This window comes from Erythrobacter sp. F6033 (assembly GCF_023016005.1).
Lineage (GTDB): Bacteria > Pseudomonadota > Alphaproteobacteria > Sphingomonadales > Sphingomonadaceae > Erythrobacter.
Window position 1 is genome coordinate 1,255,726 of sequence record NZ_JALKAZ010000001.1, and the last position, 115,343, is coordinate 1,371,068.

At 56.6% G+C, this 115,343-nt stretch carries 106 protein-coding genes and 1 pseudogene (1 of these 107 running past the window's edge); 82 read left to right on the plus strand and 25 right to left on the minus strand.

Annotated elements, in window-relative coordinates; genetic code table 11:
- Positions 1-1,383, plus strand: coding sequence for a cell envelope integrity protein CreD (gene creD / locus MWU39_RS05915; RefSeq protein ID WP_247159080.1), 1,383 nt, complete (start codon positions 1-3; stop codon positions 1,381-1,383).
- 76 nt (positions 1,384-1,459) lie between these two features.
- Here creD and MWU39_RS05920 read toward each other — a convergent pair whose 3' ends face one another.
- A complete protein-coding gene (locus MWU39_RS05920) occupies positions 1,460-2,323 on the minus strand; it encodes a neutral zinc metallopeptidase (RefSeq protein WP_247159081.1) in 864 nt (287 codons plus the stop codon).
- A gap of 116 nt (positions 2,324-2,439) precedes the next feature.
- Between MWU39_RS05920 and MWU39_RS05925 the strand changes: the two genes are divergently transcribed.
- From MWU39_RS05925 to MWU39_RS05955, 7 genes are all read left to right on the plus strand, one after another.
- Complete coding sequence (locus tag MWU39_RS05925; protein WP_247159082.1) at positions 2,440-3,195, plus strand: 3-hydroxybutyrate dehydrogenase; 756 nt, start codon at positions 2,440-2,442, stop codon at positions 3,193-3,195.
- A complete protein-coding gene (locus MWU39_RS05930) occupies positions 3,192-4,679 on the plus strand; it encodes a M20/M25/M40 family metallo-hydrolase (RefSeq protein WP_247159083.1) in 1,488 nt (495 codons plus the stop codon). The genes MWU39_RS05925 and MWU39_RS05930 overlap by 4 nt, the downstream gene beginning before the upstream one ends.
- A gap of 124 nt (positions 4,680-4,803) precedes the next feature.
- The gene (guaB, locus tag MWU39_RS05935; RefSeq protein ID WP_247159085.1) at positions 4,804-6,258 is read left to right on the plus strand and encodes an IMP dehydrogenase; all 1,455 of its coding nucleotides are present in this window, start codon (positions 4,804-4,806) and stop codon (positions 6,256-6,258) included.
- Between the two features lie 9 nt (positions 6,259-6,267).
- On the plus strand, positions 6,268-6,525 hold the full coding sequence (locus tag MWU39_RS05940) for a hypothetical protein (RefSeq protein WP_247159086.1): 258 nt from the start codon (positions 6,268-6,270) through the stop codon (positions 6,523-6,525).
- Positions 6,522-7,700, plus strand: coding sequence for an RsmB/NOP family class I SAM-dependent RNA methyltransferase (locus MWU39_RS05945; RefSeq protein ID WP_247159087.1), 1,179 nt, complete (start codon positions 6,522-6,524; stop codon positions 7,698-7,700). The genes MWU39_RS05940 and MWU39_RS05945 overlap by 4 nt, the downstream gene beginning before the upstream one ends.
- A 62-nt stretch (positions 7,701-7,762) precedes the next feature.
- Entirely contained in the window at positions 7,763-8,260 is a 498-nt protein-coding gene (locus MWU39_RS05950; RefSeq protein WP_247159088.1) for a tetratricopeptide repeat protein, read from the plus strand.
- Positions 8,261-8,278: 18 nt separating this feature from the next.
- A complete protein-coding gene (locus MWU39_RS05955) occupies positions 8,279-8,953 on the plus strand; it encodes a glutathione S-transferase family protein (protein ID WP_247159089.1) in 675 nt (224 codons plus the stop codon).
- Here the strand turns inward: MWU39_RS05955 and MWU39_RS05960 are convergent.
- Positions 8,937-9,434, minus strand: a complete 498-nt coding sequence (locus MWU39_RS05960) for an RNA pyrophosphohydrolase (RefSeq protein ID WP_348646371.1) — start codon at positions 9,432-9,434, stop codon at positions 8,937-8,939. The two genes, MWU39_RS05955 and MWU39_RS05960, sit on opposite strands and share 17 nt — an antisense overlap.
- Entirely contained in the window at positions 9,435-10,382 is a 948-nt protein-coding gene (locus tag MWU39_RS05965) for an alpha/beta hydrolase (protein ID WP_247159090.1), read from the minus strand.
- A gap of 61 nt (positions 10,383-10,443) precedes the next feature.
- Here MWU39_RS05965 and MWU39_RS05970 point away from each other — a divergent pair, with 61 nt between their 5' ends.
- From MWU39_RS05970 to MWU39_RS05985, 4 genes are read left to right on the plus strand one after another with little or no spacing between them, the layout of a single operon-like run.
- Positions 10,444-11,403: a metal-dependent hydrolase gene (locus MWU39_RS05970; RefSeq protein ID WP_247159091.1), complete on the plus strand. Its 960-nt coding sequence runs from the start codon at positions 10,444-10,446 to the stop codon at positions 11,401-11,403.
- Positions 11,404-11,418: 15 nt separating this feature from the next.
- The gene (locus tag MWU39_RS05975; protein ID WP_247159093.1) at positions 11,419-12,810 is read left to right on the plus strand and encodes a deoxyribodipyrimidine photo-lyase; all 1,392 of its coding nucleotides are present in this window, start codon (positions 11,419-11,421) and stop codon (positions 12,808-12,810) included.
- Between the two features lie 52 nt (positions 12,811-12,862).
- Complete coding sequence (locus MWU39_RS05980; RefSeq protein ID WP_247159095.1) at positions 12,863-14,098, plus strand: cyclopropane-fatty-acyl-phospholipid synthase family protein; 1,236 nt, start codon at positions 12,863-12,865, stop codon at positions 14,096-14,098.
- Between the two features lie 30 nt (positions 14,099-14,128).
- Positions 14,129-15,331: a serine hydrolase gene (locus tag MWU39_RS05985; protein ID WP_247159096.1), complete on the plus strand. Its 1,203-nt coding sequence runs from the start codon at positions 14,129-14,131 to the stop codon at positions 15,329-15,331.
- A 10-nt stretch (positions 15,332-15,341) separates the two neighbouring features.
- Here the strand turns inward: MWU39_RS05985 and MWU39_RS05990 are convergent, their stop codons facing one another.
- The 3 genes from MWU39_RS05990 to purF form a co-directional block, all read right to left on the minus strand.
- Positions 15,342-15,689 carry a PilZ domain-containing protein gene (locus MWU39_RS05990; protein WP_247159097.1) on the minus strand — a complete coding sequence of 116 codons (348 nt, stop codon included), beginning with the start codon at positions 15,687-15,689 and terminating at the stop codon, positions 15,342-15,344.
- A 168-nt stretch (positions 15,690-15,857) separates the two neighbouring features.
- On the minus strand, positions 15,858-16,574 hold the full coding sequence (locus MWU39_RS05995) for an SDR family NAD(P)-dependent oxidoreductase (RefSeq protein ID WP_247159098.1): 717 nt from the start codon (positions 16,572-16,574) through the stop codon (positions 15,858-15,860).
- Positions 16,575-16,577: 3 nt separating this feature from the next.
- Positions 16,578-18,065, minus strand: coding sequence for an amidophosphoribosyltransferase (gene purF, locus MWU39_RS06000; RefSeq protein ID WP_247159099.1), 1,488 nt, complete (start codon positions 18,063-18,065; stop codon positions 16,578-16,580).
- Between the two features lie 231 nt (positions 18,066-18,296).
- On the opposite strand from purF, the gene MWU39_RS06005 reads away from it, so the two are divergent.
- The 10 genes from MWU39_RS06005 to MWU39_RS06050 all read left to right on the plus strand — a co-directional run bounded on the left by MWU39_RS06005 (position 18,297) and on the right by MWU39_RS06050 (position 29,739).
- Positions 18,297-19,535: a lipoprotein-releasing ABC transporter permease subunit gene (locus MWU39_RS06005; RefSeq protein WP_247159100.1), complete on the plus strand. Its 1,239-nt coding sequence runs from the start codon at positions 18,297-18,299 to the stop codon at positions 19,533-19,535.
- Positions 19,528-20,202, plus strand: a complete 675-nt coding sequence (locus MWU39_RS06010; RefSeq protein WP_247159101.1) for an ABC transporter ATP-binding protein — start codon at positions 19,528-19,530, stop codon at positions 20,200-20,202. The genes MWU39_RS06005 and MWU39_RS06010 overlap by 8 nt, the downstream gene beginning before the upstream one ends.
- A gap of 92 nt (positions 20,203-20,294) precedes the next feature.
- Positions 20,295-20,804, plus strand: coding sequence for a hypothetical protein (locus tag MWU39_RS06015; protein WP_247159102.1), 510 nt, complete (start codon positions 20,295-20,297; stop codon positions 20,802-20,804).
- 9 nt (positions 20,805-20,813) lie between these two features.
- Positions 20,814-21,293, plus strand: a complete 480-nt coding sequence (locus tag MWU39_RS06020) for a glutathione peroxidase (RefSeq protein ID WP_247159103.1) — start codon at positions 20,814-20,816, stop codon at positions 21,291-21,293.
- Between the two features lie 74 nt (positions 21,294-21,367).
- Positions 21,368-24,856, plus strand: a complete 3,489-nt coding sequence (dnaE, locus tag MWU39_RS06025; protein ID WP_247159104.1) for a DNA polymerase III subunit alpha — start codon at positions 21,368-21,370, stop codon at positions 24,854-24,856.
- Complete coding sequence (locus MWU39_RS06030; RefSeq protein WP_247159106.1) at positions 24,856-25,674, plus strand: DUF4019 domain-containing protein; 819 nt, start codon at positions 24,856-24,858, stop codon at positions 25,672-25,674. Before dnaE ends, MWU39_RS06030 begins: the two co-directional genes overlap by 1 nt.
- 165 nt (positions 25,675-25,839) lie before the next feature.
- Entirely contained in the window at positions 25,840-27,450 is a 1,611-nt protein-coding gene (locus MWU39_RS06035) for a long-chain fatty acid--CoA ligase (RefSeq protein ID WP_247159107.1), read from the plus strand.
- 3 nt (positions 27,451-27,453) lie between these two features.
- Entirely contained in the window at positions 27,454-27,888 is a 435-nt protein-coding gene (locus tag MWU39_RS06040) for a DUF1330 domain-containing protein (RefSeq protein ID WP_247159108.1), read from the plus strand.
- A 158-nt stretch (positions 27,889-28,046) separates the two neighbouring features.
- Positions 28,047-28,445, plus strand: coding sequence for a hypothetical protein (locus MWU39_RS06045; RefSeq protein ID WP_247159109.1), 399 nt, complete (start codon positions 28,047-28,049; stop codon positions 28,443-28,445).
- A gap of 85 nt (positions 28,446-28,530) precedes the next feature.
- Complete coding sequence (locus tag MWU39_RS06050) at positions 28,531-29,739, plus strand: pyrophosphate--fructose-6-phosphate 1-phosphotransferase (RefSeq protein WP_247159110.1); 1,209 nt, start codon at positions 28,531-28,533, stop codon at positions 29,737-29,739.
- Between the two features lie 5 nt (positions 29,740-29,744).
- Here the strand turns inward: MWU39_RS06050 and MWU39_RS06055 are convergent, their stop codons facing one another.
- On the minus strand, positions 29,745-30,845 hold the full coding sequence (locus MWU39_RS06055) for a PA0069 family radical SAM protein (RefSeq protein WP_247159111.1): 1,101 nt from the start codon (positions 30,843-30,845) through the stop codon (positions 29,745-29,747).
- Between the two features lie 78 nt (positions 30,846-30,923).
- On the opposite strand from MWU39_RS06055, the gene MWU39_RS06060 reads away from it, so the two are divergent.
- A complete protein-coding gene (locus MWU39_RS06060) occupies positions 30,924-31,436 on the plus strand; it encodes a YcxB family protein (RefSeq protein ID WP_247159112.1) in 513 nt (170 codons plus the stop codon).
- Here the strand turns inward: MWU39_RS06060 and moaB are convergent.
- From moaB to MWU39_RS06075, 3 genes are read right to left on the minus strand one after another with little or no spacing between them, the layout of a single operon-like run.
- Positions 31,433-31,963 carry a molybdenum cofactor biosynthesis protein B gene (gene moaB, locus MWU39_RS06065; RefSeq protein ID WP_247159113.1) on the minus strand — a complete coding sequence of 177 codons (531 nt, stop codon included), beginning with the start codon at positions 31,961-31,963 and terminating at the stop codon, positions 31,433-31,435. The genes MWU39_RS06060 and moaB overlap by 4 nt on opposite strands.
- Positions 31,964-31,975: 12 nt before the next feature.
- Positions 31,976-33,757: a lytic transglycosylase domain-containing protein gene (locus MWU39_RS06070; RefSeq protein ID WP_247159114.1), complete on the minus strand. Its 1,782-nt coding sequence runs from the start codon at positions 33,755-33,757 to the stop codon at positions 31,976-31,978.
- Entirely contained in the window at positions 33,739-34,524 is a 786-nt protein-coding gene (locus tag MWU39_RS06075; RefSeq protein ID WP_247159115.1) for a uracil-DNA glycosylase family protein, read from the minus strand. The genes MWU39_RS06070 and MWU39_RS06075 overlap by 19 nt, the downstream gene beginning before the upstream one ends.
- Positions 34,525-34,627: 103 nt before the next feature.
- On the opposite strand from MWU39_RS06075, the gene MWU39_RS06080 reads away from it, so the two are divergent.
- The 8 genes from MWU39_RS06080 (at position 34,628) to MWU39_RS06115 (ending at position 42,979) form a co-directional block, all read left to right on the plus strand.
- On the plus strand, positions 34,628-36,274 hold the full coding sequence (locus MWU39_RS06080) for an electron transfer flavoprotein-ubiquinone oxidoreductase (RefSeq protein ID WP_247159116.1): 1,647 nt from the start codon (positions 34,628-34,630) through the stop codon (positions 36,272-36,274).
- A gap of 68 nt (positions 36,275-36,342) precedes the next feature.
- A complete protein-coding gene (locus MWU39_RS06085; protein WP_247159118.1) occupies positions 36,343-36,711 on the plus strand; it encodes an Imm8 family immunity protein in 369 nt (122 codons plus the stop codon).
- A 58-nt stretch (positions 36,712-36,769) separates the two neighbouring features.
- Positions 36,770-37,582 (plus strand): 4-(cytidine 5'-diphospho)-2-C-methyl-D-erythritol kinase, encoded by an 813-nt coding sequence (locus tag MWU39_RS06090; RefSeq protein WP_247159119.1) that lies wholly within the window; start codon positions 36,770-36,772, stop codon positions 37,580-37,582.
- Positions 37,579-38,301: an N-formylglutamate amidohydrolase gene (locus MWU39_RS06095; protein WP_247159121.1), complete on the plus strand. Its 723-nt coding sequence runs from the start codon at positions 37,579-37,581 to the stop codon at positions 38,299-38,301. Before MWU39_RS06090 ends, MWU39_RS06095 begins: the two co-directional genes overlap by 4 nt.
- A 41-nt stretch (positions 38,302-38,342) precedes the next feature.
- Complete coding sequence (ilvD, locus tag MWU39_RS06100) at positions 38,343-40,058, plus strand: dihydroxy-acid dehydratase (RefSeq protein ID WP_247159122.1); 1,716 nt, start codon at positions 38,343-38,345, stop codon at positions 40,056-40,058.
- The gene (locus MWU39_RS06105; protein WP_247159124.1) at positions 40,030-40,398 is read left to right on the plus strand and encodes a hypothetical protein; all 369 of its coding nucleotides are present in this window, start codon (positions 40,030-40,032) and stop codon (positions 40,396-40,398) included. The genes ilvD and MWU39_RS06105 overlap by 29 nt, the downstream gene beginning before the upstream one ends.
- The gene (locus MWU39_RS06110; protein WP_247159125.1) at positions 40,395-41,783 is read left to right on the plus strand and encodes an NAD(P)H-hydrate dehydratase; all 1,389 of its coding nucleotides are present in this window, start codon (positions 40,395-40,397) and stop codon (positions 41,781-41,783) included. The genes MWU39_RS06105 and MWU39_RS06110 overlap by 4 nt, the downstream gene beginning before the upstream one ends.
- Positions 41,780-42,979 carry a class I SAM-dependent RNA methyltransferase gene (locus MWU39_RS06115; RefSeq protein WP_247159126.1) on the plus strand — a complete coding sequence of 400 codons (1,200 nt, stop codon included), beginning with the start codon at positions 41,780-41,782 and terminating at the stop codon, positions 42,977-42,979. The genes MWU39_RS06110 and MWU39_RS06115 overlap by 4 nt, the downstream gene beginning before the upstream one ends.
- A gap of 3 nt (positions 42,980-42,982) precedes the next feature.
- On the opposite strand, the gene MWU39_RS06120 is transcribed toward MWU39_RS06115, so the two are convergent.
- The 4 genes from MWU39_RS06120 to MWU39_RS06135 form a co-directional block, all read right to left on the minus strand.
- Positions 42,983-43,774: a hydrolase 1, exosortase A system-associated gene (locus MWU39_RS06120; RefSeq protein WP_247159127.1), complete on the minus strand. Its 792-nt coding sequence runs from the start codon at positions 43,772-43,774 to the stop codon at positions 42,983-42,985.
- The gene (locus MWU39_RS06125; protein ID WP_247159128.1) at positions 43,771-44,454 is read right to left on the minus strand and encodes a hypothetical protein; all 684 of its coding nucleotides are present in this window, start codon (positions 44,452-44,454) and stop codon (positions 43,771-43,773) included. Before MWU39_RS06125 ends, MWU39_RS06120 begins: the two co-directional genes overlap by 4 nt.
- A 9-nt stretch (positions 44,455-44,463) precedes the next feature.
- A complete protein-coding gene (locus tag MWU39_RS06130; RefSeq protein WP_247160319.1) occupies positions 44,464-44,730 on the minus strand; it encodes a phosphopantetheine-binding protein in 267 nt (88 codons plus the stop codon).
- 163 nt (positions 44,731-44,893) lie between these two features.
- On the minus strand, positions 44,894-45,868 hold the full coding sequence (locus MWU39_RS06135) for a GNAT family N-acetyltransferase (protein ID WP_247159129.1): 975 nt from the start codon (positions 45,866-45,868) through the stop codon (positions 44,894-44,896).
- Between the two features lie 74 nt (positions 45,869-45,942).
- Here MWU39_RS06135 and MWU39_RS06140 point away from each other — a divergent pair, with 74 nt between their 5' ends.
- From MWU39_RS06140 to MWU39_RS06200, 13 genes are all read left to right on the plus strand, one after another.
- Positions 45,943-47,511, plus strand: a complete 1,569-nt coding sequence (locus tag MWU39_RS06140) for an acyl-CoA ligase (AMP-forming), exosortase A system-associated (protein ID WP_247159130.1) — start codon at positions 45,943-45,945, stop codon at positions 47,509-47,511.
- Positions 47,508-48,740 carry a pyridoxal-dependent decarboxylase, exosortase A system-associated gene (locus tag MWU39_RS06145; RefSeq protein WP_247159132.1) on the plus strand — a complete coding sequence of 411 codons (1,233 nt, stop codon included), beginning with the start codon at positions 47,508-47,510 and terminating at the stop codon, positions 48,738-48,740. The genes MWU39_RS06140 and MWU39_RS06145 overlap by 4 nt, the downstream gene beginning before the upstream one ends.
- A 187-nt stretch (positions 48,741-48,927) precedes the next feature.
- Positions 48,928-49,575 (plus strand): XrtA/PEP-CTERM system exopolysaccharide export protein, encoded by a 648-nt coding sequence (locus tag MWU39_RS06150; protein WP_247159134.1) that lies wholly within the window; start codon positions 48,928-48,930, stop codon positions 49,573-49,575.
- A 15-nt stretch (positions 49,576-49,590) separates the two neighbouring features.
- Positions 49,591-51,114 carry an XrtA system polysaccharide chain length determinant gene (locus tag MWU39_RS06155; RefSeq protein ID WP_247159137.1) on the plus strand — a complete coding sequence of 508 codons (1,524 nt, stop codon included), beginning with the start codon at positions 49,591-49,593 and terminating at the stop codon, positions 51,112-51,114.
- A 22-nt stretch (positions 51,115-51,136) separates the two neighbouring features.
- Positions 51,137-52,129: an AAA family ATPase gene (locus tag MWU39_RS06160; protein ID WP_247159139.1), complete on the plus strand. Its 993-nt coding sequence runs from the start codon at positions 51,137-51,139 to the stop codon at positions 52,127-52,129.
- Positions 52,130-52,131: 2 nt separating this feature from the next.
- Positions 52,132-53,754, plus strand: a complete 1,623-nt coding sequence (locus MWU39_RS06165) for a preprotein translocase subunit YajC (protein ID WP_247159140.1) — start codon at positions 52,132-52,134, stop codon at positions 53,752-53,754.
- A 19-nt stretch (positions 53,755-53,773) separates the two neighbouring features.
- Entirely contained in the window at positions 53,774-54,943 is a 1,170-nt protein-coding gene (locus MWU39_RS06170; RefSeq protein ID WP_247159141.1) for an XrtA/PEP-CTERM system-associated ATPase, read from the plus strand.
- A 2-nt stretch (positions 54,944-54,945) separates the two neighbouring features.
- Positions 54,946-55,869, plus strand: a complete 924-nt coding sequence (locus tag MWU39_RS06175) for an XrtA system polysaccharide deacetylase (protein ID WP_247159142.1) — start codon at positions 54,946-54,948, stop codon at positions 55,867-55,869.
- Complete coding sequence (locus tag MWU39_RS06180; RefSeq protein WP_247159143.1) at positions 55,866-56,927, plus strand: FemAB family XrtA/PEP-CTERM system-associated protein; 1,062 nt, start codon at positions 55,866-55,868, stop codon at positions 56,925-56,927. The genes MWU39_RS06175 and MWU39_RS06180 overlap by 4 nt, the downstream gene beginning before the upstream one ends.
- Before the next feature lie 12 nt (positions 56,928-56,939).
- The gene (locus MWU39_RS06185) at positions 56,940-58,166 is read left to right on the plus strand and encodes a TIGR03087 family PEP-CTERM/XrtA system glycosyltransferase (protein WP_247159144.1); all 1,227 of its coding nucleotides are present in this window, start codon (positions 56,940-56,942) and stop codon (positions 58,164-58,166) included.
- Entirely contained in the window at positions 58,156-59,193 is a 1,038-nt protein-coding gene (gene xrtA, locus MWU39_RS06190; RefSeq protein WP_247159145.1) for an exosortase A, read from the plus strand. Before MWU39_RS06185 ends, xrtA begins: the two co-directional genes overlap by 11 nt.
- A 13-nt stretch (positions 59,194-59,206) precedes the next feature.
- On the plus strand, positions 59,207-61,105 hold the full coding sequence (locus MWU39_RS06195) for an XrtA/PEP-CTERM system amidotransferase (protein ID WP_247159146.1): 1,899 nt from the start codon (positions 59,207-59,209) through the stop codon (positions 61,103-61,105).
- Positions 61,106-61,305: 200 nt separating this feature from the next.
- A complete protein-coding gene (locus MWU39_RS06200; RefSeq protein WP_247159148.1) occupies positions 61,306-62,229 on the plus strand; it encodes a crotonase/enoyl-CoA hydratase family protein in 924 nt (307 codons plus the stop codon).
- 3 nt (positions 62,230-62,232) lie between these two features.
- On the opposite strand, the gene zapE is transcribed toward MWU39_RS06200, so the two are convergent.
- The 3 genes from zapE to MWU39_RS06215 are packed head-to-tail and all read right to left on the minus strand — an operon-like array spanning position 62,233 to position 64,600.
- Positions 62,233-63,348 (minus strand): cell division protein ZapE, encoded by a 1,116-nt coding sequence (zapE, locus tag MWU39_RS06205; RefSeq protein ID WP_247159149.1) that lies wholly within the window; start codon positions 63,346-63,348, stop codon positions 62,233-62,235.
- On the minus strand, positions 63,349-63,813 hold the full coding sequence (locus MWU39_RS06210) for a PaaI family thioesterase (protein WP_247159150.1): 465 nt from the start codon (positions 63,811-63,813) through the stop codon (positions 63,349-63,351).
- A 4-nt stretch (positions 63,814-63,817) separates the two neighbouring features.
- Complete coding sequence (locus tag MWU39_RS06215) at positions 63,818-64,600, minus strand: succinate dehydrogenase iron-sulfur subunit (RefSeq protein ID WP_247159151.1); 783 nt, start codon at positions 64,598-64,600, stop codon at positions 63,818-63,820.
- Positions 64,601-64,761: 161 nt separating this feature from the next.
- Between MWU39_RS06215 and MWU39_RS06220 the strand changes: the two genes are divergently transcribed.
- Positions 64,762-65,496, plus strand: a complete 735-nt coding sequence (locus tag MWU39_RS06220) for an SDR family NAD(P)-dependent oxidoreductase (RefSeq protein WP_247159152.1) — start codon at positions 64,762-64,764, stop codon at positions 65,494-65,496.
- Positions 65,497-65,590: 94 nt separating this feature from the next.
- Positions 65,591-66,226, plus strand: coding sequence for a class I SAM-dependent methyltransferase (locus MWU39_RS06225; RefSeq protein WP_247159153.1), 636 nt, complete (start codon positions 65,591-65,593; stop codon positions 66,224-66,226).
- A gap of 27 nt (positions 66,227-66,253) precedes the next feature.
- Here the strand turns inward: MWU39_RS06225 and MWU39_RS06230 are convergent, their stop codons facing one another.
- Positions 66,254-68,902 (minus strand): ribonuclease E/G, encoded by a 2,649-nt coding sequence (locus tag MWU39_RS06230; RefSeq protein ID WP_247159154.1) that lies wholly within the window; start codon positions 68,900-68,902, stop codon positions 66,254-66,256.
- Positions 68,903-69,346: 444 nt separating this feature from the next.
- On the opposite strand from MWU39_RS06230, the gene MWU39_RS06235 reads away from it, so the two are divergent.
- From MWU39_RS06235 to MWU39_RS06265, 7 genes are all read left to right on the plus strand, one after another.
- Positions 69,347-70,216 carry an N-acetylmuramoyl-L-alanine amidase gene (locus tag MWU39_RS06235; RefSeq protein WP_247159155.1) on the plus strand — a complete coding sequence of 290 codons (870 nt, stop codon included), beginning with the start codon at positions 69,347-69,349 and terminating at the stop codon, positions 70,214-70,216.
- A gap of 101 nt (positions 70,217-70,317) precedes the next feature.
- A complete protein-coding gene (locus MWU39_RS06240; protein WP_247159156.1) occupies positions 70,318-72,822 on the plus strand; it encodes a transglycosylase domain-containing protein in 2,505 nt (834 codons plus the stop codon).
- 93 nt (positions 72,823-72,915) lie between these two features.
- Complete coding sequence (gene prfB, locus MWU39_RS06245) at positions 72,916-74,043, plus strand: peptide chain release factor 2 (protein ID WP_247159157.1); 1,128 nt, start codon at positions 72,916-72,918, stop codon at positions 74,041-74,043.
- Positions 74,043-74,759: a class I SAM-dependent methyltransferase gene (locus MWU39_RS06250; protein WP_247160320.1), complete on the plus strand. Its 717-nt coding sequence runs from the start codon at positions 74,043-74,045 to the stop codon at positions 74,757-74,759. Before prfB ends, MWU39_RS06250 begins: the two co-directional genes overlap by 1 nt.
- A 299-nt stretch (positions 74,760-75,058) precedes the next feature.
- Positions 75,059-75,568 (plus strand): bifunctional 3-hydroxydecanoyl-ACP dehydratase/trans-2-decenoyl-ACP isomerase, encoded by a 510-nt coding sequence (gene fabA, locus MWU39_RS06255; protein WP_247159158.1) that lies wholly within the window; start codon positions 75,059-75,061, stop codon positions 75,566-75,568.
- Positions 75,569-75,594: 26 nt separating this feature from the next.
- A complete protein-coding gene (locus MWU39_RS06260; RefSeq protein ID WP_247159159.1) occupies positions 75,595-76,824 on the plus strand; it encodes a beta-ketoacyl-ACP synthase II in 1,230 nt (409 codons plus the stop codon).
- Between the two features lie 45 nt (positions 76,825-76,869).
- On the plus strand, positions 76,870-77,658 hold the full coding sequence (locus MWU39_RS06265) for an enoyl-ACP reductase (protein WP_247159160.1): 789 nt from the start codon (positions 76,870-76,872) through the stop codon (positions 77,656-77,658).
- A gap of 27 nt (positions 77,659-77,685) precedes the next feature.
- On the opposite strand, the gene MWU39_RS06270 is transcribed toward MWU39_RS06265, so the two are convergent.
- Positions 77,686-78,933 (minus strand): ammonium transporter, encoded by a 1,248-nt coding sequence (locus MWU39_RS06270; protein ID WP_247159161.1) that lies wholly within the window; start codon positions 78,931-78,933, stop codon positions 77,686-77,688.
- A gap of 6 nt (positions 78,934-78,939) precedes the next feature.
- The gene (locus MWU39_RS06275; RefSeq protein ID WP_247159162.1) at positions 78,940-79,956 is read right to left on the minus strand and encodes a D-glycerate dehydrogenase; all 1,017 of its coding nucleotides are present in this window, start codon (positions 79,954-79,956) and stop codon (positions 78,940-78,942) included.
- 127 nt (positions 79,957-80,083) lie between these two features.
- On the opposite strand from MWU39_RS06275, the gene MWU39_RS06280 reads away from it, so the two are divergent.
- Entirely contained in the window at positions 80,084-80,569 is a 486-nt protein-coding gene (locus MWU39_RS06280; RefSeq protein WP_247159163.1) for an SH3 domain-containing protein, read from the plus strand.
- Between the two features lie 18 nt (positions 80,570-80,587).
- Here the strand turns inward: MWU39_RS06280 and MWU39_RS06285 are convergent, their stop codons facing one another.
- Positions 80,588-81,784 carry an acetyl-CoA C-acyltransferase gene (locus MWU39_RS06285; RefSeq protein WP_247159164.1) on the minus strand — a complete coding sequence of 399 codons (1,197 nt, stop codon included), beginning with the start codon at positions 81,782-81,784 and terminating at the stop codon, positions 80,588-80,590.
- A 144-nt stretch (positions 81,785-81,928) separates the two neighbouring features.
- Between MWU39_RS06285 and MWU39_RS06290 the strand changes: the two genes are divergently transcribed.
- Positions 81,929-83,359, plus strand: a complete 1,431-nt coding sequence (locus MWU39_RS06290) for a coniferyl aldehyde dehydrogenase (protein ID WP_247159165.1) — start codon at positions 81,929-81,931, stop codon at positions 83,357-83,359.
- Between the two features lie 24 nt (positions 83,360-83,383).
- On the opposite strand, the gene MWU39_RS06295 is transcribed toward MWU39_RS06290, so the two are convergent.
- The gene (locus MWU39_RS06295) at positions 83,384-84,139 is read right to left on the minus strand and encodes a hypothetical protein (RefSeq protein WP_247159166.1); all 756 of its coding nucleotides are present in this window, start codon (positions 84,137-84,139) and stop codon (positions 83,384-83,386) included.
- A 286-nt stretch (positions 84,140-84,425) separates the two neighbouring features.
- Between MWU39_RS06295 and MWU39_RS06300 the strand changes: the two genes are divergently transcribed.
- The 22 genes and pseudogenes from MWU39_RS06300 (at position 84,426) to MWU39_RS06405 (ending at position 103,648) form a co-directional block, all read left to right on the plus strand.
- Complete coding sequence (locus MWU39_RS06300; protein ID WP_142789129.1) at positions 84,426-84,800, plus strand: NADH-quinone oxidoreductase subunit A; 375 nt, start codon at positions 84,426-84,428, stop codon at positions 84,798-84,800.
- Positions 84,801-84,865: 65 nt separating this feature from the next.
- Positions 84,866-85,402, plus strand: coding sequence for an NADH-quinone oxidoreductase subunit B (locus MWU39_RS06305; RefSeq protein WP_247160321.1), 537 nt, complete (start codon positions 84,866-84,868; stop codon positions 85,400-85,402).
- A gap of 2 nt (positions 85,403-85,404) precedes the next feature.
- Positions 85,405-86,016, plus strand: a pseudogene (locus tag MWU39_RS06310) (NADH-quinone oxidoreductase subunit C); the annotation flags it as partial.
- A 20-nt stretch (positions 86,017-86,036) separates the two neighbouring features.
- Entirely contained in the window at positions 86,037-87,248 is a 1,212-nt protein-coding gene (locus tag MWU39_RS06315) for an NADH-quinone oxidoreductase subunit D (RefSeq protein WP_247159167.1), read from the plus strand.
- Positions 87,245-87,439, plus strand: a complete 195-nt coding sequence (locus MWU39_RS06320; protein WP_247159168.1) for a hypothetical protein — start codon at positions 87,245-87,247, stop codon at positions 87,437-87,439. Before MWU39_RS06315 ends, MWU39_RS06320 begins: the two co-directional genes overlap by 4 nt.
- Positions 87,432-88,100 carry an NADH-quinone oxidoreductase subunit NuoE gene (gene nuoE / locus MWU39_RS06325; RefSeq protein ID WP_247159169.1) on the plus strand — a complete coding sequence of 223 codons (669 nt, stop codon included), beginning with the start codon at positions 87,432-87,434 and terminating at the stop codon, positions 88,098-88,100. The genes MWU39_RS06320 and nuoE overlap by 8 nt, the downstream gene beginning before the upstream one ends.
- Entirely contained in the window at positions 88,100-88,288 is a 189-nt protein-coding gene (locus MWU39_RS06330) for a hypothetical protein (protein WP_247159170.1), read from the plus strand. Before nuoE ends, MWU39_RS06330 begins: the two co-directional genes overlap by 1 nt.
- On the plus strand, positions 88,278-89,570 hold the full coding sequence (nuoF, locus tag MWU39_RS06335) for an NADH-quinone oxidoreductase subunit NuoF (protein WP_247159171.1): 1,293 nt from the start codon (positions 88,278-88,280) through the stop codon (positions 89,568-89,570). The genes MWU39_RS06330 and nuoF overlap by 11 nt, the downstream gene beginning before the upstream one ends.
- Positions 89,567-90,199: a hypothetical protein gene (locus MWU39_RS06340; protein ID WP_247159172.1), complete on the plus strand. Its 633-nt coding sequence runs from the start codon at positions 89,567-89,569 to the stop codon at positions 90,197-90,199. The genes nuoF and MWU39_RS06340 overlap by 4 nt, the downstream gene beginning before the upstream one ends.
- Entirely contained in the window at positions 90,192-92,210 is a 2,019-nt protein-coding gene (nuoG, locus tag MWU39_RS06345; protein WP_247159173.1) for an NADH-quinone oxidoreductase subunit NuoG, read from the plus strand. The genes MWU39_RS06340 and nuoG overlap by 8 nt, the downstream gene beginning before the upstream one ends.
- Positions 92,207-93,253 carry an NADH-quinone oxidoreductase subunit NuoH gene (gene nuoH, locus MWU39_RS06350; RefSeq protein ID WP_247159174.1) on the plus strand — a complete coding sequence of 349 codons (1,047 nt, stop codon included), beginning with the start codon at positions 92,207-92,209 and terminating at the stop codon, positions 93,251-93,253. Before nuoG ends, nuoH begins: the two co-directional genes overlap by 4 nt.
- A gap of 179 nt (positions 93,254-93,432) precedes the next feature.
- Positions 93,433-93,660, plus strand: coding sequence for a hypothetical protein (locus MWU39_RS06355; protein ID WP_247159175.1), 228 nt, complete (start codon positions 93,433-93,435; stop codon positions 93,658-93,660).
- On the plus strand, positions 93,657-94,145 hold the full coding sequence (gene nuoI, locus MWU39_RS06360; RefSeq protein WP_247159176.1) for an NADH-quinone oxidoreductase subunit NuoI: 489 nt from the start codon (positions 93,657-93,659) through the stop codon (positions 94,143-94,145). The genes MWU39_RS06355 and nuoI overlap by 4 nt, the downstream gene beginning before the upstream one ends.
- 45 nt (positions 94,146-94,190) lie before the next feature.
- Positions 94,191-94,814, plus strand: coding sequence for an NADH-quinone oxidoreductase subunit J (locus MWU39_RS06365; protein WP_247159177.1), 624 nt, complete (start codon positions 94,191-94,193; stop codon positions 94,812-94,814).
- Positions 94,815-94,819: 5 nt separating this feature from the next.
- Positions 94,820-95,125 (plus strand): NADH-quinone oxidoreductase subunit NuoK, encoded by a 306-nt coding sequence (nuoK, locus tag MWU39_RS06370; RefSeq protein WP_247160322.1) that lies wholly within the window; start codon positions 94,820-94,822, stop codon positions 95,123-95,125.
- 6 nt (positions 95,126-95,131) lie between these two features.
- Positions 95,132-97,126: an NADH-quinone oxidoreductase subunit L gene (nuoL, locus tag MWU39_RS06375; RefSeq protein ID WP_247159178.1), complete on the plus strand. Its 1,995-nt coding sequence runs from the start codon at positions 95,132-95,134 to the stop codon at positions 97,124-97,126.
- Positions 97,126-98,673 carry an NADH-quinone oxidoreductase subunit M gene (locus MWU39_RS06380; RefSeq protein ID WP_247159179.1) on the plus strand — a complete coding sequence of 516 codons (1,548 nt, stop codon included), beginning with the start codon at positions 97,126-97,128 and terminating at the stop codon, positions 98,671-98,673. The genes nuoL and MWU39_RS06380 overlap by 1 nt, the downstream gene beginning before the upstream one ends.
- Complete coding sequence (nuoN, locus tag MWU39_RS06385; RefSeq protein ID WP_247159180.1) at positions 98,673-100,151, plus strand: NADH-quinone oxidoreductase subunit NuoN; 1,479 nt, start codon at positions 98,673-98,675, stop codon at positions 100,149-100,151. Before MWU39_RS06380 ends, nuoN begins: the two co-directional genes overlap by 1 nt.
- Positions 100,148-100,873 carry a biotin--[acetyl-CoA-carboxylase] ligase gene (locus MWU39_RS06390; RefSeq protein ID WP_247159181.1) on the plus strand — a complete coding sequence of 242 codons (726 nt, stop codon included), beginning with the start codon at positions 100,148-100,150 and terminating at the stop codon, positions 100,871-100,873. Before nuoN ends, MWU39_RS06390 begins: the two co-directional genes overlap by 4 nt.
- 3 nt (positions 100,874-100,876) lie before the next feature.
- Positions 100,877-101,674, plus strand: a complete 798-nt coding sequence (locus MWU39_RS06395) for a type III pantothenate kinase (RefSeq protein ID WP_247159182.1) — start codon at positions 100,877-100,879, stop codon at positions 101,672-101,674.
- Positions 101,675-101,696: 22 nt separating this feature from the next.
- Positions 101,697-103,364: a ribonuclease J gene (locus MWU39_RS06400; RefSeq protein WP_247159183.1), complete on the plus strand. Its 1,668-nt coding sequence runs from the start codon at positions 101,697-101,699 to the stop codon at positions 103,362-103,364.
- The gene (locus tag MWU39_RS06405; RefSeq protein ID WP_247159184.1) at positions 103,364-103,648 is read left to right on the plus strand and encodes a DUF1467 family protein; all 285 of its coding nucleotides are present in this window, start codon (positions 103,364-103,366) and stop codon (positions 103,646-103,648) included. The genes MWU39_RS06400 and MWU39_RS06405 overlap by 1 nt, the downstream gene beginning before the upstream one ends.
- Here the strand turns inward: MWU39_RS06405 and MWU39_RS06410 are convergent.
- Positions 103,645-106,194: an ATPase gene (locus tag MWU39_RS06410; protein ID WP_247159185.1), complete on the minus strand. Its 2,550-nt coding sequence runs from the start codon at positions 106,192-106,194 to the stop codon at positions 103,645-103,647. The two genes, MWU39_RS06405 and MWU39_RS06410, sit on opposite strands and share 4 nt — an antisense overlap.
- Positions 106,195-106,263: 69 nt before the next feature.
- Between MWU39_RS06410 and MWU39_RS06415 the strand changes: the two genes are divergently transcribed.
- From MWU39_RS06415 to MWU39_RS06430, 4 genes are all read left to right on the plus strand, one after another.
- A complete protein-coding gene (locus MWU39_RS06415) occupies positions 106,264-106,563 on the plus strand; it encodes an Hpt domain-containing protein (protein WP_247159186.1) in 300 nt (99 codons plus the stop codon).
- 133 nt (positions 106,564-106,696) lie between these two features.
- Positions 106,697-107,893: a hypothetical protein gene (locus MWU39_RS06420; RefSeq protein WP_247159187.1), complete on the plus strand. Its 1,197-nt coding sequence runs from the start codon at positions 106,697-106,699 to the stop codon at positions 107,891-107,893.
- Positions 107,894-107,926: 33 nt separating this feature from the next.
- Positions 107,927-108,898 carry a hypothetical protein gene (locus MWU39_RS06425; protein ID WP_247159188.1) on the plus strand — a complete coding sequence of 324 codons (972 nt, stop codon included), beginning with the start codon at positions 107,927-107,929 and terminating at the stop codon, positions 108,896-108,898.
- Positions 108,891-110,306: a HAMP domain-containing sensor histidine kinase gene (locus MWU39_RS06430; RefSeq protein WP_247159189.1), complete on the plus strand. Its 1,416-nt coding sequence runs from the start codon at positions 108,891-108,893 to the stop codon at positions 110,304-110,306. The genes MWU39_RS06425 and MWU39_RS06430 overlap by 8 nt, the downstream gene beginning before the upstream one ends.
- 107 nt (positions 110,307-110,413) lie before the next feature.
- On the opposite strand, the gene MWU39_RS06435 is transcribed toward MWU39_RS06430, so the two are convergent.
- Both MWU39_RS06435 and gltX read right to left on the minus strand, forming a co-directional pair.
- Positions 110,414-111,700 carry a citrate synthase gene (locus tag MWU39_RS06435; RefSeq protein ID WP_247159190.1) on the minus strand — a complete coding sequence of 429 codons (1,287 nt, stop codon included), beginning with the start codon at positions 111,698-111,700 and terminating at the stop codon, positions 110,414-110,416.
- 40 nt (positions 111,701-111,740) lie between these two features.
- Complete coding sequence (gene gltX / locus MWU39_RS06440) at positions 111,741-113,165, minus strand: glutamate--tRNA ligase (protein ID WP_247159191.1); 1,425 nt, start codon at positions 113,163-113,165, stop codon at positions 111,741-111,743.
- A 47-nt stretch (positions 113,166-113,212) separates the two neighbouring features.
- Here gltX and MWU39_RS06445 point away from each other — a divergent pair, with 47 nt between their 5' ends.
- Positions 113,213-115,343, plus strand: the 5' portion of a protein-coding gene (locus MWU39_RS06445) for a ComEC/Rec2 family competence protein (RefSeq protein WP_247159192.1). The gene runs 113 nt beyond the window's last position; the window shows 2,131 of its 2,244 coding nt (coding positions 1-2,131); its start codon is at positions 113,213-113,215; the stop codon falls past the right edge of the window.

Consider the following 115,343-nt stretch of genomic DNA (forward strand, 5'->3'; position numbering starts at 1 on the left):
GTGAAATTATTATTCGCCGGATTGGTCGGAGCGGCGCTGATAGTGCCGCTAATCATGGTCTATTGGTTGGTGAGCGATCGCCAGCATCAGGCGCGGGTGGCGCAGGCCTCTATCACCGAAGGGTGGGCCGGACCGCAGACTGTATCGGGGCCGCTTTTGGTCGTGCCTTATACGGTGACCCGAGAGGTCACAGAGCAGGTCGACGGAAAGACTGTGAAGCGCACAACCACGTCACGGCAAAATCTCTACATCTCTCCCAGCGAGCAAGATCTCGACACGACAATCAATCCAGAAGTTCGCTCGCGCGGGATAATCCATCAATCGGTTGTCTACGACGCGGCGATCACCGGATCGGCGCGTTTCGCGATGCCAGCTGATCTCGATCGGTTGGGCGTTGAAAGCGATCAATTGCTGCTTGATGAGGCGTTGTTGCAATTTCCGATTTCCGATCCCAGCGGTCTGCAAACGGCAGCCAACCTTTCTGTTGGCGGCAATGCACTCGACCTGAGGCCCGGCCTCGGCAATCAGCAAAGCGGATCGGGCGTTCATACATTTTATGATTGGGCGGATGGCGAAGAGTTCACTCTCGATTTTGCCTATTCCCTGCGTGGTAGCCGGGAATTCAGCATGGTCCCGCGCGGCGAAGAGACGAACTTTGCGGTCAATTCAAGCTGGCCGCATCCAAGCTTCACTGGCGTTTTGCCGAGTGATACAGACAAAGAGATTGGCCCGGACGGCTTCAAAGCGAAATGGTCCATTTCCAACCTCGCGCTTGGTCAATCACTGGTCAGCACCAGCGCGCCAGCAAATCCCGCCGTCGTGATAGACGAATACGATAACCGCTATGCGGAGATTTCTCCGAATGAGCATATGTCTGGCGCTAGCATTGCAACGATCCGCCTGATGGAGCCGGTTGATCTCTACAAACGGGTGGAGCGGGCGCTGAAATACGGTTTCCTGTTTATCGGCTTCACATTCCTTGCGTTCTTGATGTTTGACATCGTCGCGGGGGCAAGAGTGGCTTCGGCGGAATACTTGCTGACCGGTGCGGGCCTGATCCTGTTCTTTGTGATGCTGCTCGCCTTTGCCGAGATGATCGGGTTTGCATTCGCCTACATTGTTTCCAGCGGCGCCATCATCGGATTGCTGAGCGCGTATAGCGCGGCGGTTCTGGGCAGTTGGAAACGGGCGAGGGTGATCGGCGCGCTGCTGATCGGGCTCTACACCGTGCTCTATGTTCTGCTAAACCTTGAAGCATGGTCGCTTGTGATCGGATCGCTGATGCTGTTCGTGGCGCTGGCAGGCGTGATGTACGCCACTCGCGCAATCGAATGGTCCAAAGTGAGCATTCGTGAAACTGACGAAGGCGAAGCAGCGGCTTAATCGAGCGTCTGCCACGAAAAGGGGCCGAAGCGGCATCAACCGCTCCGGCCCCTTTTTTAATCGCCAACGTGCTGGTTTAGCGCATGTCGAAATAGGTGTCGCAAACGGTGTCATCGGCGCCCTGAAGACCGCGTCGCAGCGCATCCATGCGTTGCTGGCTGGTGCCGTGGGTGAAGTTTTCCGGATTGATCCGCTGGCCTGAACGACGCTGAATACTGTCATCGCCAATTGCGCTGGCGGCCCGCAAACCTTCTTCCATATCGCCGCGTTCGATCCGGTTGCGGTTCTTGCCCGCCCATACGCCAGCGTAGCAATCGGCCTGCAATTCCATGCGGACTTGCAGCTCGTTCGACCGGCGCGGATTTTGCTGTTGCAGGCTGCGGACCTGTGTGGCCACGCCAGTTAGGTTTTGAATGTGGTGGCCGTATTCGTGCGCGATCACATAAAGGCGCGCGAAGTCACCGCCCGTGCCGCTCATTTGCGCGAGCTGATCATAGAACGCGGTGTCGATGTAGATGCCGAGGTCGGCAGGGCAGTAGAACGGGCCTGCTGCCGATGACGCATTGCCGCAGCCGTCAGTGCGGACTGGCCCTGATGGGTAAAGCACAAGCTCTGGCTGACGGAAGGGGATGTCCGCCCGTTCAAAGGCGGGCTGCCACGTCTCGTTCAGGCTCTGCAGCGCGTTGCAGGCTTCGGTCGCGTATTGGTTTTGGCTGCAGAGCTGTTCTTCGGAGACGTTCGTTTGCTGCTGCGTCGGTGCGCCTTGCGTCTGCCCGCCATCAATCGCGCCGATCATCTGCGCCGGATCGACGCCAAAGACGAGCGCCGCGATAAGAGCAATAACAAGCGTACCGCAACCCACGCCGCCAGCGCGGCGCGCTCCGCCACCGCCGCCGCCGCGAACTTTGATCTTCGATGTGTCGAACCGATTGAGCCGCACGCAAATTCTCCCTCATTTTGGGCCGAACGCTTTCGTTCTGGTCCCAATGAAATGTCTGGACAGTCTGTGCGTCACAAGCGACAGAAAGCCTCCACTTGATTTCACGGATATGATTGATGTTCCTCAAAGGCAAATCTGCTCTTGTAACCGGATCAACCTCTGGCATCGGCCTCGCGGTGGCGCGGGCCCTGCGTGCCGAGGGTGCAAGAGTGATCCTGAACGGCCTCGGTGATCCAGATGAAATCGCGAAGCTACAGGCGGAACTGGAAGCAGATTTCAACGGCGCAAACCTGCTCGATCCGGCGGCTATTGAGACGATGATGGGAGAAATCGGCCCGATCGATATCCTCGTCAACAATGCCGGTATGCAATATGTTTCCCCGGTTGAGGATTTCCCGACCGACAGGTGGGACGCGATCATGGCGCTCAATCTGTCTGCGCCGTTTCACACCTCGCGGCTCGCCATTCCAGCTATGAAGGAAAAGGGCTGGGGCCGGATTATCAACACGGCCAGCGCACACTCCCTGACCGCGTCTCCCTTCAAAAGCGCTTACAACGCCAGCAAGCACGGCATCGCCGGTTTCACCAAGACGATTGCGCTGGAATTGGCGCAGACGGGGGTGACCGCCAATTGCATCAGTCCGGGCTATGTCTGGACGCCTCTTATCGAGGGTCAAATCCCCGATACGATGGCCGCTCGCGGGCTTTCGCGTGATGAAGTCATCAATGATGTGCTGCTCGCCAAACAGCCGACCAAAAAGTTCGTTCAACCCGAGGAAATCGGCGCTCTGGCGGTTTTCCTGTGCCGGGAAGAGGCGGGCAACGTCACGGGTGCGAATTGGAGCATCGACGGAGGCTGGACCGCGGAATGATCAGAACGGGGGCAAAACGGGGGCTGGCGCTCGCTGCGCTCTTGGCGCTTGGCGCCTGTGCGGGCGGGTCAAACATCGCGAGCGTTCCGGCTGAAGAACGAAGCGCAATCGAACAGCGCCTGACACGCGATATCGCTATCCTAGCCAGCGACGAGTTTGAAGGTCGCAAGCCCGGCACTCTGGGCGAAGAGCGGACCGTGGCTTTTATCACGGAGGAAATGCAAAAGGCTGGCCTAGTATCAGGCACCAATGATCCAGGCAGCGCATGGCGTGCGCCCGTACAGCTTGTGCGCACAAAACCGTTCACCAGCCGGATTGAGTTCAAGCTGGGTAGGCGTAAAGTCGAGCTGAAGGCTGACGCAGCTGCGGCGTTCACTATGCGCCGCCGCGAGCTGGTAGAGGCCGCACCATTGCTTTTCGTCGGCAAAGAAGCGGAAAGTGTTGCGCCCGAAGACATCGTCGGACGCGTTGTAATCATGCTTGGCGAACCGGGTGTAAGCCCCAGCCGTCGCGCGACATTATTTGAAAGCAATCCGGCGGCGATCATCACAATTGTCGAAGATGACGCCGCTATGAGCCGGGTAAACCGAGCTTACGGACGAGAGCGCACCATGCTGGCGAGTGAGGCAGAGGGAGCGCTGACAGCATTCGCAACACAGGCGGCAATGACCGACGTGTTTGGCGAAAAGGCGTGGGACAAATTGGTCAAATCGGCGGATGAGGGTGACTTTGCACCGCTTGAAATCGGTGAAAGCGCAACGGTCGAAGCGACATCAGAACGGGTCGAGTTCACGAGCTACAATGTGATCGGAAAACTGCCCGGTGCGGTGCCAAATTCGGGTGCGGTCTTGTTACTGGGCCATTGGGATCATCTTGGCGCTGAATGCGGTGCAGAGGATGCCGAGGACCGGATCTGCAATGGCGCCGTTGATAATGCCAGCGGCATTGCCGTGATGCTGGAATTGACCCGCAGGCTCAAAGCGATGGGCGCGCATGACCGCGATATCTATCTTTTGGCCACCACTGCCGAAGAAGCAGGCCTGCTGGGCGCACGCGCCTTTGCTGAGGCGCCTCCTGTGCCGCTCAATTCGATCGTCGGCGCGTTTAACTTCGACACCGTCGCTATCGCACCTGCGGGAAGCTCTGTCGGCTTTATCGGCGAAGGAGAAACACCGCTCGACCCGATTATCCTCGATGTGATGCAGAAATCCGGTCGCAGGCTTGGTGATAGTGACTATGCGGCCCGCTTTGTACGCAGGCAGGATGGCTGGGCATTGCTTGGCGAAGGCGTGCCTGCGGTGATGCTGACCACGGCCTTTGGCTCCGAAATAACGACCGGTCCGTATCTTTCGGGTAATTATCACGGCGCGGGTGATGAACTGGACACTATCGTTCTTGGCGGTGCAATCGACGACCTGCTGCTGCATCAGGAAATTGTCAGCCGAGTAGCCAATACCGGGTTGTATTCGCCGCCTGCCGAATAGGAACTTGGTTGAATACCGTCGATAGAGGGAATTCAGCCCCTAGCGCTTAGGCGAAAGCGGGCCTAAATGGGCCGCCACGAATCTCCCGGCGTGAATGACGCCGGCACAATAGGAAGTGGCGCATATGGACATCCCTCTCGGTCTGACATTTGATGATGTGCTGCTGCGCCCGGCGGAAAGCAGCGTCTTGCCGAGCATGGCAGACACCAAGACCATGCTGACCCGCGAAATCGGGCTCAACATCCCCATTCTTTCGTCTGCCATGGACACCGTAACAGAGGCCGATATGGCGATTGTCATGGCGCAACTAGGCGGAATAGGCGTGCTTCACCGCAATCTCGAACTGCCAGAGCAATGCGCCGCAGTACGCGCTGTTAAACGCTTTGAAAGCGGCATGGTCGTCAACCCGATCACTATCGGACCGGACGCGACGCTCGGCGATGCGCAGGCTCTGATGGACCAGCACAAGATCAGCGGTATCCCTGTTACAGATCATGGCGGCAAGCTGGTCGGTATCCTGACCAACCGCGATGTTCGCTTCGCGGAAAATCCCGCGCAGCCGGTTCGCGAATTGATGACGACAGAGAACCTCGCCACGGTTCCCCTCGGCACGTCACAGGAAGCCGCTCGCCGTCTGCTGCACCAACGCCGCATTGAAAAGCTGCTGGTTGTTGATGATGCGTATAAATGCATCGGTCTGATAACGGTCAAAGATATCGAGAAGGCTGTAAACTATCCGAGCGCGACCAAAGATGCCTCGGGCCGCCTTCGCGCTGCTGCTGCGACGACGGTAGGCGACAAAGGTTTCGAGCGGTCAGAGGCTCTGATCGACGCAGAGGTTGATGTTGTCGTCATCGATACCGCGCATGGGCACAACCAGGACGTTAGCCGCGCAGTCGAGCGCGTTAAAAAGCTCTCCAGTTCGGTTCAGGTTGTCGCTGGCAATGTTGCTACTGCAGAAGCAACACGCGCATTGATTGATGCGGGAGCCGATGCCGTGAAGGTCGGTATTGGTCCGGGTTCGATCTGCACCACGCGCGTTGTCGCGGGCGTTGGCGTGCCTCAGCTTACGGCGATTATGGACAGCGCGAATGAGGCGGCGAAGTCTGGCGTGCCAGTGATCGCAGACGGCGGACTGCGCACCAGCGGCGATGCAGCCAAAGCGCTCGCAGCAGGCGCAAGCTCAGTCATGGTAGGCTCCATGCTCGCTGGTACAGCCGAAAGCCCTGGCGAAGTGTTCCTTTACCAAGGGCGCAGCTACAAAGCGTATCGCGGCATGGGCAGCGTCGGTGCAATGGCGCGCGGCAGTGCGGACCGTTATTTCCAGCAGGACGTTTCTGCGATGAAACTTGTTCCAGAAGGCATTGAAGGTCAGGTACCCTTTAAAGGGCCCGCCGCCAATGTGATCCATCAGCTCGTCGGCGGCGTAAAAGCGGCCATGGGTTATACCGGATCGGCCACGATTGCAGACTTGCGCGAACGCGCGAACTTTGTGCGCATCACCAATGCTGGCCTGTCTGAAAGCCATGTTCACGACGTGGCGATCACCCGCGAAGCACCAAATTATCCAACCCGTTAGGATTCAAACATGATCGAGATTGTCCCTGTGATGCTGTTCATTCTGGGATGGCATCCAGACAAGCCGGGCGAGATCGATTTTCAGCGGGTTGAAGTCATATTCACGTCGCCCGAGAAATGCGAAGCCGAAGGCGTGAAAATTGCGTCTAGGATGACTTTGGCTGCGAGCGATAAGTCGGGTGCTACATACCAGCACCGCTGCATGGATATTCCTGCGGTTGAAGAGTTTGAAGCGGCATACGATTTTGACAGGTCACCCGCGAAATGATGCCCGCAGCCCGCGTACAGGCGGCTATCGAACTGCTTGATGCGATCATCGACGGAGCAAAGCGCGAAGGCGCCCCTGCGGACCGGCTGATCTCGGCCTATTTCAAACAGCGCCGCTATGCCGGATCGAAAGACCGCCGCGCCGTGCGTGAATTGGTCTATCGCGCAATCCGGCATTGCGGCGAAATCCCGCGCACTGGCCGTGCTGCGATGCTGGCCCTCGCACAGGATGACGCCCAGCTTGTTCCATTGTTTGATGGTTCAACCCACGGGCCGCCAGCCATTGGCGGCAAAGAACAACCTGCCGACGCTGGAATTGCGCCAGAGTGGCTGATCAAATCGCTGGCAGCATCTGGCATTGAAGGCGAAGCGGCGCAGGCCATGCTGGGCCGAGCTCCGCTCGATGTGCGGGTCAACACGCTCAAAGCAGACCGGGAAACGCTGGAACTGCCTGAAGCTTTCGAAAAGCTCGAAGCCCCCAATGCACTGCGCCTCGCTGCCGGTACGAATGTCGATCAATGGCCGGTATACCGTGAAGGCAAGATCGAAGTTCAGGACCACGGTAGCCAGATTGCCTGCCTGGCCGCCGATGCCCGTTCCGGCGAAACCGTGATTGACCTTTGCGCCGGGGCAGGGGGCAAAACGCTCTCGCTCGCAGCGGCCATGGGCAATATGGGTGAGTTAATCGCCGCCGATACCGATCGCGGCCGCCTTTCAAAGCTTAAGCCACGTGCTGAGCGCGCCGGAGCTGGCATGGTCCAGACGGTGCTGCTTGATCCGAAGTCCGAATTGGAAGCGCTCGAAGGATTCGTCGGAAAAGCAGATTTGGTGCTGGTTGATGCACCGTGTTCGGGCACCGGCACATGGCGGCGCAAGCCCGAAGCGAAATGGCGCCTGACGCAAGCATCGCTCGAAGGTTACGCGCGTTTGCAAGACGAATTGCTCGAGATCGCAGCCAAACTGGTCAAGCCCGGTGGGCGCATCGCGTTTGTCACCTGCTCGCTGCTGGACACAGAGGGCAAAGATCGGGTCGCTGAGTTCCTCGAGCGCAATGAAGGCTTTACTGCCGAGACCCCTGAGTTGCCGCTTGGTGTGCCGCATGGCGACGGTGTACGCCTTGATCCGTTCCAACACGGTACGGACGGATTTTTTGTCGCCATCATGCGCTGTGCATGATAGCCCAATGATCTATGGCTAAGCCTTTGCCTTTCCGGCTTGCTGATCTCAAGGAGCCCCTTATGCGTTTCGCGCCTGCCGCTGCTGCTTTGTCACTTTTTCTGGCGACCACCGCCAGCGTAGGCATTGCGCAAAATGATAGTGCAGCCGATCCGCGTGCCGCTTCGTTGATCGCTCAGGGTGATGCGCTTCTCAACGCTGGTGATACGCAAGGCGCGATTGACGCGTATGAGGCCGCGCTGACGGTGGATCCGGGCTACACGCCGATCTTTCTTAGTCTGGCGAATGCGGCGCGCCGTGACGGGTTACAAGGCAAGGCAATCCGGTATTACCGCGAAGCTTTGACCCGCGATCCGGGAAATTTTGCAGCAATTTCAGGCGAAGGCGCCGCATTGGTAGAAAAGGGCGCTTTGGAGAAAGCTAAGCGTAACCTTTCGCGCCTAGAAAGCCTGTGTGGTTCAAACTGTCCCGAAACGCTGGCTTTGCAAACCAAGATCAATGCAGGGCCACCCGCGCGCCTCGCTGCTGATACAGCAGAGGATGCTCCGACCAGTAACTAGAAATTGGAGTGATTTCCTATGTTGACGCTCCATCATCTTGAATGTTCACAAAGTTTCCGGATTCTCTGGCTTCTTGAAGCGTTGGGCGCTCCCTACGAATTGAAGAAGTACGATCGCGATCCGGAAAGCAATCTGGCGCCTGATGAATACAAGGCGCTTTCGCCTCTGGGCACTGCGCCAGTTGTGACAGACGGCGACCTTGTATTGGCCGAAAGCAATGCGATCATCGACTTCGTTCTGGATTCGTATCCGGAAAGCGATTTGCGTCCCGGTGCCGGCCACAAAGACCGTGCTCGCCATTTGTTCTGGTTTCACGCGGCTCAAGGTTCTCTAATGTCGATACAGAGCGTGGGAATGGTGCTGACGTTGTTGGAAACGCGCACGCCATGGCCGGTAAGTTCAATGCTGAGGACCGTGTTTGGTCAGGTGCGGAAAGTCTTTGTGAAGCCGCGCCTCAGTGCCCTGTTCGAGCTTATGGAAAGCGATCTTGCCAAGAAACCGTTTTTCGGCGGCGATAATTTGACCGCAGCTGATATTACGCTGGTTTATCCGATGTATGCGGCGCGCGATCGCGGGGCATTCGACACCGAATATCCCAATATCTCCGCATGGTTTAACCGTATCGAATCGTTGCCATCATTTATCGCAGCGCGCGTCAAAGACGACCGCGAACGGATCAATTTCCGTTTTTGATAAGCGGAGCAAACTCGGCGACGAGTGTTTCATAGACCACTCGCTTAAACGGCACGATTAGCTCCGGAAGCTGGGCGGGTTCAACCCAGCGATAGGCGCGAAATTCCGCCGGATCGTGAGCGTTGAGGTTGATATCGCTATCGGCTCCGAGAAACCGGCCCAGATACCAATGCTGGATCTGGCCGCGATATTTGCCCTTCCAGATGTTTCCGATGAGGTCTGCGGGCAGATCATATTCCAGCGGTTTTGAAGCAGGCGCGACAATTTCAACGAGATCGGCACCGATGCCGGTTTCTTCTTCCAACTCGCGCAGTGCTGCGGTTTGCGGGTCTTCGCCTGGATCAATTCCGCCCTGAGGCATCTGCCAGAAACCGTGCGTGCGCTTGTTGATCCTCTCGCCAGTGAAGACATACCCTTCGGCATTCACCAGCATAAACCCGGCGCAGGGGCGGTACGGCAGATCGTCGTGCTTCGAAGACACTTATGCACTCTCCAGCATGGATTTCATTGCGGCGATCACACGTTCCAGATCGCCCTGTGCGCTCGGCACGGCCCCGCGCAGATTGGTAAAGCTGTGTGTCATCCCGCGCATTTCGAGGAACGTGACATCGCGCCCTGCATCGACGAGCGCTTTGGCATAGTCACGGCCTGAATCGCGGATCGGATCAAGGCTGGCGGTGACACAGACGGTTGCTGGGGCGCTTGAATGGTCGCCTAGGATCGGGAAACCACGCGGATCGCTTCGATCTGCTTGATAGGCGGCGTCGAAGAATTCGATAGCGGTCTTGGTCAGGACAAACCCGTCAGCAAATTCCTCAAGGCTGGCCGAACCCATCGCGTCACTTGCGAGCGGGAACAGCGGGACCTGCAGGACGACAGCTGCTTTCGCAGGGTTCGCGGACAGTAATTGGCCGACCGCAATAGTCGCGGTTCCGCCTGCGCTGTCTCCGATGGTGACAATGCCGGTGGCTTCGCGGCCCAGTTCTGATGGGTTCGAGGCGATCCAGCGGGTTGCGGCCTCACAGTCTTCAATCGCCGCAGGGAAGGGCGCCTCGGGAGCCCGACGATAATCCACCGCGACCAGCGGCAGGTCCATCAACGCAGCAATCTCTGTGCAGAGCGCGTGGTGCGTGTCGAGATCACCGATCACAAAGCCGCCGCCATGGTAAAATGTGATGATCGGGCCCGCCTCACGTGCTTCGCGTGCGTCATAGAGCCTCAACGGAATGTCGCCCGCCGGGCCGGTGCAGGAAAGATCGCGGATCACGGCCAGATCGCGGGCAGGGCGGTCTGCCATGCCGTGCAAGGCGAGGTAGGACGCGCGGGCCTCTTCAAGCGTCATATCCGCGATTTTGGGGCCATTCATTGCAGCCAGACCGTCAAGAAATGCTTTCATATCCGGGCGGATATAGGGGCCTGTATCGGTCATGTTCGGGAACTCTCCAGCGCGTGTTTTGACGGACCTATGCACCATCGCTAATCCGTTGCAAATGGACAACTTAACTCACAGCCTCGTCGGCGCGGTGCTCGGCCAGACGGGCCTCAAGAAAAAGACCGGTTTGGCGATGCCGGCCCTTATCATCGGTGCGAACCTGCCCGATGTCGATGCGGCGTGTTTCTTCTGGCTTGAGGGAACCGAGCATCTCGGGTTTAGGCGCGGGATCACGCACGGCCCGCCTGCATTGGTGATCCTGCCGCTGATTCTCGCGGGGCTGCTTTGGGCGTTTGACCGCTGGCAGGAAAAGCGCGGGAAACGGCCCGAGGGCCGGCGTCCGGTGCATTTTGGCTGGCTGTACGGATTGAGCTTTATCGGAGCTTTGTCGCACCCGCTGTTTGATTGGCTGAATGTCTACGGCATCCGGTTCTTCGAACCGTTCTCCTCGCAGTGGTTCTATGGCGATACGCTATTCATCATCGATGTATGGCTGTGGGCCATGCTGATCGTGAGCGTGTGGTGGTCACTGCGCAGCGAGAAGAAGGGCGGCAATTGGACAAAGCCTGCTTGGGTCGGGATTGCCGCTGGGCTGGCGTATATCGGGATGAATTGGGCGATTAGCCATCGACCACTGCAAGTCGTAAATTACGATGGACCGGGGGCCGAACGGATTTCGAGCCCCGTTCCGTTCTACTTTTGGGAACGGGAAGTAATTCGGGTTGGTCGAAATTGGCCGGGGCTGGCTTCAGAAGCGAGGCAATTGCCTTATCTCGAGAGCGAGCAACGTCCATTGATAGATCCAGATGATTTATGCTCAATCCCCGACCTGTCTCAAGAAAGGCAGACAAACTCTCAGCTCGACGCCTTCCTCTTCTGGACCCGCGCACCCTTTGCCGAGCGCGCTGAAGACGGTTCAGTTATCCTTCGCGATGCCCGTTTCTACGACCCGCGCGCTCGTGACCGTTTTTCCATCGCGTTGCCTGATGTGAAATGTGAGGAACTTCCCGAGAAGTGACGCGCTTCACTCAGTATGAGTGACACACAAATCGTCTGGCTGCGGCGCGATCTGCGCATGGCCGACAATCCCGCCTTGTTTTCCGCCGCCGCCCAAGGGCCAGTGGTGTGCGTCTATGTTCTCGATGATGAGGCAGCGGGGCATCATGCCTATGGCGGCGCATCGCGCTGGTGGTTGCATCACTCGCTTGAGAGCTTTTCTAAAAGTCTAGGCAACCGGAACGCAAAACTCATCCTGCGGCGCGGCGATGCGGTGGAGGAGCTTTGTAAGCTGGCTGAAGAGCTTGGCGCGAAAACTGTCCATGCAAACCGGCACTACGAGCCATGGTGGCGAAAGGCGCAGGGCAAGCTCGCTGATAAGCTCGACGTGCAACTTTACGACGGCATCTACCTCTTCCCCGCCGGTCATATCACCACAGGACCGGGCAACCCTTTCAAGATATACACGCCGTTCTACAAGGCGATGCGCCAGCAATTCCCGCCGCGCGATGTGGTGCCGGAGCCGGAAACGCTATCTTCGCCCGATACATGGCCGCAGAGCGATGCGCTGGCGGATTGGAAGCTGCTGCCGACCAAACCCGATTGGTCGGGCGGCCTCGCGGAGTTTTGGGAAGTCGGCGAGGAAGCCGCGCATCAGCGTCTTTCCGAATGGGAGGACGATGTTGCGAGCTACGAGGACCGCCGCAATCTGCCCTCCGTCGACGGCTCCTCGCGCTTGTCCCCGAGCCTGCACTTTGGTGAAATTAGCCCTGTGCAAATCTGGCATGCGCTCAAACACATGCGATCCGATGGCTGGAAAAGCTATGAGAGCGAGCTTGTCTGGCGCGATTACGCCGCCAATGTGATCTGTCAGTTTCCCGCCTATGCGCGGGAGAATTACCGCGAGGATTATGACCAGCTTCAATGGCGTGATCCTGACACGGATGGGAACGCCGCGCGCGATCTCAAAAAATGGCAGCAGGGCAAGACAGGCTATCCCATCGTGGATGCCGGAATGCGCCAGCTCTACCAGACCGGATGGATGCACAACCGCGTCCGCATGATCACGGCCAGTTTCCTGATCAAGCACCTCCTGATCGATTGGCGCAAAGGCGAAGAGTGGTTCTGGGATTGTCTGTGCGATGCCGATTACGGCTCCAACGCAGTCAACTGGCAATGGAATGCGGGCACTGGCGTCGATTCCAATATGTTCGTGCGGATTATGGCGCCGCTGACCCAGTCGGAGAAATTCGATGCAGCCGCCTATATCCGCGAATATGTGCCGGAGCTCGCCGATCTGGATGCGCCCTATATTCACGATCCCGAAGAGCACGGCTGTCTGCCGAAAGCCTTCCCGCCCAAGATGATCGCTCATAAAGCCGGACGGGAACGGGCGATGAGCGCGTATAAAGCGATGAAAGACGGATAAGTTTTCGCCCGCCATCTTGCCCGCAGCGCCTGCTCGGGATTAAAGACATGCCATGGCGACGCAGGGGATCAGAGGCGAGGAACTGTTAAGCGGCGGAGAGCGTTTTGCGCCTCGCCCGAACCTGTTTTCGCGCCTGTTTGCTCCCGGTTTCAAAACCATGCTGGACCGCGTCGATCAGGGTTTCGAGCGCGGATCGATTACTGCGAAGCTGCCCGATGGCACGACGCGTGTTCTTGGCGGCAGAGCCCCAGGCTTTGATGTGCATGTCGATCTGAAAGACTGGCGGGCGCTGCTCCGGCTTGCGACCAGCGGCTCGGTTGGCTGGTATCAGGCGTACGAAGCGGGCGAGTGGGAAGCGGACAATCACGCGCATCTGTTTGCTTTGATGTCCGACAATGCCCGCACCCTTGGTGATACGGCGCGCAGTTCCGGTCTGTCGAAGTTGATCGCCCGCGTTGCGCATTATTTCAACCGCAATGATCGCGCCGGATCGGTGCGCAATATCTCTGCGCATTATGATCTGGGCAATGATTTCTACCGTTCGTGGCTGGATGACACGCTGACCTATTCCAGCGCGCTCGGTTACGGAGCAGACGGATTACAAGCCGCACAGTTTCGCAAACTTGATGCCATTGTAGAACGCTTGGGCGGCGCGAAAAGCGTGCTGGAAATCGGGTGCGGTTGGGGCGCTTTGGCGGAGCGGATCGCAGGAAGCGGCGCGGATGTGACCGCGATCAGCCTCTCAGATGAACAGCTTGCTTATGCCCGAGAGAACCGCCCCGCATCTATCGCTTTCGACAAGCGCGATTACCGTGACGTGTCCGGCCAGTTTGATGCCATTGCCAGCGTGGAAATGGTCGAGGCGTTGGGCCGCGAATATTGGCCGGCGTTCCTCGACTGTGTCGCGGGTAACTTGAAAACCGGCGGTCGTGCGGCGATCCAGTATATCTCTATGGCGGACGACCTGTTTGAGAGCTACGCGAACAGCGCCGATTTCATTCAGGCCTATGTCTTCCCCGGAGGGATGCTGATCAAATCCGCCGAATTTCGCGCGCTGGCGGAGGCGAGGGGGCTTGAATGGCGCGATCAGACCGATTTCGGGCTCGATTATGCCGCGACGCTAAAAGAATGGCGTATCGCCTTTGATCGGGCGGTCGCCGAAAGACGCCTGCCTGAAGGGTTTGATGAACGTTTCATCCGGCTTTGGCGCTATTACCTTTCGTATTGCGAAGGCGGGTTCCTCGCCGGAAATATCGACGTGCATCAGGTGACGCTCGTCAAAGCTTAGGCTAACCCTGCCTAAAGAGGAGACGAGATAATGACCATTCGCACAGCTGGACTTGCCGGAATCATCGCCATCGCGCTTGCAGGATGCAGCACGGGCTATGGCGGCGGATCGGATGTTCAAAGCGTCTCTTCTGCTCCTGCGCCCGCTGTGCAGCTCGTAACGCCTCTAGAGCGCGATCAGTCCGAATTACAGGTCCTGTTCTGGAATGATGCCCAACGTTCGGCACGTTTCCGCGATATGGAGAGCTGGTTTGCGGGGCATGAAGTGCCCGCCGCGCTCGAAACACGCGATCTGCCCGCAGGCGCACCTTTGAGTGCGGAAATTCAGGCTGACATCAAAAAGCTGATGGCGGACACAAACGCTGCTGGCGTAATGGTTCTGCAAGGGGGCAAAGTTCGCTTTGAGGAATATGGCCTCGGTCTGGGCGCAGAGGATCGCTGGACCAGCTTCTCTGTGGCAAAGAGCTTCACATCGACGCTGCTCGGTGCGGCTTTGAAAGATGGCAAGATCGCTTCTCTTGATGATCCGGTGACCAAATACATCCCCGATCTTGCCGGTTCCGCCTATGACGGTGTGACGGTGGAGCAGATCGCGACCATGACCAGCGGTGTAGCTTGGAACGAAGATTACACCGATCCGAACAGCGATGTTGCCGCGATGAACCGCTATGTGGTTGAGTATGGAGCGGACGCGATCGTCGCGCAGATGAAGACCCTCAAACGTGAAGCGCCCCCGGGTGAAAAGTGGGTTTACAAGACTGGCGAGACGAACCTGATCGGACTGCTGGTCGAGAATGCAGTCGGCATGTCATTGGCCGAATATTCGCAAACCAAGATAGTCGAACCAGCCGGGTTTGAAGGTGGGTTGTTCTGGATGGTCGATCCGCGCGGCGGCAATATCGGCGGCTGCTGCTTGTCGATCACCCTGTCCGACTATGCCCGTATGGGGCAATTCGCTCTCGAAGGCGGCGGCGATGTCGTCCCCAGCGGATGGTTCGGCGAAGCAGGCGATTCCAAAGTCGACTTTGGCGACACCGGTTTTGGCTACGGCTATCAATGGTGGACTTATCCCGGCGACAATTATGGCGCGCAGGGCATCTTCGGGCAGGCAATTACGATTGTGCCCGAAGAGGAACTTGTCTTCGCCATCATCAGCAACTGGCCAACCGCGACATCAAATGCGCATCGCGGAAGGGCGCGCGCGGTCGTTGCGAAGATCGCCGCCAGCGACTGAGCACTAAGGCTCAGATCGCTTTGCGGTAGATACCGGTGTTGCTGTAGCGTTGCAGGATATTGTCGTGCACAATCGGGCTAAGCAGCTCGGTGAAAGCGCAGCCGACGATGCAATTGTCCCACCAGATCACTTCTGACTGAAGCGATTCCAGACCGGGCAGGGTAAGCCAGCAGACTTGGCCTTCATGCATGCGATTGATCGATGCAGCCGAAAAGCCCGAGATCGATAGATCGTGCACCACGCTTTGGAACGCGCGGCCACCTGACGCGCGCAGCGTCGCCGGAATCGTCAGCTTCGTTCTTGGCGAGCAGCGATCTTCCTGCGCGGCAATGCTATATTTGTCGTGTTCGCTCGGCATAGCCTTTAAACCCTATTCAAGCAGCGTGTGGTCTCTTCGCCGTTTGGTCTCTGGTCGTTGGTCGACCGGAGTATTCAGCCCTTCAGCCTTTCGGCGGAATTGCGAAACAGGGTTAATTTTGACTTTACCAAAATTTTTCGGAGCGGTTCGCCGCAAAGCGAGAACGGCTTAACCGTCTACCCGCTCGCGGTGACCGGTTTTGAAGTCTTCTTGAACCAGAGCGACAATGCGCTCGGCGACGGCTTCTGGAGGTTTTACCGTTTCAGGGTCTTCGCCCGGATAGGCACGGGCGCGCATTTCTGTCCGCGTTGCTCCTGGGTCAACAATCGCAACTCGCAGCGAGGAGATTTTTTCGCTTTCCGAAGCGTAGCTTTCCAGCAAGTTATCAAACGCTGCTTTGGTTGATCCATAGGCGGACCAGAATGCGCGCGGCGCCGCACCAACGGAGCTTGTCAGGCCGATCACGCGAGCGTTTTCAGCACGGCGAACCAGCGGATCGAACGAAGCCAATAGAGCCTGCGTCGCCACGACATTGATCATCAGGGCTTGATTGAACTGCTTCGGATCAATCTGCGAAACTGGCGTGAGCTCTGGCAAATAAGCCGCTGAAAGACAGAGAATATCAAGGGTCTGCCACCGGCCGGCAATCGCGGCCGCGAGACGGCTAACGGCATCTTTCTCGGTCAAATCAACAGGGGCGATCGTTGAAGAACCGCCTTTTTCGTGGATTTTGTCTTCCACCGATTCCAGCTCTTTGACCTTGCGAGCGACCAGAATCACATGTGCACCTGCCTCGGCTAGGGCGATAGCGGTTGCAGCGCCAATGCCGCGGCTCGCGCCTGTGACAAGGGCAGTCTGCCCCTCAAGCGGTCTGGTATCTGTCATGATTTAGGCAGCCTTCGGATCTGCGAACGGCAATTCAGCCGACTTATCAGAGGTTTGATTGAAGTCTGTGAGGGAGGTTGGATACTCGCCTGTGAAGCAGGCATCACAGAATTGTGGGCAGGATGTGTTGCGTTTTTCCGATCCAACAGCCCGGTAAAGTCCATCAATCGAAATAAAGGCGAGGCTGTCTGCCTGGATAAATTCGCGCATTGGCTCGATATCCATGCGCGCTGCAAGCAACTTGCTGCGTTCGGGCGTATCGACACCATAGAAACAGCTATGCGCAGTTGGGGGGCTGGCGACGCGGAAATGCACCTCGGCTGCGCCAGCTTCGCGCATCATCTCGACAATTTTGAGGCTGGTCGTACCGCGCACGATGGAATCGTCGATCAAGACGATTTTTTTGCCTTCCACCAAGCCGCGATTGGCGTTGTGCTTGCGCTTTACGCCAGAGTGACGCGCGCTGTCAGATGGCTGAATAAACGTGCGACCAACATAGTGTGACCGGATGATACCCAACTCGAACGGGATGCCCGATTCCTGAGCGTAACCGATCGCTGCAGGAACACCGCTGTCTGGGACGGGCACGACCAAATCGACATCGCAGGGCGATTCCATCGCGAGTTGAGCGCCGATTGCCTTGCGAGCCTCATACACGCTCTGTCCGGCAAAAAAGCTGTCAGGACGGCTGAAATAGACGTGTTCGAAGATGCACGGCCGCGAAGGTTGCTTCCCAAACGGATGCAGGCTTTGAACTTTGCCCTCGAAATCGACCTGAACCATCTCGCCCGGTTCGACCTCACGGATCAATTCCGCGCCGATCACATCGAAAGCCACGCTTTCGCTGGCGAACACCACTGCATCACCCATCTTGCCCATAACAAGCGGGCGAATGCCGAGAGGATCGCGGCAAGCGATCATTCCTTCGGGTGTGGTCACGATTAACGCATAGGCGCCTTCTACAAGGCGGAGGGCGTCGATCAAACGATCAGCGATAGTCGGGTAGCGACTCGTCGCGACAAGGTGGATGATCACCTCGGTGTCGGAGGTCGATTGGAAGATCGAACCCTTGTTGACGAGGTCTTTGCGAAGCGCCTGAGCATTCGAGAAATTGCCATTATGCGCCACGGCAAACCCGCCGCTCGCCAATTCGGCATAGAGCGGCTGAACATTGCGCAGGCCCGCGCCGCCTGTCGTCGAATAACGGACATGGCCGGATGCCATATTGCCGGGAAGCTCAGAGATTGCCTCGGACGATGAGAAATTCTCTGCAACATGACCAAGGCCGCGGCGTGAGAAAAACTCTTTGCCATCATAGCTGGTGATGCCGACGGCTTCTTGCCCGCGATGCTGAAGGGCGTGGAGACCCAGGGCCGTCGCCGCAGCCGCGTCGGCTGCATTTATGGCTCCGAAAACACCGCATTCTTCGCGGAGCTTGTCACCATCCTCGTCATGAAAAGGGTGCGTGAGATTGGTGCGTGAAATTGACATCGCCAGATCCGTCCGCTGCGCTGCTCCGTCGGGTGCAGGCTCAATGGCGATGTTACGGATCAATTACAAGCGCGCATACGGTCTAATGCCCTCATTTTTGCGCCATACGGCGCTTTGAATGGGGTTATCTGATCCGCGTTACTCACAAGCGCGGTGGGTCTTTGGATTGTGCGCGGTGTTTGGCCCGCCTACAGCCTGCGTTCAGAAGCAATAAGTCAGCGCGCAACATACATGCTCACCCCTTTTGAAAGAATGATCGCAAAGCGGTACCTTTGGCCCGGTAGGGGCGAAGGATTCATCGCGCTTGTCGCCGGAATATCGGTTGGCGTCGTTATGCTTTCGGTCGCGATGTTGGTGCTCGTGATGAGCGTTATGGGCGGCTTTCGCGGCGAAATGCTGGATAAGTTTGCTGGCTTGAACGGCCACGCTGTTGTGCAGGCCTATGGCGGCAAGCTGGAGAATTGGGAGAACACGCTCGATCAAGTCCGCTCGACTGAAGGCGTTGTAAGTGCATCACCGCTGATTGAGCAGCCACTGCTTGCTAGCTTCAATGGCCGCGCAGTCGCCATCTTTGTGCGCGGCAACACCGCTGAGGATATCGCTGATTTGGGCGACAAGGTTCTGTTGGGCGATATTGCCAGCTTACAGCCGGATTCCGGAAAGGTTGCCATCGGCTCCCGCCTCGCGTCGAATATCGGTGCACGTGTCGGCGACACGATCACAATCATCAATCCTCAAGGGCGCACGACACCGTTCGGCACTTCAATCCGTCAGGTGGGGTACGAAGTTGGGGCGATCTTCGAAATCGGTCTTTATGATTTCGATGAGACGTTCGTGATCATGCCGATGCAGGATGCGCAGACGCTGTTATTGCTGGGCGATACGGTTGGCCTGATCGAAGTGACGGTGACCGACCCCGATAATGTGGGCGAGATCTTGCAGCCTGTTGAGGAAGCTTTGGTTGGGCGCGCAGTGATCGCGGACTGGAAACAGATCAATTCGACCCTGTTCGAAGCGCTTGAGGTGGAACGTGTCGCAATGTTCTTTGTCCTCAGCTTCATGGTGTTGGTGGCGTCTTTTAATATCCTTTCGAGTCTTGTGATGCTGGTGCGCGCAAAAACGCGGGACATTGCAATCATGCGAACCATGGGCGCGACGCGCAGAAGCTTGCTCAAGATTTTTGTGACAACGGGCACGACGATCGGCACGCTTGGAACGGTCTCCGGCCTCATTCTCGGATTCCTGCTGCTCTATTTCCGCAACGGTATCGTCGATGGGATCGCATATTTGACAGGTGTCGAGATCTGGGATCCTTCGGTACGGTTCCTGACAGAGCTGCCCGTTCGCGTGGATGCAGGCGAAATCATTGGCATCACCGCCCTGGGCATCGGTTTGAGCTTCCTTGCGACGCTTTATCCCGCGCTAAAAGCGTCCAACACCGATCCGGTTCAGGTGCTCCGTTATGAGTAATCCAATCGTCTCCCTGCGCGGTCTCAAGCGTAGCTTCGAACAAGGCGGCCAGCGCATCGATGTGCTGCGCGGCGTTGATCTGGATATTCAGCCCGGCGAGATTGTCGCGCTACTCGGTCCCTCGGGATCGGGCAAATCGACCATGCTGCAGGCTGTCGGCCTGCTCGAAGGCGGATTTGAAGGTTCGATTGCGATTGCGGGTGAAGCAGCGGAGAAACTGCCACCGGACCAGCGCACGCGTTTGCGCCGCGAGCATCTGGGTTTTGTGTATCAATTCCACCATTTGCTGCCGGACTTTGATGCGACCGAAAACGTGGTGATGCCGCAAATGATCGCAGGAACGGTGCGGGAAGCGGCGGTGCAGCGGTCAGAAAGCCTCCTCACCAGCCTCGGCCTCGGGCATCGTCTCACTCACCGGCCGAGCCAGCTTTCGGGCGGTGAGCAGCAGCGTGTCGCAGTGGCGCGTGCGCTTGCCAATCAGCCGACTTTGGTTTTGGCGGATGAACCAACTGGCAATTTGGATGAGGGCACATCTGATACCGTTCTTGGGCAATTCCTCGAATTGGTTCGCGGGGAAGGCAGCGCGGCTTTGGTCGCGACGCATAACGAGCGGCTTGCAAGCCGGATGGACCGTGTGGTGCGCCTCCACGATGGCCTGCTCAGCTAGTTCTTAGGCGAAGCGTATCACCGCTTTGCCGGTTTCCTCTTTGATCGGAGCCTCTGGCGCCTATCCTGACCGAGAATACGGGGAGGACACCAATGAATATCGCTTTTGCACTTTTGTTAGCCTTACAGTCCGCATCGGCAGCGACTCCGCCGCCGAGTTGCGATAGCGAAGCCCATGCGGGCTTCGATTTCTGGGTCGGTCAATGGGATGTCTATCCAAACGGACAGGAAACAAAGGTCGCCGAGAGCCGGATTGAGCGGTCCCACAATGGCTGTGCTGTCGTAGAAAACTGGATGCCCGCGAGTGGGCAGACCGGCACCAGTCTCAACCACTACGATAAGCAGGCTGGCGTGTGGCGGCAGAAATGGGTCGGTTCCTCACCCGGCGCTGTGGAGTTCACCGGTGGGGTTGTGGATGGCCAGATGGTGCTTATCGGCAATTGGCCATCGCCAAGCGCGCCGCATTCATTGGTGCGCATGACATACAGCAAGGAGGAAGGCGGCGCTGTCCGGCAATTCGGCGAAGTGTCGACCGATCACGGACTGACATGGCAAACGTCGTTTGATTTCCTATATCGTCCGAAAGCATCCGATGCCGAATAGGAAACAACCATGACCACCATCGCCGATTTCACCGTCACCACCAATCGCGGTGAAGAGCTCGACCTGTCCGAGAAAAAGGGCAAAGTCCTGCTCGTGGTCAACACCGCCAGCAAATGCGGTTTTACCCCGCAATATGACGGGCTGGAAAAGCTGTTTCAGGATTTCAAAGAGAAGGATTTTGAAGTCCTTGGCTTTCCCTGCAACCAGTTTGGCGGGCAGGAACCGGGCAATGCCGACGAGATCGCCGAGTTTTGCAAGGTCAATTTCGGCGTGACATTCCCGCTGATGGAAAAGGTCGATGTGAACGGCCCGGATGCCTCGCCTTTGTTCGACTGGATGAAGTCGGAGAAAAAAGGCCTGATGGGATCAACCTCGATCAAGTGGAACTTCACGAAATTCCTGATCGACCGCGAAGGCCACGTGGTAAAGCGTTACGGCCCGCAGGACACGCCCATGCAGATTGCGAAAGACGTCAAAAAACTGCTCTAATTTTGTCCGCACCCTGTGGAGAATTAGCGGCGCCAAAGCCTTCCGATTTTCCACCAGTTTCCTAAGTTGAACGGATGGCTTTTGCTCCGTTCATCCCGCTGCGCGTTCTGTCGTCCTATTCGATGCTCGAAGGGGCGATTGATCCGAAGGCGATTGCCAAGCTTTCGAAGGAGCGCGGTTTTCCCGCCATTGCGATTTGTGATCGCAATGGTCTCTACGGCGCGGTGCTGTTCGCGGGCGGGTGCAAGAGCGAGGGCGTGCAGCCGATAATTGGCACACTGCTGGGCGTGGCGCGCGATGAAGAGGGCAAGCAGGTCGATTACCTGCCGCTCTATGCGCAGGACGAGGCGGGCTATGACAATCTGTGCCACCTCGTTTCCAAAGCGCATCTGGATCGCCCGCTTGAGCTGGAACCGCATGTGCAGCTTGCGGATCTGGATGGGCATACGGACGGGCTGATCGCGTTGACGGGTGCGGGCGAGGGGGCACTCACCCGGCTCTTGGCAGAAGGGCAGACACCCGCAGCAGAGGCTGTGTGCGACACTCTGCAAAGGCTGTTTCCTGATCGCCTCTATATCGAGCTCGCCCGCAACGGCGATCCGGTATGCGAGCGCGCCGAAGATGAACTGATCGATTTGGCCTATGCTCGCGATCTGCCGCTGGTTGCGACCAATCCAGCAAACTTCGCAGAGCCGCACATGCACAAGGCGCATGACGCCATGCTGTGCATCGCCAATTCGACCTATGTCGAAAATGAAGATCGCCCGCGTTCGAATGCAGCGGCCTTTGTGAAGTCACACAGCATGATGAACGAGCTGTTCGCCGATCTGCCCGAAGCCATCGCCAATACGCTCGTCGTGGCGCAGCGCTGCGCCTATGCGCCGCCTTATCGCGATCCGATCCTGCCGAGCCTCGCCGGTGATCTCGAAGGCGAGGCCAAGATGCTGGCTGACCTGTCGAAGTCTGGCCTCGAAGCGCGGCTCGAACCTTATGGCGAGATGTCGGACGAGGATCGCAAAGTCTATTTTGACCGTCTCGATTACGAGATCGGCATCATCGTCAATATGGGTTTCCCGGGCTACTTCCTGATCGTTGCCGACTTTATCCAATGGGCGAAGGATCAGGGGATACCGGTGGGGCCGGGGCGTGGGTCGGGTGCGGGCTCGATTGTCGCATGGGCGCTGACCATTACCGATCTTGATCCGATCCAACTGGGTTTGCTGTTCGAGCGCTTCCTCAATCCCGAACGTGTGTCGATGCCTGACTTCGATATCGACTTCTGCGAGACACGGCGCGGCGAGGTTATCCGCTATGTTCAGCAGAAATACGGGGCGGATCACGTCGCGCAGATCATCACATTCGGTAAGCTGAAAGCGCGCGCCGTACTGCGCGATTGCGGGCGGATTTTGCAGATGAGCTATGGTCAGGTCGACCGGCTCACAAAAATGGTGCCGAACCACCCGACCGATCCGTGGACATTGCCGCGTGCGCTCAATGGAGCGTCCGATTTCAAGGCGGAATACACCAATGATAACGAGGTGAAACGCCTCGTCGATCTGGCAATGCAGCTGGAGGGTCTGCCGCGTAACTCCTCTACCCACGCCGCCGGTGTGGTTATCGGCGACCGTCCGCTATCGCAGCTTGTCCCGCTCTACCGTGATCCGCGTTCTGATATGCCGGTGACGCAATACGACATGAAAAATGTCGAAAGCAGCGGTCTGGTCAAATTCGACTTTCTCGGCCTCAAAACACTGTCTGTTTTGCGCAAAGCGACTGACCTGCTGGAACTGCGCGGAATTACGATCGATCTCGGCCTGCTGCCGCTCGATGACAAGTCCGTTTACGACCTTATGCAAGACGGTAACACGGTCGGCGTGTTCCAGCTGGAATCCGAAGGGATGCGGCGAACGCTGAAAGCGGTGAAGCCATCCAATTTCGGCGACATCATCGCGCTCGTTTCGCTCTATCGGCCAGGCCCGATGGATAACATTCCGCTCTTCGGTCAGCGTAAGGCGGGCGAAGTGCCGATCGAGTATCCGCACGAGAAGCTGGAGGGCATTCTCGCGGAGACTTACGGCATTTTCGTTTATCAGGAACAGGTGATGCAGGCCGCGCAGATCCTTGCCGGATACTCGCTCGGCGATGCTGACCTTCTGCGCCGAGCCATGGGTAAGAAGGTGCAGGCCGAAATGGACGTGCAGCGCGTCCGCTTTGTCGAGGGATGTAAGGAAGTCTCCGGCATCGAGAAGAAACAGGCCAACGAGCTGTTCGATTTGATCGACAAGTTCGCTGGTTACGGCTTCAACAAATCGCACGCCGCCGCCTATGCCTTGCTCGCCTATCAGACGGCGTGGCTGAAAGCGCATTATCCGGAGGAATTTTACGCCGCATCGATGTGTTTTGACCTTCACCAGTCGGAAAAGCTCAACATCTTTGTCGACGATGCGCGGCGTTACCCAAATGAGGAAGGCGGCGTTACCGTCCTGCCGCCGGACATCAATTCATCCGAAGCGCGCTTTACCGTGCAGCAGACCGACCATGGCTATGCGGTGCGATATGCGCTCGCTGGTATCCGCAATGTCGGTGAGAAAGCGATGGACGCGATTGTTGCTGAGCGAGAAGCAAATGGCCGGTTCGAGAGCTTGAAAGACCTGTGTGAACGCCTGCCGCAAGGTTCCATGAACCGGCGGCAATTGGAAGGCCTGATTTGTGCGGGCGCGCTCGACGGATTGGAACCGAACCGGGCCTTGCTGTTCGCGAACGCCGATATGCTGCTCGCGGTGGCTGATGCTGCCATGCGGGAGCGGTCTAGCGGGCAAGCCGGTCTGTTTGGCGGCGAAGATGCGCCCGATGACGATCTGCGCCTTCAGTCGACCGATGAATGGCCGCGCATCGAACAAATGGCGAAAGAACGCGAAAATTTCGGGTTCTATTTCTCCGCCCATCCGGTGCAACAATTCCGAGATGTTGCCTCCGCGCAAGGCGCGCGCACCTATCAAAGTCTGATGGAGGCGGGCGCTCCGGTCGGCGGGCGCAGCAGCGCGGTGGTCGCGGCGATGGTGGAGAGCGTGAACAAAGGCCGGACCAAACGCGGTGCTGAATTCATCCGCGCGGATTTCTCCGACACGTCCGGTCAATTTTCGGCGGCCTGTTTCGAAGAATCGCTGGTCGATAGTTTCCAAAAGTGGGCTGAAGACGCTGAATGTGTTCTGCTGACGGTTGAGTTGGACTCGCCCAATCCCGGCGAACCGCCGCGCTTGACTGTGCGTGGAGCAAAGCCGCTTTCCGCTGTGAGTGGCAGCACAAAAATGATGCTGCGCGCCGATATTCTGAGTGTTCAAGCTCTGAACGATCTCAAATTGGAACTTGGGACAGCCGAGCGCGCACCGGGTGAAGTCCTGCTAAGACTGGTCCTAGATGCAGATGAGGAGGCTCACGTCCACCTTGGCCACAACTTTGTGCTGGATGGCGATCTGGCTGAGCGGCTTGCCGAGGTCGAAGGGATCGAAAATGTCGAACTCGCTCCGGTGCGCGGTCGAGCCAACCTGAAACTCGTCGCGTGATGGCAGACGGTCTGACCGATCTTACGGATAAAGAGAAGGAAGCGCTGCGCCTGCTTCTCGCCGGTCACGACGCAAAGTCCAGTGCCGCGAAACTCGATCTTTCGGTCCACACAATCAATGACCGGCTGCGCAATGCACGCCGCAAATTGCATGTGTCCAGCAGCCGCGAGGCCGCAAGAATTTTGGGTGTCTCCGAGGGGATGGCCGAACCTGTGGACCCACAAAAATCTGCGCACACATCTTTCGGGATCGTCGAGACTGGCGACGGGCCCGATACTGCAGACCTTAACAACGCAGAGCAGAAAGGGGCTTCAGGTCTCAATTGGCTCGCAGGAGGAATGCTTATCATGTCTATCGTTATCGCAGCAGCAATCATCGGCGTCGTCTACACATCTGGCGGCGATGATACCGCGACAACCGTTCCCGCCACAGCGCAACCGTCTTCGCAATCATCTTCGTCTTCCGACACGCCGGTAGAGGCGGCCTCGCTCAAGCAGGCAAAAGCCTTTCTTGCTCCGGTCGATGCTGGCGACTGGAACAAGAGCTGGAATATAGCAGGCGACTTCTTTCAGGAGCAGATCACTGCTGCCGAGTGGGCGGAAAGAGTTTCTCCGGTGCGTAAACCGCTCGGTGCGGTGGAAGAGCGCCGACTCGTTTCGGCCCAGCAAGTGTCCACATTGCCTGGCGCACCGGAAGGGGATTATGAAGTGCTCCAATTTCAAACCAAATTTGCCAATCGCGAAGGTCTGGCGCTGGAAACCATGATGATGCTCAAAAACGGCAACAGCTATGATGTGACCGGATATTTTATCCAATAGTCATTGGGCCAATCCGAGAAGAACGGAATTTTGAAAGGGGGCGGCGCAATCCGCTCCCTTTTTTCATGCCCGAACCAGTTGCAGATCGAGACGATTGCCAATCCCCCCGCAGATGGGCATGAATGCAGGCAACATATCTGATCAGTCATTTGGAGAGAGACGACCATGATCGCAGGCAAGCTCGGCGCTATGCAAGAATTCACCATGCGCATCACCAGCGTGATCGACCACGCGGCGCGAGAGTCCGGAACGCGCGAGATTGTGACGCGCTGGGCCGATGGCAGCGAAACCCGCACCGATTGGGCCGGCATCCGCACTGATGCGTTGAAAATGGCGCAGGCTCTGCAAGCGCTCGGCATCCAAAAGGGTGACCGCGTTGCCAGCCTGGCGATGAACCATTCGCGCCACCTCGTCAGCTGGTACGGCGTCGCGGGCATGGGCGGGGTGCTCCACACGGTAAATCCGCGCCTGTTCGATGATCAGCTCGAATACATCGTCAACCATGCCGAGGATAAGGTGCTGTGTTACGACGCGATGTTCCAACCTATTGTGGACCGCATGAAAGAGCGCTGGACCACGGTTGAACACTACATCTGCTATGACAGCGGCGAGCATTCGCCAGCCTTTGAAGACTGGATTGGCGAGCAGGACGGCGACTTTGAATGGGTCACCGGCGAAGAGACCGATCCCTGCATGATCTGCTACACATCGGGCACGACGGGCAATCCGAAGGGTGTTCAGTATGAGCACCGCTCCACCCTGATGCACGCAATCGCTGGCCTTCAGCCGGCGGCGTTTAACTTCTCCAGCGCCTCTGTGATGCTGCCCGTGGTTCCGATGTTCCACGCGGCAAGCTGGGGCCTGCCCTATGCTGGCGCGATGGCTGGCATCAAGTTTGTGTTCTCCTGCGTCAATGATCCCGCCGTGCTGCACGAATTGATGCTGCGCGAGAAGGTGACGGACAGTGCAGGCGTGCCGACCGTATGGCTGGCGCATTTCCAATATTGCGACAAGGAAGGCATCGACCTGCCGCCGCTGAAAGCTGCAACCATTGGCGGTTCGGCTTGTCCGCGCTTTATGATCGAGCGCCTGATGAAGAACGGCACCCGTGTTCAGCACGCCTGGGGCATGACGGAAACGTCGCCAATCGGCACAGTTGGCGGGCCGACATGGGATTGGGAAGAGCTCACATTCGAGCAAAAGGTCGACAAGACCGCGATGCAGGGACGCCCGATCTTTGGCGTGGAACTGCGCACCGTCGATCTCGACGATATGGCAACCGAACTGCCGCGCGATGGCGAGACATCGGGCGCGCTGCAAATTCGCGGGCCGTGGATTATCAAGCGGTACTTCAAAGCCGAGAAAGACGCGGTGGACGCCGATGGCTGGTTCGACACTGGCGATGTTGGCATCATTCACCCGGATGGCACATTGCAGCTGACCGATCGCACGAAAGACGTGATCAAATCGGGCGGCGAATGGATCAGCTCCGTCGAGCTGGAAAACGCCGCTGTTGGTCACGATGGCGTAGCAGAGGCCGCTTGCGTGGGCATGTATCACCCGAAATGGGATGAACGGCCCGTACTGTTCGTGGTCCGCGCAGAAGGTTCCACGGTGACCGGTGATGAGATCGTCGAACACCTCAAGCCGCTCATCGCGAAATGGTGGTTGCCGGATGCCGTCGAATTTGTGGACGACATTCCGCACACGGCAACGGGCAAAATCTCCAAGAAAGACCTGCGCGACCGTTTCGCAGACTACAAATTGGATACGTAAGCAATGGCTCAATTCTACATTGACCCCTCAGCTTCCAATTTTCAGGCTTTCAAGGATCTGCCGCGTGATGAGCCGATCCATATGCTCAACCTGCTGCGATACCGGGATCATGCCGAGTATCCAGAGGGCCACGAACATCACGGCAATGGCTGGAGCGGGCGGCGTGCTTACGAGGAATACGGCAAAACGAGCGGCCCGATCTTCTCCCGCGTCGGCGGCGAGATCGTATGGCGCGGCGCGTTTCAGACGATGGTGACGGGGCCCGATGACAAGGAATGGCACGACGGCTTTGTCGCGCAATATCCCAATTCAGGCGCGTTCTTCGAAATGATCAAAGACCCTGACTACCAGTTGGCGGTGATCAACCGCACGGCGGCGTTGATCGACAGTCGCTTGATGCGGTTTGAGCCAGGCGAGGCTGGCGGGGGATTTGGGTGAGGCGGCTCTCAATTCTGCTTGGTCTTTTAGTTCTGGCCTGCAGTCCGACAGAAGCAGATTCTGATTCCGCTCTTCAGAATAAAGTGGATGCGCTCGCTATCAGTTGCCACTCTGACACTGATGACGTCTCGATTGAGCGATCAGGTAACTGTCTGGCTTTGTTACGTATTATTGACGCAGAGGTAGAAAACAGGCCGGTTTGCGACATGCTTGAACCGGACAATTGTCCCGATTTGGAAAGCAAAGCTGAGGGTGCGTCCGAGGCTTACACTCACGCAATCGCTAAGTCGCTTTGGTTGCACGGCAAACCATCTGATGATCTGCTTCGAAGTGTCAATGCCGACCCGAAAGGCCGCTTCGTTTTCGTGTATAGAGACCTCAAGATTATGGAGCAATTGTTTGAGCTTTGCCTAGAGATGGAGCGCGAACAGATCCGGACATCTTCTGTCCGCTCGAAAGACTCGATGCTGCAATTGGCGACTTCGTATTATCATCCTCCATTGAAGGAGGGACAACTCTGTTATCGTGAAGGCTATGGCGAGAGCTCCGAGACCTGATTGCATACCAAAATACAGCCCAAGCATACGTATCCCAGATCGCTCCGCTCTGGCCTAACCGTCCTTCGCTTGCCAATATACTCTCATGGCCAACGAAAAACCCAAAACAGTCGCGCTGCTCACCGCTGGCGGTCTTGCGCCGTGCCTTTCCTCTGCTGTGGGCGGGTTGATCGAGCGTTACACTGACGTCGCGCCGGATATCCGGATTATCGCCTACCGCAATGGCTATGCCGGATTGCTGACTGGCGATTGGGCCGAGGTGCCGGATCACGTCCGCGCCAATGCCGGGCGGCTTCATGCTTTTGGCGGCAGTCCGATTGGAAACAGCCGGGTCAAACTCACCAATGTCGAGGATTGCGTGAAGCGCGGTTTGGTCGCCGAGGAGCAAAATCCGCTTCATGTCGCCGCCGAGCAGTTGAGCCGCGACGGGGTGGATATCCTCCACACGATTGGCGGAGATGATACTAACACCGCAGCCGCCGATCTCGCCAAGTATCTTGAAGAGAATGATTACCCGTTGACCGTTGTCGGCCTGCCCAAGACGATCGACAATGATGTGATCCCTATCCGCCAATCTCTGGGCGCGTGGACCGCGGCGGAGCAGGGCGCGATCTTTGCGCGCAACGTAATCGCAGAACACACCGCCAATCCGCGCATGTTAATTGTGCATGAGGTGATGGGCCGCAATTGCGGATGGCTGACCGCAGCGACCGCTCGCGAACATCACAAATGGGCCACAAGCGCGCAATTCGCCGAATGGGAAGAAAACGCCGCAGCAAGATGGAACGTGCACGGCGTGTTCGTGCCAGAGCGGCCTTTTGACATCGCTTCAGAAGCAAAACGTCTGCGCACCATCATGGATGAGCAGGATGGAGTGAACCTGTTCATCTCGGAGGGAGCAGGGCTCAATGAAATTGTCGCGGCGATGCAAGCCGAGGGTGAAGAAGTCCCGCGCGATCCCTTTGGCCACGTACAACTCGACAAAATCAATCCAGGTAAATGGTTCGCGGAGAAGTTCGCTGCCGAGCTGGGCGCTGAAAAGGTCCTTGTGCAAAAGAGCGGATATTATTCGCGATCAGCACCCGCAAACGCAGCGGACCTTCGTCTTATCCGCGAATGCACAAATCACGCGGTCGGCGCGGCGTTGGCCGGGGAATCCGGCGTTGCGGGTCAGGACGAAGAGCGCGGTGACCAGCTGCGGACAATCGAGTTTGAACGGATCAAGGGCGGCAAAGCATTTGACGTCACGACGTCATGGTTTTCCGATCTGCTGCGCGAGATTGGCCAGGCCTAGGCCGTTTAAAACAGGCGCAATTGCCCACCGGTCTCCGGGCGTCTGAACTTTGAACAATCCAGTTCGAATTTGGGCGCCGTTTTCCCATGACCAATTCCGGCTTTCTTGCACGCAATCCTAAACCGTGCACGAAGCAAGTCAGCCCAAACTCCATTCGGGCGCATGCGCGTGAAGAAATTGGGATCGTTGTCACGGCCCCCTCTGATGGATCTGACAATGCTCATCACTTTTCCCGCGCGGTCCGGGTAGTGAACATCAAGCCATTCGCGAAACAATGGCGCAACCTCATGCGGCAAGCGCAGCGGTATCCAGCCCGCACTTTGCACGCCAAGTTGACCAACACGCGCGACGATCTCTTCCATGAATTCATCGGTAATGGCGGGGATGATTGGCGAGACCGAGCAATGCACCGGAACGCCCGCGCGCACCAATTCGTCCAATGCCACCAACCGTTTGGCAGGCGCAGCGCAACGCGGTTCCAATTTAGCCGAAAGCTGAGGGTCCATACTCGTAACTGAAATCGCAACCGCGACGAGGTTTTCGCAGGCCATTTGTTCCAACAAATCGAGATCGCGCAAGACTCGGTCAGACTTTGTCGTGATCGTCACTGGGTGGCGGGCATCAAGGCACACTTTGAGCAGTTGCCGCGTGATCGTGTAATCGCGCTCAATCGGTTGATATGGATCGGTGTTGGTACCCATCGCGATTGGGCGCGGTCGATATTTCGGCTTGGCGAGGGTTTCGCGCAAAAGCTGTGCGGCATTCGGTTTCGCGAACAGCTTGGTTTCGAAATCGAGGCCGGGTGAAAGATCGTGATAGGCGTGGGTAGGGCGGGCAAAGCAATAGACACATCCATGCTCGCATCCGCGATAGGCATTCACGCTCCGGTCAAACGGAACGTCAGGCGATTTGTTGAAGCTTAAGATCGTTTGTGCGTGTTCGTCGGTAACGGTCGTGCGGAGTTTAACCGGTGGGCCATCGAGCAAAGACATGTGATCGCGCCAGTCGCCGTCGACCTCACGTTTGGCCAAGCCAAAGCGTGTCGGTACACTCGCAGACTGCGCCCCGCGGCCCGAATTTTTAGTGTATACCGAGGATGCTCCCATTGCTCTGGCTATATATCGATTGGCGGAACAAAGAAAGAACATACCATTCTCTTTACCAATCGACGTTAGGGCGACGGGATGGTGAATCGCACAACCCAGTTTCGCATCAAGGAAGAGCACGCTCTCGCAGCCGCAAACCGTGTGGTCAGCCGCAAACTCAAGGTCCCACTATTGCCCGTGATATTCGTTGCATCTGGCGCTGGTTTGATAGGCCTGATGCTAGGTGAGGGAAGGCTTCTGGGGGAGTGGTTACCGTTATTGTCATGGTTGCTCCTAACATTGGCTCTTATCCTCGCGTCCATGAAGTTTTGGTCCATCCCCCGGCAGGCACGGCGATTGTATCGGCAGTCATCCCTGAAAGATGAAATGATCACGCTGGAATGGGACGAGGATGGTTTTTCGGTTGAAGGTAAGAGCGCCAAGTCAAAGGTCTTGTGGCCGCATCTGTTCGCATGGGATGAGCATGATAGCGTGATCCTGCTGTTGCAGAACGAGCTGACATATAACATTATACCCAGAACTACGTTTGATGACACGCAGCTAGCGGATTTGCGCGAATGCCTCGTAAAGTCCGGCCTGAAGCGGCTTTAGACTTCCCTCAATCGCGGCATCAACTCGACAAAGTTGCAGGGCCGATTGCGGCTGTCGAGTTGCTCCGCAAGGATACCGTCCCAGCCATCTTTTACCGCGCCGTTCGATCCGGGTAGGGCGAAGATATAAGTTCCCCTGGCGACGATAGCGCAAGCGCGTGATTGAACAGTGCTGGTGCCGATACTCTTGAAACTCAACCATCGGAACAGCTCGCCAAAGCCGGGAATGTCACGGCCATCCTTGATCCTGGATAAAGCCTCCGGCGTAACATCGCGGCCTGTCAGGCCTGTGCCGCCAGTGCTAATGATCGCATCTACCTGCGGATCGTCTACCCACGCCTCAATTTGTTGAGCCAGCAGCGTTGCATCGTCTTTGACAATGGTGCGTGCCGCAACGGTGTGACCTGCTGCGGTTACTCGCGCGGTCAGGATATCACCGGACGTGTCGTCTTCGACTGTTCTGGTGTCGGAAACGGTCAGGACTGCAATGTTGATCGGCGTAAATGTCTTGGTCTCGTCGATCGCCATGTGCGTTTTCCTTTACCGGTCCAGATAGGCTGACCGTGTCCTAACCGGCTGCGGAAAGCTTGGCCACTGCCCTTGGGCAAGCGCGCGGCGGCTGGGGCTTTCGACGCCCGCAGCGCGCTCATACATCCAGTAGTTGCGCATCACGATGGCGACATATCCGCGCGTTTCCCAATAGGGAATCGATTCCATCCAGAGCAGCGGATCGTTCTGGTCGTTGATCTCGTAATTCCAGCGCGTGATCGGGGTAAGGCCAGCGTTATAGGCCGCCATGATTTTCGGCAGCTTACCTTGTGTTGCCGAGCTGTCGCGCAGCATTTCAAGGTGCTGCTGTCCATATGCGAGGTTCACCTCTGGATCATTCAGGTCTGCATAGCTCGCGCCAAGATTGAGGCTGCGATTATGATCGCGTGCGGTGCCGGGCATGATTTGCATCAGACCGCGAGCATTCGCAGGGCTGACCGCGCCTGCACGGAAGTTTGATTCCTGAAGCGCGTGGGCAAAGGCGAGCGAAGGATCGACACGCCAGCCATTGCGCGGCTGCCAACGGGCAACCGGGAAACGCAAACTCATGTCGCTACGCTGACCTCGCGGTGCGTTGTGCGCCATAAACAGCTGAGTGGATGGCATCCCAAGTTCGCGCGCAAATCGAGAGAGAGCTTCGAAATCACTTGGGTCACCGACGCGGGCCTGATGACGGAGAACTTCGTCAGCCAAGGCTGGCCTTCCGATTTCGACCAAAGCGGCGGCGACTTGAACGTTGTATGTGTCGGCTATGCTTCGCCAGTCATTCTCAGTGAAGGGCTGCGGTGTTGCTGAACGCGCGAATTCGATACCAAGCTGGTCTGAAGCGAGCATGCCATAAAGCGTCTCGTCATATTGCGCTGCGGCTTCAAGATGACCCTGTGCCTGTCCGGGTTCGCGGCACCGCACCAAAGAACGGTGCGCCCAGTAATGCGAAGCCGCTGTTAGTTCGACATTGGTCGATTTTACCGCTGCGCTTGCAAAAGCTTCTCCAGCTAGAGCGCAATACCCCAGGCGCCATGCTGCAAGTCCGGCTACCCATTCGCCTTCTGCAACCCAGGCGCCACTTCCCTCGCTGACTGTTTCGGCCAGCTGCAAAGCAGCGGTATCGTTGTTCTCAATGTAGTAACTCCACGCCACTTTCTGGCGCCATTCAGCGCGCGCGGCGGAGCTGAGTTGTCCGTCGACTTCCATCAGGATCGCATGTGCGCCTGCGGGATCGTCATTCTTGATCGCGTTCAGGATGGAAGAGCGGGTCGAACTAGGCAGGCTTCCGTCTACGACCGAACGCGGCCTGATACGTTTTGGCGCGTATGGTTGGCGGCTAAAACTTTGCGCGCGGGGGAATGACGGAATGCTCGACAGACCACGTCGTACGCCCAAGCGGCCGAGTTGTTCTGACTGCGGAAGATGGGTGCCCAATGCAAACCAATCGGCGATTTGACCCGCGCTAACTTGCGGGCTGTTCGCATGAACATAAAATTCTGCAAGCGCCGTCTGGTAAAGCACCGAGCTGCGGTTCTTTTGCAGCCGCTCGCGAACCTCGTTCCAGTCTTGGCGATCCAAGGCGGCAAACAGAGCGGCGAAATGCTTGCGCTCTTTGTCGCTGAGAACTGTCGGAATGGAATCGCCCTGTGATGCGTCACCGCCATAATGCGCAGCCATGCTCTGACTTTGCGCAATTGCAGTTCCGCTGGTGAGGGTGGCAGAGGCCAGTCCAATTGCGATCATACCAGACCGCAGCATTTTCATCGTCATTTCCCGGCCGACCATTCAATCCATCTCCGCCAAAATCTGGCTTTTAGGCGGGGCATGGACATCATGGCATCCAAACCTTCGCTCATCAGAAGCGGCGTGTTTACGGACGTATGGTTGATTTCACGTAAAGAAGTAAATTCTTGTGACCGGTCGTGCCCAAAAAACGGTAAGATGTTGGCGCCAAATGCGATTACGCGTTTCGGTGCGACGAGTTGAATGTGCAGCGCGGTGACTGCATCCATTCCGCTTTGTGCGATCGAGCTCGTGTCGGCCATGGGGGTGTGACGGGGAAGGGCGGAGGCGACGTAAACTGATTCTTTGGCGAGCCCCATTGCAGCGAGCATATTGTTCAAAAGCTCGCCTTGCGGTCCGCTCAAAATCGTATCGCTGTCTCTCTCTTCCGGATCGCAAACCAGCACCATTGTTTCGGCATTGGCGTTACCTCTAGGTGCGATACGGCCTCTCGGCCCGATTGCATCCAGACCGGGTGCCTCCATCCAGAATGTGCGGAATTCTTCAAGCGAGGCTGGTGGCGAATCGCCGATCAGATCGATACGCTGAACCTTTGGCGCGCGCGTTTGTTCTTTTTCGGTTTTGGCCGCACCGCCGCTTTGCCCGCCGTCTTGCGGTTTTTTTGGTGGCGTAGAAGCGGCTTCGGCTGGCTCGTCTTCACTCAACCAAACCGTAGCGTCATCGGCGAAATCCATGTCCACGCCTGCATTGCGCCACCAGTCCATGGTAGCGGCCAAATCGCGGGCAAGTGGGTTGGAAATCGCGTTCATCCTATCAAAGGCAGGTCTTGACTGCGCAAACCCCAGTTAGCAAGTGGAACATAGATACAAAACGGCGCGGCATTCGCGCCTGAACCTTGGGATAGAAGAGCGCATGTCCGAACGTGAATCAATGCCTTGTGATGTCGTTATCGTCGGTGGCGGCCCAGCTGGCCTTTCTGCGGCGATCCGACTGAAACAGATCAACGAAGAGCTTGAAGTCGTAGTCCTTGAAAAAGGATCAGAAATCGGCGCGCATATTCTCTCCGGCGCGGTGGTCGATCCAAAGGCTCTGGACGAGCTGCTGCCCGATTGGCGCGACATGGATTGCCCGATGGCGGAAACGCCGGTGACGGATAACTGGCACTGGAACCTGTCGAAGAACGGCAAAACCTCGATCCCCCACATCATCATGCCGCCTTTGATGAGCAATGATGGCTGTTACACCGGATCGCTGGGCAACATGACCCGCTGGCTTGGCGAGCAGGCCGAAGGGCTAGGCGTGATGGTATTCCCGGGCTTCCCGGCGAATGAAGTGATGTTTGACGATGATGGCAATGTTCGCGGCGTGATTACGCAGGATATGGGCATCGCGGCTGATGGTTCGCGAAAGCCTGACTTCCAACCCGGCATGGAAATCGAAGCGAAATACACTTTGTTTGCCGAAGGCGCGCGCGGTTCGCTGACCAAGGAGATGAAGGCCAAGTTCGACCTTGAGGCGAATTGCGAGCCTCAGGTCTATGGCCTCGGCATCAAAGAGCTTTGGGATATTGATCCATCGAAGCACGTTCCGGGCCGTGTGATCCACACACAGGGCTGGCCACTTACCGAAAGCGACAGCTGGGGCGGGGGCTTCCTTTATCATCAGGCGAACGGTCAAGTCGCACTCGGCTTTGTTACTGCACTCGATTACAAAAACCCGTGGGTCTCGCCCTATCAGGAATTCCAGCGCTGGAAGCAGCACCCTGCGATCCGCGAATATCTCGAAGGCGGCAAACGCGTTGCATACGGCGCGCGCGCGATCAACGAAGGCGGCTGGCAGTCTGTGCCGAAGCTCGCCTTCCCGGGCGGCGCGCTGATCGGTTGTGCGGCTGGTTTCGTAAACGTACCGCGCATCAAAGGCAGCCACACCGCTATGAAAAGCGGCATGTTGGCCGCAGAAAGCGTCGCGGCGGCGATTGCGGCTGGTCACGAAAAGACGGAAGTTTCCGACTACGAGACAAACCTGCGCTCCAGCTGGATCGCAGATGAGCTGAAACTGGTTCAGAACGCTGAGCCGGCTGTTGCGAAATATGGCGGCGATATCGGCACAATGTTGGCCGGCGTCGATATGTGGATGCGCACGCTCAAGATCGGCCTGCCCATTTCTATGAAGCACCATGCCGATTACACCATGACAGGCCGCGCCGATCTGTATCCGAAGATCGACTATCCGAAGCCCGATGGCGAGATCAGCTTTGATCGCCTGACGAACGTCGCGTTCAGCTACACCAACCATGCCGAGGACCAGCCGGTCCACTTGCAGGTGCAGGACATTACGCTTCAGGAAAACAGCGAGCTTGAGGTCTTTGGTGGACCATCATCGCGCTATTGCCCGGCAGGTGTGTACGAGTGGGTTCAGGAAGAGGGCGCGGAGCCCAAATTCGTGATCAACTCGCAAAACTGCGTCCACTGCAAAACCTGCGATATCAAAGACCCGAACCAGAACATCAACTGGGTCACACCAGAAGGTGGCGGCGGGCCTAACTACCCTAATATGTAGGGGAAGTTGGTTTGCGTTCGCTAACGACGCTATTGCGCGCACTAGTCTTCAAGGGCGAACCTCGAAATATGAATAACTCGAAGATTCAACCGGAACTTCGCTCCTTGACCGGCCAGATTGATGAGGACCTTAACGATCTCGCTCCGGTTTCGGGCAGTTTCTCGCATACTCTTCGCGCTGAGATCGGAGTTAGGGGAAAGGAGGGGGCTGATGTGTTTGAGTTCGATGTGTGCTCCCCAGAATGGCTTGATAGTGAGTTGAATTTCTATTCTGTTCTCCCAGGCGGTCCGCGTCTCATCACAAGGAGGTTCGATCCTGAGGTAATCGAGAATTACGTTCGGAAACGGTTGATGCATGCAACTGGCCCTGATTGGGCGACAGTCGCTACTAGGATTGGACAATGGTCACGTTGGGAATTCGAGGACTACAACAAGTGACCTCGGCTGCCGAACCAATTGCAGACATTCGCAAGAATCCATTTTTTGAGCGCGTTTCGTGACCATCACCGAAACAGCCTACGCCAAAATCAACCTTGCGCTGCATGTCCGCAGGCGCAGGGACGACGGCTATCACGAGCTTGAGACGCTGTTTGCCTTTGTGGGTGCAGGCGACACTCTGAGCGCCCACGCGGCGGATCAGGACCGTGTGAGTACCGTTGGCGAGTTTGCGGGCGGGATCGACAATCCATTTGACAATCTGGTGAGCAAGGCGCTTGGCCTGCTGCCCCGTTCTGGCGGTCTCGACATTACACTGGAAAAGAACTTGCCCGTTGCGGCTGGTCTGGGCGGCGGGTCTGCTGACGCGGGCGCGCTGTTCCGCATTGTCGAGCAAGCACACGGCCTCCCCGATGATTGGCAGGAACGCGCGGCAAAGCTGGGCGCGGATGTGCCATGCTGTGTGCGCAGTGAAACCGTTGTCGGAAGAGGCACAGGCACCGAGCTCGAACCCATCGAAAGCGATCTGGGCGGAATGGCTGTGTTGCTCGTCAATCCGCGCGTGCCCGTTTCCACTGGCCCTGTGTTCAAGGCGTGGGATGGCAAGGATCGCGGCGCGCTGCCCGAAGGAAACGCCCGTCAAATCGCTCAATCCGGGCGCAACGATCTGCGCGATCCGGCAATTCAGATATGCCCGCAAATTGCCGATGTTCTGACCGAGCTTGAGCGCGATAAGCCTTGGAAGTTTGAAATGTCGGGATCAGGGGCCACATGTTTCGCATTGTATGACAACACCGCAGCGCGCGATGAAGCCGCGCGCCGGATCGCAGGGGCGCATCCGGACTGGTGGCAAATGACAGGGAAACTTAGATGATCGATGGCGTTCCATACCGGCAAGTCGGTGAACCCAGGCGCGGCGGGCTTGTCTGTGTAGCCGATCATGCATCCAATTTTGTGCCGGATGATATCTCGCTCGGCCTTGCGAGGGGCTTGATCGACAGCCACATCGCGGTTGATATCGGTGTTGCGGGCGTCGCAGAACGCATGGCGAGGCGGCACAATATCCCAGCGCATCTGGCCGAGGTCAGCCGCCTCGTCGTCGATTTGCACCGGGAGGAGGATCACCCCGGCGTTGTGCCGACGACAAGCGACGGGCATTTGATCCCCGGCAATATCGGTGCCGATCTCGAGGGACGGCTCAAGACCTACTATCGCCCTTATCACGACGCGCTGGAAAAGTGGCTGGACGATGCTGCGCCCGAACTTATCATCTCCTTGCACAGTTTCACGCCAAAACTTGAAACGAGCAATGAAGAGCGGCCATGGGAAGTTGCGCTGCTTTACAACACGGACGATCGGGCCGCGCGCCACGCGATCCGCTTGTTTGGCGAGCTTGGGCTGAATGTCGGCGATAACGAGCCTTACTCTGGCACAGAATTGAACGCGACGATGAACCGCCATGCGGAGGCAAAGGGGCGGCATTACTGCGCAATCGAGGTGCGTCAGGACCTGATCGGAACCCGCGCAGAACAAGCTCGGTATGCCGCAATGATCGCAGACGTATGCGGAAGGGTTGCGCTCGCGCTCGACTAACGGCAGTGCTGTTTCCCAGATAGAGCCTTACGGGAAACAAAATGTCGTTCGATAAATCGAAATTGCCTAGCCGCCACGTATCCGTTGGTCCGGAGCGTGCACCCCACCGCTCCTATTATTACGCGATGGGGATGACGGAAGAAGACATCGCGCGCCCCTTCGTAGCGGTCGCCAGCGCGGGCAATGACAGCGCGCCTTGCAATACCACGCTAGACCCGCAGGCGAATATCTGCCGCGAGGGTGTAATCGAGGGCGGGGGCACTCCGCGCCGTTTCAACACTATCACCGTGACCGATGGCATTGCGATGGGTCATCAAGGCATGAAAAGCTCGCTGATCAGCCGCGAGATTATCGCCGATTCCGTTGAAGTATCGGTTCGCGGTCACTGTTACGACGCGCTGGTCGGCTTCGCGGGCTGCGACAAAAGTCTGCCGGGCATGATGATGTCGATGTTGCGCCTGAATGTCCCGAGCATCTTTGTGTACGGTGGGTCGATCCTGCCGGGCACCTACAAGGGTGAAGATGTCACTGTTGTCGATGTGTTTGAAAAAGTCGGTCAGCACGCGGCGGGCAATTGTCCGCTTCAGGAGCTGATCGCGCTCGAAAAGGTTGCGTGTCCGGGCCACGGCGCGTGTGGCGGTCAGTTTACCGCCAATACCATGGCCTGCGTTGGAGAAGCGATTGGATTGTCGCTTCCAAACAGCAATATGTCACCAGCCCCTTACAAATCACGTGAGGAGATCGCGCGCGCTGCTGGGCGTCAGGTTATGAAGCTTATCGAGCTCAATTTGCGCCCCCGCGATATTTGCACGCGCGAAGCGTTCGAGAACGCTGCTCGCGTCGTTGCGGCGACTGGTGGTTCGACCAATGCGGCGCTCCACTTGCCAGCCATGGCGAGCGAGGCGGGTATCGATTTCGATCTTTTCGATGTCGCCGAAATCTTCAAATCGACGCCTTACATCGCCGACCTTAAGCCCGGCGGGAAGTATGTCGCCAAGGACATGCACGAGGCAGGCGGGGTCTATATGGGCATGAAGACGCTTCTCGACGGCGGTTTCCTCGATCCCAATCCGATGACGGTCACCGGCAAGACGCTGGGCGAGAATATCGAAGAGATCACGTGGAACCCCGATCAAAAGGTGTTCTACGACGTGAAAGCGCCAATCACACCAACCGGCGGCGTTGTCGGCCTGAAAGGCTCGCTCGCACCGGACGGCGCTATCGTAAAGGTTGCTGGCATGGACCGGCTGCAATTCACCGGCCCCGCTCGCGTATTTGATTGCGAGGAAGATGCCTTCGCCGCGGTTGAAAGGCGTGACATTGCCGAAGGCTGCGTGATCGTCATTCGCTACGAGGGCCCCAAAGGCGGCCCTGGCATGCGCGAAATGCTCTCCACCACCGCTGCGCTTTATGGGCAAGGTATGGGCGAGAAAGTCGCGCTGATCACCGATGGCCGCTTCTCTGGCGCGACGCGCGGCTTCTGCATCGGCCATGTCGGACCGGAAGCGGCGGAATGCGGACCTATCGCGCTCGTCGAAGATGGCGATACAATCAGCATTGATGCCGAAGCTGGCACTATCGATTTGGATATTGATGCTGCCGTTCTCGAAGAGCGCCGCAAGAACTGGAAGCCGCGCACGAATGATTACCAATCCGGCGCGCTATGGCGGTATTCGCAAACAGTGGGGCCGGCTCGTGACGGTGCCTTGACCCACCCGGGAGCCAAGAATGAAACACATGTCTTCGCGGATATTTAGTGCTGCAATTGCATCGCTGAGTGTTGTCGCTTGCGGTCCGGAAAGCCCTGAGCCGCAGGGCGCAGATATCGAATGTGCGATTGGAGCAGGGGCGGATTTTGCCAGTGTCTGCACTTTGGAACGTTCAGCAGATAGCGATACCGTTTCATTCCTGATCCATCACCCCGATGGCGGCTTTCGGCGTATCGAATACGATATGGCCAAAGACGAAATCGGTGTGGGCGGCGGGGCTGACCCGTTGAAAGTAAGCGAGGCGAGCACCGATGAAATTGCAGAGTTCGCAATCGGTACAGATCGCTACCGTGTCCCCTCGACCATGTTGAGATCGCCCGCGCAGTGATTTCTCCGCAAGTCCTCACCGTTGCTCAGATGCAGGCCGCTGAACAGGCTTTGTTTGACGCTGGCATATCGGTCGAGGAATTGATGGAAATCGCCGCAAGTGGTGCCGCGGAGTGGATCCGCCGAATAGCTGCTGGGCGATCGATCACGATCCTGTGCGGGCCGGGCAATAATGGCGGCGATGGTTATGTCATCGCGCGGAAAATGCGCGAATTTGGCAACGCAGTTCAGGTTGTCGCTCCGCTGCCGCCTAAGACAGATGCGGCGTCTGCCGCGCGTAAGACTTGGAATGGAAAGGTCGCCACATCCGGCGGCGCGATAACAGGCGAAGTCTTCGTCGATTGTCTTTTTGGTTCCGGCCTGTCCCGGTCTCTCACCGCGGAACATGCGCTGTTGCTGCGCGACTTGGCCGAGCGCCACACGACCGTCATTGCAGTGGATGTTCCTTCTGGCGTCGACAGCGACACCGGAAAGCTACTCAATGATCGCCTGCCGGATTACGATGTCACTCTGGCGCTGGGTGCTTGGAAATTCGCGCATTGGTCTCTCCCCGCGCGCTCTGTGATGGGCACAAAGCGTCTTATTCCAATCGGTGTCACACCGATTGAAGATGCCGTGCAGCTTATCCAGGCTCCAACATTTGCAGCGCCAAAGCCTGACGCGCATAAATACACGCGCGGGCTATGTGCTGTTGTAGGCGGTGACATGCCCGGTGCCGGGCTTCTCGCTTGCCAGTCCGCGATGCGCGCAGGAGCAGGGTACGTGAAGCTTATCAGGCACGAATGCGAAGGCGCACCGGCGGGTCTGGTCGTTGATCCATCACCGCTCAAGGTTGCCGGTGAAGACAGGCGCATCCGGTCGCTGCTTATCGGACCGGGACTTGGCCGACATGAGGGGGCTGAAAAGGCGCTCGAAACTGTCATCCGCCAAGGGCACAGATTGGTGCTGGATGCGGATGCCCTGGTTCTTCTACGGCCCGGAATGCTTGATCCCGATGTTGATGTGCTTGCCACTCCGCATGACGGCGAGTTGGAGCATCTGTGCAAGAATTTCTCGGTAATCGCTGAAGGGAGAATGGCGCGAGCAAAGGCGCTGGCCGCAGTCAGCGGTATGGTGATCTGCGCAAAGGGCCCTGATACGATTGTGGCCGATCCCGATGGCCGGGTGGCTCTGGCACCGCCTGCATCCAGTTGGCTGTCTGTGGCTGGGACCGGAGATGTTCTTGCCGGAATTGCCGCAAGCAGAATGGCCACGGGTTCAGATCCATTTGAAGCAGCTTGCGAAGCCGTATGGCTCCATGGAGAGGCTGCGAGACGCTGCGGCGCAATGTTTACTGCAGAAGACCTCGCCAACGCGGTATCGAGCGCCTATCGGGCGTGTCTGTGAGTACATCTGAGACAATTCTTCGAATAGCGGCCAAGGGCGACGGCGTAACCGCATCGGGCAACCACTTGGCGGGTGCATTGCCCGGTGACGAGATTGATGCCGGGTCAATCGTCGTTAAGGGCCCGCATCATGTCGACCCGCCATGCCCGCACTATGGGACTTGTGGCGGATGCCAGTTGCAGCATGCGGATGAGAGTGTTCTTGCGCAATTTGTGCGCGATCGCGTCGCTAACGCGGCCAAGGGGCAGGGGCTGGAGCCCGAAGAGTTTCTCCCCGAACACCTATCTCCGCCAAAGTCACGCCGCCGCGCCACGCTCCACGCAATGCGCACACAAAAGGGCGCGTTGCTGGGATATCGGGAAAACGGGTCGCATCGGATAGTCGATTTGCGCGAATGCCCTGTGATCGCGCCTGAACTCGCAGGGTTGATCACGCCGCTCAGAAAATTTGTCGCTGCGCATGGGCCAAAGAAGGGTGCCATCGATGTTCAAATGGCGCTCTGCGATCAAGGGATCGATCTCGGCCTGGCAAACTTCCCTTTGGAAGGCTTAGAAGCAATTGAGACTTCGCTGGATTTTGCGCGTGAAAATGGCCTTGCCCGGCTAACTTTGGATCAGGGCTATGGACCGGAGGCGCAATGGGAGCCGGAGCCGGTGACAATCACGCTGTCCGGTGTGCCCATCCCGATGCCAGCGGGGTCTTTCCTTCAGGCGACACGCGACGCAGAGATGTGCATGATCGCGGATGCAAGCGATTGGATTGGCGATGCAAAGCTTGTCGCTGATCTCTTCTCCGGCCTCGGGACATTTGCCTTCGCATTGAGGGAAGGGCGAAAGGTCCTCGCCGCAGAAGCCGATCAGGCAGCCTATCTCGCCTGCAAAGCTGGTGCTTCACGGTCCGGCGGGACCGTTCATCCGATCCATCGCGATCTGTTCCGGAGCCCATTGATGCCCGATGAAATCGGACGGTTTGATGCGGTTGTTCTCGACCCGCCTCGGGCAGGTGCGAAGTCACAGATTGAACAAATCGCAGCTAGCACGGTGCCGCGCGTCGTCTATGTCAGTTGCAATCCATCAAGCTGGGCACGCGATGCAGCGACATTGGCAGAGGCTGGTTTTAAACTGGCTAAACTGCGGCCTGTTGGTCAGTTCCGCTGGTCAACCCATGTTGAGCTGGTCAGCCTGTTCGAACGATAGGCTTTAGGCTCGCAATGCCGCCAATATCTGCGCATCAAGCCAGTCTTTGTGCTCAGGATCGACATAGGCATGTGTGCCGCCTTCGCAGCGTGAGATGCGTTTGTCGTTCTTGTCCCAACCGTTTTCGAAAACCTGTGCTGTCCGGTCCGCTGTCGCAAGCAAGATGCTGATATGGCCATCAAAACTATCGATTCCGGCTCGAAGTTCTTCGGCCAAAGAGGAGGGTGGGGGCTCGCTGCGGATAGATTTTGCCAATCCGCGCACCAATTTGCCCAAATTGACCCCGCCTCGCACAAGACGCGCGAGCTCTTTGGGGTTTTTCAGTTTTGCAGCATATCTGGCGCGGATCGCGGCGGGTGGCGGCGAAGCATCATCTTCGTCACCCTGATCGCTATCTTCGATTGTCCAAGGGTTCGATAGGATTAATCCATCAAAGCCAGCGCCGCTTGAAAGCATCAGCGCTGAGGCTGCATCGCAGTTTCCGAAGCCTATTACCCGCTCAACCTGCGGTGCTATTGCCCGAAAAGCGGTTAGGGCCGCTTCAATGTCTTTGGCGGATTTTCTGAAACCCCGGTTTTCACCCTCGCTGTCACCCACCCCGCGCCTATCAAACCGGAAGACAGGGAATCCTTTTTGAGCGATCCGCGTTGCCAAATGGGATTGTCCGGAAAAAGCACCCGACCGGATTTCATTGCCACCGCTGACGATTAGCAGTCCAGTCGTCCCCGGAGCGGTATCGAGCGATCCTGCCAGTTTCAGGCTGCCACAGCCAAAGTCGAGTGCGAGGCGGCTCATTCCGGCTTGCCTAGGTCTTCGAGGATGGCAGTGGCAAGTGCGTCGGCCTGAGACGGTGCTTCATCTGGCTCGGCGCGAAGCCAAAGCCCGGATCCTCCGACGAGCGACTGCTCAATCGTAACAATCGTTTGGGTTTGCAAGGGTTCGGCTTTTTCGAGTTCTCGGTACAGGGTCGCATTGAGAGGCCAGCCGGCAAGAACTACTCCCTCCGCGCGACCAATTTCGGCAAGCCCATCAAGAGTCTCGACCTTACCGGCCTCTTTGCTGGCAATCGTTCGCGCGCGCAGCATGCCTCTTAGGAGCTTCGCCCCGGATTGCGGAGCATAGCTCCACCCTGTCGCAGTCTCAGGCAGCAGAATAGCACCGCTTCGAACAGCAAGAAAATGAGTAATTTCAAAGTTCTGGGCAGCATTTTTGATACACGCTTTCCAAAGCTCTAGAGACTGCTGATCAAGCGGTCTGATGCTTTCGTTCCACCCTGGTAAATCGGGCAGCACGCAAGTGATTTCATTCTCTGCAAGGCGACGCATTACCTCGGCAAGTTGCCGCCGTAACTTGTTGTGCTCGTCAAAAAGGGGCGGGATCACCAGAATGCGTGCAACGGCCCCGTCACCGATATGCAAAGCGAGTTCGTCTCCGGTCCCGCCGCCGGGGAGGGGGCAAGGCCAGTCAGAAATCATTGAAAGGTCTCAGCCTTCAATGATTTTCGCTTCTGCAAAGGCAAGCAGACCGCCGTAGGTTTCCAACATTTCGCCATCGACATCATCATCTTCGATCACGATATCAAGCTGGTCTTCCATTTCGGTTAGCAACCCAGCAACGGCCATAGAATCGAGCTCGGGCAAGTGTCCGAAAAGGCCGGATTCGGCATCAAACTCGTTCGCAATGTCGGCATCAATGCCGAGCACTGCGACGAGAATGTCTTTCAGCTTAAGATCAATTTTAGTGCGGCTCATGCCGAGCGCGTCTGTTTCAGGCGCAGTTGCGGCGCTTTCAGTGTCATCAGACGCTTCATTGCTGACAGGTGTGGTGCTCATGCCAGTATTGACCCCTTGCATTCGGCAACGACCGCTGGAGCTTCCGGCATTGTGCCATTACCCCGTTCTTGTGGAGCGCGCCTTAGCCAGAGCGGGGTTCGCGTGCAAGTTCCGGTACGTCTGCCGCCCTTAGCCGTCCCAAAGCGAGCCTGCCCAAATCAAGCCAACCTTTTGGCGAACGCATGTTGAGGCAATCGATTTGATAGCGGGGCCGGGTGCCGCCCATCCAATCCGCTTTGTAGGGTTGATCGCCAGTGCCAAAATCGACCAGTTTGACCTTATCCGTATCGATCACGCGCTCGAAAAGGGCTGCGGTTAGGGTCGTACCCGCCGACAGGTTTTTATGGCTTTCAAGGTGTGCGAGCTTGTGAATGTAGGCAATTCTGTTTTCGACGGTCCAGAACTGGGCCGCGATTGCCTCGCCCTCGTGGAATGCCATGCCGAGCCGTAAGCGACCAGCTGCCGCCTCTTGCTTGGCATACTCTCGCAGCATGTCCGGATGCCCTTCAGTTGGCTTCCAACTCGACTCGTAGATGCGTTCGTATTGCTCCCATGCGTCGGGATCGAAATCGCTCATAATCGAGACCGAAACCTTCTTCGCTTTTCGCTTTAGCGTGGTGCGAAGGCGGCCAGGGCGGTCTGCCCAGTATTCCGAGAAGGTCCTGCCATTCACAGGCAAGAAGTGGTTCGTGTCACAAGTGGTGACTTCAACACGCCATCCTGCGGCGGTGAAAGCATGGGCAAGCCGTGTGGCCGAGCCATCTTCATCCGGCACCTGATCCAGAGTCACTCTGTGAGAACGCGTTTTAAGCCGTGAAGCTATGGACCGGATTGCCTGATCGCCAGCGGGTGAGCGCTCGGTGAGCGCCCTCCAGGTGAAACTGTACCAGTTTCGAAGTGACGCAATGCGTCCGTTTGATTCGGCTAGAAACAGCGCAGCAGTCTGTTTTGTGTCCGTCGCCGAAGCAATAAGAGGCGTTAAACCTGTCTCTTCCAGCCGTTTGAACCACTCCACCCGGTCAAAAGGGCTTTCGGCATGGGTAGCGAGATCTTGCAAAGACTGGCCTTGCAAGACGTTAACGCTATCGTGATACCTAACTTTCATCGCCCGAATGTGCTCCACGGAACTTCATGACTGACCACTCAAAACCAACTGATACCGCTCTTGATAGCGCGCCGCGACCGTTGGATCACCTTGCTGAATTGGCAGGTGAGGGCGGATACGGTGCGCGTCCGGCACTGGTCTTGCGCGGAGGCACTCTTAACCACGATGAGTTAAGACAGCGTGTCGATTGGATTGCAGGCTGGTTGGCGCGCGAAGTTCCAGAGCAAGGTGCCCGGGTGGCGACATGGGCAGCGAAGGGGGAACTGACCTGTCTGATGCCGCTGGCTGCGGCGCGTGCAGGGATGGTCCATGTGCCGATCAATCCTCTGCTGAAGCGGGCCCAAGCAGCGCATATTCTCTCCGATAGCGGTGCAGTGATGCTGATCGGAACGAAATCGCGTGTCGGTTCACTGCAAGATGATGATCTGCCTAGCGATTGCGTAGTTCTGGAAGAATCTGAGTTTCTGGGCGCTGCCCAAAGCGCGGCGCTAACGCATGGCCCGTCGGAGCGCGATCCGGATGAACTGACCGCCATTCTGTACACCAGCGGCTCCACCGGACGCCCCAAGGGCGTGATGCTCAGTCATACGAACCTGTGGCTGGGCGCCGTGAGCGTTGCGCACTATCTTAGGATGGCTCAGGATGATGTGACTTTGGCCGTGCTGCCATTGTCATTCGATTACGGCCAGAACCAGCTGCTTTCTACTTGGCATGCAGGCGGCAGCGTGGTGCCGCTCGACTTTCTGTTTCCGCGCGATGTGGCGAAGGCTTGCGCGAAACACTCGATTACTACTCTGGCGGCGGTTCCTCCGCTTTGGGTTCAGCTGACCGAGATTGATTGGCCGCAAGAGGCGGTTGCCTCAATGCGCCGTATGACAAATAGCGGCGGCGCGCTGACTACTGATCTGGTAGATGATCTGACAGGTATTTTCCCTGAAGCCGATTTGTACCCGATGTATGGTTTGACCGAGGCGTTTCGCTCGACCTTTCTTGATCCGCAATTGGTGCAAAAGCACCCAACATCAATGGGTAAAGCGATTCCCTTCGCAGAGATTCTTGTGATTGACGATGATGGCCAGGTTGCCGATCCAAGTGAAGAGGGTGAGCTGGTTCATTGCGGTCCATTGGTCGCGCAAGGGTATTGGCAAGATCCCGAGCGGACGGCCCAGCGGTTTAAGCCCGCGCCTACACAATCGAAATTCGGCGGGACTGCTGTCTGGTCCGGCGACAGGGTGAAACGCGATGAGAACGGCCTGCTCTATTTTGTCGGGCGACGCGACGCGATGATCAAAAGCGCCGGAAACCGGATTAGCCCGCAAGAGATCGAAGAGGCTGCGATTGCCACCGATCTGGTCGCTGAAGCTGTTGCTCTCGGCCTGCCAGACGAGCGGTTAGGGCACGCAGTGCATCTTGTTGTTCGCGGAACCGACAACGATGAAGAACGAGCCGAATTGCCGAAGCGATTAAAACAGGACTTGCCGAATTTTATGCAACCTCAAACGATCCATTGGCGCAAGGCGATGCCGCTCAATCCCAATGGAAAGATCGATCGAACCGCGCTTTATCGCGAATTGTCTGAGGAGAAAGCGGCATGAAGACCAAGCCACTCGGACCAATTCCCGCAGGGTATTCCGCAATTGATGGCGAATTGGCGATTGCAGGACGAAAAGCGAGCGAGCTCGTCAAGCTGGCTGGCCGGACACCGCTGTTCGTCTATTCGCGTGAGCGATTGAGCGCACGGATGGCGGAATTGCGCGCTGCTTTGCCCTCACGCATCGGAGTGAACTACGCAATCAAGGCCAACCCGCATCCGGAGGTAATCCGGCATATGGAGCCGCTGGTGGATGGCTTCGACATCGCGTCTTCAGGCGAACTTGCGATGACTGAGGCTGCCGGAATTGATGCGAAACGGGTCAGTTTTGCTGGGCCGGGCAAGCGGGATGATGAGCTTGAGGCCGCTATTTCAGCGGGCGTTACGCTCAACTGCGAGTCCGAAGGCGAAGCGAAACGCTCGCTTACGATCGCCCACCGCATTGGTAAGACCCCTAGAATAGCGATCCGGGTCAATCCGTCTTTCGAGCTGAAAGGTTCAGGCATGAAGATGGGCGGCGGCGCAAAACAATTTGGCGTCGATGCTGACAAAGTCCCGGCCTTGGCGCGCAAGATTATCGCGCAGGGCGCGGAATGGCGCGGTCTTCATATCTTCACTGGCAGTCAGGCGCTGAATGCCGATGCGATCATAGAGGCGCAGGGTAACGTGCTGAATTTAGCGGCGGAACTGGCGCGTGAGATTGGCGTGCCCTTGCCAAAGTTGAACATGGGCGGGGGGCTTGGGATCCCTTACTTCCCAGGCGACGAGCCTGTTGATCTTCGCGCGATCGGTTCCGCTTTGCACGACCATGTCGCTGATCTACCCGCAGAACTTGTCGAAACCGAGCTTTGCCTTGAACTCGGACGCTTTCTGGTCGGTCAGGCAGGTGTTTATCTCTGCCGTGTCATCGACCGTAAGGAGAGCCACGGCACTACCTACCTTGTGACCGATGGCGGTTTGCACCACCAACTCGCTGCGTCGGGCAATTTCGGCACGGTTGTGCGCCGCAATTATCCCGTCGCGATCGCAAGCCGTTTCGATGCCGAAGCGGACGATGTGGTTAACGTTGTCGGGTGCTTGTGCACGCCGCTCGACAGGCTTGCTGATCTGGCCCATTTGCCGCGCGCAGACGTTGGCGATCTTGTCGCAGTGTTTTGTGCAGGTGCCTATGGAGCGACCTCTTCACCCTCGGCATTCTTGGGTCATGGGGCAGCGGAAGAGCTGCTGATCTAGGTTTACGTTAACGCCTGTTAAACCTCTGTCCCGAAACGGGATAGAAGGTGAAATCAGGCGATATCACTAATATTATGTTCACCATTTTCAGCCAGAGAGATCGGGTCATTCGCGTGCCCCGGTACAGCAGGTCGCTCCTGCATCCACGTATCGAGGCCCGCCGAACCAAGGCCAAGGATACGTATCGATGCTTAATTCGCTGTCTCTCACCCGCCTCGCTACCATTGCTGTAGCTCCCATCGCGTTAGCCGCGTGCGCTGGCGGGCCGAGCACACAACTTCCTGCTGCGACATTCTCTACAGGAGGCGTCGAGGCGCCGACCGAAGACTATATTCTCGGTCCGCTGGATCAGATCACTGTCCATGTTTGGCGCAATCCTGAACTGTCGGCTGAAGACATTCAGGTGCGTCCCGATGGCCGCATCACAATTCCGCTGGTTCAGGATATGGTCGCCGTTGGCAAGACACCGACCCAGTTGCAGGACGACATCAAGGAATCGCTGAGCGAGTATATCGAGCAGCCGATCGTTTCGGTTATCGTGAACGAGTTCAACGGCGCTCTCCCTCAACAAATCCGCATTACCGGCGCGGGCGCAGAGCCAGCTGCTCTTGCATACCGTGCAAACATGACAGTGCTTGATGCGATGATCGCAGTGGGCGGTCTGGGTGAGTTTGCTGCGGGCAACCGGGCGACCCTTACTCGCTACGAAACTGAGCTCGGCGAGAACAAGACGTACCGACTGCGCCTAAAGGATCTCCTGAACAAAGGTGATGCCACCGCCAACGTCGCGCTGAAACCGGGCGATACCATTTCCATTCCGGAGAGCCGTTTCTAACGGGCGCGCTGATATATGAACGAGATTATCGAAGAACTGCGCACAGCGCTCTACTCGGTCTGGCACAGGCGCTGGATTGCGATTGCTGTCGCCTGGGGCATTTGCCTGCTTGGCTGGCTTGCAGTTTCCACCATCCCAAACTCCTACGAATCGAAAGCGCGCATCTACGTTGACGTTGATGATGTGCTTTCGGAGCAGCTGGGCTTGGCAGGCGACGGCCGCGAAGAGATCATGAAGGTTCGCCAGACTCTGGTGAGCACGAAAAACCTCAAGAAGGTTATCAGTTCGACCAAGCTCGGCGAGGAAATCACCGAAGCGACCCAGATGGACTCTGCGGTGGCCGACCTTGCCGAACGGGTAGAAGTCACCAGTCAACAGGACAACCTGTTCGAAATCGTGGCGACAGTGGGCAAAAGCCGTTTGTCAGACGCGGAAAACGCGGTGCTTGCGCGTAATGTCGTACAAAAGCTGCTGGATATTTTCCGTGAGGAACACATCTCCGGCAACCGCGCGAGCATCAACGGTGCGATTGCCGAGCTTGATGATCAACTCGAGGAGCGCAAAGCGGAACTCGAAGCCGCCGAACAGCGACGGCTAGCATTTGAAGCGCAATACCCTGACCTGATTGGTGGTTCGGAAACGCTTTCGACCAAAATCCAGCAGGCGCGCACAGAATTGCGCGATATTGATGCTGATCTCGCCGCAGCAACCAGCTCGCTGGCATCTGTAAGCAGCCAGCTCGCAAGCACGCCGCGTACGATCGCGGGCGGCGCGAATGCCACCGGACCTCGCGCGGCATTGCTACAAGCGCAAAGCCAGCTTGCCGAGCTTCGCGGACGCGGCCTGAAAGACGGCCACCCGGATGTGATCGCGACAACCAAACAAGTTGTTTTGCTGCGTCAGCAGGTTGAACGGGCTGGTCCAGACGATGCCGGTGGTACGCCTAATCAGGCATATTCATCGCTTTTGGCTATTCGTTCGGATCGTCAGGCATCTGTTGAAGCGCTTCAGGCACGCCGCGCGGCTCTTCAGTCGACAATTGCCTCGCTCATGGCCAGCCAAGCGAGCGAACCGGAAGTCGCCGCAGAAGCAAACCGCATCAGCCGCGATTATGAGGTGCTTCAGAAAAACTATGAAGATCGCCTCCAGGATCGCGAAGAGCTGCGGACCCGCGGCAACGTCGTCGACGAGACAAGCCAGTACAAATTCGATCTGATTGACCCACCTGTCGTGCCTCAGAAGCCAGCGGCGCCGAACCGTCCGTTGCTTTTGCTCGGCGTGTTGATCGTTGGTCTCGGTGGCGGTGCTGCTGCGGCGTATGGTTTGGGTCAATTCAAATCGAGCTTTGCAACGCCGCAAAAGCTGGAACGTACTTTTGATATGCCGGTGATCGGGTCAGTTTCGCTCACCATTTCCGAAACCGCGCGTGCGCTTAAGCGGCGCCGCTTCAAACAATTCGCCGGGGCCTGTGCTGGTCTGGTCGGAGTGTTCGTCATTCTGCTCGCGATCGAGGTTGTCTCGGTCGGAACAGTGGCGTGATCGGGCTCGGAGGAAACAGAACATGACCGAACAGAGCAAGATCAACAAAGACACCGCAAAACGCGCTTCTCTTTTGGAGCGTGCCGACCGTGTATTTGGATTGGACGACCTTGGCCCGGCCAAGGTGCCTAGCAACCTGCCGAAACCAAGCCGGCCTGTCGTTCCACCGCAACCAGTGGCCAAACAGCCTGTTGCGGTTCCAGCTTCGCAAATTCCTGTTGCGGCAGCTTCTGCACAGCCTGTTCCACAACCAGCGTCTGAACCTCAGCCAGAGCCAGCCGTCGCTTTGTCGGGTCCGTATCACGACATCGAACGCTGGAATCTGAAAGATGCAGGTCTGATCGTGCCAGAGGATCCGGTCACGGCGCTGCTCGAAGAATTCCGCATTGTTAAGCGCGACATTATTGCCGACGCACGGGCCAGACGGGACTCAAAACAGCGCCGCATTCTGGTGTGTTCACCGCATCAGGGCGAAGGCAAAACCTTCTGCGCTATCAATCTTGCAATCGCACTTGCAGCGGAGCGAGATGTGGAAGTCTTGCTCGTCGATGCCGATGTAATCCGTCCTTCCGTGGCCAATCGCCTCGGGCTGGAGGTGCAGCGCGGTTTGATGGATGCGCTCGCAAACCCTTCTTTGCGTCCTGAGAAACTCGCGATCCAGACAGACATTGATGGTCTGTTTGTTCTGCCTGCCGGCGCGACGGGCCCCAACGATGCGGAATATCTTGCAAGCGAACGTACTGGCGAGATTTTGGACCGCCTCACGCGCGGTGCACCCAATCGCTACGTCATTTTCGATACACCGCCAGCGCTGGCCGCTTCTGCTGCGGCGGAACTGGCGTCTCATGTTGGTCAGACCGTTCTTGTGGTTCGTGCCGATGAAACCAGCCGGGCCGCGCTGGAAGACGCGCAGCAGCTGCTGTCGGCCTGCCAGAATATCAAACTGTTGCTCAACGCAACCCACTTCAGTCCATCCGGTCGCCGCTTCGGCGATTACGGCGAAAGGGAGGAATGATCATGAAGAGCATTCGCACCTGCTTACTCATCGGAGCGTTCGGCGCTCTTGTTCCAGCCACAGCTTACGCTCAGGAAGCGGAAGCAGAGGAGGCGCCTCGCGTTGTCTCTGTTCAGCCGTATATTGAGGTCAATCAAATCCTCTCCGCCGAGCTGCAACCCGGCAATGACGTTGTTACTTTCACTCAGATCGCCACAGGCGTTGATGTGAATGCGCAAGGCCGCAACAGCGGAGCATCGGTTTCGGTGCGCTATGAGCGCAACATCAGTTACGGCGATGACAATGTTGATACGAACACCGTGAGCGGCATCGCGCGCGGTTATGTATCACTGATCCCGCGCGCGCTGACATTTGAAGCTGGCGGTCTTGCCAGCCGCACCCGAGTTGACGGGGGCGGGGCGGTTTCGCCCAATCCGCAGGCAAGCGAAGATGCGGCTAGCCAACTCTACAGCGTTTATGCTGGACCAAGCCTGAGCACTCAGGTTGGATCAGTCGAAGTGTCGGGCCTTGCCCGCGTTGGCTACAACCGCTTCGAAGCAGACAACACCGTGTTCGACCAGAACGGCGATCCAGTCGACGTGTTTGACGACAGTGTGACCTACAACGCTCAATTGCGGGCGGGAACGCGCGCTGGCGATCCATTGCCAGTCGGCGTCGGCGTCACAGGCGGCTTCTATCAGGAAGATATCTCCAACCTCGATCAGCGGGTTCGCGACGTATATGTTCGCGGCGACGTAACTTTGCCGGTTACGGATTCGCTCGCACTGGTCGGCGGCGTTGGATACGAAAACGTCGAAGTGTCGAGCCGCGATGCTCTTCGCGATGTGAACGGCGATCTGGTTCGCGATGCTTCCGGACGCCTTGTCACAGACGAAGCGTCACCGCGCATCCTTGCTTTTGATGTCGATGGTTTGCTTTGGGATGTGGGCGCGCTCTGGCGTCCAAGCTCGCGCACCTCGCTCGCTGCAAGTGTCGGTCGTCGTTACGATTCAACCACATATTACGGCAGCTTCAGTTACGCGCCGAGCAGCCGCAGTTCCTTCAACGTCAATGTCTATGACGGTGTCAGCGGCTTTGGTGGCCGCCTGAACAATGCGCTCGCTGATCTCGGGACTGACTTCGATGTTCTTAGGAACCCGGTTAGCGGTGACTTTGGCGGTCTTGTAAGCGGACAAGAGGGCTCTGGCCTCGTCAATTCGCTTGGTTCCGTCCGTTCGTCCGCGTTCCGCGGTCGCGGCGTCAATGCCAGCTACCAACGCAACATCGGCACAGCTACCGCAGTCATCGGCGCTGGATATGACCGGCGCGAGTTCATCGGCGCAGCGGGCACCGTGCTGGAAGCGGTCGATGGCGTGATTGACGAAAGCTATTACATCGCTGGCGGCATCAACCGTCCGATCGGTCGCAGCGCGACCTTTGCTGCGAACGCTTACGTTAATTGGTTCGATAGCGGCACCGACAATGGCGATGCGACAGGCTTTGGCGCTTCGGCAGCTTATGGTCGTTCGCTCACCAACAAGCTGACCGCGCGCGCGGCGGTTTCCGTCGATTATATCGATAGCGACTTCACAGTCGAAGACTTTGCCACTGCAACCGCGTTGCTTGGCCTGCGCTACAACTTCTGATCCTTGGAGCTATACACTCATGTACGATCATTTTTACGGGTTTAGCGGGCGGCCATTTCAGCTGACTCCAGATCCCGAATTCTATTTCGAGAGTTCGAGCCACAAAAAGGCGATGTCCTATCTCGGATATGGTTTGAACCAGGGCGAAGGCTTTGTGGTGATTAGCGGAGAAGTCGGTGCTGGTAAGTCGACACTGGTGGCTCACCTTATGGAGCGGACCAATCCAGAAGAGCTGACCGTCGCGCAGGTTGTAACCAGCGCTCTGGACGGCGGCGAGTTGATCCATGTGATCGCGCAGGCTTTTGGCATTCATGTTGAAGGCAAGGACAAAGCAAACGCGTTGGGTGCGATCGAGCGTTTTCTGCAAGAGGAAGCGCGCGAAGGTAAGCGTTGTTTGCTGATCGTGGATGAATGCCAGAGCCTAGACCTTACGGCTCTGGAAGAAATGCGGATGCTGTCGAACTTCCAACTGGGTTCGCACCCGCTGCTTCAGACGCTTTTGCTTGGTCAGCCGGAATTTCGCCGTACGCTTGCCCAGCATCCTGATCTCGATCAGCTGCGCCAGCGAGTGATCGCGTCGCATCATCTTGAAGCATTGGATGCAGAAGAAGTCGAAGACTACATCCTACACCGTCTGAAACATGTCGGATGGGAAGGGCGGCCAACACTTCGCCCCGGCCTCCTTCCTGCATTGTTTGAGGCGACCGATGGCATTCCGCGCCGCGTTAATCAGGTGATGAACCGCCTTCTTTTGCTGGGTGCAATCGAAGAGCAAGACGCCTTGACGACCGAGATGCTGGAAGCCGTCATGGAGGAAATGGGATCGGATACGGCGCGCGGTTCAAGCCCGCAGCCAAGCCCGCTCAGCATTGAACCTTCCGTCGAAGCGGCAGAACCCGCCACCGAGCAGGATATCGATAGCGTTCCCGCGACAGAGGTTGCCGCATTGCTGGCCCAACGTGACGAGCGCACAGCCGAACTTGAAGCAGCGTTAAGCGACCTTCAGGCCGCAGGTACAACGCCGGTTTCGGAAACAGCGCCCGTTCTGGAGGAACAGAACGAAGCTGAGGTCAACGCGGTGCTCAACCGCATTGAGCAACGTCTGGAAGAGCAAGAACAATCCTTCCGCCATGTTCTGACTATGCTGATCGAATGGCTTGAGGACGATAAATCGCGCGAGGCAGCGTAACAATGCACGGGTCAAACCCCGCATCTGGTGAAAGCATGAAAATCGTCAACGGACTGTCTGTTGACGTCGAAGACTGGTTTCAGGTTGGCGCGTTCGAAAATGTCATCGAACGCAGCGATTGGGACGGGTTGAAGACGCGTGTCGAAGACAATGTCAGCCGGATCATCGATCTGTTCGCCGAAGCCGATGTGAAGGCCACGTTTTTCACGCTGGGCTGGGTAGCCGAAAGGCATCCGTCCTTGATCCGCCGGATTGCTGATGCAGGGCACGAAGTTGCAAGTCACGGCTATGACCATGCCCGCGTTTTCACGTTTGAACAGGCTGAATTTGGTGCTGACATCGCCAAGGCGCGCGCGATCCTGCAAGATGCCTCGGGACAAGCCATCACTGGCTACCGCGCTCCAAGTTTCTCGATAGATCAGCGAAACACATGGGCGTTCGAAGTGCTGGCGGAGCAAGGATACACCTACTCGTCCAGCGTCGCTCCAATTACCCACGATCACTATGGCTGGCGCGAGGCGCCGCGTTTTGCATTCCGTCCGCTATCATGGTCGGACATGATCGAAATCCCGGTCACCACTGCAATGCTGGGCGGGAAGCGCGTCGCCGCAGGCGGGGGCGGATTTTTCCGCGTGCTGCCTTATGCATTTTCACGCTGGGCAATCCGGCAGGTTAACAGCCGCGAAGAGCGCCCGGCCGTGTTCTATTTCCACCCTTGGGAGATCGACCCTGATCAGCCGCGCGTGCCCGGTGCGCCGCTGCGTTCCAAACTGCGGCACTATACTGGATTGGAACAGATGGTCGGCAAGTTGAGCGCTTTGGCGCAAGAGTTTGCATGGGGCCGGATGGATGATGTGGCGGAGCGTGAAGCTGCGCGCGCAGGTCAATTCTTCACTGATGTGCCGAACCAGGCGACCGCTGCATGAACGCGCCCGTCAAACTCTCTCACGTCGCGCGCCTTGCCGACCTGACCGACGGGACTACCGTTTTGCGGATTGAGGAATTTGTGCGCGATCAGAAGGCGAGCGTCTTCCATCGCCCAGCTTGGCTGAACGCGGTTCAGGCTAGTACGGGCCAACGGGCAGCAGGGATCATTGCCGAACAGCTTGGCGTAATTACGGGCTGGCTTCCGCTGACCGAGGTTCGCTCGCTTCTGTTTCCAAACACGTTGGTATCAAGCGGGTTTGGTGTTGGCGGCGGCATATGTGCCGAAAGCGGCGACGCGGCGAGGACACTCGCAAACGCAGCGCAGAACCACGCTGTGGATATGGACTTTAGCAGTATCGAAGTGCGCGGCGGGTTCATCCCTGATGACTGGCTCACTCGGGATGACAAGCATTGCGGTTTTGAGCGCGATCTTGCCCAAGATGACGAAGCAGAATTGCTTGCCATTCCGCGCAAGGCACGGGCCGAGGTTCGCAAGGGTCTGAAAAACGATCTGGAAGTGCGCGTTGGCCGTGAGAAGCGCGATCTGGACGCACACTACGCCGTTTATAGCGAGAGTGTGCGCAATCTTGGAACGCCGGTCTTCCCACGAAAGCTGTTCAAAGCGATGATCGACGCCTTCCCAGCTGACAGCGATATTCTCACCGTTTTCAAAGATGGCGTTCCAATATCAAGCGTGTTCTCGTTCTATCATAATGGTGCAGTTTTGCCGTTTTGGGGCGGAGGGATTTTTGCCGCCCGAAATGAACGTTCTAATGAACTGATGTATTACAAATTGATGCTGCACGCCCGATCACGCGGGATGGCCCGTTTCGATTTCGGTCGCTCCAAGGCAGGAAGCGGGCCCTACAATTTCAAAAAGAACTGGGGCTTTGATCCTGTTCCACTCACCTATGGAGAATGGACAGCGCCAGGTGAGAAGCCTCGCGACATCGACCCAACCAACGGGGCATACAGTCGCAAAATTGAGCTTTGGAAAAAGCTCCCACTGCCTGTAGCCAATCTTGTCGGTCCATGGATCGCACGCGATCTAGCCTGACGGATAGTGGCTATGGGTGACATTCTGTTTCTTGCGCATAGAGTGCCATTCCCGCCTAATCGGGGCGACAAAATCCGCGCGCATCATCTGCTGAAAAACCTCGCATCGATTGGAGCTGTGCACGCAGGGTGTTTCGCTGAGAGCGAAGAAGACCGTGCTGGTGAGAGCGAACTTGAAACAATCTGCGCGAGCCATCGTGTGGTCAACCGAACAAAACCGCTGGTTCTTGCGGGAGCAGAGGCCGTGCTTTCCGGTAAGCCAGTAAGTCTGACTGCGTTTCACAGCGTGAAGCTGGAAAGCTGGGTGCGCGAGACGATTGCGTCCCGCGATATTGCTACGGTTGTGATATTCTCCGGACAGATGGGGCAATATGTTCCCGATGACTTCGATGGCCGTGTCATTATAGACCTGTGCGATGTCGATAGCGCCAAATTCGAAGGCTATGCCAATGCAGGCGAGCGCGTTTGGCTGAACGCGCGCGAAGGGCGGCTGCTGGCTCAGGAAGAAGAGCGGCTTTGCAAGCGAGCCGATACAACGATTTTGATCAGCGAGAATGAGGCTAGCCTTTTTCGTGATCGGCTGCGGTCAACAGCCGACACAAACATTGCGGTGCTGGGCAACGGTATCGATTCCGTTTTCTTCGACCCTGCAGGAATAGAGGCCAACAGCGCGATTTCAGCGCGGCCGGGGCCGCATTTCGTTTTCACCGGTCAGATGGATTACCGGCCAAATGAGCAGGCCGCTCTTTGGGTGATAGACAATTTCCTGCCAGCCATCCGCGCGGTTCATCCTTCTGCGGAATTTCATGTTGTTGGACGCAATCCAACCGCGAAATTGCTCGCGCGAAAAGACGAGCCGGGATTGGCCGTTCACGGGGAAGTGCCCGACGTGCGGCCATACATCGCTGCGGCAGACTGTGTTCTCGCACCGCTGCTGATCGCACGGGGCGTTCAAAACAAAGTGCTGGAAGCGATGGCTATGGCAAAGCCAGTATTGGCCACGCCAGAAGCGGCGACGGGTATCCCGGCGACGGATGGCCGTGACTGGATGGTTTGCCAAGCCGATGCTCAAGCGATGATTGCCCGTTTGACACAGGTGATCGGCGATCAAACAGCGAATAGCGAAATGGGCAGAAATGCTCGGGAGTTCGTGCTCAATCACCATTCTTGGGATGCAATGCTAGCACCGCTTGAAGCGATGGTTGCTACCAATCGTCCGGAGGCGCGCAATGCCGCCTGAAGCAACCGAAACGCAGCGCTCTTGGCAACAGCAGAGCTTTTTGGACAAGGTGCCGGAAGCCTGGCGCGCGCCGTTAGGGCTACTAGTGCTGGCCGCGCTCGGCCTGTGTTTCGTGACAGCCCGTGAATGGAGTGAAATGGTCCACCAATGGTGGAACATTGACACCTATTCCCACATCCTTCTTGTCCCGCTCATAATCATCTGGCTCGTGTGGCTCAGAACGGACGAATTGCTAAAGCTTGCACCAAGGCCATCTGCACTTGGTCTTGGCCTAGTGGCTGCAGGGCTGGGATTGTGGCTTGTGGGCAGATTGACCGACATCAATCTGCTCGCGCATGCCGGCGCGGTGGGGGCTCTGCAAGGAGCAGTTGTCGCCGCACTTGGTGTTCGCGTAGCGCTGATGCTCGCATTGCCGTTGGCATTTGCAGCGTTCCTTGTTCCCTTCGGCGACGAGATGATCCCAGCACTGCAAATGATCACAGCAGAGATCGCTATCTGGTTGACCCATTGGAGCGGAATTCCAGCGGTAGTTGACGGGATCTATATCGAAACACCTGTTGGTCTGTTTATCGTGGCTGAGGCGTGTTCAGGAGTGAAGTTTCTAATTGCCATGGTCACGCTGGCGGTGCTGGTTTGCTATACGTGTTTTGAACGCTGGAGCCGCCGTGCCGCGTTTATGGTGGCCTCAATTATCATTCCAATCATAGCCAATGGTATTCGCGCCTGGGGAACGATTTACATCGCGCAAAGCCAGGGCGTTGAGTTCGCTGCAGGTTTTGATCACATTTTCTACGGTTGGATTTTCTTTGGAATTGTTGTTGTCATCTTGATTGCGGGTGCATGGCGCTTTTTCGAACGCGAGCCAGAGGATTACGGTTGGAGTGTTGACGAAATCGCCGCTTGGCCGTGGGTGGCGAAGATTGAACGGTCTGACACGACTGTTTCCGCGGCAGCTGGAGCTATCGCAGCGATGGCCTTCGCAGCGGCGATGATCGTTGCGATTGTCGGCCCGAAAGCGATCGGCTAGGTCGCAAATCGTCATGTGCGGTATTGCCGGTCTCTTTCACGCTGAAACGCCTAAGCCGGTCGACCCTGTCCGGATTGAACGCATGTGCGATGCGATGGTTCACCGCGGGCCGGATGGCGCGGGAATTTGGACCGAGCACGGCATAGGGCTGGGCCACCGGCGATTATCGGTCATCGATGTGGAAGGTTCGCCGCAACCGATGCATTCGGCAGACGGGCGCGCAGTGATTGTCTTCAATGGCGAGATCTACAATTTCCGCGAGCTTCGACGCGAGCTTGAAAAAGACGGGGTTCGGTTCCGCACGCAGGGCGACACTGAGATGATCCTCGCTGCATGGCAGCGTTGGGGCACTGGCTGTCTTGAAAAGCTGCACGGCATGTTCGCTTTTGCTCTCTACGATCTGGATAAGCGTCAATTGCTGCTTGCGCGCGATCGGTTCGGTGTGAAGCCGATGTTCATGGCGCGCCTTTCAGATGGCAGCATCGCATTCGCGTCCGAACTGAAAGGGTTGCTCGCCCACCCTCAATTGCGCCGTAAAGTCGATCCTGCCGCTCTTGAGGCGTATATGACTTGGGGGTATGTCCCCGATACGCATTCGATTTTGTCCGGCGTAGAGAAGCTGCCCGCTGGGCATTTCATGCTGCTTGAGCAGGGCAAAGCGCCTGAAGGCTCGAAACAGTGGTGGGACATCGATTTTACTAAGCGGGCGTCAGGAAGCGAGGCCGATCTTTCGGCTGAGTTAGTCCACTTGATGCGCGATGCTGTGCAATCACGGATGGTTGCCGATGTGCCTCTTGGCGCGTTTCTTTCCGGGGGCGTCGATTCCTCAAGTGTTGTCGCCTTGATGAGCGAGGCTAGCGAGGAGCCGGTCCGAACTTGCTCAATCGGCTTCGATGTCGCGGGGCTGGATGAAACAAGTTACGCCAAGCAAATTGCGCAAAAATTCTCCACCGATCACACCGCACGCACGGTGGGGCAAAATGACTTCAACGCCATTGATCAATTGTCTGGGATGTTTGACGAACCTTTCGCCGATGCATCTGCTTTGCCGACTTGGCACGTCTGCGTTTTGGCCAGAGAAAAGGTAACTGTCGCGCTGTCCGGCGATGGAGCGGATGAGGCATTCGCCGGATATCGCCGTCAGGTGTTTCACCACAATGAAGAACGTGTTCGTTCGATATTGCCAAAGGGTTTTAGGCAAACGGTGTTTGGCGGGCTTGGAAAGTACTGGCCAAAGGCGGACTGGGCACCGCGACCATTGCGGGCAAAGTCTACCCTCCTAGCGTTGGCAGGCAGCGGTGACGAAGGATACGCAAGCGGGCTTTCCGTAACAACACCAGAGCAACGACATGCCTTGTATTCTGATCGCTTCACAAAATTGATTGGAGGTCACCGCGCTGAGGATGAACTTGTCGCACTCATGCGAGAAGCACCGGGGCAAAGCGGTTTGGATCGTGCTCAATATGCCGATCTGAAGTTCTGGTTGCCCGGCGATATTCTAACCAAAGTTGACCGGACCAGTATGGCTGTCAGTCTTGAGGCGCGCGAGCCACTTCTTGACCACCGACTGGTCGAGTTCGCAGCCAAGCTGCCCGAGAAAATGCGGGTGAAGGGCAGCACAGGGAAGTATCTGCTGAAAAAATGCATGGAGCGATACCTGCCGGACGAGATTCTGTATCGCCCCAAGCAGGGTTTTGTAACTCCGATCGCTGAATGGTTCCGCGGACCATTGGCTGGTGAAGCGCGCAATATTGCCGATAGCTCATTGCTTGCCGAAACTGGTTGGTTCTCTCCGCAAGGTTTGTCTGATTTGGCCGACGCACATATCGCAGGCCGTAACGACAATTCGCGTGTGCTCTGGCAATTGCTAATGCTCGAAAAGTCGCTGAATCGTCTTGAGATTACTGCATAAGTATAAGCGCGTACCCCAACATTCGCCTGACCGAATGACCCACTTTGAGACTCTGGTCGCCGGATAAGTGTAAATTACTGATTGCCAAGCAACTCCTCACTCGCTTACCATCCGAGCAACAGAGCCCAAAGGGCCAGTCGCGCGTCAGCTGTTTCAAGAATAGCTTGCAAAAATTCGGGTTGTGTTTGGAGTAGTGCGTTATGGATAGCAGCGCGAGTAGGGCAGTCCCACTAGTTGGTGACGAAGAGCTTTACGCAGAAAGCGCTCTCCATGCTTCTATTCCAGAGGGCCTATTTGGTCTGAGCGAACTTGATGTGTTGTATGAAGATGCGACTGCAACACTCTGGACTTACATAAATCCAGAAGGCCGGCCCAGTTTTACGCCGGCTATGCTCAACGATTTTGAGAATTGGCAGCGCCTGATTGCAATGGGCTTTGGCACCGACAAAGTGCCACTCCGCTATCTTGTGCTTGGCAGCCGCGCTCCTGATGTTTTCTGTTTCGGCGGTGATCTTGATCTATTTCAGAACCTGATCCGCAATCGCGACCGACAGGGGCTCGTCAATTACGGGCACCGTTGTTGCGCCATTCTCGATCGGAATATTCGCACTCTCGATATTCCAATGCTCACCGTCGGTTTGGTTCAAGGCACGGCTTTGGGCGGCGGTTTTGAAGCATTGCTCTCGTTTGATTTCATCATCGCCGAACGGCATGCGACGTTTGGATTGCCTGAAATCATGTTTGGTCTTTACCCGGGCATGGGCGCCCATGCGCTTCTTTCGCGCAAGCTGGGCAGCGCCATGGCAGACCGGATTATTATGTCGAATGAGACATATACCGCTGAGCAGATGTATGACTTGGGGATTGTCCACCAGCTGGCGGAGCCCGGCGATGGTTTGAATGCGACACGGGACTTCATCAAGAAATCTGAGCGGCGTCATGCTGGAATGGTCGGCTCGCGTCGTGCTACAAAGAAGGTTTGGCAACTCGAACTTGAAGAGCTTAATCGCATTACAGAGATGTGGGCGGATGCAGCTTTGGAACTGCGCGAACACGATTTGAAAGTGATGAGCCGCTTGGTTGCCGCACAAGCCCGACTGGCTGAACGCATTGCAGCCGCTTAAGGGCTAGTCCTCCGACCCGTGGCCAAGAGCCATGTATTCGTCGCTCTGCATTTCATTGAGCCGGCTCGCGGTCCTCTCAAATTCGAAACTCCCATCGCCCGATGGATACAGAGCATCGGGCGAGGCCGCCGCCGTTGCGAACAGCTTTACCCTGTGTTCGTAAAGTGCGTCGATTAGCGTGACAAAGCGAGCGGCTTCATTGCGCATATCCGGGGCCATTTGTGGGATACCCACGATTATCACTGTGTGAAAATGCTGTGCAATCGCGAGGTAATCCGGTGCACCGCGTGCTTCCGCGCACAGCCGCTTAAAACTGAAAACGCCAACCCCTTTGAGCGATTTGGGAACGTGCAAGGTCCGATTCGCGCCAACTTTCAGCTCTTCAGACGGTACGTGCTCGGCATCCTCTGGTGCAAAATCGGTCAGCCGGAAGAATGCCTCGCGCACTTTGTCAGTGGCAGCATCGCCCAGCGGCGTATGCCAGGTCGCCAATCCGCCGATCCGGTCCAGCCGGTAATCTGTTGGGCCGTTCAATCCAACCACATCCAGTTCGGTTTCGATCAGATCGATAAAGGGTAGGAAATGCTCTCGATTGAGACCATCCTTGTAGAGATCGCGGGGAGGGCGGTTTGACGTCGTAACGATAGTGACGTCCTGCTCGTGGATCAGCTGGGTAAACAACCGGCTCATGATCATGGCATCTGCTGAATTGTTCACAACCATTTCGTCAAACGCGAGGCAACGGATATCGGCGCCGAGCCGTTCCGCGACGGTGGGAATGGGATCACCGCTTACGCTCTTTCTCGCTTCCCGCATTTCCGCGTGAACTTCTTGCATAAAAGCATGAAAATGCGCGCGGCGCTTTGTTTCGAGGTTTAGGGTATCGTGAAACAGATCCATGAGCATGGACTTACCCCGGCCAACGCCGCCCCACATATAGACGCCCTGCGCGCGGGTTTGCTTGCGGCCAAACAGCTGTCCCAGAAGTCCGCCAGTCGTTTCGGCTTCCAGTTCTTTTTGAAGCGCATCTAGGCGCACCGCGCATAGCCTCTGATCGGCGTCGGGCTGCAATTCTCCCGAGGCGATCATTTGTTCATAGCGTGCCAAGAGCCCGCTCATCTAGCCGTCCTTGCGCGCGACAAATTTGCGAATGATCCCGCTATAGGCCGCGACAGGGTCATCATCTTGCACAACTTCCCCGCGAACAAAGACAAGCTTGCCCGTCTCGCGCATGATCTCTGTCACCGCATCAAGCGGTCTCTTCGGATCACCGCCGCCGATAAACTGGGTTGAAAGCTCAAGTGTGACCGAAGGGCCCGCATTACCGGAGCCGACAACATGCATGGTCGTGAACATCGAAATATCGATTAGTCCCAGCGAAACCGCGCCGTGGATAATGCCTTGCAGGTTTTCATGGCGCCGCTCGGGGAACATTCGCAACCGACACTTGTCACCTTCGCGGCGCGTAATGAGCTTACCCATCACGGCGCCATTGAACAGCGTGTCGTCTTTGAGATTCCAGTGATGCCAACCCGGATTTGCAGGATCGGGCAGGTGATCGAATACGTCGTCTGAAAACGCCACTCGATCAGATCGCGCGTTCGGCCATCATTTTCTTGGTCTCGGCAATGGCCTTGGCCGGGCTAAGACCTTTCGGACAGACATTGGCGCAGTTCATGATGGTGTGGCACCGATACAAACGGAACGGGTCTTCGAGCTGGTCAAGCCGCTCACCGGTCATTTCATCGCGGCTATCGGCGAGCCAACGATAGGCTTGCAAGAGGATCGCCGGGCCTAGGAATTTGTCCGAATTCCACCAGTATGACGGGCACGATGTAGAACAACACGCGCAGAGAATGCACTCGTAAAGCCCATCAAGCTGCTCGCGCTGCTCTGGAGTTTGCAGGCGTTCTTTACCCGAAGGGGTGGTGCTTACCGTTTGCAACCAAGGCTGAATCGATGCGTATTGCGCGTAAAAATGGGTGAAATCAGGAACAAGATCTTTGATGACATCCATGTGTGGCAAAGGCGTGATCTGTACATTGCCTTTCAAATCTTCGATCGCGGTTGTGCAGGCAAGACCGTTCTTGCCATTCATGTTCATCGCGCAAGAGCCGCAAATACCTTCGCGGCATGACCGGCGGAATGTCAGCGTGGGATCGACTTCATTTTTGATCTTGAACAGCGCGTCCAAAACCATCGGACCGCATTCGTCGAGGTCGATTTCAAACTTGTCATAACGCGGGTTTTTGCCCGTATCAGGATCATACCGGTACACTTTGAAACTCTTCACGCGCTTGGCGCCATCGGCTTTGTGGACCTTACCGTCCTTCTTGATCTTCGAATTCTTAGGAAGCGTGAAAGTCGCCATGGTATTCTGATCCCGTTGTCTGTTGCCACCTATCTAGCGGCTTGGCATTTTGAGGCAAGGCGCAGAATGTTGCGACCTTTGAGATAGCCGTTGAAGAACACTCAGCATTCTCTGATTTCTTGTTTTGGGAACAGGCTGCTTTCTGGCGGATTCTAAGGGGTATGAAAGCAACAAGAGCATGGCCGCACACCGCAGCGATTTTTGGCAGTACCGGAGGGATTGGCCGGGCGCTTTGCACAGCTCTGGCCAAAGGGGGCTGTGAAACCGTCTATTGCGGCTCTCGCGGCGGTATTGAGCCTGCGGGACCCGGCTTCGATACTTTCCAGTTTGACCTCGAAGATGAGTCGTCGATCAAAGCGGCCGCAGACAAAATGAAAGCGAGGCCGCCGGATTGCGTGATTGTGGCCACCGGATTGCTCACCTTGCCGGATGGAAGGGGACCAGAACGCACCTATAAGCGGCTCGACGCGGATACAATGAGCCGCGTCCTCGCGCTAAACACTATCGGCCCGGCTATCATTGCAAAGCACATGCTGCCTCTTATGCGGCGCAACGACCGTTTTGTTTTCGCGGCTCTAAGCGCTCGGGTCGGGTCGATCAGCGATAACGGGTTGGGCGGTTGGCATTCGTACCGGGCTTCGAAAGCGGCGCTGAACATGCTGCTCAAGAATTTCGCGTTAGAAATTGGCCGCACGCATAAGCAAGGTATCATCGCGGGCTTGCATCCAGGGACTGTCGACAGCGCATTGTCAGAACCATTTCAGTCCAATCTCCCCGATGGCCAACTGACAGAGCCATCCGATGCAGCAGTCAATCTATTGACTGTGCTTGCGGAATTGACGCCAGCAGACAGCGGGAAGGTTTTCGATTTTAAGGGCGAAGTGGTCCCTGCTTGAACCCTACCGATTTTAACGGTCGGTCAGGAAGCCTATTTCCCTTCGATAAAACCTCGCTACACTCACTGTTCTTGCAACGTGAAGGAGAGCGCGCGTGGGATTTGGTCAATGGTATGACGCGCACATTATGCCGCGTCTTGTCACGTGCGCTTGTAGCCAGGGTCAGGTGATGAAACGCCGGGCGGAGTTGGTGCCGCTAGCAAGAGGCGATGTTTTCGAACTGGGCTGCGGCGGCGGGATCAATCAGCAATTCTACAATGCGCTAGCGATCAACAGCTATGCCGGGATTGATCCGCATGAGGGATTGCTCGATGGCGCAAAAGCCGCAGCGCAAGAGAAGGGCTGGCCTGCCGATATTCGGCAAGGGATTGGCGAATCAATTCCATTCCCCGATCGCTTTTTCGACAGCGTCGTGTGCACATTCACACTGTGTTCGGTCCAGGATCCGACGCGGGTGCTCAGTGAGCTCCGCCGCATCCTGCGGCCTGGCGGCCAGGCGTTATTCCTGGAGCACGGACGCGCACCGGATGCCGGCGTTGCGACATGGCAGAACCGGATTGAACCCGTTTGGAAACGCATGGCAGGGGGATGCCACCTGACACGACCTATTGGATCGGCGTTCCGCGGCGCAGGATTTGAGGTGGAGCCAATGGGGCAGGGCTATCTGCCCAAAGCGCCCAGATTCGCCGGATGGAATGAATGGGGAGTAGCGCGCAAGCCGGGGGTCTGATCGACCGCCCGGCTCGCTAATACGCTTCTACTCTCCGAAAGTGCGTTGCCACCAACCGCGCTTTTTGCTGCCACTGGCTTCTTCGGTTTCAGCCGGAGCCTCTGCCGCTTTCTTGGCCGCAGGCTTGCGTTTGGCAGCAGGCTTCTTAGCTGGCTTTTCTTCCGCAGGTGCCTCTTCGCTCGGCGCGTCTGAAGCAGGCTCTTCGACCTTCTTCTTACGCGGGGCGCGCTTGCGCTTTGGCTTTTCGGCAGGTGCCTCCTCTGCAGGAGCATCTTCCTTGGCCTCGGTCTCGGTTGCGGCTTCAGCCGGTTCCTCTACCTTTTTCTTACGCGGAGCACGTTTGCGCTTGGGCTTCTCGGCAGGTGCTTCTTCGTCAGCCATTGCAGCGGCTGTTTCCGGAGCATCATCTGGGCCAGCAACAACGGTCATGTCTTCTTTGACTTGTTCAGAAACCTCTTCGAGATTTTCCGCACCGTTCTCTATTGCAGCATCGTCCGATTTTCTCCGACGCCCGCGACCACCACGGCGGCGGCGACGCTTTGGCTTGTCTTCGCCATCGCTGTCATCATCGTCGTTATTCCGGGTGCTTTCGTCGGAGCTTTCTTCCGGGCTTTCGCCTTCGTTGTCGTGACGTTTCTTGCCGCGACCACGTCCACCACGACGGCGGCGGCGTTTCTTTTTGTGGCCGTCATCGTCTTCGTCGGTTTCGATCTCTTCCGGAATATCGTCATCATCATCTTCGTCGATAATGGGTTCGAATTTCGGTGCTTCGGTTGGGCGAGGGCCGGCGCTTGAAACGGACATCTTTGCGCCTTCGTCTTCGCCCTCAGGAGAAACTTCGACGGTAACGCCGTAACGTTGTTCAATTTCAACGAGCTCGCTGCGCTTTTCATTGAGCATATAAACAGCAGCTTCGGTGCTGGCACCAAGCTTGATGATCGTCCCTTTGCCCTTTGCGGCTTCGTCTTCGATCAGACGGAGTGCAGAAAGACCGGCGGATGACGCTGTGCGGACAAGGCCGGTGCCATCGCAGTGCGGGCATTCGCGCGTCGTTGCTTCGAGAACGCCTGTGCGCAGACGCTGGCGGCTCATTTCCATCAGGCCAAAGCCGGAAATACGGCCAACCTGAATGCGGGCGCGGTCGTTCTTCAGCGCTTCTTTCATCGCCTTTTCGACTTTGCGGACATTGGAATTGTATTCCATGTCGATGAAGTCGATCACGACCAAGCCCGCCATATCCCGCAGGCGCAGCTGACGTGCGATCTCGCGTGCAGCTTCTAGGTTGGTGTGAAGCGCGGTTTGCTCGATGCCGTGTTCTTTCGTCGAACGGCCCGAGTTGATGTCGATTGAGACCAGTGCCTCTGTCGGGTTGATAATCAGATAGCCGCCCGATTTTAGCTGAACCATCGGATCATACATCGCGCGGAGTTGATCCTCTGCGCCATAACGTTGGAACATCGGTACCGGATCGGAATATGCTTTCACCCGCCGTGCGTGGCTCGGCATGAGCATTTTCATAAAGCCCTTGGCGAGTTTATATCCTTCCTCGCCCTCGACGATCACTTCTTCGATCTCGCGATTGTAGATGTCCCGAATCGCGCGCTTGATCAGATCGCTGTCCGAATGGACGAGACTTGGCGCGGTCGAAGACAATGTCTTTTGCCGGATATCGTCCCACAGGCGAGCGAGATAATCGAAATCGCGTTTGATTTCGGTCTTCGTGCGGCTGAGGCCAGCAGTACGAACGATAAGCCCCATGGTTTTTGGCAGGGAAAGATCGTTGACGACTTGCTTCAAGCGTTTGCGATCGCTTGAAGAGCTGATCTTGCGACTGATGCCGCCGCCATGCGAGCTGTTTGGCATCAGAACCGTATAACGGCCAGCGAGGCTCAAATATGTGGTCAGAGCTGCGCCTTTGTTGCCGCGCTCTTCTTTGACGACTTGAACCAAAACAACCTGACGGCGCTGGATCACGTCCTGAATTTTGTAACGACGACGCAGTGCCATGCGTTTTGCACGAACTTCATCGACTTGCTTTGCGCGGCTACGGCCTTTGTTGTTACCGCCACGTCCGCCTTTGCCCTGACGGCGGCGTCCGCGCCCACGGCCGCGACCACGGCGTGGCTTCTCATCTTCGGAAGAATCGTCTTCTGCTTCTTCTTGCTCGCTATCATCATCGTCGTCTTCATCATCGGAATCGTCTTCGTCAGATGTGCCGTCTTCGATGGTTGCGACTTTGTCTTTTTCGGATGTGTCGATTTCCTCAAGGCCGTCTTCGGCGAGGTCTTCTGCCAGAGCTTCTGCACTCTCGTCCTCGGCGTCATACTCATCGCCGGGCGTGATTCCGTCTTCTTCTTCCTCGTCGCGCAGGCGGGCTTCTTCTTCAGCAGCCTCAGCCTCTTCATCGAGTAGGGCCTGACGATCTTCCGACGGGATTTGATAATAATCCGGATGGATTTCGTTGAAGGCGAGGAAGCCGTGGCGATTCCCGCCGAAGTCGACAAATGCCGCCTGAAGAGACGGTTCGACCCGGGTAACTTTCGCTAGATAAATATTGCCTTTGATCTGCTTGTGTTCAGCAGATTCGAAATCGAATTCCTCAATCCGGTTTCCTTTGAGCACCGCCACCCGGGTTTCTTCCGAGTGGCGCGCATCGATTAGCATGCGCGTTGCCATTAAATTGTCTCCAAACGCCGCGGCCACGCGCAGCCAATGGCTCGCGCAGGGGGCGTGTATTATGTGATGAAATCAAGCGCGGTAATGCCGCGCCATTGGGTGTCTTCGCATCTCGCCGTGTTACCGAGGAGCCTGCGATATTCGTGTCTGCCGTGATCGATTTGCGGAAATCTACCGCGCTCCGGCTCGCATATTCAACAACGCCAGAGGGGCGCTGAGAATCTATCTGCGAGGAGGGGCGTCTCGTCACTACATCAACCTGTTGTGTGGACACCGCTAGCGCTTTTCGCCGGCGAAGTGTCCATTCGGAAGAAACCATAGGCGTCAAATGCTTAATAAACATTCGGGACCCCACCGTTTCGGTAGGTAAGGTGCTAGCACCGTGGGTTGCGTCTCGCAACTCTATTGCGCTTTTATCGCGCAACATCCTAAGCATCATGAGCAATGAGCATTCGAGCACTCCTGATCCTTATCATAGCTGTCCCTGCCTTGCTGTTTGGCGGGGCCATGGCGCTTGGCATGAAAATTCCGGTTCCTGAGTGGGGCCGCGGCTATGTGTTGAGCTTTTTGATTACTCCAGAGGGCTCGCAGATCGAATTGCCCGATATTGCTGGACCAAACGATTTAGACCGCCCTTTGGTTGTAATTGATGCCGGACATGGCGGGCGTGACCCTGGCTCTGTGAGCGGCGGAGTGAATGAAAAAGATGTCGTTCTGGCTGTAAGTCTCGCGTTACGCGACGCTTTGCTTGAAAGCGGTAGCGTTAGGGTCGCTATGACCCGAGATGACGACAGTATCGTGCCGCTGGCCGATCGCCCGGAAATCGCACGCCAGCTCGAAGCGGACCTGTTCATTTCCATCCACGCCGATTCGGCAGGGGAGGCCAGTGATGTCTCCGGCGCCAGTATTTACACACTTTCAAACGAGGCATCGAGCGAAGCCGCAGCCCGTTTCGCAGCGCGTGAAAACAACGCTGATCGGGTAAACGGCTTGGAAATTGACGGACAGAGCGAAGAGGTTAGCGCGATTCTGGTGGAGCTCTCACAGGCGCGGACCCAAGACGATGCCGCCGATTTTGCCTCGCTGATCGTACGTGAAAGCGAAGGTAAACTACGCTTCCACCCTTCGGCTCGCAGGTCGGCTGCATTGGCTGTCTTAAGAGCCCCTGATGTCCCGGCCGTATTGTTCGAGAGCGGATTCGTGACGAATGAAGATGACCGAGCCCGCCTCACGACTGAGGAGGGCCGCGCGCAGTATGCTGAAGTTCTTGCTCAAGCGATCCGAGTTTACTTCGCCCGTCGCAGCCAAGACTAAACATGCTGATGGCACAATAGCCACGCTAAGCGGCGCATGCGCACAACTCTCGCAAAGCCGCTAGAATCTGCGAGCGAAGTCGTGCTAACCGCTTCAGAACGATGACTGAAACAGCCCCAGCCTCCACGCTCGACTACTTCCGCTACCGTCTGAACCGCGATCTCGGCGGGGCAATGGCATGGTTTGGGCAGAAGTGGCGGAGCAGTTGGCTGTTCAAGATCGCCGCACTTCTGATCGGTTTGGGTATGGTTCTGTGGGTCGCGATATTTGTATGGCTCGCCAGCGACCTGCCAGAGGCTGATAGCTTGCTCGACTACGAAACTCCGCTGCCCACAGTCGTACGGGGTGCGGACGGAGAGATTGTTCACTCCTATGCCCGCGAACGGCGCGTCCAGTTACAGTTTCCCGATTTCCCTGAACGGTTGGTTGGCGCTTATCTTTCCGCAGAAGATAAGACATTCTTTAGCCACGGCGGTGTCGATGTAACCGGTACCGCAAACGCTGTGTTTGACTACGCCACAAAGTACGGATCCGGTGATCGCGCGGTTGGCGGCTCGACAATCACGCAACAACTCGCCAAAATTTTGTTGCTGGGCGATGAGTATTCGGTAACTCGCAAGTTGAAAGAGATGATTCTTGCGAGCCGTATCGAAGACGTTTTGAGCAAGGAAGAAATCTTAGAGCTTTATCTCAATGAGATTCCTTTGGGGCGCCGCAGCTTTGGCGTTCAGGCCGCATCACGAGCCTATTTCGATAAAGATGTCGGCGATCTTGATCTGCACGAAATGGCCTTTCTCGCGATCCTTCCTAAAGCCCCGGAACGCTATGGGCGCAGAGGACAAGAAGAGGCTGCTCTTGCCCGCCGCGATTTCGTCCTCACCCAGATGGAAGAAAACGGCTACATTTCTGCGGCAGAGCGTCAGCAGGCGGCCAGCCAGCCACTCGGACTAGCCACCCAGCGGACCCAGCGTTCGGCAGACGCAGGCTATTTTCTTGAAGAAGTGCGGCGTCAATTGATCGATCAGTTCGGCGAGAACGCTGAGCAAGGCGACAATAGTGTTTATGCTGGCGGACTTTGGGTGCGGACCTCGCTCGACCCAGAGATCCAAGATGCCGCACGCGATGCCCTTCGCACCGGTCTCGTCCGGTATCATGGTCGCCGGGGCTGGAGCGGGCCAGTCGCGACAATCGATGTCAGCGAAGGCAATTGGGCGGGGCAGCTTGCCAGTTCATATCTTTCGATCAGGTATGAAGATTGGCGCGTGGGTGTCGTCACGCAGCGCAGCGGCAGTAGCGCAACCGTTGGCTTCGCTAATGGCGAAGAAGGCGCATTGTCCGGTTTGCCAAATGCGTTGAAAGCGGGCGATGTTATCGTGGTGCGGCCGCAAGGCTCTGGCTTCAGGCTTGCATCGCTGCCTTCGGCTCAAGGCGGATTGGTGGTTCAGAACCCGCAAACGGGCCGCATCATCGCAATGCAGGGAGGGTTTGATCACCGCCTGTCCGATTTCAATCGGGCAACTCAGGCGATGCGACAGCCGGGTTCAACCATCAAACCATTCGTCTACGCCACAGGGCTCGACAATGGCATGACCCCATCAACCGAGATCGATAATACGCGTTTCTGCTATTATCAGGGCAACCGGCTTGGCGAGAAATGCATCCGCGGCGGGCGGGCCGGTCAATTCCCGATGCGCTATGGTCTTGAGCAATCGCAGAACATCATGACTGTCCAAATCGGCATGCAAGCCGGGATGGAAAACGTCGTCGACACGATTGAAGCTGTCGGCATCGGTGAAGCGGACCCTTATGCCGCGACCGCACTCGGGTCTGAAGAAACGACTGTGATGCGCATGGTGAATGCCTATTCCGCGCTCGCCAATCATGGCCGTCTGAATAACCCGACCGTTATCGATTATGTACAAGACCGCCGCGGCAAGGTCATCTGGCGTGCCGATGATCGGAACTGCAACGGCTGCAATATGGCCGAATGGGATGGCAATCCCATGCCCCGGTTTGGGATGAAGGGTCGCCAGGTTATGGACGCCCGCACCGCTTTCCAAACAATGCACATGCTTGAAGGGGTAGTAGACCGCGGGACCGCGACTGTTCTGAATACCCTTGGCCTGCCGCTCTTTGGTAAAACAGGCACTACGACTGGCCCTAAAGATGTCTGGTTCGTAGGAGGAACCCAGCAAATGATTGCCGGTGCGTATGTCGGGTTTGACCGCCCAAGAAATATGGGCGGCTACGCGCAGGGCGGCACAATTGTCGCGCCTATTATCAAGGATCTGATCCAGAAATCACGTGATAGATGGAGTGACCTTCCCGCGATTGCCCCTGCGGGCGTTCGGATGGTCCGTGTCGACCGAAGGACGGGCAAACGCGTGTTTGACAGATGGCCAACCGGAGGAGCGAAATCTGACGTAATCTGGGAAGCGTTTAAGCCGGATTCGGAGCCAGAGCGTTCAACCCGTCAGGATGAAATCGCAGCCAAACGCGATGAAATTCTCGCCCTTATCCGCGCTAGCCGGAATGGCGGGCAGAGCGTTGAAAGCAGCGATGGCCAGCCAGAGGACTTTGTCGAGGACCAAGGCGGCATTTACTAGTCATAGGAAGGCATGCGGGCAGGCGTCCGATGCTTTACAATTGAACCTTCGGCGTTAAGCGATGGCCGAGATAACCTGTTTGAAGGATAGCTTATGCGGGCCGAGGCCCAAGCCAATATTGACCGGATCGAAGCTGCGCTGGATCTGGTTCGTCAATCGCTCGATTGGGGTCGCGCTTTGCGTCGGCTCGATGAGCTGGACGCGCGCGTGCAGGATCCGACTCTTTGGGACAATCCGAAAGAGGCGCAGGCCATTAGCCGTGAGCAAAAAACGCTCGAAACTGCCATCAATACCGTCCGCGAAATCTCAGCGGAAATGGGCGATGCCATCGAATTCATCGAAATGGGTGATGCCGAGGGTGAAGAAAGCATCGTGAATGACGGTTTGAAAAGCCTACAGCGGCTCGCTGATCGTGCTGATGCTGACAAAGTTCAAGCTCTTTTGTCTGGTGAAGCGGACCCCAACGACACCTATCTGGAAATACATGCGGGTGCTGGCGGAACGGAAAGTCAGGACTGGGCTGAAATGCTCTTCCGGATGTATGGCCGCTGGGCCGAGCGTCGCGGGTTCAAGATCGAAACGGTTGAATATCAGGCCGGTGATCAGGCCGGAATCAAGTCTGCGACACTGCTGATCAAGGGCGATGGCGCCTATGGGTATTCCAAGACGGAAAGTGGCGTTCACCGCCTCGTTCGTATCAGTCCGTATGATAGCGCGGCGAAACGTCACACGAGCTTTTCAAGTGTTTGGGTTTATCCCGTCATCGACGATGATATCGAGATCGAAATTGATCCTTCGGATTTGAAGATCGACACGTATCGTGCTTCTGGTGCAGGCGGTCAGCATGTTAACACGACCGACTCTGCGGTCCGTATTACGCACCAACCAACAGGTATTGTTGTGGCCAGTCAGAATGATCGCAGTCAGCATAAAAACCGCGCTACTGCGATGAATATGCTCAAGGCGCGTCTGTTCGAACGTGAAATGGCCGAGCGTGAGGCTGTCGCTTCCGGAGAATATCAGGAAAAGAGCGACATTGGTTGGGGCCACCAAATCCGCTCCTACGTGTTGCAACCGTATCAGATGGTCAAGGACTTGCGCACAGGCGTTACCTCAAGTTCGCCAGATAAGGTTCTTGATGGTGAAATCGACGAATTTATTTCGGCAGCATTGGCTCAACGGGTGACCGGGGAGACCGTTGAAATCGAGGATGTTGAGTGATGCGTTTTGCGGCGATTGCATTGACCGTCTTTGCGCCGGCTCTCGTCGCCTGTGAGCCGACGATCGACCAATCGAACCGCCCCGAAACCGCGCTGGAATTTCCACTGCCTGACCGCCCAGTTGCGGAAATCATCTCAAACCAGTTCTCGAATGAGGACGCCCGTGACGAGCGCAATGAAGCTCAAGTCGTCATGGACCTCGCCAATATAGAAGAAGGCACAACAGTTGCCGATATTGGTGCAGGCGAAGGGTATTATACGGTTCGACTGGCACAGCGAGTTGGCGAAGACGGCCGCGTCCTCGCGCAGGACATCAGCAGAGAAGCGCTCCAGCGACTTGGTCGCCGCGTGGAAAAAGAGCGCTTAGAGAACATTTCGATCAAGCTTGGCAAGCCCGACGATCCGCAATTGCCGGTGGACAGTTTTGATCGCATCTTTCTGGTCCATATGTATCACGAAGTCACTGAACCATATGCTTTCTTGTGGCGGTTGTGGCCGGCGATGGCTGCTGATGGCCAAATCATAGTTGTCGATGTTGATCGGCCCACTGACCGTCACGGTATCCCACCCAAACTGCTGTTCTGCGAGTTTGATGCGGTCGGATACAGCCTGGTCGAATTTATCGAACGGCCTGACATTCGCGGCTATTTTGCCCGTTTTGAACGTAGCGAGGCCCGTACGGACCCGTCTGATATCAAGGCGTGTAGCAACGGGTGATACGCGGCGTTGGCTGTCCGGTCTGACATTGCACTAATGCCATCGCAGCTCTATGTGGCCTGCCAAACGACGTGCACAGATTGCGCGCAGGGGAGCTAATAATTGTTCAAGGGGTTTTGCGCGATTGTGCGCGATGGGCGTGATGCATGCTCATCGGTCTTAGGCAGCATTTCTTTTGATTGCGTCCGTCCCTTGCTGTCAGCTTTCTTTATCAAAGCCGCGCGCTCTTTTCCTCGCGAATGCGGGATGCTAGGCGCGAGCGAGAATTCAGTATCAACAGGTGGAGCGTACATACGCCGATGACAGATTTCCCAACCAGTTTTGACCGTGACGATCTGCTCAAATGTGCGCGAGGTGAGTTATTCGGACCCGGCAATGCGCAATTGCCAGAACCTCCGATGCTGATGATGGACCGGATCACTGACATTTCCGGCGATGGCGGGGAGCATGGCAAGGGCCATGTGGTGGCCGAATTTGATATCAAGCCCGACCTTTGGTTCTTCGACTGCCATTTTCCTGGCAACCCGATCATGCCCGGCTGCCTTGGCCTCGATGGTCTGTGGCAGCTGACCGGCTTCAACCTTGGGTGGCGCGGATGGCAAGGCCGCGGTTACGCTCTGGGCGTTGGTGAGGTGAAGCTCACTGGCATGGTGCGGCCTGACCGCAAAAAGCTGACCTATTTCGTGGATTTCACCAAAGCGATGCAATCACGGCGTCTAACCATGGGCGTTGCCGATGGCCGGGTGGAGGCCGATGGAGAGGTCATCTACCAAGTTAAAGATATGAAAGTTGCGCTCTCAGAGGCCTAAGGCCCAGAGACGATTAGGGGAAGATCATGCGTCGCGTCGTCATTACCGGACTGGGGATTGTCTCCTCGATTGGCACCAATCAAGCAGAAGTTCTGGCCTCGCTGAAAGCGGGAAAATCCGGCATCAGCTTTAACGAAGACATGGCCGAACACGGCTTTCGCTCTCAGATCGCGGGGTCAGTCGATCTCGATGTGAAAGAGCACGTCGACAAGCGCACTTTGCGCTTTATGGGGCCGGGCGCCGCCTATGCGCATATTGCCATGGGTCAGGCGATTGCCGATGCTGGGCTGGAAGAGAAAGACGTTATCAACCCGATGACCGGTGTGATCGCTGGATCGGGCGGACCGTCTACCTCTGCCATGCTTATGGCGCATCAGACTGTGCTCAAGAATGGTTCGACGAAACGCATTGGGCCGTTCGCTGTACCTAAGACCATGTCCTCTACGGTTAGCGCGAACCTCGCGACGGCCTATCAAATCAAGGGCATGAATTTCTCCATCACTTCAGCGTGCTCAACATCGCTGCATTGCATCGGTATGGCGGCGCAGCAGATTGCGCTTGGCCAACAGGACGTCATGTTTGGCGGCGGCGGTGAGGAACTGGATTGGACCTTGTCCTGCCTGTTTGACGCCATGGGCGCGATGTCGAGCAAGTATAACGACACGCCAGAGCGCGCCTCCCGCGCCTTCGACGCAGACCGCGACGGCTTTGTGATCGGCGGTGGGGGCGCGATGGTCGTGCTGGAAAGCCTCGAACACGCACAAGCTCGCGGTGCTAAGATTTACGCTGAAGTCACTGGCTTCTGCGCGACTTCTGATGGTGCGGATATGGTTGCGCCGTCGGGTGAGGGCGGCGAACGCGCGATGCGCGGCGCTATCAAGAACCTCAACGAAGACCGCAAAGTTAGCTATATCAACGCGCATGGCACATCGACGCCGGTTGGTGATGTTGGCGAGATTGAGGCGGTTCGCCGTGTATTCGGCGAAGGTTCCACTCCGCCGGTCAGCTCAACCAAGTCGATGACGGGTCACAGCCAAGGGGCCACCGGCGCGCAAGAGGCGATCTATTGCCTGCTCGCACTGGAGCATGATTTTATCATCCCGTCGATCAATGTCGAAACCCTCGATCCCGCACTCAAACCTGAAGAGATCGCCACACAGCTGGTTGAGAATGCCGGCCTTGATACGGTTATGACCAACAGCTTCGGCTTTGGCGGCACAAACGGTTCCATGCTTATGTCGAAATTTCACGGATAAAGATTTCGCGCAGGATCAACGGCCAATAGATGAGGTGACATAGGTATGGGCGTCCTTGCAGGAAAACGCGGACTTGTGATGGGCGTCGCGAATGATCGCTCGATCGCCTGGGGCATTGCCAAGGCCTGCGCCGATACTGGCGCAGAGCTGGCCTTCACCTATCAGGGAGAAGGGTTTGGAAAGCGCTTGGAGCCGCTCGCGCAAAGCGTTGGTTCGGATATCATGCTTGATGTCGATGTGACCGATGACGCGTCGCTTGATGCGGCCTTTGCCGCCTTGCAGGAGCGGTGGGACACCCTTGATTTTGTGGTTCATGCTATCGCGTATTCCGACAAGTCGGAGCTGTCCGGGCGCTTTCTCGATACGTCGCGTAATAATTTCAAGAATTGCATGGATATTTCCGCTTATAGCCTGATCGAGGTGACGCGCCGCGCGCATCCGATGATGGTCGAAAATGGCGGCACAATCCTGACGCTCAGCTATATGGGTTCAACCCGCGTGACGCCGAATTACAATGTGATGGGCGTTGCCAAGGCAGCGCTGGAATCGGCGGTGCGTTATCTGGCTGATGACCTCGGCCCAGAGGGTATTCGTGTGAATACGATCAGCCCTGGGCCGATGAAAACCCTCGCTATGTCCGCTATTGGAGGTGCGCGGAGCACTTACAGGCACACAGATGCCAATTCGCCAATGCGCAGCAATGCTACGCTTGAAGCGGTCGGTGGCACGGCGGTGTATTTGTGCAGCGATGCGGGAGCTTACACAACTGGGGAAATCATCCACGTCGATGGCGGATTCCACGTTTTGGGCATGCCCCAGTTCGAGAACCTTTAAAGAGCCTGCCTCGCCTTACTTAGATAATTAATCGAGGTCCCAACCGCGTTCGCCATGGTTTGCGAGGTCGAGCCCGTCTTGCTCGTCTTCCTCCTCGACGCGAAGCGGAAAAACGATTGAAACCATCAGAGCAATTATTGCGGTGCCTACCGCGCTCCAAAGAGCGACTGCACCGATACCAATAGCCTGAGCGCTCAGTTGGCTTGTCATCGTCATCTCACCGAAATAGCCGGTTCCGCCAAGATCAGGCGAAATGAAAACGGCCAATAAGAGAGTTCCAACGATACCGCCAACTCCGTGGACGGCAAAGACATCAAGGCTGTCATCAATTTGCCAGCGGTTCTTGACCTGTTGAATCGCTCCATAACAAACGACAGCACTTATCGCGCCGATGGCGATTGCGGCTCCCGGTGAAACGAAGACCGCAGCGGGAGTAATCGCAGCCAATCCAGCGATAGCGCCTGTGGCCCAACCGATGCTGGTGGGCTTTCCGAAACTCATTTTCTCGCAAAGAAGCCAGGTGAGAGCAGCAGCGCTTGCCGCGATATGAGTGGAGATAATCGCACTCGCAGCGTTGTCATTCGCCCCAAGGGCAGAGCCGCCGTTAAAGCCGAACCAACCCACCCATAATAGGGCCGTACCGATCATCGTCAGCACGGGCGCGTGTGGCAAAACGAGTTTTTGCGGGAAGCCTTCCCGTGCGCCAAGCAACAGGGCCACAACAATTGCAGAGACACCTGCGGTCGTATGCACCACAAGGCCTCCAGCGAAATCGAGCGTTCCGAACTGGCTTGCAAGCCAGCCTCCACCCCAAAGCCAATGGGCCGTTGGTGCATAGACAATCAGAAGCCATAGCGCGCTAAAGCTAAGTACCCAGGAAAAACGTGCGCGTTCAACCCAAGCGCCAACCATCAGCGCGGGAGCAATCACCGCAAAGGTCATTTGGAAGAGTGCGAAACTGCTTTCCGGGATCGCCGTTCCGGGACGCAAAGAACCAAGATCCCTCAGCATCACAGCGTTGCCGGCACCGATCCATCCGTTGGTAACTTGGCCAAAGGCGAGGGTGTAGCCAACGATGACCCACAAAATTGAAGCGAGCGCTGCAATCGCGCCGCATTGAAGCAGAACGGAGAGCACGTTTTTCGCACGAACGAGTCCGCTGTAAAACAGTGCAAGGCCGGGCAGGGTCATCAGCAGGACGAGCGCCGAACTCGCCAATACCCATGCGGTGTCGCCTGTGTCCGGTGACGTCAAAACAGTGGGATCTGCAACCATCAATATCTATCCGATCAATGCGGTGAGGACTTGGTCAGGCGGTCTGTGACCATCGGCCCAAAAGCGGATGTTCGCGATAACTCTGTCACCGGATGCTTCGCGGCCTTCTGCTGTCGCGCTGCCGATATGAGGCAGCGTCATAACATTGGGGTGCTTGAGCAACCGCTCGTCCACGTTTGGTTCGTCTGGATATACATCAAGACCAGCACCCGCCAATTTGCCTGCATAGAGCGCTTCGATCAGAGCTTCCTGATCGATCAACTCGCCTCGCGCCGTGTTGATGATGCTTGCTCCGTCCTTCATCAGACCAATGCGGCGACCGTCGATCATGCCGCGAGTGTCATTGGTGAGCGGACAATGCAGCGTGAGTATGTCTGCTTCTGCAAGCAGCGCGTCGATTTCGCTTACGTATCTAACGCCGAGCATCTGCTCTAGGGCAGCCGGGATAGGCTTGCGACTGTGATAGACAACTTCAAGGCCGAACGCGCGTGCTCGGTGGGCAACAGCCTGACCAATACGGCCCATTCCCACAATGCCGAGCGTCTTTCCGCCAAGCTTTCGGCCCAGAAGGCCTGAAGGAGCCCAACCGGTCCATTCGCCTTTCCGTACCAACGCGGTTCCTTCGCGAATTCTGCGCGGAACACCAATAATACCTGCCATCGCAATGTCTGCGGTGTCGTCTGTGAAAACGCCGGGTGTGTTTGTAACGATGATCTTGCGTTCTGCGGCCGCGACGAGGTCGATATGCTCCGTACCTGCCCCAAAGTTCGCGATGAGTTTTAAGCGTTCTCCAGCAGCCTCAATCACCTCAGCGTCGATTTTGTCGGTAACGGTGGGCACCAAGACGTCGCAGTCCTTTACGGCTTCAGCAATGGCATCGCGGCCCATCGGGATGTCTTCTTTGTTGAGCCGTGCTTCGTAAAGTTCGCTCATCCGCGCTTCCACACTGGGCATCAATTGCCGGGTGACAACCACTTTGGGTTTGCCAGAAGGGAACTGCGGCGGTGTGTGCGTTGCGGCCATAGCATTGGGCTAAGGTGTCGGGGGCAGGGCGGTCAAGACGCGCTAGCACTAGGTCACAAACAATGGTGGAAATCTGTTTGTTCGATCGCGCTTGATGCGTGAGGCGTTGCGAGTAATAGTCAGCGATATGGATGCTCTTCGACCTATTCTCCTTGCCGCTATTGGAGCCGTCTTGGCGGTCTTCACGGTTACAGCCTCTGCCCAAGCGCAGAACCGTGAAGTGCCCTATTGGGCTTCGCTTCGGTACGATGAAGTTCGCATGCGGGTGGGTCCCAGTCAGGAATACAAGATTGACTGGATTTACCGCCGTAAAGGCATGCCGGTAAAAGTGGTTCGGACGCGCGACGGTTGGCGCCTCGTGGAGGATCCCAAAGGTGGGCGAGGATGGATCGCATCCAGCCAGCTCGTGCTGACGCGTGGCGTCCTCGTTACCGGGGACGGCCTTGTAGATATAAGAGCAGAGCCTGATGCAGGCAGTATGCTCAGATGGAAAGCAGAAGCAGGTGTCGTTGCCAAGCTTCTCGACTGCAGCGCAAATTGGTGCGAAATTGACGCGTCCGGCCGAATTGGTTGGGTGCCTGCCGACCGCATCTGGGGCGAGGGCGAGCCCTAGAGCTCGCCCCGCGCTCTATTAGATCAGTTCGACAGCCACGGCAGTGGCTTCGCCACCGCCGATACAGAGGCTCGCAACACCCTTTGTCTTGCCCTGCGATTTAAGCGCGTTCAGCAGCGTAACAATGATGCGGGTGCCAGAAGCTCCGATGGGGTGACCAAGCGCAGTAGCGCCGCCGTTCACGTTGATTTTGTCATGCGGTATGCCGATGTCCCGCATTGCAAACATCGATACGCATGCAAATGCCTCGTTCACTTCCCAAAGCTCGACGTCTTTAACGCTCCATCCAGCGTTCTTCAGGACTTTCTCAATCGCGCCAACAGGAGCCACAGTGAAGTCCTTTGGTTCGCGAGCATGCGCGGCCATGGCGACAATCTTCGCGACAGGCGCGGCGCCTTTTTCAGCAGCCACGCTTTCCCGGGTGAGCACAACAGCCGCTGCTCCGTCCGAAATCGAACTGGAGGTCGCGGCTGTAATCGTGCCGTCTTTGGCGAAGGCTGCGCGCAAGGTCGGGATTTTGTCGGGCCGACCGCGGCCCGGCTGTTCGTCTTTATCGACGGTCACTTCGCCTTTGCGCGTCGCGAATGTCACCGGAACAACTTCACCATCAAACGCGCCGCTTTCAATCGCGGCGTTGGCGCGGCGGAGCGATTCGATGGAGTATTCATCCTGCTCTTCGCGGGTTAGCTGATATTCGTTGGCAGTATCCTGCGCGAAAGTACCCATTGCGCGGCCTTCTTCGTAGGCATCTTCGAGGCCGTCCAAGAACATGTGATCATAAGTTGTGTCATGACCGATACGCGCGCCGGAACGATGCTTTTTCAGGAGATACGGCGCGTTGGTCATGCTCTCCATACCGCCCGCAAGAACAACATCCGTTGTTCCGCTGGCGAGGGCTTCTGCGCCCATAATCACAGTTTGCATACCAGAGCCGCAAACCTTGTTCACAGTCGTCGCTTGAACAGATTTTGGCAGGCCGCCCTTGATCACAGCTTGACGGGCCGGGGCCTGACCGAGGCCTGCGGGAAGCACGCAGCCCATATAAGCCCGATCAAAGTCATCGCCAGCAATACCGGAGCGCTCAACCGCTGCTCTTACGGCAGTCGCGCCGAGATCAGTGGCAGACACGTCGGACAGAGCGCCTTGCATGCCGCCCATTGGGGTGCGGGCATATGACAGGATGACGATGGGATCGGCTTCGGAAAACTGGGGCATGCAAACGGCTCCTTGAAACGGGGTGCTGACCGCGATGTAATGCTGCACTGCGGCAAGTGCAATCTCAATGCGATCGCTTGCAAGGAAGAGCAGTTTCCGCCAACCAGATGGCAAAACGAAACGGATAATCTCTGGGAGAGACAAATGGCCGATGATCGTCGCACAGAACAAGAAGCCCTTCTCAAACGCCAGCGGGACGCGTTCACCGCGTCGCGCCCGGAATCAATGGCGATGCGCAAGGATCGCATCAAGCGAGCCATGGCGCTTCTGAAAGAGCACGCCGAAGATTTCTGCAAAACTATGAGTGCCGATTTCGGCAACCGCGCAATGGAGCAATCCATGCTCACCGATATTGCGGGCACTGTGGGCGCGGGCAAGCACGCGCTGAAGAACATGGACAAATGGGCCAAGGCAGAGAAACGCCCGGTTCAATTTCCGCTCGGGCTGCTGGGCGCAAAAGCGGAAGTTCGTTACGAACCGAAGGGCGTGATCGGCATTCTCAGTCCGTGGAATTTCCCGGTCAACCTCGCCTTTTCACCTCTGATGCAGGTGCTGGCTGCGGGTAACCGTGCGATGATTAAGCCTAGCGAATTTACCGAGCGGACGAGCCTCCTCATGGCTGAATTGGTCGAAGAGTATTTCACACCTGATGAAGTGGCAGTTGTGACAGGCGGGCCGGAAGTGGCCGCCGCTTTCACTGAACTGCAATTCGATCATCTGGTTTTCACAGGTTCGACCCCGACTGGTCGATTGGTAATGCAGGCCGCAGCGAAAAACCTCGTTCCGGTTACTTTGGAGCTTGGCGGAAAATCGCCTGTTATCATGGGCCGCAGTGCCGACTTTGAGAAAGCAGGCGAACGCATTGCGCTCGGCAAAATGATGAATGCTGGGCAAATCTGCCTGTCTCCGGACTATATGTATGTGCCCGAAGACAAGCAGGATGAGGCCGTCGCAGGTGTGTCGAAAGGTGTCGCGAATCTCTATCCGACGTTGCTTGAAAATGACGACTACGCGTCAATCGTTTCGGACCGACATTTTGAGCGCCTTCAAGGCTTGGTCGAAGATGCCCGCGAGCAGGGCGCAGAGGTGATCGAGGTCAATCCCGGCAACGAAGACTTCGCCAACGCTAACCAGCGCAAAATGCCGCTGAACATCATCAAGAACGTCACCGACGAGATGAAAGTGATGCAGGAAGAGATATTCGGACCCGTTTTGCCAGTCAAAACGTACAAGGCCGTCGATCAAGCTGTGGATTATGTGAATGAGCATGATCGCCCGCTGGGTCTGTATTATTTCGGTGATGACAAGGCCGAGCAGGAGCGCGTGCTGACCCGCACGATCTCAGGCGGTGTCACGACCAATGACGTGATCTTCCATGTCTCAATGGAAGACCTGCCATTCGGCGGGGTGGGGCCATCAGGGATGGGGAGCTATCACGCGATTGAGGGCTTCCGAGAATTCAGCCATGCTCGCGCCGTCTATCACCAACCAAAGATCGACATCGCGAAACTTGGCGGGTTCAAGCCACCTTATGGCAAAGCAACCGAAAAAGCGGCTGCTACCATGATGAAATAGGGACAACTCTAAAGCAGGCAAAACCTAGGCTGCGTTCGCTTTCAGCGTTTGCAGATCATCCCAAAACTGTGCGGGATCGACCATTGACATCGGCACGGCATGTTCCACAGCGATCTGTGCCAATGGTAGTGGATCAAGTGTGCCCGCAGCAGTGTCAATGGCTTTGCCAATCGCAAAGCCCATAGCTGCAGGCCGGTATTCGAGGGCGAGCTTCGCGCTATCGAAAGTGTGCTCTGCCTGAGGCCAAGCGACTTTTGCCAATTCCAATGGTGAGGCGTCGGGCGTTTGTTCTGCGGTAAGTCGCGGAATACCGAAATGCGGCGTGCCCACGCTTTCCATTGCACGGCCGATGGGCTCGTGAAGGAAATCATGCCGGATCGGTGCACCATGCTTCATGGCATATTGTAACGCGACATTGAGTAGCGAAAGTTCGCTTTCATAGAGATATCGGGTCGGAAGATCGCCACAATAAAAGGTTTTGCCGCCGACAACTTGTTCGAGGACAGGATCACCGCTGTGCGGGTGCATTCTGACAAAGTCCCACTCAATCAGAGATGTCGCGATGCACGTTACGCCACCGGCGGATGCTAGCAGTCCGATGAAGTTTTCGATGCCAACGGAATCGCCATTCTGTGCCATTTGTTGATAGCAAAGCTCGAAGAATAATTCCCCCGCTGCGTGCGCATGTTCGGCCGTGGCTATGAAGCCCTGAGCCTCGTTGGCATCGGCCAGCGTTGCAATAGGTTTTGGCTCTGGTTTGATACCTTTTCGTCCGAACATTAAACCCTTACCCTTTTTCCAAATCGAAGTTGATTTAGTATAAGGCTATGAATAATCAGTAAAATATACGACGAACAATCTATCCAAGCTCTGGCTGCGAGGGCAGGGTGCCGAAGCAACGGTAATCTGGCGTACCGGGCGGTATTACTAAGAGATCGCGTCAGCCATGCTACCGTTCGCTTTTACGCAACAAATATCCCGAGTTTTGCCCGAGTCGCGCCCTTGCATGGGGCTTGCGACACGCCTAGAGGCACGCGCTAGGAATAACGCAACTTTGGACAACGCTGTGATCGACCTGAGCCAGTATCTGCCGATACTGATATTCATCTTCATCGCCTTTGGATTGTCGGTGCTATTCGTGTTTCTGCCGATGGGCGTTTCGCGCCTTACCGGCTCTCACAACCCGGATGCCGAAAAGCTCAGCGAATATGAATGCGGATTTCCGGCTTTTGAAGACGCGCGCAGTCAATTTGACGTGCGTTTCTATCTGGTCGCGATCAGCTTTATCATCTTCGACCTCGAAGCCGCTTTCCTTTTCCCTTGGGCTGTCAGCCTGGGTGAGACCCAATGGGTCGGATGGATCGGCATGATGACATTTCTGTTCATCCTCGCAGTCGGCCTTGCTTACGAATGGAAGAAAGGGGCGCTGGACTGGGAATGACAGGCTCTTCAAACAATACGATCATCACTCCGCCAACCGTGCCGATTAGCGCGAGTGAAGCGGCTATGATGATGCCGACCGCAAAGGGCGGCGAGATCAAGCAGCCGGACGCGGACTATTTCAACGCGCTCCAGACCGAAGTGAACGACAAGGGTTTCCTTGTTACATCTACCGAAGACGTCTTCCAATGGGCGCGCACGGGTTCTCTGTGGTGGATGACTTTCGGCCTTGCATGCTGCGCTGTGGAGATGATCCACGCCAATATGCCGCGCTATGACATGGAGCGGTTTGGTGCCGCACCGCGCGCGTCGCCGCGCCAGTCTGATCTGATGATTGTTGCGGGCACGCTCTGTAACAAAATGGCCCCTGCATTGCGCAAGGTTTATGATCAGATGTCTGATCCGAAATATGTGATCAGCATGGGTTCCTGCGCCAATGGCGGTGGCTATTATCACTATTCCTACAGCGTCGTTCGCGGCTGTGACCGGATTGTACCCGTGGACATTTATGTACCCGGATGCCCTCCAACAGCAGAAGCGCTTCTTTACGGCGTGATGCAATTGCAGCGGAAAATCCGCCGCGTTGGCACGATTGAGCGCTGAATATGTCTGTTGTTCACTCCGCCCCGAAATTCGCCACCAATGATGGCGTAATAGCTGAGCTTAGCGAGAGTATCAGCGCGTCGCTGCTGTCCGCACAAGAGAAGCATGGCGAATGCATCTTCACGGTGCGCCGCGATGACATTGAGACGGTGCTGAAAACGCTCCGTGAGGATCACAAGTATCAGCAATTGATGGAAATCGCCGGGGCAGACTATCCGGATCGCGCCGAGCGGTTTGAATGCGTTTACATGCTGCTATCGCTCACGAAAAATCACCGCATTATGGTGAAGTGCTCTACCGATGAAAACACACCTGTTCCCACGGTGACGACGCTGTGGCCAAATGCGGGCTGGTTGGAACGCGAAGTGTTCGACATGTACGGCGTTACCTTCGCAGGCAACAAAGACCTGCGCCGCATTTTGACCGATTATGGTTTCGAAGGGCATCCTTTCCGCAAGGACTTCCCGATGACCGGCTATACCGAACTGCGTTATTCTGAAGAGGAAAAGCGCGTGGTCTATGAGCCCGTGGAATTGCCGCAGGATATGCGGACATTTGATTTTCTCAGCCCGTGGGAAGGCTCCGACTATGTTCTTCCCGGTGATGAAAAGGCTGAAGAAGAGGAGGGCGGAGCATGACAATGCAGATCGAAGAATCGCCCACCACCGATGGCGAAGTCATCAACAATTACACGATCAACTTTGGTCCCCAGCACCCGGCCGCGCACGGCGTTTTGCGTATGGTGATGGAGCTCGATGGCGAAGTGATCGAGCGGATTGACCCGCATATCGGCCTGCTTCACCGCGGCACCGAAAAACTGATCGAGCAGAAGACGTATCTGCAGGCACTCCCGTACTTTGACCGGCTCGATTACTGTTCACCGCTGTGTCAGGAGCACTCCTATGTGCTCGCGATTGAGAAGCTGCTGAATCTCGAGGTGCCGGAGCGCGCACAATATCTTCGCGTTTTGTTCGCCGAGTTGACCCGTATCTGTAACCACATGCTCAATATGGGTGCGCACGTACTCGACGTGGGTGCGTTCACGCCGAACTTGTGGATTATGGATCTGCGCGAAGACTGCATGAACTTTTTTGAGCGGGCCTCGGGCGCGCGCATGCACTCTGCCTGGTTCCGTCCGGGCGGCGTGCATCAGGATGTTCCGGAAAAGCTGCTGGTCGATATTGGCGACTGGCTCGATAACCGGTTCTTCCAATTGTTCGACGACGCGATGAGCCTCGTCATGGACAACCGCATTTTCAAGCAGCGCAATGTCGATATCGCCGTTGTCAGCCGCGATGATGCGGTTGCATGGGGCTTTAGCGGCCCGATGATCCGCGCTGCGGGTATTCCGTGGGATCTGCGCAAGTCACAGCCTTACGATGTGTATGACCGCATGGAGTTCGACATTCCCGTTGGCACCAATTCGGATTGCTATGACCGTTTTATGGTGCGCGTGCAGGAAATTCGCGAAAGCGCGAAGATTATCAAGCAATGCGTCGCGCAAATGCCGAGCGGACCGATTGCGAGCGATGATGGCAAGGTTTCCCCGCCGAAGCGCGGCGAAATGAAGCAGTCGATGGAAAGCCTGATCCACCACTTCAAGCTCTACACAGAGGGCTTCCACGTGCCGGAAGGCGAAGTTTACGTCGCGACCGAAAGTCCAAAGGGCGAGTTCGGCGTCTATCTCGTCAGCGATGGCAGCAACAAACCATATCGCTGCAAAATCCGCCCAACCGCGTTTTCGCACCTGCAGGCGATGGATTTCATGAGCAAAGGCCACATGCTGCCAGACGCGACCGCAATTTTGGGCGCGATTGATGTGGTGTTCGGGGAGTGTGACCGGTGAGCAGCCTTAACCACCTAGACATAGTATTGCTTTTGCTAGCTGCTGCAGTGTTGGGAGTCGCAGTCGGTCTTTGGATGTCGGATCTTGGAGCTGGAAGCGATATTCGGTTTGCCGCGCTGGCTATTGTGCCACTTCTTACGATCATCGTGAATATTCGGCAGCATAAACGTCGTGAGAATGCCAATGGCTGACCGTACACCCGCGCATGATACGCCTGAACTCCGCGAACGCTGGGGTTCTTTTGCTTGGTCCAAGGCCAACAAAAAGACAGCCGATTATCACATCGCCAAATACCCTGACGGTCGTCAAAAATCGGCGGTGATGCCACTGCTTGATCTGGCTCAGCGTCAGGTTGGCGAGGAAACCGATACGCAGGGCTGGTTGCCGCTGCCGGTGATCGAATATGTCGCCAAATATATAGACGTACCGGTGATCCGGGTGCTCGAGGTTGCGACATTCTATTTCATGTACAACATGAAGCCGGTGGGGAAGTATCACGTGCAGGTATGCGGCACGACGCCGTGCATGCTGCGCGGGTCCGACGATATCATCAGCGCATGCAAATCGCGCGGGATGAAGATGGGCCACGTCTCCGAAGATGGTCTCTGGACGCTGACCGAAGTCGAATGCATGGGCAATTGCGCAACCGCGCCGATGGTCCAGATCAACGACGACAATTACGAAGACCTGACGGTTGAGCGGCTTGACGCTGTGCTCGATGCGCTCGCGAAGGGCGAGACGCCTAAAGCAGGCACGCAAGAGCCAGGGCGCCACACATCAGAGCCCAAGGGCGGCGCGACCACCCTTAAGGAAATGGTTGATGCGAACCATGATTACCGAGGTGATTACTAATGAATGGCGGCGTTCTCGCGCTCGCTATTGCGGGCCTATTCTGCTTTTTCGCAGGCGCATATCTTGCCGCGACGAGCGATAATCGCACCACGGGTATTGTGCTGATGAGTATGGGCCTGCTGTTTCAGGTCTTGTGCCTGCGGCAACTTAAAGTGAACAGAACTAAGGATAACGGCGATGCTGGCTGATAAGGACCGCATCTTCACCAATCTCTACGGTTTTCAGGACTGGGGCCTGAAAGCGGCGCAGCAGCGCGGCGATTGGGATGGCACGAAAGCTCTGATCGAGCGCGGCAACGACGCCATCATCGAAGAGATGAAGGCTTCCGGCCTGCGCGGGCGGGGCGGGGCTGGTTTCCCGACCGGCCTCAAATGGTCGTTCATGCCTAAGGAAAGCAAGGACGGTCGCCCAAGCTTCCTCGTCATCAATGCCGACGAGTCCGAACCGGGTTCTTGCAAAGACCGTGAGATCATTCGCCACGATCCGCACAAGCTGATCGAAGGCGCTTTGGTTGCTGGCTTCGCGATGCGGGCGCGTGCGGCATACATCTACATTCGCGGCGAATATATTCGCGAAGCCGAGACGCTGCAGAAAGCCATCGACGAAGCCTATGATGCGGGCTTGATCGGCAAGAACGCCAGCGGCACCGGATACGACTTCGACGTGTTCATGCACCGCGGTGCTGGCGCTTACATCTGCGGCGAAGAAACCGCGATGATTGAAAGCCTTGAAGGGAAGAAGGGTCAGCCTCGGCTCAAGCCGCCATTCCCGGCGGGCGCGGGTCTCTATGGCTGCCCGACCACGGTCAACAATGTCGAAAGTATCGCGGTTGTGCCAACGATCCTGCGGCGCGGAGCCTCATGGTTCAGCAGCTTTGGCCGCGAGGGCAACCACGGTACCAAGCTGTTCCAGATCAGCGGCCATGTCGAACAGCCATGCGTCGTCGAAGAGGAAATGAGCATCCCCTTCCGCGAGCTGATCGAGAAACATTGCGGCGGAATTACAGGAGGTTGGGATAACCTCCTCGCAGTAATTCCGGGTGGTTCATCGGTGCCTTTGGTTCCAGCCGAGCAGATCATGGACGCTCCCATGGACTTTGACGGGTTGAAAGACCTTGGATCGGGCCTTGGCACGGCGGCTGTCATCGTAATGGATAAGTCGACCGACATCGTCCGCGCGATCTCGCGCCTCAGTTATTTCTACAAGCACGAGTCATGCGGCCAGTGCACGCCGTGCCGCGAGGGCACCGGTTGGATGTGGCGCATGATGGAGCGTTTGCGCGCAGGCGATGCCGCGATTGAAGAAATCGACATGCTGCACGAAGTGACCAAACAGGTCGAAGGCCACACAATCTGCGCGCTCGGCGATGCAGCGGCTTGGCCAATTCAGGGCTTGATCCGTCATTTCCGCCCTGAGCTGGAAAAGCGCATCCACGAACACAACGCACAATTCGCGGAGGCGGCGGAATGAAAAAGTTCGTCGCCATCGGAGTAGTGATCAGCTTGCTATCGGGACTGGCTCACGCACAGCCCAAGCGTATGGAACGTGACGTTGCGAAACAGCGCGCCGCTGTAACAGCCTGGACGGAATGCATTGCAGAAGAACGCCGCGACGAAGTAAAGGCGGTGTTGCTGCTTGATTACCGGGATGACGGGTACAAAAGCGATCTTAACGAACTCGCGCAAACTCGTGTCAGCAAGAGATGCTTTGATGCGATGCCGCGTGCGTACCGGCAGATCCGATTGACTGGTTTGCCTTTTGCGGGTGGCCTTGCCGAACACGTTATCGAAAGCAGCGACAAACCGTTGCTAACCCGTTTGTCGATGGCGGCGATCGGTCTTAATCCGGCAACGTTTAGCTATACCGATCAAGTTGCAATGTGCACCGTTCGCGGCGCACCTCATCTCGCGGCGAAACTGTTTAAAACAGAAATCGAAACTGCTGAAGAGCAAGCCGCGCTAGCGGAACTGCTCCCGGTAACCGATGTTTGCACGCGGCGCGGTACGCCCATCGAAGCCTCGCCGCTCGCCATACGATCGATGCTGGCGACAGCGTCGTATCGTTTGCTCGCCGCACAGGAAGAAGTTGAAGATGCCTAAAGTCACTGTAGACGGACAGGAAATCGAAGTCCCGGCAGGGGCGACAGTCCTTCAAGCGTGCGAGCTTGCGGGTAAAGAAATTCCGCGTTTCTGCTATCATGAGCGCCTTTCCATTGCGGGCAATTGCCGCATGTGTCTGGTCGAAGTGAAACCGGGACCGCCTAAGCCGCAAGCGTCCTGTGCGCTGCCCGCTGGTGAAGGTCAGGAAATTCGCACCGACACGCCGATGGTCAAGAAGGCACGCGAAGGCGTTATGGAATTCCTTCTCATCAACCACCCGCTCGATTGCCCGATTTGCGATCAGGGCGGCGAATGCGATCTTCAGGATCAGGCGGTGGCTTATGGCCGCGGCGGATCGCGTTACGAGCGTGAGAACAAACGCGCTGTGACTGAGAAATATATGGGCCCGCTGATCAAGACGATCATGACCCGCTGTATCCACTGCACACGCTGCGTGCGCTTCTCGGAAGAGATCGCAGGTGTCGACGAAATCGGCGCGCTGTATCGCGGCGAGGATATGCAGATCACGACCTATCTGGAGCAGGCCGCAAGCCACGAGCTTTCAGCAAACGTAATCGATCTGTGTCCCGTTGGTGCTCTGACGTCGCGTCCATACGCATTTGAAGCGCGTCCCTGGGAATTGAAGCGCACGCTCAGCATCGATGTGTCCGACGCCGTTGGCGCCAACATTTCGCTGCATTCGAAGGGCCGTGAAGTCATGCGCTCGCTTCCGCGCATCAATGACGACGTCAACGAAGAATGGCTGTCTGACAAAGGCCGCTATCAGGTTGATGGCCTGTCCAAACGCCGCCTCGACAAGGTGTTCATGCGTAATGGCGGCAAGCTGGCTGCAGCGTCATGGAACGAAGCGTTCGATGCGATTGCAAAACAGCTTGGCAGCAAGAAATCGAGCATTGCCGCCGTTGCTGGCGACATGGTTGATTGCGAAACGATGTTTGCCGCCAAGACCCTGCTGAAGGCATGCGGATCCACTCAGGTGGAAGCGCGCCAGACCGGCATGACGTATGACGTCAGCAATATTGCGGCGGTCAATTTCAACTCGACGCTTGCAGGTATCGAGACCGCCGACGCGATCCTGATCGTGGGCAGCCATGTCCGCTGGGAAGCCGCACTGGTGAATGCGCGCATTCGCAAAGCCGTGAAAGCAGGGGCGAAGGTCTTTGTCGTCGGCCCGGAATGGGAAACGACCTATCCGGCGGAATTCCTCGGGGAAGATCTGAAAGTTCTAAACCGCGTTCCCAAAGCACTCGGCGATGCGATGAAAGCAGCGGAGCGTCCTGCGGTTATCCTGGGCGGCGCGGCATTGGCGAAAGGTGCACTGGCACCGGCGCTCAAGCTGGTCGACAAATTCAAGCTCGTGCGGGATGGTTGGAACGGCTTTAATGTCCTCCACATGAGCGCGGCCCGCATGGGTTCGCTGATGCTCGATTTCACCGTCGAAGGCGGTATGGCTGATCTCGCGAAGAAAGCCCCTAAGGTTCTTCTGAGCCTCGGCGCGGACGAGATGGATTACGAGCCATTCGCGGACAGTCTGAAAGTCTATATCGGCCACCACGGCGATCGCGGTGCGCATATGGCGGACATCATTTTGCCAGCGGCGAGCTATGCGGAAAAGGACGGCACCTACGTCAACACCGAAGGCCGCGTCCAATACGCTGAAAAGGCCGTCTTCGCACCGGGCGATGCCCGCGAAGACTGGACGATCCTGCGCGCAATGGCGGACGCTCTTCGCGTGAATGTCGGGTTTGACAGCTTTGAAGAGCTGCAAGGCGCGATGATCAAGGCGGTTCCGGCGCTCGGCGAAGAAGGTTTGGCCGATTACGGCGATCTGCCGAAAGCCGACAGCAAGGCCAAAGCGGAAGGTGAAATCAACGCCTATCCGATTGCGGATTTCTACCTCACCAACCCGATCGCTCGGGCAAGCGCGGTGATGCAGCAATGTTCGCAAGAGCTTCTGCATGCGGATGAGATGAAGGAGGCTGCGGAGTGACCGAGTTCTTCCAATCTTTCGGCATGTCCTATGAATGGGCATGGACCGTCGCGACGCTGGTCGGGATCATCACGATTTCGCTGCTCGTCATGTTCTCAGTTGCAATGGTGATCTATGTTGACCGTAAGGTTCTCGGCGCGATTATGATGCGGCGCGGGCCCAATGTGGTCGGCCCATTCGGTTTGCTGCAAAGCTTCGCCGATGGCTTGAAGGTCTTCCTTCAGGAAACAATCATCCCGAGCGCGGCAAACAAAGGAATTTTCCTGCTCGCGCCGATCATCACCTTCACAGTCGCGCTGGCGGCTTGGGCTGTGATTCCGTTTGATGCGGGTGTTGTGGTGTCGGACATCAATGTCGGCCTGCTCTACATCCTCGCGATCAGTTCGTTGGGCGTCTACGGCGTCGTGATGTCCGGTTGGGCGTCGAACTCCAAATACCCGTTCTTCTCCGCCATGCGCGCCGCTGCGCAGATGATCTCATATGAGGTCTCAATTGGCTTTGTGCTGGTATGCGTCGTGCTGTTTGCCGGCACATTCAATATGAGCGGTATTGTTATGGCACAGCAGGGCCACGGCCTCGGCTTCGTCAACGGGTTCTTCTTTAACCCGCTGCTGTTCCCGATGTTCGTCGTGTTCTTCATCTCGGCCTTGGCAGAGACCGCCCGCGCGCCGTTCGACCTGACCGAGGCGGAATCGGAGCTCGTCGCGGGCTATCAAACAGAATATTCAAGCATGGCCTTCGCGCTGTTCTGGCTGGGTGAGTATGCCAATATCCTGCTGATGTGCTCGCTTTGCACGCTGCTGTTTATGGGCGGTTGGCTGCCACCGGTTGAATGGGCGCCGCTGTATTATGTGCCAGGGATCGTGTGGTTCCTGCTGAAGACGTTCTTCTTCTTCTTCCTGTTCAGCTGGATCTGGGCGACCGTACCGCGGTATCGTTATGACCAGCTGATGCGGCTTGGCTGGAAGGTCTTCCTGCCAATGAGCCTGATTTTTGTGGCGCTGATTAGCGGCTATCTGATGGCGACGGGGCATTTCGCATGATTGCTGCTCTGATCTTGAGCGCCGCGGCGATTGATGAAGGCAAATCTAACGATTGGCGGACTGAGGTTATTTGGGGTTGTCAATTCTCTGAGGAAGGTCGCGACCCATTCACAATGCAAGGCCAGGTATCGAGAAGGCCAAATCCGGGACCAAATGGACTCAGAGAACATGCGGTCCTTGTGTTTCGTGATGGCAGCAATCGCTACACCAACAATGGTGCGCGCGGCATCTATCACGTCCAGCCCGAGCCTGGGAAACACAGGGTACTGTTCGATGAGGCAAAAGGCGACACGCTTATGCTCGATCTTTCTGGCGAAAACGGAGAAGGGACAGCAAAACTGGTTTCTAACGATCAAGAGAAACCATTCGCGACAGCGGTTTGCCAGTTTAAGGAACGCGATCAATGACCACCGCAACCCAGCTCCTTAAATCGTTCACCCTGTGGGAATTCCTCAAGGCGCATGCGCTGACCTTGAAGTATTTCTTCAAGCCCAAGGTGACGATCAACTATCCGTTCGAGAAATCGCCGCTTTCGCCGCGTTTTCGCGGCGAGCATGCGCTGCGCCGTTATCCCAATGGCGAGGAACGCTGCATCGCTTGTAAGCTGTGCGAGGCCGTTTGCCCGGCTCAGGCGATCACGATTGAGAGCGAGCCGCGCGAGGACGGCAGCCGCCGCACAACGCGATACGACATCGATATGACCAAGTGCATCTACTGCGGTTTCTGTCAGGAAGCCTGCCCGGTGGATGCCGTGGTTGAGGGACCAAACTTCGAATACGCCACCGAAACCCGCGAGGAATTGCTTTATGACAAGGCTAAATTGCTCGCGAATGGTGACAAATGGGAACGGGCCATCGCGGCCAATCTTGAAGCGGACGCACCCTATCGCTAGGGCGCGCCTGAGCCGGGATTCAGGCGGGACGGAAAAACAGGGATTATGATTCAAACCTTAGCCTTTTACCTGTTCGCAGGGCTGGTCATCGCGAGCGCGGTCATGGTCATCATGTCGCGCAATCCGGTGCACAGCGTGCTGTGGCTTATCCTCGCATTCTTCAACGCTGCGGGCCTGATGGTTCTTGTCGGGGCGGAGTTCATCGCGATGCTGCTTGTTATCGTTTACGTGGGAGCGGTCGCGGTGCTGTTCCTGTTCGTGGTGATGATGCTGGACATTGATTTTGCGGCGATGCGCGCAGGGTTCATCAAGAATTTTCCGCTGGGGATCGCGGTCGCGCTGATCCTGCTTGCGGAGCTCATCCTTGGGCTTGGCGCATACAATGCTGGCGGGCTTGAACTCGCCACTGCCGATGGCAGCGCGGCGCAGGGTGTTGGTCAAAGCAATATCGAGGCAATCGGTGTGCTGCTCTATGGCCGGTATATCTTCCTTTTCGAAGTTGCTGGCATCATCCTGTTGGTTGCGATGATCGGCGCGATCGTGCTGACCTTCCAGCCTCCGAAACCGGGCGCTCGCGGGCGTCAGGATATCGGCAAGCAGATCGCACGCCGCCCGCATGAGGCCACCGTTATGAAGAACCCTGAAACTGGGCAAGGGGTCGAACTGTGAACGATATTATCGGCATCGAGCATTACCTTGTCGTCGGCGCGATTCTGTTCGTGTTGGGCGTGCTAGGCATTTTTCTAAATCGGAAAAACGTGATCGTTATTCTGATGGCGATCGAGCTTATTCTGCTCGCAGTGAATATTAATCTGGTCGCTTTTAGTGCCGCCATGAACGACCTAGTGGGGCAAGTGTTCGCGATGCTCGTTTTGACTGTGGCCGCTGCCGAAGCTGCCATCGGTCTCGCAATCCTAGTCATCTATTTCCGAGGTCGCGGCACAATCGCGGTCGACGATGTGAACCGGATGAAGGGATAGACACCGGTGCAAACCCAAATTCTTCTCATCGTTTTCCTGCCGCTGCTCGCGTCTATCGTCGCAGGGCTGGTGAACAAGAACGCGCCGAGCGTCTTTGCGAAGTCGATCACGACAGGCGCGCTGTTCGTTTCTGCCGGGCTTAGCTGGCCGATCTTCCTCGCGTTCCTAAATGGCAGCGCGACCGCTGAAGTCGTACCCGTTCTTAAGTGGGTTCAGTCTGGCTCGATGAGCTTTGACTGGGCGCTGCGTGTCGACACGCTCACGGCGATCATGCTGGTCGTCATCAACAGCGTCTCCGCCCTCGTGCACCTCTATTCGTGGGGATATATGGAGGAAGACCCGGATCAGCCGCGCTTCTTCGCTTATCTCTCGCTGTTCACCTTCGCGATGCTGATGCTCGTGACCGCCGATAACCTCGTACAGATGTTCTTTGGCTGGGAAGGGGTGGGCCTCGCATCTTACCTGCTGATCGGTTTCTGGTTCAAGAAACCAACCGCCGGTGCCGCCGCGATCAAGGCTTTCGTGGTCAACCGCGTGGGCGATCTTGGTTTTATGCTGGGTATCTTCGGAACCTTCCTCGTGTTCCAGACCACGTCGATCACCGAAATCCTTGCCGCGGCTCCTGGCATGTCGGGCAGCACAATCGGCTTTCTCGGCATGCGCCTCTACACCATGGATATTCTGTGTATCCTGCTGTTCGTGGGCGCGATGGGTAAGTCGGCTCAGCTGTTCCTACATACGTGGCTGCCGGATGCGATGGAAGGGCCGACGCCTGTTTCCGCGCTGATCCACGCGGCGACCATGGTGACCGCAGGCGTGTTTATGCTCTGCCGTCTCTCTCCGATGTTTGAGACTGCTCCGACCGCTTTGATGATCGTCACGGTGATTGGTGCTGCGACGTGTTTCTTCGCCGCGACCATTGGCACGACGCAATGGGACATCAAGCGGGTGATCGCTTACTCAACCTGCTCGCAGCTTGGCTATATGTTCTTTGCCGCCGGTGTTGGGGCATACAACGTCGCCATGTTCCACCTGTTCACGCACGCATTCTTTAAGGCGCTGCTATTCCTTGGCGCAGGCTCTGTGATCCACGCGATGCACCACGAACAGGACATGCGGTATTACGGCGGTCTGCGTAAATCCATCCCGCTGACATTCTATGCGATGCTGGCAGGGACACTCGCGATAACGGGTCTGGGTGTATATCACCTCGGCGTCGGGTTCGCGGGCTTCTGGTCCAAGGATGCCGTGCTCGAAGTCGCCTTTGCACGCGGGACAGAGATTTCGGTCATGTCCTTCTGGCTCGGCGTGATCGCCGCGCTGCTCACCAGCTTTTACAGCTGGCGTCTGATGTTCCTCACCTTCTGGGGCAAGCCTCGCTGGATCGAGAGCGAGCATATCCAGCACTCGGTTCACAAAACACCGGAAGAAGCGGGCGAAGACACAACGGGTGGATATCATCCGCATGAAAGCCCGATTGCAATGCTGATCCCGCTTGTGCTCCTGACAGTAGGAGCCATCGCGGCGGGACAGGTTTTCGCGCCGAGTTTCCTCGACGACGCCACATTCTGGGCAAGCTCGATTTTCTATAACGAGAACCTGATGCACGCGATGCATGCCGTGCCGTACTGGGTGAAGTATTCGGCCTTTGCTGTGATGGTCCTCGGCCTTGTCGGGGCTTATATCGCCTACATCGCCAAGCCCGATCTTCCGGCGAAGTTCGTCGCGGCTGTGCCGTGGCTGCACCGCTTCGTGTACAACAAATGGTATTTCGACGAGCTCTATGATCGTATCTTCGTAAAGCCTGCTTTCTGGCTTGGTCGCCAGTTCTGGAAGCTGGGCGATATCGGCACGATTGACCGCTTCGGCCCCAACGGTATCGCATGGGTGGTCGAGCGTAGCTCGGGCGCCGCCAAAGCGATCCAGTCGGGCTATCTCTACACATATGCGCTGATCATGCTGCTTGGCCTGATCGCGGCAATTACCTGGGTTCTGCTGTAATGGACGGCTTTCCGATCCTCACCACGATGATGCTGGTTCCGTTGGCGGGTGCTCTGCTGTGTCTGTTTTCTAACGGAGCGGCTGCACGCGGCATCGCACTGGCGGCAACGCTGGCGACATTCGCGCTGGGCGTACTGCTCTGGATGAATTTCGAGATTGGCGGGCCGCAATGGCAGTTCACCGAGAGGGCCGAGCTGTTCGAAGGGTTCTCCTACGCTCTTGGCATTGATGGCATCGCGCTGATGCTGATCATGCTCAGCGTCTTCCTGATGCCGATTTGTATCCTTGCTAGCTGGACTTCGATCACGAAGCGTGTCGGCGAATACATGGCGGCTTTCCTGTTTATGGAAGTGCTGATGATCGGCGTGTTCGCGGCGCAGGATCTGTTCCTGTTCTACATCTTCTTCGAAGCAGGCCTGATCCCGATGTATCTGATCATCGGTGTGTGGGGCGGCGATAACCGCATCTATGCGAGTTACAAATTCTTCCTCTACACGCTGTTCGGCTCGGTTCTGATGCTGATCGCGATGTTCTGGATGGTCGGAACTGCGGGCACTTCGGATATTCCGACGCTGATGCAATACAATTTCGACGGTGATGCACAGTTCTGGTTATTCCTCGCCTTCTTCGCGAGTTTTGCCGTGAAGATGCCGATGTGGCCTGTGCACACTTGGTTGCCGGATGCGCACGTTCAGGCACCAACAGCGGGCTCTGTTATTCTTGCAGGCGTTCTGCTGAAATTGGGCGGCTACGGCTTTATCCGGTTCAGCCTGCCTATGTTCCCGGAGGCTTCTGGCGAACTCGCTTGGCTGATCTTCGCATTGTCGATGATTGCGGTGGTGTACACCTCTCTCGTCGCGCTGGTTCAGCACGATATGAAGAAGTTGATCGCTTATTCGTCGGTCGCTCACATGGCGCTCGTCACGGCGAGCTTGTTCGCGTTCAACGTGCAGGGCCTTGAGGGCGCAATGATGATCATGCTGGGCCACGGCCTTGTATCCGGCGCGCTTTTCCTGTGCGTTGGCGTGATCTACGATCGTCTGCACACCCGCGAGATTGATCGTTACGGCGGGCTCAGCATCAATATGCCGTACTACGCAACATTCTTCCTGTTGTTCACCATGGCGAGCATCGGTTTGCCGGGGACCAGCAACTTTGTAGGCGAATTCCTCGCGCTCGCGGGGATCTATCAGACATCGACCTGGGTCGCTTTTGTCTGCACCACGGGCATCATTCTGGGCGCTGGTTACATGCTTTATCTTTATCGCCGCGTGGCCTTCGGTGCGCAGACCAATGAAGATGCAGCGGCCATGCCCGATATGGACGCACGTGAGTGGACTATGATGGCATCCATCGCTGCTGTGGTGATGTGGATGGGCGTCTATCCCGAAAGCTTCCTTGCGCCGATGCGCGCGGACATTGCTGCGCTTGACGCGCGGATCGCTTCGGCTGCGCCTGCGGATGATAGCCAGCTGGCGGACGGGCCCGCCCGCGAAGCCGCTGCAAACGCTATTTCATTCGAAGCGCATGAAGGGGGAGACCACTGATGGACTTCGCAGCTTCCTTTGCGCTCATCGTTCCGGAACTCATCCTTGCCGGGGCGGGGCTCGCCTTGCTGATGGTGGCCGCTTGGGGCGGTGACAAATCGGCGCGGTTCATCGCCATCGCCGCCGCGACAGCATTCTTCGGGGCGGGCCTGATGCTTGTACCCGGCCTCCATTTCGGAACTGACGGTCCGGAAGTCATAGCCTTTGGTGGGCTGATGCGGGTCGACACTTTTGCCCTGTTTGCGAAAGCACTGATCTATCTGTCAGCGATTGCCTGTTTGATGGTTGCGCCTGCATTCTTCAGTGGCCCTGCCGCGGGATCAGAGCGCGGGATGCGGGCCGAATTTCCAGTCCTGATCCTGTTTGCTGCTCTCGGAATGAGCATCATGGTTTCGGCCAGCGACTTTATGACGCTGTATCTCGGCCTCGAACTCAACAGCCTCGCATCCTACGTGCTCGCAGCCATCCTGCGCCGTGACGGGCGTTCTGCTGAGGCTGGCCTGAAGTACTTTGTCCTCGGTGCGCTTGCCTCGGGCATCCTGCTTTACGGTATGAGCCTGCTTTACGGCTTCACCGGAGGAACCGACTTTGCGACTGTTCGCGCTGGGCTAACCGGAGAGCTCGCAACGGGAGCTCTGTTCGGTCTGATTTTCGTACTCGCCGGACTTGCCTTCAAGATCGCGGCTGTGCCGTTCCATATGTGGACGCCAGACGTTTACGAAGGCGCGCCGACCCCGGTTACGATGTTCTTCGCCACCGCGCCAAAGGTCGCTGCAGTAGCGCTCACTGCGCGGGTTGTGGTCGAAGTGTTTGGCGCTCAGGTCCTCGCGTGGCAGCAGATCATCATGTTTACCGCGCTAGCCTCGATTGTGTTCGGTGCTCTCGGTGCGATTGGTCAGGAAAACCTTAAACGGCTGCTCGCCTATTCCTCGATCAATAATGTCGGCTTTATCCTGCTCGGCCTTGCTGTGGCAGATCAAGCCGGGATCAGCGCGATGCTGGTCTATCTCTTCATCTATGTCGCGATGAGTATAGGAGCCTTTACGGCGCTGTTGATGCTTCGCAACGAAGAAGGCGGTCTGTTTGAAACCTTTGCGGATATACGCGGCCTGTCGGTTACCAAGCCCGCAATTGCTTGGTGTCTGTTGTTCACGATGTTCAGCCTCGCCGGTATTCCTCCGCTTCTAGGGTTCTACGGTAAGTTCGTGATCTTTCAGGCGACAGTGGATGCTGGCCTGATCGCATTCGGTGCTATTGCAATTGCTGCCAGCGTAATCGGTGCGTTCTACTACATTAAGTTCGTCAAGGTGATGTTCTTCGATGAACCTGCCGATGTGGTGAAAGGCAGCAGCGGAAATGCGCATTGGGTGCTGCTGTTCCTGACTGCCGCGATTATGTCGCCTCTTGGCTATTTGCTCACGCCGTCGATCAGCGATCTTGCAGATAAAGCGGCTTCGGCGCTGTATCTCGCGGTTTGATAGAAACTGTAGAACAGACCGGTTCCACCAATGCCGATTTGATTGATCGCCTCTCAGCCGGAGATGCGATTGAAGAGGGGTATTGGCTGCGTGCCGAACGCCAGACAGGCGGACGAGGGCGGCTCGGTCGCAAGTGGGAAAGCCCGAGCGGCAATCTGTTCTGCAGCACTGTAATCGATGTGCGCGATGGTGATCCGCCCACGCATTCACTATCGTTCGTTGTGGGGCTCGCGGCTTTTGATATGCTTGAGCGCAGCTTGTTGCCAAAAACACCGATTATGCTGAAGTGGCCTAACGATGTACTCGTCAGCGGTGCCAAAATTGCAGGAATTTTGCTGGAACGCGCTGCGGATAAAGTCGTCGCCGGCATCGGTGTAAATGTCTGCCATGCGCCTGACCTTCCAGACCGAGAAACGACCTCGATTGTCTATGAGAATGGCAAACACGGAGGCAGTGCGGAGCTTGTTCTTTCATTCCTAGCCGATGCTTTGAAACAACGGATTAGCAATTGGCGCGAATACGGGCTCCATGCGACGCTTGATGCGTGGACTGCAGCAGCACACCCCATCGGAACGGAGTTGACCGTCAAACCCGGGCCAGACGAACAAATTCATGGGGCTTTTGCCGGCCTTGATGAACAAGGTGCAATGTTACTTCGCTTGGCGAATGGTGCGATGCGCACTATCCACGCCGGTGACGTTTCGATGATTGCGGAAGGATAATCGATGCTGCTTGCTGCTGATGTCGGCAACACCAATGTTGTTTTTGCTCTGTTCGAACCTGACGGGAAGGGCGGCATGTCCACTCGTGCACGCTGGCGCATAGCGACTGATCCGCGTCGCACAGGCGACGAATACGCTGTTTGGCTTCTGCAACTGCTGGAGATCGAAGGTGTCTCTCGCGATAAAATCGAACAGATTGTCTATGCTTCGGTTGTTCCGCGAGCTGATCACAACCTTAGTGTGCTCGCGCAAAAGTACTTTGGCATCACGCCCCTTAAGGCGGGAGAAGGCAAGGCAGCGTGGCAGTTTGAAATCGACGTGGATCAGCCAAGTTCGTTGGGTGCGGATCGCGCGCTCAATATCCTTGCCGCACATCACAAATTCGGCGGCGATTTGATTGTTATCGACTTTGGCACAGCAACCAAGTTTGAGGCGATTGATTTCAACGGGACTTACAAAGGTGGCTCGATCGCGCCGGGAATCAACCTGTCGCTCGACGCATTGGTGGGCAAGACGGCAAAATTGCCGCGCATCGCAATTCGTGCTCCTGAAAGCAAAAGCGTGATAGGTCGCAACACCGAAGATCAAATGCTGATCGGCGTGTTCTGGGGCTATGTCGCCATGATGGAAGGCATTGTGGAGCGTATGCGTTCAGAAATAGGACGACCTGCGAAAGTGGTCGCCACAGGTGGTCTTGCGATCCTGTTTGATGATGCCACCGACATTTTTGACCACGTGGACGCAGATTTGACGATTGAAGGCCTGGCTATCCTTGCTCAGCAAGCCGCTGCCGCAGACTGAAATTTACCAGAATAGAGATTACGTGAAAAAGAACTTTACCCCTGAAAACGAACTGCTTTTTCTTGCGCTTGGTGGCTCGGGAGAGATTGGCATGAACGTCAATCTCTATGGCTGCGATGGCAAGTGGCTGATGGTCGATCTCGGCATGACGTTTTCGGGCAACGAGTATCCCGGCGTTGATCTGGTTTTCGCCGATCTGGACTTTATCGAAGAACGGACCAAGGACTTGCTCGGCATTGTTCTGACACACGCTCATGAAGATCATATTGGCGCTGTCCCGTACTTCGCCGGCGAGCTTGGCGTTCCGCTTTATGCGACGCCGTTCACCGCTGATTTGGTCGCGCGTAAGCTTGAAGAGGCGGGTCTCCTTGGCCAAGTCGAACTCAACATTATCGAGGACGATCATGGCGAGATCGATATCGGGCCTTTCACGGTCACATATCTGCCGCTCGCGCACTCTATTGCAGAGGGCAACGCCCTCTTGATCGACACGCCCTATGGCAAGGTGTTCCACACTGGCGATTGGAAACTCGACGAAGAACCTATCATCGGTGAACCGACCACAGAAGAAGAACTGCGATCAATCGGCGACGAAGGTGTGCATGCGTTGGTTTGCGATAGCACCAATGTCTTCAATCCAAATCCTTCGGGCTCGGAAGGCGCAGTTCATCGCGGTTTGATGGAAGAGGTCGCGAAGCATTCTGGAAAGCGTGTGCTTGTGACGACCTTTGCCAGCAATGTTGCAAGGCTCCAGACGCTGGGCGAAGTTGCGCGTGAAACGGGGCGGCAGCTTTGCGTAGCGGGTCGTTCACTCGACCGGATTATCGAGGTCTCGCAAGACAATGGTTATCTCGAGAACTTCCCGTCGACAGTTGATTTCCGCACTGCGATGAGCCTGCCACGTGGCGAAGTCATGATTGTCGCAACGGGCGGTCAGGGTGAGCCGCGTGCAGCGCTTTCCCGCATCGCCGATGACAATCATCAGATCGAGCTGACGAGCGGTGATGTTGTGCTCTTCTCCTCTCGACAGATTCCGGGCAACGAGATCGCAATTGGCAAGATACAGAACATGCTTGCCTCTAAAGGCGTGACGATGGTGACGGACCGTCAAAGCATGATCCATGTTTCAGGCCACCCTGGCAGGCCTGAATTGGAAGCTCTCTATGAATGGCTTCGTCCTGAAATCCTTGTGCCAGTGCATGGCGAAGTGCGGCACATGCGGGAGCAGGCGAAGGTCGGCAAAGAGTCAGGTATTCCGCACAATGTAGTCCAATCGAATGGGGATATTGTTAGGCTGGCTCCAGGTGACCCGGGCCGAATAGCGCAAGTGCGTCACGGGAGGCTGGTGCTTGATGGTGATATTATCGCGCCCGCTGATGGTGAGGCGATTACGATGCGCCGTAGGATCTCTGGCGAAGGTGTGATGGTCGTCGTTCTTCTGCGTGGAGAGCGTCCTGCGATTGAAGCCGTTGGCCTTCCTCTGGATGAAGATATGCCTGAATTCATCGAAGAAACTCAGGAAGATATTCTGAAAGCGATCGGGAAGTTGAAGGGACGCGATGCCCAAGACCCCGCAGCCGTTCATGAAGCCGCCCGTTTGGCTGCTCGCCGCGCTGCGCGCCGCTGGGCGGGCAAAAGCCCTCAGGTTCGAGTGATAATGCCCGGTCTCGTACGAGAAGGTGCGAAGTAATGGAGTGGACATCCATCCTTGCTGTCTATTTTCTGATTTGGGTAATGACGGCTTTCATCATGCTGCCGTTCGGAGTGAAGACCGCAGATGAAACCGGCGAAGTCAAAATCCCCGGGCAGGCCGAGAGCGCACCGGTGAACTTTCGTCCGCGAAAACTGATCATTCGCGCGACGATTATCGCAATTGTCCTGACTACGATTTATGTTCTAAATTTCAACTATGGTTGGATCGGCATCGAGGTATTCGACATCTTGCCGAAACAACCGGGTGCGGAGCCTACCTAGTTGCGGAAACGCTCTATGGATTGGGCCAGCACAACATAGAGCTTACCCATATCTGACCCCAGCACGGTCACACCGAGTGCATTGCCATCGCGCGTAGAGAGCATGGATCTCAGCATCTTTTCAAAGTCATGGATGAACCGGCTGACATTGCCTTTGAATGCTTCATCACGTTGATAAAGATCGGCAATCTCGCGGGCTTCACCGCCTTCAATTAGCCGCACAGCGCGCCGTGTGAAAATGCCACGATCACCTTTTAGATACGCATCCCAGGCGGTGTCTGAAACTTCTTCAGAAAGCGCGGAGGCGATGTCTATGGCGTTTGAATTCAGGCTATCGGTGATCAACGACATACGGCGTGCGAAGTCATTATTGACCTGCTCCTCAGCGTGTTCTCGTGCATCGGAAATACGCTGCTCAAGGTTGCCAGTGAGCTCATTCACCTTAACCAACTGATCCCGCAATTGCACAGTTGCTTCGCGCCCTACGCCCGACGCATGCGCTGCAGCTTGCTCAAGTTTTCCGATCGTTTCAGCGCTCGACGTTCTCAACGACCGTTCAAGCGCTTCGATGGCTTCTTGGCCTATACCGTCCGCAAGCGCGGTCACTTTCTCGCGCGCGCCGTCATCCAATGCTGTGAACGCCGCTTTCGTTGATACTTCCAGCTGCTCGAGGGCACCACGCAGAGTCTCCTGCGTTTCTTCGGCAAGTGTCTTGCTGTCGTTGGTTAGCGATGCGAGGCCACTGCGAAGCCCCTGCAACTTGGCCAGCGTGTCTTCCGTTTGCGCCGCCAGTTTGCCTTGCAGCTCTTCTATTGATGCGTCGGCCGCAGCGACGTCTTCTCGCGTTTGGACGAGATAGCTACTGAGATCATTGCCTTGTTTGTTTGTCTCGAACATCAACGCGCTTAGCTCGGACGCCCGTGTTTCTACAGCGCCAAGATCATCCGCTGCAGTCTTGATCGCCGCAGGCAGGTCTTCGCGGCTATGCTTTGCGCCGGATTGAATGATTTCGAGCAAGCGGACGCTGGCCTCGGTCAATTTCTCCAGCTGAGCCTCAGTTTCGACCAGCGTCGCACGTTTGGCCTCAAGCCTATTGTCCAAATCATCCAGACCAGTGGTGAGGCTCTCTCGCGTTGCGTCGCCTTGATCCGAGATTTTTCCGATCAGGGCGCTCAATTCATCGAGCTGCTCAGTCATATTTTGTGAATGGGCGACGAGCTTCTCAGTCTCGGCTGACTGGGTTTCACGTCGCTCTGCAATTGCTTCATCGAGGTCAGCCAAGCGCTGTGCCAACACTTCGGTCGCCTGGGCTTCGCGGGTTTCGAAAGCAGCCTGCTTCCGTTCCATTTCTTCGACAAAGCGGGCGTCTCTACTGGATAGAAGCTCATCGAGACGACCCGCCTCGGTTTCGAACTCACCAATTCGTTTCTTGGCCGCTTCGAGCGCTTTCTCGTCCAAACTATCAAGTTGCGCCGCCATTTCCGAAATTTCGGCTTCAACTCGGGTTTTTGACCGCTGAAGCTTCTCGATTGCAGACGTTTCCGCTTCCGCGAGACGGGCTGAAACCGCTTTTGTATCGCTTTGAAGCAGAGTAATCCGCTCGCTCAACGTGCTGAGCGCTGCTTGTTCGGCTTCATTAATCTCGTCGCGATACACTCCGGCTTCGGTTTGCAATGCTGTGAAACGATTGGCGACAAGGCCTTCAATCTGGCTCAATTGCGCTTCAAACCCGATCAGGGTCTCACCAACTTTCTTGCCGAGAACGGTAACTTGTTTCTCGCTTGCGCTACCAAACTGATTCAGTCGCTCGAAGCCAGAAACGAGCTTTTCGAGTTGCTCTTGAGCCGTCCTGCCAGCGTTGCCGACCTGGTTGGACACATCGCGCGCGGAGTTTGCAACCACTGGGAGATCATCTCGAAGCCTCGTCATATTGCTCAGAGCTGTTTCGCTTGCGCTCCCAATCCGGTCGACCTGTTTGCCATTGGCTTTGATCAGATCTTGCAACTCGGACGCATGCGATGAGATTTTTTCGCTAGCGACACGGCCGAGGGATTCGAGTTCAAGCGATTGAGCGCCCAGAAATTCGCGCGCTAAGCTTAGCTCTCGATTGACCACGTTCAATCGTTCTTCCAATCTTGCACTTTCTTCGCTCAGCATTGAAGCGGTGCTCGCAAACCGCTGTGCTTCAGCGCGGGAATTGCGCATCGCGATCAGCCAGGTAACGGCAACGAGCAGAACGGGAACAGACCAGTCGATAATCCAGCGGGTCCATTGCGCCGGGCTTGAGCTAGCGGCTGCCATCAATTCCCCTCGAATTGCCCAACCATAGAGAGCGGTCCAACCCACAACTGTTAGGATCGCGAGTGCTGGAAAAAACCACCGGAACCGGTGTGGGGCATGATCGTCCTCATCCGCGTATTCATCGAACGCTTCTGCATCCGACTCATATTCAGCAGGCTCAATTTCGTGCTCCGCCTCAAACACGGTTTCACCGCTAATATCGGCTTCTTGGCCGACGGCTCTGATGATTTGGTTCTTTTTGCTCATGACCCTTAGATACCACAGCCTGAAATTGGATAAACCCTGCTTTAACTATATCGGATATATACGGGCGCAATGGCTTATGAAAGCGGAGCACTTGATGCCACTTTGGCGGCAGCGGCGGGCGATGACCCGGCGTTGATGCGCGACCTGCGCAGTGCCTTCGTTGAGAGTGCATTCACGCAACTGGATTTGCTCAAACGGTCACGTTGCGATGGCAATTGGAATGTTGCTGCGATGCGCCTGAAGGGCCTTGCCGCGAGCTTTCATGCCGAAGACCTATTGATCGCAGCAGAGAACGCGCTTTTGTCTGCACCCGGCGAGCCGGCGGCCATCCGTGACATAGAGGTTGTCCTCAACCGTTTCGCTGGCTGACTTTCGACGCAAATACTGCGCTATTGCCCTCATTGAGGTTCGTATCCACAGTGCGACGCTTGAAGCAAAGGCTTGAAACGGCCTAGCAAGGTTACGCGCCTCAATCGAGCCGCGTTGAATAGGGATTGCCTCCGTGAACACGGCACTTTTGTCGGCACGCAAACGCACCGGGACAGGTGAATTACGGGCACTTACCTCTATGCTCGGCGAACCCGCGCTTGCTTGGCAGGTAGCGATTGCCAAAAAGTTTGGCTGTGAACGCATCATATGCCTGTGTGACGCGCCAATCCCTGAAATCATTGAGTTGCAACGGAAGTTTGAAGGGCAGGGCGGTGAATTTCATGCCATTCGATCGTCACTGCAATTGGTCGCTTTGCTCCGGTCAGACGATGCACTCTTGATGATCCAAGACGGCTTGATCGTCGAACCTGATCTTGCAAAATCGGTGTTGGTCGATGACGGAAAGCTGCGAAAAGCGATTTTGACGCTAGAGGTTGGATCTGAACTAACAGAGGCAAGCCCCGCAGATTTCGAGAGAATTGATGCGACCAGATGCTGGGCCGGAATAGCGACAATGCGCGCCGCCCATCTGCAACAACTCGCAGACCTTCCATCGGACGGAGATGTGTTTTCCTTGTCTCTAAGGCTCGCATTGCAATCGCGGACGGGAATGATCCCATTGCATCTTGATGTTGAACCGGAAGCGGATTGGCTTCTTGCTAGCGATGCCGCCAGTATCTCGTTGCGCGAGAAGAGTTTGTTGGATCGTGCCCTGCCTGCGCCAAGATGGACCGCTCCCTTTCCAGCTATTGCTTCGAAGTTGGTCGGGATGGCTGCGAAGCAAGGCTACCTGAATGTCGCTCCAGCTAGCGCGGTAATTGCAGGAATTCTTGCAATAGCCGCCATTGCCATTGTCGCGTTGGGTTATGCCGCTATTGGATTAAGTGTGGCGAGCTTGGCCGCATTGTTCGGGTGCTTTTATATTAACGCAAGCCTGACCAAAAGCGCCATATGGGGTGAAGGGCAAGCTGACGTCTTTCATAGATATTTCCGCATCTTGCTGGACTCTCTTGCAATCATATCTCTTGTTCTCGCTCTCAAATTCGACCCTATTGCTCTTGCATCTCTGCCGATATTCACAGTCGGGCTGTTTTGGCTTGCGGAGCGCAATGCATCGCCCCGCGTCGCCCCATTTTGGAACGACCGTACGTTGCACCTTGCGACCCTAGCAATTTGTGCCGCTTATGGCGTGTTGAGCGAAGGTTTGGCGCTGCTAGGCCTATTGGCGCTTGTCCAATCCTTGTGGCGGGTAACCAAAGCCAGCGATTGATCGATCTTTAGGAGCGTTGGAAATAGCCGCGCAATGGCCAAAACGGTGACTACAGGGAATAATTCCCAATCTGGCAAACCCGAGAGGGGCGATGATGTCGAGATGATCCTCGCGGATGAGCTCGCTCTGGCTGATCGTGCGTTGCGAGGAGTCCCACCGGTCCTTACCCACATGCTCGCGAGCTCTAGGCAAACTCTGGTAAGCGACGCGATCGTCGCTCGGCTTCGCGGCATACTCACATCTCTCTCGGCACAGCTCATTGCGGCGATGAATGAAACAGCCAAACCGATAGACAACGGTCAGGCAATTGATCAACTTACCGATCTATTGGCAGGCGACAGCGTTGTTTTGAGCTATTGCTATGCGCTGGCCATGGAAGCCCATTTGACAGAACGGCTCGAGCATAGAGCTTCGATTGATCCCGTCGTAAGCCTTTTGCTTCAAGAACTTATCGCGTCTGACAATCCGCAGACGGCAGAACTCGCTATGACGGCTCTGGCCGCGCAATCTCGCTTTATCCAAAGTCAGAGACGGATGGACCTACCGCTGTCAGAGCTGCCGGCTGATTTGTTTCAGACTGTTCTGAAACGGTGGGAAAAGCAGCACAAGAATGATCCAAAAGTTGCTGACGCATCGAAACGGCTCAAAGCGCAGTACGATGAAGGCGCGACAAGGGTAGGGCTATTGGCGCGACTGATTTCGTCGATGAAGGGCGGGGCTATCGCCGCACTTGAGCTTGAGCATGCGGGCCTAGGGCTATTTGTTACTGCGCTCTCAATGCTATCGAAACAGCCGCGGGAACTGTCTATTCTTGCTTGTCACGAGCAACAGACCGCCCGGCTCGTTTTGAGCTTGCGAGCTGCGGGGGCATCGGCCGCTTCGATTGAGCGACAGTTCCTGATTTTGGAGCCGGTTGATCGCTTGCCGGGTGATATCGCCACCCTTGCTCAGGACCGCGCAGCAGCTTTGCTCAAGCAGGTTCAGACCAAAGGTCGACTTGGCTAACACCATGGAGAACCCGGAAAAAATCTTGATCGCTAGAGGTCTCACAGATGCGCAGGATCGGTTGATTACTGCGGATGATGTTCTGGCGGAGCTGCAAGAAAACTGCGGGGGTGACCTGCCCGGTGTCTTGGCAATTCCAGAATTGCTCAATCTTGTGGAACAGTCCCGTGAAATGGGCCTGAGGATTGCGCGTGAGTTTCGCGCATATGATGGCGCAGAAGAGGTCAGCGGATTTGTCCGCATACATCCCATTGACGAAGAAATTGGCGGCGGATGCGAGCTCTTGATTGAGAATTGGTTGCGCCGTCCGCCCAAAGCGCGTTCCAATCGCGAGTTGGCGGAGCAACTGGATGCAGTGGACCGCGCGGCCGCAGAGGTCATTGCCCGGTTAGACGAAGAGCAACATGTTCAACTTCTTGATGCCGCGGCCCATGACGTTTCTGAGTTCGTTGCTGGCGTATCAGCGGATCCCGGCAAGGTCTGGACGGATTATGTGAAACTTCGCGGGGTTGCTCATCAACAACCGCTGCATTGGCGCCTGCTCGACGGCGTTCAGTGCGATGTACCTGGTTCTGACCGTTCGTGGCGGGCGCGTCTTTTGCCAATCGGTTTCGCTGGCAATGCGCCGCGCGGATTTGAGCTGCTGCTTGTGGCCGATCAACCGACTATCGATACAAAGGGCGCAGAAGAGACACAATACAGCCCCCAGACGCGATTGATCGGAAGCGCGCTCACACCGGTTCTTCGTCAGCCAATTGCTCGCATTATCGCCAATGCTGAAACCATCCGAGCCAAATTGGCGGGTCCACTCAAGGCAGAATATAGCGAATATGCAGGGAACATAGCGGCAGCCGGGCAGCATCTTTCCGCTATGCTTGATGATCTAACTGACCTTGAGGTTGTCGAGGCTCCAAGTTTCTCAACAATCGGCGAAAAGGTCGATTTAGTTGATGCAGCAAAGCGTGCCGCAGGGATCCTGGGGGTTCGAGCTCAAAACCGCTCCATTGCAATTGATATTCTCGACGAATCCGAAAACGTGATCGCCAAGGCCGAGTTTCGAAGAGTCTTGCAGATACTCATCAATCTTGTTGGCAATGCGATTGCCTACTCCCCGGAGGGAAGCACCGTCACAATTGCCACTGCTGAAAACTATGCCGGCGTGGTTTCGGTATCTGTTTCAGACGAAGGGGCAGGCATTCGGGAGGACCAAGCGGACAAGATCTTCGACAAATTTGAACGACTTGGTCGAGAAAGTAGTGGCGGGCCAAGTGCGGGCTCTGGGCTCGGACTTTATATTTCGCGCAAATTGGCTTTGGCGATGGATGGTGATCTGACGTTCGCTCCGGCATCGGCGAATAGTGACGCGCCTGGCGCGGAATTTACACTCACGCTTTCGGCTGCCGAATAGTTCAAACCACTCACATGCCGAAATGATAGCGGTCTAGATACAGTTAGGGCGGCCCCGACGACCTGCAATGCAAGCCGGTCGAGCACCGCCCTAAAGTAAATCCTAGCTTAGCGGTTGCTAAGAGGCACGTAATCGCGCTGCGTTGGCCCGGTGTAGAGCTGACGAGGGCGACCGATAACCTGAGCTGGATCCGAGATCATCTCGTTCCACTGCGCGACCCAGCCCACTGTCCGAGCGAGCGCAAAGAGTGCCGTGAACATCGTGGTAGGGAAGCCAATCGCTGACAGAATTACGCCAGAATAGAAATCCACGTTCGGGAATAGCTTTTTCTCTTGGAAATACGGATCGTTTAGAGCCATTTCTTCCAGAGCAAGTGCGGTTTCGAACACTGGGTCTGTGACGTTGAGAGCCTCAAAAACCTCACGCACAGTCTTCTGCATTACAGTCGCACGCGGATCGTAGTTTTTGTAAACACGGTGACCGAAGCCCATCAGGCGGAACGGATCGTTCTTGTCCTTGGCCCGCTCGATATAGTGCGGGATACGATCAGGCGTGCCAATCTCGCGCAGCATGTTGAGCGCGGCTTCGTTGGCGCCGCCATGCGCGGGGCCCCACAAACACGCAATACCAGCTGAAATGCAGGCAAACGGGTTTGCTCCGGATGAGCCAGCAAGGCGAACGGTGGATGTTGAAGCGTTCTGCTCGTGATCGGCATGAAGGATGAAAATCCGGTCCATCGCCTTCTCAACTGCCGGAATGACTTCGTATTCCTCTGCTGGAACGCCGAAAGTCATACGCAGGAAGTTGCCAGTGTAGCTGAGCGAGTTGTCCGGCTGCATCATCGGTTGACCGATGGAGTACTTATACGCACTCGCAGCAATCGTAGGCATTTTCGCGATCAAACGATGCGAGCTAATCTTGCGATGCTCGGGATCGGAGATGTCGGTGCTGTCGTGGTAGAAAGCCGATAGCGCTCCAACAACGCCGCACATGATGGCCATAGGGTGCGCGTCGCGGCGGAAACCCTGATAAAACTGGCGCATTTGGTCATGCAGCATTGTGTGCCGCGTGATCGTGTATGTGAAATCATCCAGTTCTTCGCTGGTTGGCAATTCACCGTTCAGGAGTAGGTAGGACGTTTCCATAAAGCTGGAATGCTCGGCGAGTTGGCCAATCGGATAACCGCGGTGTAGCAGAATACCTTCTTGCCCATCGATATAAGTCAGCGCGCTCTCGCAGCTGGCCGTCGACTTATAGCCAGGATCAAACGTGAATTTGCCAGTCTGGCCATAAAGTTTACGGATATCGACCACATCCGGGCCGGTGCTTCCCTGAAGAACGGGGAATTCAAATGCTTCACCGCCTACTTCGAGTTTGGCGTTTTGATCTGCCAAGATGTGTCTCCTGCTTTAATTCCTGTGCCTCGCCGTGCGCTCACGCAGCTTGTGCGTCGAGCCGGGCAAGGGCTTCTTCCCGTCCCAAAAGGACCAGAACATCGAAAATTCCGGGCGAGGTTGTCGTCCCAGTGAGGGCAGCTCGCATTGGCTGCGCCAACTTACCAAGGCCCAATTCCAGTTCCTCTGCAAGCGATTTGGTAGTGGCTTCGAGAGCTTCGATTGTCCAGTCATTTTCGCGTTTCAGAGCGTCCGAAATGGATGACAATCGCGCTCGACCATCATCATCCAGCAATTTTGCCGCTTTTTCCGTCATTTCGAGAGGCCGCGTGGCAAAAAGAAAGCCCGCACCTTCAGCGACTTCGTGAATGCTCTTCGCACGGGTTTTCAGAACCGGCATCGCTTTGGCAAGCAACGCAGTATCGGCTTCCCCCACAATGTGCTCCACTGCAAGGCCAGCCAGCAATTCATCATCTGCCTCTCGGATGTAGTGACCGTTGAGGTTTTCGAGCTTCTTCGTGTCGAAACGAGATGGGCTTTTGCCGACGCCGGAAAGATCGAACAGTTCGATTGCTTCGCTGCGGGTGATTTCTTCCCGATCGCCATAGCCCCAACCAAGGCGGAGGAGATAATTGAAGAGCGCATCCGGCAGGACGCCCATTTCGTCGCGATACGCCTCTACACCCAGCGCCCCATGGCGTTTTGAGAGCTTCGCGCCGTCTGAGCCATGAATAAGGGGGATGTGGGCGTAGCTGGGATCTGGCCAACCGCCTTCGATCTCTTCCATCGCCCGATAGATTGGTAGCTGCCTGAAGGCGTTGTTGAGATGATCGTCGCCGCGAATGACGTGGGTCACGCCCATATCATGATCGTCCACCACAACGGCGAGCATATAGGTCGGCGATCCATCCGCGCGTAGGATGATATAATCATCTAACTCGTCATTCTTTACTGAAACTGTGCCTTGGACTTCGTCCACAATGGTCGTTTCGCCCGATTGCGGGGTTTTCAAGCGGACTGTGAAAGGCGCGCCTTCCGGAGCCTCTGAAGGATCGCGATCGCGCCAGCGTCCATCATAACGCATCGGCTGCTTGTTCGCTCTCTGCTCTGCGCGCATTTGCTCAAGTTCTTCGGGCGTCGCGAAACATCGATATGCGTGACCTGCATCGAGAAGCTTCTGAGCAACTTCGACATGCCGATCAGCTTGGGCAGATTGAAACGTTGGTGCCTCGTCATAGTCGAGGCCAAGCCATTCCAGTCCATCAAGAATTGCGTCAATCGCCTCCTGAGTGGACCTCTTCTTGTCAGTATCTTCGATCCGAAGCAGCGCTTTGCCACCGTGGTGCCGTGCGTAAAGCCAATTGAAAAGCGCAGTACGTGCCCCTCCGATATGAAGAAAACCTGTAGGAGACGGAGCAAATCGCGTAACCACTTTACTGGAAACATTGCTGCTTTCACTTGCCATGTCGCTTGAATTCCTTTTCAATTCATCCCTGTGTTCAGGGGGGCACCATGCGTGAGCCGCCAATAGTACCATTGGGCAACGAGGTTTCCGAAACCGACATTGCCGATGATGTTGCACTGCAGCGCCCTTGGCAAAGGGGCGCGGGCCTGTCCAGTCTATTGAAGCCTGGATTCCTGCTCAGAGCAGGGGACGCGGCAGAAAATTTTCTTAGCAGATCAGGCTTTGATCGTGCGCCATGGCTTGCAGTGGCGTTTGGTGGCGGGATTTTGACGTGGTTCGCCCTTAAAAATCCGTGGCAATGGACCGCCACAATCGGCGTTTGCATTCTCATTTCACTAGCGGGCTTGGCTGCTTGGAGAGGCGACGATACGCGCGGACATCTGCGGTCGGCCATGATTGCTGTTAGTTTGGTATTTGCAGCGGGCCTCAGCACGATCTGGGTAAGGTCCGAATTGGTTGGCGCCGAGCCATACGAGCGTCGGGCCGTTGAACGGATCCAGGGCTATGTTCTCGAACGGGAGGATCAGCCAGCGCAGGAGCGCACTCGTCTAACGCTGGCAATCAGAGACCCCGAAGCGGGCGTTGCTCGCAAGATTCGGATCAATGTTCCAACGGAAACGCTGACCGGGGCCGAGGAGACGGGAATACCTTTAGTTGAAGGGGCAGTCATCAAGGCCCGTGTACGGTTGATGCCTCCGGCTAGCCCAATGCTTCCAGGGTCTTATGACTTTGCACGCGCGGCGTGGTTTAAAGGTCTTGCTGCAACTGGAAGCGTCATCGGGCCAATTGAAATCATTGAAAGCGCGTCGAAAACAGGGCGAATTCCAGCCATTCAAAGGATGCTGTCGTCACGTGTCCGCGAGAGAGTGGACGGTTCTGCGGGCACAATTGCCGCGGCATTTGCAAGTGGAGATCGCGGCGCCATTGCTGAAGCCGATGAGGAGGCAATGCGCGACGCAGGCCTCACGCATCTTCTGTCTATAAGTGGATTGCATGTGAGCGCGGTGATCGCCGGCGCATATTTTCTTGCGCTCAAATTGTTCGCATTGTTTCCGCCAATTGCGCTTAGAATTCGGCTGCCGATTATCGCCGCCAGTGTGGGGGCGCTTTCCGGCATCGGCTATACGTTGCTTACTGGTGCTGAAGTTCCAACGGTTAGGAGCTGCGCTGCGGCAATGCTGGTGTTGATTGCTCTCGCGATGGGTCGCGATGCGCTTTCATTAAGAATGGTGGCGGCCGCTGCGGTATTTGTTTTGTTGCTATGGCCAGAGAGCATTGTCGGACCAAGTTTTCAGATGAGCTTTTCCGCCGTGATCGCAATTGTGGCTTTGCATTCCTCATCACCTGCGAAACGCTTTCTAGCTCCGAGAGAGGAACCGTGGTGGCGGCGGAGCGGGCGACAAATCATGATGCTGTTTGTGACCGGCATGGTCATAGAAATCGCGCTCATGCCGATTGTGCTGTTCCACTTTCACAGAGCCGGTGTGTACGGGGCGTTTGCAAATGTCGTTGCGATCCCAATGGTCACATTCATTTCGATGCCCCTGATTGCAATTGGCTTATTTCTCGATTTGATCGGGCTTGGCAAACCGGTTTGGTGGCTGGTTCAACAGTCACTTGATGCGCTGTTGGCGATTGCCCACTTCACTTCATCCCAGCCAGGTGCAGTGAAATTGATGCCGCAAATGGGGTACGGCACGATTGCGCTATTCGTTGTCGGCTCTTTGTGGTTGGCGCTTTGGAACGGTTCGGCTCGATTACTCGGAATTTTGCCCGTCTCGTTGGCTGCGGCCATGCTAATTCGCACCCCCATTCCGGATGTGCTGATCGGCCGCGAAGGTAAGCATGTTGGAATAACCGTTGAGGATCCAAATGGAGGACGCAGGTTGCTGTCACTTCGTGACAGTCGGTCATCCTATTCCCGAGACAATTTGCTTGAATTGGCGAGTATCACCAGCGATCCGGTCCCAATCGCCGACTGGCCTGGGGCACGCTGCTCATATGAATTCTGTGTCTTAGAGATCGAAAGAGGAGGAAGAACGTGGGTGCTTATGCTGGCGCGCAACAGGGACCTTGTTGAAGAACGTGCCCTTGCTGCGGCCTGCGAACGATCAGATATCGTCGTGGCAGACCGCTATCTTCCTATGTCCTGCTCACCGCGCTGGTTGAAGGCTGACA

What these genes read in the sequence shown, in the direction of transcription:
- MWU39_RS05925 (WP_247159082.1), top strand. Translation starts at nt 2,440, where the DNA reads ATGTTCCTCAAAGGCAAATCTGCTCTTGTAACCGGATCAACCTCTGGC.
- MWU39_RS05930 (WP_247159083.1), top strand. Translation starts at nt 3,192, where the DNA reads ATGATCAGAACGGGGGCAAAACGGGGGCTGGCGCTCGCTGCGCTCTTG.
- guaB (WP_247159085.1), top strand. Translation starts at nt 4,804, where the DNA reads ATGGACATCCCTCTCGGTCTGACATTTGATGATGTGCTGCTGCGCCCG.
- MWU39_RS05940 (WP_247159086.1), top strand. Translation starts at nt 6,268, where the DNA reads ATGATCGAGATTGTCCCTGTGATGCTGTTCATTCTGGGATGGCATCCA.
- MWU39_RS05945 (WP_247159087.1), top strand. Translation starts at nt 6,522, where the DNA reads ATGATGCCCGCAGCCCGCGTACAGGCGGCTATCGAACTGCTTGATGCG.
- MWU39_RS05950 (WP_247159088.1), top strand. Translation starts at nt 7,763, where the DNA reads ATGCGTTTCGCGCCTGCCGCTGCTGCTTTGTCACTTTTTCTGGCGACC.
- MWU39_RS05955 (WP_247159089.1), top strand. Translation starts at nt 8,279, where the DNA reads ATGTTGACGCTCCATCATCTTGAATGTTCACAAAGTTTCCGGATTCTC.
- MWU39_RS05965 (WP_247159090.1), bottom strand. Translation starts at nt 10,382, where the DNA reads ATGACCGATACAGGCCCCTATATCCGCCCGGATATGAAAGCATTTCTT.
- MWU39_RS05970 (WP_247159091.1), top strand. Translation starts at nt 10,444, where the DNA reads ATGGACAACTTAACTCACAGCCTCGTCGGCGCGGTGCTCGGCCAGACG.
- MWU39_RS05975 (WP_247159093.1), top strand. Translation starts at nt 11,419, where the DNA reads ATGAGTGACACACAAATCGTCTGGCTGCGGCGCGATCTGCGCATGGCC.
- MWU39_RS05980 (WP_247159095.1), top strand. Translation starts at nt 12,863, where the DNA reads ATGGCGACGCAGGGGATCAGAGGCGAGGAACTGTTAAGCGGCGGAGAG.
- MWU39_RS05985 (WP_247159096.1), top strand. Translation starts at nt 14,129, where the DNA reads ATGACCATTCGCACAGCTGGACTTGCCGGAATCATCGCCATCGCGCTT.
- MWU39_RS05990 (WP_247159097.1), bottom strand. Translation starts at nt 15,689, where the DNA reads ATGCCGAGCGAACACGACAAATATAGCATTGCCGCGCAGGAAGATCGC.
- MWU39_RS05995 (WP_247159098.1), bottom strand. Translation starts at nt 16,574, where the DNA reads ATGACAGATACCAGACCGCTTGAGGGGCAGACTGCCCTTGTCACAGGC.
- purF (WP_247159099.1), bottom strand. Translation starts at nt 18,065, where the DNA reads ATGTCAATTTCACGCACCAATCTCACGCACCCTTTTCATGACGAGGAT.
- MWU39_RS06005 (WP_247159100.1), top strand. Translation starts at nt 18,297, where the DNA reads ATGCTCACCCCTTTTGAAAGAATGATCGCAAAGCGGTACCTTTGGCCC.
- MWU39_RS06010 (WP_247159101.1), top strand. Translation starts at nt 19,528, where the DNA reads ATGAGTAATCCAATCGTCTCCCTGCGCGGTCTCAAGCGTAGCTTCGAA.
- MWU39_RS06015 (WP_247159102.1), top strand. Translation starts at nt 20,295, where the DNA reads ATGAATATCGCTTTTGCACTTTTGTTAGCCTTACAGTCCGCATCGGCA.
- MWU39_RS06020 (WP_247159103.1), top strand. Translation starts at nt 20,814, where the DNA reads ATGACCACCATCGCCGATTTCACCGTCACCACCAATCGCGGTGAAGAG.
- dnaE (WP_247159104.1), top strand. Translation starts at nt 21,368, where the DNA reads ATGGCTTTTGCTCCGTTCATCCCGCTGCGCGTTCTGTCGTCCTATTCG.
- MWU39_RS06030 (WP_247159106.1), top strand. Translation starts at nt 24,856, where the DNA reads ATGGCAGACGGTCTGACCGATCTTACGGATAAAGAGAAGGAAGCGCTG.
- MWU39_RS06035 (WP_247159107.1), top strand. Translation starts at nt 25,840, where the DNA reads ATGATCGCAGGCAAGCTCGGCGCTATGCAAGAATTCACCATGCGCATC.
- MWU39_RS06040 (WP_247159108.1), top strand. Translation starts at nt 27,454, where the DNA reads ATGGCTCAATTCTACATTGACCCCTCAGCTTCCAATTTTCAGGCTTTC.
- MWU39_RS06050 (WP_247159110.1), top strand. Translation starts at nt 28,531, where the DNA reads ATGGCCAACGAAAAACCCAAAACAGTCGCGCTGCTCACCGCTGGCGGT.
- MWU39_RS06055 (WP_247159111.1), bottom strand. Translation starts at nt 30,845, where the DNA reads ATGGGAGCATCCTCGGTATACACTAAAAATTCGGGCCGCGGGGCGCAG.
- MWU39_RS06060 (WP_247159112.1), top strand. Translation starts at nt 30,924, where the DNA reads ATGGTGAATCGCACAACCCAGTTTCGCATCAAGGAAGAGCACGCTCTC.
- moaB (WP_247159113.1), bottom strand. Translation starts at nt 31,963, where the DNA reads ATGGCGATCGACGAGACCAAGACATTTACGCCGATCAACATTGCAGTC.
- MWU39_RS06070 (WP_247159114.1), bottom strand. Translation starts at nt 33,757, where the DNA reads ATGGTCGGCCGGGAAATGACGATGAAAATGCTGCGGTCTGGTATGATC.
- MWU39_RS06075 (WP_247159115.1), bottom strand. Translation starts at nt 34,524, where the DNA reads ATGAACGCGATTTCCAACCCACTTGCCCGCGATTTGGCCGCTACCATG.
- MWU39_RS06080 (WP_247159116.1), top strand. Translation starts at nt 34,628, where the DNA reads ATGTCCGAACGTGAATCAATGCCTTGTGATGTCGTTATCGTCGGTGGC.
- MWU39_RS06085 (WP_247159118.1), top strand. Translation starts at nt 36,343, where the DNA reads ATGAATAACTCGAAGATTCAACCGGAACTTCGCTCCTTGACCGGCCAG.
- MWU39_RS06095 (WP_247159121.1), top strand. Translation starts at nt 37,579, where the DNA reads ATGATCGATGGCGTTCCATACCGGCAAGTCGGTGAACCCAGGCGCGGC.
- ilvD (WP_247159122.1), top strand. Translation starts at nt 38,343, where the DNA reads ATGTCGTTCGATAAATCGAAATTGCCTAGCCGCCACGTATCCGTTGGT.
- MWU39_RS06105 (WP_247159124.1), top strand. Translation starts at nt 40,030, where the DNA reads ATGAAACACATGTCTTCGCGGATATTTAGTGCTGCAATTGCATCGCTG.
- MWU39_RS06120 (WP_247159127.1), bottom strand. Translation starts at nt 43,774, where the DNA reads ATGAGCCGCCTCGCACTCGACTTTGGCTGTGGCAGCCTGAAACTGGCA.
- MWU39_RS06125 (WP_247159128.1), bottom strand. Translation starts at nt 44,454, where the DNA reads ATGATTTCTGACTGGCCTTGCCCCCTCCCCGGCGGCGGGACCGGAGAC.
- MWU39_RS06130 (WP_247160319.1), bottom strand. Translation starts at nt 44,730, where the DNA reads ATGAGCCGCACTAAAATTGATCTTAAGCTGAAAGACATTCTCGTCGCA.
- MWU39_RS06140 (WP_247159130.1), top strand. Translation starts at nt 45,943, where the DNA reads ATGACTGACCACTCAAAACCAACTGATACCGCTCTTGATAGCGCGCCG.
- MWU39_RS06145 (WP_247159132.1), top strand. Translation starts at nt 47,508, where the DNA reads ATGAAGACCAAGCCACTCGGACCAATTCCCGCAGGGTATTCCGCAATT.
- MWU39_RS06150 (WP_247159134.1), top strand. Translation starts at nt 48,928, where the DNA reads ATGCTTAATTCGCTGTCTCTCACCCGCCTCGCTACCATTGCTGTAGCT.
- MWU39_RS06155 (WP_247159137.1), top strand. Translation starts at nt 49,591, where the DNA reads ATGAACGAGATTATCGAAGAACTGCGCACAGCGCTCTACTCGGTCTGG.
- MWU39_RS06160 (WP_247159139.1), top strand. Translation starts at nt 51,137, where the DNA reads ATGACCGAACAGAGCAAGATCAACAAAGACACCGCAAAACGCGCTTCT.
- MWU39_RS06165 (WP_247159140.1), top strand. Translation starts at nt 52,132, where the DNA reads ATGAAGAGCATTCGCACCTGCTTACTCATCGGAGCGTTCGGCGCTCTT.
- MWU39_RS06170 (WP_247159141.1), top strand. Translation starts at nt 53,774, where the DNA reads ATGTACGATCATTTTTACGGGTTTAGCGGGCGGCCATTTCAGCTGACT.
- MWU39_RS06175 (WP_247159142.1), top strand. Translation starts at nt 54,946, where the DNA reads ATGCACGGGTCAAACCCCGCATCTGGTGAAAGCATGAAAATCGTCAAC.
- MWU39_RS06180 (WP_247159143.1), top strand. Translation starts at nt 55,866, where the DNA reads ATGAACGCGCCCGTCAAACTCTCTCACGTCGCGCGCCTTGCCGACCTG.
- MWU39_RS06185 (WP_247159144.1), top strand. Translation starts at nt 56,940, where the DNA reads ATGGGTGACATTCTGTTTCTTGCGCATAGAGTGCCATTCCCGCCTAAT.
- xrtA (WP_247159145.1), top strand. Translation starts at nt 58,156, where the DNA reads ATGCCGCCTGAAGCAACCGAAACGCAGCGCTCTTGGCAACAGCAGAGC.
- MWU39_RS06195 (WP_247159146.1), top strand. Translation starts at nt 59,207, where the DNA reads ATGTGCGGTATTGCCGGTCTCTTTCACGCTGAAACGCCTAAGCCGGTC.
- MWU39_RS06200 (WP_247159148.1), top strand. Translation starts at nt 61,306, where the DNA reads ATGGATAGCAGCGCGAGTAGGGCAGTCCCACTAGTTGGTGACGAAGAG.
- zapE (WP_247159149.1), bottom strand. Translation starts at nt 63,348, where the DNA reads ATGAGCGGGCTCTTGGCACGCTATGAACAAATGATCGCCTCGGGAGAA.
- MWU39_RS06215 (WP_247159151.1), bottom strand. Translation starts at nt 64,600, where the DNA reads ATGGCGACTTTCACGCTTCCTAAGAATTCGAAGATCAAGAAGGACGGT.
- MWU39_RS06220 (WP_247159152.1), top strand. Translation starts at nt 64,762, where the DNA reads ATGAAAGCAACAAGAGCATGGCCGCACACCGCAGCGATTTTTGGCAGT.
- MWU39_RS06230 (WP_247159154.1), bottom strand. Translation starts at nt 68,902, where the DNA reads ATGGCAACGCGCATGCTAATCGATGCGCGCCACTCGGAAGAAACCCGG.
- MWU39_RS06235 (WP_247159155.1), top strand. Translation starts at nt 69,347, where the DNA reads ATGAGCATTCGAGCACTCCTGATCCTTATCATAGCTGTCCCTGCCTTG.
- MWU39_RS06240 (WP_247159156.1), top strand. Translation starts at nt 70,318, where the DNA reads ATGACTGAAACAGCCCCAGCCTCCACGCTCGACTACTTCCGCTACCGT.
- prfB (WP_247159157.1), top strand. Translation starts at nt 72,916, where the DNA reads ATGCGGGCCGAGGCCCAAGCCAATATTGACCGGATCGAAGCTGCGCTG.
- MWU39_RS06250 (WP_247160320.1), top strand. Translation starts at nt 74,043, where the DNA reads ATGCGTTTTGCGGCGATTGCATTGACCGTCTTTGCGCCGGCTCTCGTC.
- fabA (WP_247159158.1), top strand. Translation starts at nt 75,059, where the DNA reads ATGACAGATTTCCCAACCAGTTTTGACCGTGACGATCTGCTCAAATGT.
- MWU39_RS06260 (WP_247159159.1), top strand. Translation starts at nt 75,595, where the DNA reads ATGCGTCGCGTCGTCATTACCGGACTGGGGATTGTCTCCTCGATTGGC.
- MWU39_RS06265 (WP_247159160.1), top strand. Translation starts at nt 76,870, where the DNA reads ATGGGCGTCCTTGCAGGAAAACGCGGACTTGTGATGGGCGTCGCGAAT.
- MWU39_RS06270 (WP_247159161.1), bottom strand. Translation starts at nt 78,933, where the DNA reads ATGGTTGCAGATCCCACTGTTTTGACGTCACCGGACACAGGCGACACC.
- MWU39_RS06275 (WP_247159162.1), bottom strand. Translation starts at nt 79,956, where the DNA reads ATGGCCGCAACGCACACACCGCCGCAGTTCCCTTCTGGCAAACCCAAA.
- MWU39_RS06280 (WP_247159163.1), top strand. Translation starts at nt 80,084, where the DNA reads ATGGATGCTCTTCGACCTATTCTCCTTGCCGCTATTGGAGCCGTCTTG.
- MWU39_RS06285 (WP_247159164.1), bottom strand. Translation starts at nt 81,784, where the DNA reads ATGCCCCAGTTTTCCGAAGCCGATCCCATCGTCATCCTGTCATATGCC.
- MWU39_RS06290 (WP_247159165.1), top strand. Translation starts at nt 81,929, where the DNA reads ATGGCCGATGATCGTCGCACAGAACAAGAAGCCCTTCTCAAACGCCAG.
- MWU39_RS06295 (WP_247159166.1), bottom strand. Translation starts at nt 84,139, where the DNA reads ATGTTCGGACGAAAAGGTATCAAACCAGAGCCAAAACCTATTGCAACG.
- MWU39_RS06305 (WP_247160321.1), top strand. Translation starts at nt 84,866, where the DNA reads ATGATGATGCCGACCGCAAAGGGCGGCGAGATCAAGCAGCCGGACGCG.
- MWU39_RS06315 (WP_247159167.1), top strand. Translation starts at nt 86,037, where the DNA reads ATGACAATGCAGATCGAAGAATCGCCCACCACCGATGGCGAAGTCATC.
- nuoE (WP_247159169.1), top strand. Translation starts at nt 87,432, where the DNA reads ATGGCTGACCGTACACCCGCGCATGATACGCCTGAACTCCGCGAACGC.
- MWU39_RS06330 (WP_247159170.1), top strand. Translation starts at nt 88,100, where the DNA reads ATGAATGGCGGCGTTCTCGCGCTCGCTATTGCGGGCCTATTCTGCTTT.
- nuoF (WP_247159171.1), top strand. Translation starts at nt 88,278, where the DNA reads ATGCTGGCTGATAAGGACCGCATCTTCACCAATCTCTACGGTTTTCAG.
- MWU39_RS06340 (WP_247159172.1), top strand. Translation starts at nt 89,567, where the DNA reads ATGAAAAAGTTCGTCGCCATCGGAGTAGTGATCAGCTTGCTATCGGGA.
- nuoG (WP_247159173.1), top strand. Translation starts at nt 90,192, where the DNA reads ATGCCTAAAGTCACTGTAGACGGACAGGAAATCGAAGTCCCGGCAGGG.
- nuoI (WP_247159176.1), top strand. Translation starts at nt 93,657, where the DNA reads ATGACCACCGCAACCCAGCTCCTTAAATCGTTCACCCTGTGGGAATTC.
- MWU39_RS06365 (WP_247159177.1), top strand. Translation starts at nt 94,191, where the DNA reads ATGATTCAAACCTTAGCCTTTTACCTGTTCGCAGGGCTGGTCATCGCG.
- MWU39_RS06380 (WP_247159179.1), top strand. Translation starts at nt 97,126, where the DNA reads ATGGACGGCTTTCCGATCCTCACCACGATGATGCTGGTTCCGTTGGCG.
- nuoN (WP_247159180.1), top strand. Translation starts at nt 98,673, where the DNA reads ATGGACTTCGCAGCTTCCTTTGCGCTCATCGTTCCGGAACTCATCCTT.
- MWU39_RS06395 (WP_247159182.1), top strand. Translation starts at nt 100,877, where the DNA reads ATGCTGCTTGCTGCTGATGTCGGCAACACCAATGTTGTTTTTGCTCTG.
- MWU39_RS06405 (WP_247159184.1), top strand. Translation starts at nt 103,364, where the DNA reads ATGGAGTGGACATCCATCCTTGCTGTCTATTTTCTGATTTGGGTAATG.
- MWU39_RS06410 (WP_247159185.1), bottom strand. Translation starts at nt 106,194, where the DNA reads ATGAGCAAAAAGAACCAAATCATCAGAGCCGTCGGCCAAGAAGCCGAT.
- MWU39_RS06415 (WP_247159186.1), top strand. Translation starts at nt 106,264, where the DNA reads ATGGCTTATGAAAGCGGAGCACTTGATGCCACTTTGGCGGCAGCGGCG.
- MWU39_RS06425 (WP_247159188.1), top strand. Translation starts at nt 107,927, where the DNA reads ATGGCCAAAACGGTGACTACAGGGAATAATTCCCAATCTGGCAAACCC.
- gltX (WP_247159191.1), bottom strand. Translation starts at nt 113,165, where the DNA reads ATGGCAAGTGAAAGCAGCAATGTTTCCAGTAAAGTGGTTACGCGATTT.